The sequence below is a fragment of the Zobellia roscoffensis genome, from assembly GCF_015330165.1.
GTDB classification, from domain to species: domain Bacteria; phylum Bacteroidota; class Bacteroidia; order Flavobacteriales; family Flavobacteriaceae; genus Zobellia; species Zobellia roscoffensis.
In genome coordinates this window covers 1,672,476-1,787,818 of record NZ_JADDXT010000002.1, presented here as the reverse complement: position 1 = coordinate 1,787,818, position 115,343 = coordinate 1,672,476, and the positions used below count along the sequence as shown (strand labels likewise).

The window sequence follows — 115,343 nt, the reverse complement described above, 5'->3', positions numbered from 1 at the left end:
TGCACCAGCACCTGCGTATATTGAATCATTGATATACTTTTCCTTATAAATAACTTTGAACTTATCTCCTTTTTGAAGGCGAAAGAAATCAATTGTCCAAGCATACACTTCAGACAAACTATTAGTAACCGTGTAGTCTATCCCTTGTTCTAAAATTGCCTGAGACAATGAGCTTTCTATTACCCCCGAAGCTTCACGCTCTACGTAAGTAACTTCTTTTTTATCCTTATATGCCTTAACATTATCCCGTAAATCAACTACAGTGTAGTTAATAGGATCATTCTCATATATAAAAACTTGAGCGGCCTCTGTAGTATCTTTGGACTTTAAAATAAGATATGGTTTACCCACACGAATTTTGCGAACATCAAAAGTATCTTTAAATTCTTGGGTGATTTTAGCAATCTTTGGATAATCTACTTTATTCTGAAGCATTAATTCCCCAAAACTATCTCCATTTTTAACCGTATCCAACTGCACGGTAAACTCATCTAGGTTAAACCCAAACTGCTTCATTATGGGTTTCTCAACAGGAACAATTGCAGCCATTTGCTTAACCGGTTCTTTTAGAACTGGCTTATCATCTTTACAGGAAAGTGATACTAAAATAACGAAAAGAAGGCCCCAATATTTATTCATGCTACTCTGTTTGTTTCTTATCTGGGTTAAAGATATGGTCTACCCACTCTTTCCCCCAATTATTTAACTCTTGTTTTGAATAGATTTCCGGAAAAAACACGATTTTCTGAAAACTGGGCGGTAAATACTCCTTCCAATTCGTTCCTCCCGTAGCATCTATCTGTTCCTTGTCCTTTCCTAAATAGCGATGGGCAGACCCCATGTGCATTAACGGCCAATTTACGTTCGCATTCATATCCAAAGTCTTTAACGCTTCTATCAGCTCTTTATTATCTCTCTTGTCTGCCGGTAATTGCTGATACTTCTGATAAATAGTATTTTGCTCAACTTGTTTTGCAATTCGTATTAGACGCGGCGTATACCTGTACTCAAACTGCTTTAACGTCAATGTCTTTTCTCCCGTAGCCGAATCGGTTGCCCCTTTTTTCCAATAAATTCCCTCATAAAGCTCCTCTAAACTATTTTCCGATGAAAAGGAATCTCTTTCTGCATGGTGAACCAAATTCTCCAAAGGAGTTGAATATATTTCAATCATTCGGTATTGTGCAGACTGAAAACCACTTGCCGGAAGCAAAGCCATACGGTATTGAAGGAACTGCTCTCTCTCCATACCTTTTATCATAATACTAAAAGAGGATATCAATGCTTTAAAATAGCTATTGATTCGTCTAGCTTTTTCAATAAAGAAATCTATATTCTGAGATTTATCATCTACCAACTGCTTTTGCTCATGAAGGATAAGCTTAAAATACAGCTCTGTAATCTGGTGGTACATGATAAAAATTTCCTCATCGGGAAAATAGGTACGAGGCACCTGAAGACTCAAAAGGGTATCTAAATGAATATAATCCCAATAAGTGAGGTAACGTTGGTAAAGAAGCCCGTCTAAATAAGAACTTAAATCCTGACCGGAATCTTTATACTTCTCTTCTAGTTTTGAAATTTGTGAATCTATTCGCTCTTTATCTCTCATTGGGGTTTTAATCCATTATTATCTTGAACTGGTGTTTTAGTCCGTTATATCCGTCTAGGTCTGCTTTTATCGCTCCCACAGATAAATCTGCCTGTATACGAATAGGTATTCTGTTATCATCTGCAGAAACCCATAACGAAAGACTTTCTTTTTCCTTAAAAACACGACCGGATTGTACTAAGGGTCTAAATTTATAACATTCTACCTTACCGAACTTAGTTTTAAGTACTTCTGTACCTAAATATTTAAGCTTGAAGTTAAAAATACCATCATCATCATACAACATCTTCAACTTAACAGCCTCACCTATCACTAATTGATTAGGGTCATAATTATTACGCAGGTAATAAAATGCCGAAATTAAATCCTGAATACTATCCTGTAGTTCAAAATTATACTTTTTATTATGCTTTTTATCATTCAGAACTGCTTTCTCTTCCTGATGATCAAAGTTAATTTCTATATCTTTGGTATAGCCACCTTCGCTTATTTTTCTAATAAATTTATAAGGCTTACCATCTTCTTTTCCAAAATAGCTTTCATACGTATCATCTACTTTAAAAAATATACTGGCAAAACCGGTTGTCTCACCATGGCCCACAACATGATATACAGGCACATCCTCAATAACATCGGACTTTACATGCAAAGTGGCGTAACTTGCGTTTAAAAAGCCGTAATGCATTCTAAACTTGAGCCACTCACCGGCATCAAAAGCCGACTTACTATTTTGAGAGTAAGAGGAAAGGAATGTAAAAAGGAAAAGTAATGCAATGGCTTTTTTCATAGCTGTAGTATTACGATAAAAATACAAAATGCACTCATATCATATTAAGGGCTTACAATTACTTAAACAAAATTTATTCCAAAGTATTGTATGCATTATACAGCTGCGCTTTTTTGATACTTTATATTGAATTTATCAACAAACAAACTCCTACACTGGTGTTAAACCATGTAAGTTGAACAACTGATTAAAAAAAAGCCCCAACATTTCATGTCAGGGCTTTTCCTAAATAACCAACCAAACTTTAAATTATGAAAAACCAATACTTAAAGTTGTAAGGGAACCACCCCTTACGACTACAAATTTAAGGCATACTTTGAATCCTCAAACCGTTTTAACTTACTTTAACTATTACATTAACAGTTCTTTTTACTTACGGCTATAAATTTGGCATTTCATTAAGATATGACGACTGTTTTGGGGCCTAAAGCCTCCATTTTACATGTAAAATTGCACGCCGTATGCGGCAAAAAACCGAACAAAGGATAAATAAAGCAAATTTACAACGTACCTCTAGACTCTTGTTCTCTTTCTATTGCCTCAAAAAGTGCTTTAAAATTCCCCTTCCCAAAAGATTTAGCTCCCTTACGTTGAATAATTTCAATAAACATAGTGGGCCTATCTAAAATAGGTTTGGTGAATATTTGCAGCAAATACCCTTCTTCGTCTCTATCAATAAGAATTCCTAATTCGCTAAGAGGCGCTAAATCTTCATCTATTTCCCCTACGCGATCCAGTACATCTTCATAATAACTTGAAGGTACCTTTAAAAATTCAATACCTCTATCTCTTAAGGCTGTAACCGTTTCAACAATATTATCCGTAGCCAAAGCCATATGTTGAACCCCGGCACCATTGTAAAAATCTATATATTCTTCTATCTGCGATTTCTTTCTACCGTCCGCAGGTTCATTAATCGGAAACTTGATGCGTCCGTTACCATTACTCATCACCTTACTCATGAGCGCCGTATATTCCGTAGAGATATCTTTATCATCAAAAGATACCAACTGGGCAAATCCCATGACCTTGGCGTAGAACTCACACCACTTGTTCATTTCGTTCCAACCCACATTACCCACCATATGGTCTACATACTTAAGTCCCACATCTGCAGGCTTAAAATGTGGATTCCAAGGCTTATATCCAGGCATAAAAACACCTTTGTAATCCTTTCGTTCTATAAAAACGTGTACCGTTTCACCATAGGTATGTATTCCGGACAAAACTACTTTCCCATCTTCATCTGAAATGGTTTTAGGTTCCAAATAACTCTCAGCCCCTCTTTTTGTTGTTTCAGTATAACTTTGGGAAGCATCATCTACCCAAAGCGCAATAGCTTTGACACCATCTCCATGAGCATCTATATGTTTATTGATATCGCCTCCCGATTTTAATGGAGAAGTAAGTACCAATCTAATTTTATCTTGTTGCAATACGTAGGACACGCGGTCTTTTAGTCCGGTTTCAAGCCCTGCATAGGCCAATGGCTGAAAACCCCAGGCCGCCATATAATAATGGGCTGCCTGTTTAGCATTTCCCACATAAAGTTCTATATAATCTGTACCCAACAAAGGAAGGAAGTCTTCTGCTTCCGGATTTTCCTTAGGCAAATTCAACGAGGTAGTATCTAAAGTAGACATGATATATGTTTTTAGTGAAGTGAAAATTTAAAAAGTCGAAAAAAAATAGTGTTGTCCATGCAAAAACATGAACTCAAGTAAATCTGGCTATTTACCACATGGCTCTAAGGTGAGCGGTAATATCAACTCTTAATTCTAGCATATATCACAAATATCGGAAAAAAAACATAACCCTTAACTTAAAGACATTAAAACCAATACCCTAGACTAAAAAAGAAATTATTGGTCTTGCCTTCTGGAGACCAAGAATAATGTATTTGCATTGGCCCCATGAAAGATTCCCATCCATAACCAATAGCATAACCAGAATAAGTTGGTAACTCAAACCAATCTCCTGTTCTAAAAATATCATCTGCAACATTGGCATAATTTGCCGTAAACATTAAATGATTTTTTGGTACAAATTCGTAATCTAGCCTTCCGTATGCCTTTACAAAGGCGTTACCCGGAAGCGCTAAAAAATTATACCCAAAAAACGGCGTGAAATTATTCAAAAGATGCGTACCATAACCACCTAGGATAAAATCAAAAGAAGAAACATTTGAAGTTCCTAATTTAAACCCTCCCTGAGTCTCAATATTGAATGAAAAATTCTTCATAAAAGGTATAGCAATACCCGCTTTTGCCTTTGCAATTGAAAACTCTTTGAAGTTGTTATTAAAGTCTGACGAGAAGACATAAAAATGAAAATCACCATCAAAATACAACCCTTTTGACGGAAAGTATTTATCATCATATGTATCAAAAGTTAGTTGTCCAAAAGCACTATAAAAGCTGCTTTTTTCCAAAAATGTTCTCCCGTCTGTATTTCTTCCTGTCTGTCCGATACTCGTATTTGCAATTTGTCCTAAGGTTTTAGTACTATACTTCAAAAACTTATGTTCAATACCCATTCTAAACGCAAACTCCTCCCGCAACACTGTTTGAACATAAGCTTGATTCGTAAAATCTGTTATATCCATATTTATGGAGTTTAAATTAGCCCCTGCCTGAACACCAAAATTAGTTCGTACCAAATCAAAATCTACATCTTTTTCAAATTCATTAAAGCTTGAATTAAGTCCAAAACTCCAATACGACCCTTTGTCTACATAGTACTGTAATTTGTACCTAACGTTATCTCCAATAATAAAATCAAAAGAAGAAACATCATCTCTGGTAATTAAACTTTTACGTGTATAGTTTAGAATAGCTGCCGTTTTATACAAGTTATCATAATGTGCCCCAATGCGAATAAAAGATTTGCTGTTGTTTTCATTCAGATCCAAAACCATCTCTTGCTCGTCACTGTCTTCATTATCCCGTAATTTATAATGGATTGTATGAAAGTTACCTGTGGCGGCCAAATTACTAATCCCTTGTTGTACACGTGAAAAGGTGGTTGGGTTATCCGTATCAAACCTTAATTTTCCTTTTACATAGCCCCTAGAATAATTCTCGCTTTCTAATATGACCAAATGACTAATACTTAAGGTATCCGTAGAAACAATTCTCTCCCTAACTTTTCTTTTTCCGTTCTGCCTAGAGGCGACCGCCTTTAAAGTATCCATTTTTTTACGTGCCGCTTCTTCACCACTTTTAATAATTACATCATCAAGATTGAAATCTATAATGGAGTAATCTACCATATTGGGCTTTATATAGATATCTGTCTTTTTTGACTTTTCAGCCATATCAAGAACTGTCCTATAATTGTTGATTTGTAATAAAATCTCAGTAGCGGTCAATAACGATTCCCTATCTCTGAGCCCGTGCTGCACATCTACCCCAATTATAATATCCGCACCCATTTTTCTGACCTCTTCAATAGGGTAGTTATTCACCACTCCACCATCTATCAATACCTTACCGTTAATCCGGGCCGGCTCAAAAAGAGACGGTAATGTTCCACTTGCCATAACAGCTTCCGGCAAATACCCTTCCCTCAAAACAACTTCCTCTCCTGTTTCCACATCTGTGGCCACGCAGACAAATGGAATAGGCAAATCATTAAAGTCATTTATATTCCGCACAGGATACAAGAATTTCACCAGTTCGTTATATACATTCTGACCACCGGAATACGCAGGAGGAACGGATACTTTAAAATTGTCAAAAGGAAGGGTAACAGCATACTTTTCCGAGTTTTCTTTCTCATAGAAAGTTTTAGCACTCCTAGGCAGGTTATCCTGTATGAGATTGGTAAAATCAGTTGCTCTAAAAATAGAATCCAATTGATTCCCATTATAACCGGCAGCATATAGAGAACCCACAATAGCACCCATGCTTGTACCTCCAATAAAATCTACTTTAATACCAGCCTCTTCCAAAACTTTTATAGCACCAATATGTGCCATACCCTTTGCACCACCACCACTAAGCACCAGTCCCACTTTCAAGTCTTTTTTCTCATGGTCTTGAGACATGGAGACCCATGTGAAGAGAAGCAAAACAATACCTAATATGACTCTTTGCATAATACCGTCTTAATCGTAATTTTAATGGAAAGCTTCATAAATTTTTTTCGCCCTAGACATACCAACAGTTTCAGTCAGGTTTTCTATGGATGCCTCTTTTATACGTTTTACGGATTTGAACCGCTTTAAAAGCTCCTCAGCCGTCTTTTCTCCAATGCCTTCAATACTCTCTAACTTAGAATTTATTGCAGCCTTACTTCTCTTATTTCTATGAAAAGTAATACCAAAGCGATGTGCTTCATTTCTTAATTGCTGAATAATTTTTAAGCTCTCCGACTTCTTATCGAGATAAAGAGGAATATTATCTTCTGGAAAATAAATTTCCTCTAAACGTTTTGCTATGCCTATAATAGCTATTTTTCCTCGCAATCCAAGGATATCCAAACTTTTTAAAGCGGAAGACAACTGCCCCTTTCCTCCGTCTATAACAATTAACTGTGGTAATGGCTCATCTTCAGCTAACAGACGTTTATACCTCCTAAAAACAACCTCTTCCATAGAAGCAAAATCATCCGGACCTTCTACTGTTTTAATATTATAATGACGGTATTCTTTTTTTGAAGGTTTCCCATTTTTAAAAACAACACATGCAGCCACCGGATTACTACCTTGAATGTTACTGTTATCAAAACACTCTATATGCCTAGGCTCTTCGGAAAGATGCAAATCTTTTTTCATTTGCGCCATGATCCTGTTCGTATGCCTATCCGGGTCAATAATCTTAATTTGTTTGAAGCGTTCTTGCCTGTAAAATTTGGCGTTACGTTCAGATAATTCCAATATTTTCTTTTTATCTCCCAATTTAGGGACTGTAATTTTTAAATGTGACTCTACTGGAACCTCAAAAGGGAGGTAAAGTTCCCTAGAAAGCGAGTTGAATCTTTGCCTAATCTCTATAATGGACAGTGCCAGAAGGTCTGCATCGGTTTCATCCAATTTCTTTTTTATTTCCATGGTATGGGATCGTATAATGGAACCATGAGACAATTGCAGGAAATTTATATACGCATGACTCTCATCTGAAATAATTGAGAACACATCTACATTATTAATTTTAGGGTTAACAATTGTAGACTTCACCTGATAATTCTCAAGCACTTCAATCTTCTCCTTTATCTCTTGAGCCTCCTCAAATTTCATTTCAGAAGCCATGATTTTCATTTGTGAACGGAAATAACTCAACGAAGATTTAAAATCGCCCTTAATTATCTTCCTTATATCATCAACTTGACTATGATAGTCTTCTGCACTCTGATAACCTTCACAAGGGCCTTTACAATTACCTAAATGGTATTCTAGACACACTTTATATTTACCTGTCTCTATTTTCTCCTGTGACAGATCATAATTACATGTACGCAAAGAATACACGCCTTTAATTAAATCCAGCAGTGTCCGGACCGTTTTCATGCTTGTATACGGCCCAAAATACTCACTACCATCTTTTATGAGTTTTCGAGTAGGAAAAATTCTAGGGAAACGCTCGTTCTTAATACAGATCCAAGGGTATGATTTATCATCTTTCAGCAAGACATTATATCTAGGCCGGTATTTTTTTATTAGGTTGTTTTCCAGAAGTAGCGCATCAGATTCCGTCGGAACCACAACATGCTTTATACTTTTTATTTTTTTCACAAGAACACGCGTCTTTCCGTATTCATGGTTTTTTGTAAAATATGAAGATACCCGCTTCTTTAGATTTATGGCTTTACCCACATACAGTATTTTATCCTCTATATCATAAAATTGATACACCCCAGGGCTCTGGGGCAATGTACTTAATTGTACTTTTATAGGAACTTGGGGCATTATTAAAAACGGTTTAACAAATTAATGGAAGGTGTATCTACTTCTATCATGTTAAATTACTACGTTTTATCAAAAGGGCTAAGTGTTTTACTCTTTTTTAACGAATCGAGATTTCCATGCAAAACTAACATGAACAAATAGTTAAGCTTCAGCATGTTACTCTTGTGCAATTTTGCGCGTTTTTACGTGCAAAAACGTTAAAAAACTCTAAAAAATGCAGTTCATCGATAAAAAGTTGCATTTAAAAGTGTTTTGATTGATTTTTTTATTTAAATTTAAGAATCAAAATCATTTACCACATGGATAAATATATTATAACCCTCGGCCTGTATCTCATCTTAATGATATCTTTTAAGATATATTACGCAGTGTCAGTAAAAGAATAGGCATACCTAGAGTTTCCCCAATTGTAGTGAGGTCATAATCAATGCTCAAAAAAGATTTAAGATCACGATACAAAAAACGAAGAGATTCAATAGATAATGAATCACTCGCAGATTCTAGCCTGAGTATTGCTAACGAAATACTTAAATTGCCAATATGGTCATACGATTATTACCATATTTTTTTGCCGATTTCTGAAAACAAGGAGATTGACACTACCTTCATCCTATCCATACTACAAGGAAAGGATAAAAATGTAGTTTTACCCAAAGTAGTAAACAAAACCACATTAAAGCATTATTTGCTAACGGATTCTACGCGTCTTAAAAATAACGAATGGAATATACCCGAACCTATTGATGGAATAGAAGTACCTACAACTAAAATAGAGGTTGTCTTCATTCCCTTACTTGCTTTTGACAAAAAGGGAAATCGTGTTGGTTATGGAAAAGGATTTTATGATACTTTTTTAGCCGAATGTCCAAAAGATGTAATTAAAATTGGATTGTCTTTGTTTTCAACGGAAGAAGAATTGATAACAGATGTGAATAGCAATGATATTCCTTTGAACTACTGCGTAACCCCCTCCGAGACCTATTCTTTTTAAATAATTAAGATTAAGCCACCTCCTCCGCAGGTATTTCATCATCAATCTTACCAAAAGCTTTTTTATTAAAAACCAGGAGAATGCCTACCCCTGTACTAATAGCCATATCTGCTATGTTGAAAACAGGCTCAAAAAAGCGAAAAGTTGAGCCTCCAAAATAAGGTATCCAAGCTGGCCATGTAGTATCTACCATAGGAAAATAGAGCATATCTACCACTTTCCCATAAAACAAACTACCATAAGGCTCGTCTGGAAACGCTGTAGCCAATTGCTGGTAACTATCTCCAAAAACAATCCCGTACAGTACGGAATCTATAATATTGCCCAATGCTCCTGCAAAGATCAAGCAAACTGCTAGAATAAGGGTTTTTGACGACTCCTTACGTATAGTATCATACAGCCAATACCCTATTCCCGCCACTGCAAACAACCGGAATATGGTCAACACTAATTTACCTGTAGGTTCCGATATAGGCAAGAAATCACTAAGCTTGGCACCCCAAGCAGCTCCGGAATTTTCAATGAAAAGTATTTTGAACCAACTAAAAACCTCAACAGAATCACCCAATACAAAATGGGTCTTTATATAAATTTTACTCAATTGATCAATCAATAAGATTACAATGATAATGAGCAATGACTTCTTTAAATTCATAGTATATATACAACTTGAATAAGCAAAAATAAGTATATTATTCGGTTTTCTTTATTCGTATGTTTCCTGTTATGGAAGTAAGCTCATATATAGCATCTCCTATAGGAATGTCTTCTTTATCTATGTTTCCATATTTGCTATTAGCCTTTATATCAGCTTTTAGAGCTTGGACCAAGATATGACCACTCTGAGTATGCACATTTATATCTTCCAAGGCATTAACGAGTTCACAATTTCCGTCATTCAATGAAACATTCAGCTCTCTGTAGGTACCAGTAGCAAACACATTACAACTAGTTCCAAAAACGGTGACATACTTAAAACAAGGAAGAATTACTTTTAAAGAGATTGATATAACCTTGTGTGCGCTAAGCTTATCATTAGGGTTCTTAAAATTGGGTTGAAAACCACTGCTGATCATTATAGAACCTCCATCTTCCTTCACGGATAGCAAAAGGTCTTTTGTATACTCCCCGTCAATAATTGCCTCTACAGACATCTCATGGCTCTCCGAGGTTTCCAATTTCAATTCATAACAATTAGCTACATCAATATTTATTGCCGTAACCGCATCATTAATCAGTGATTTTTTCACCACCTTTTGTGCAGCCAAAAGATTAAAGAATAAAAAGAAAACTAAAAAGCTCTTCATTTTTTTAGGGCGTAAAAAAAGCCTACAAGAAATTAGTTCTTGTAGGCTTTTTTAATTTTATAATGCAGCAATTACTTTTGCATATTCTTAGCCTCGATACTTAAAGTAGCATGAGGAACCAACTTAAGACGCTCTTTAGCAATCAGCTTTCCTGTTACGCGACAAATACCGTAGGTTTTGTTCTCAATACGTAAAAGTGCATTTTTCAAATCTCTTATGAATTTCTCCTGACGTATAGCCAACTGCGTATTCGCCTCTTTGCTCATAGTCTCCGAACCTTCTTCAAAAGCTTTGAACGTAGGTGAAGTATCATCAGTTCCGTTATTACCGTCGTTCATATACGAACTCTTCAACAAGTCTAAATGACTTTTTGCTTTCTCGATTTTATCTTCGATCAGCACTCTAAATTCGGCAAGATCCTTATCCGAATATCTAACTTTTAAATCTTCTGCCATTGTATTAATGTTTTTCAATAAATAATTTAGTGTTCACTTCGTCAAAAGAAACCTCGGCTCCTTCCTCCAATTTTTCCTCTAAAATTAGTTCTGCTGTTAAGGTTTCGGTTTTAATATAATCTATATTATTAAATACCGCTTTTTCAACAAAACCATCTTTTAGAATCTTAACGTCAATTCTATCTGTCACCTCAAACCCAAAATCTTTTCTTATGTTCTGAATTCTATTTACAAGTTCTCTAGCAATACCTTCTTCTCTTAAATCTTCATTGATAGTTACGTCTAAGGCTACCGTAATAGACCCTGAACTTGCCACCAACCAACCTTCGATATCTTGAGAGGCTATCTCTACATCTTGCAGCTGTAATGTAATAATTTTATCGTCAATGTCAAGTGAAATTTCGCCCTTCTGCTCAATTTTCTGGATATCCTCTTGCCCTAACTGAGCTACAGCTTGAGCAATTTTTTTCATATCCTTCCCAAATTTAGGGCCTAAAGCCTTAAAATTAGGTTTAATCTGCTTCACCAAAATTCCGGAAGCATCGTCTAACAATTCTATTTCTTTAACATTTACCTCAGACATAATAAGATCGGCAACTGCCTCTATCTCGTGTTTTTGATTTTCATCCAAAACAGGTATCATTACTTTCTGTAATGGCTGGCGCACTTTTATCTTTTCCTTCTGACGAATGGATAACACTAAAGACGAAATAGTCTGTGCTTTCTCCATCTTACTTTCCAAATCCCTATCTACGATTGCTTCATTATACTTTGGGAATTCTGCCAAATGTACCGATTCAAAAGCCTCTGTATGTGTGGTATTCGTTAAATCTTTATAAAGTCTATCCATAAAGAAAGGAGCCACAGGGGCCGATAATTTGGCAACGGTTTCAAGACAGGTATACAGGGTTTGATAAGCCGATATTTTATCTTTCTCATATGTACCTTTCCAGAAACGCCTTCTACATAAACGTACATACCAATTACTCAGATTCTCTTGAACATAATCCGAAATAGCACGTGTAGCCTTTGTAGGTTCGTAATCAGCGTAAGCTTCATCAACCGTTTTAATCAAAGAGTGAAGTTCAGATAAAATCCAACGGTCAATTTCCGGTCTTTCACTCAACGGAATATTTTCTTCTGAATAATCAAATTCATCAATATTGGCATATAAGCCGAAGAAAGAATAGGTGTTATAAAGTGTTCCGAAGAATTTTCGTTTTACCTCAACAATACCATCCGTATCAAACTTTAGGTTGTCCCATGGATTGGCATTAGAAATCATGTACCAACGTGTAGCATCTGCCCCGTGTTCGTTCATCGTATCAAAAGGATCAGCAGCATTGCCCAAGCGTTTGGACATTTTTTTGCCCTCTTTGTCCAGTACAAGTCCGTTGGAAACAACATTTTTATACGCCACGGAATCAAATACCATGGTACCAATAGCATGTAATGTATAGAACCAACCCCTAGTCTGGTCTACTCCTTCTGCAATAAAATCTGCAGGATAGGTCTTGCCCTCATCAATCAAATCTTTGTTTTCGAACGGGTAGTGCCATTGTGCATAAGGCATGGAACCACTATCAAACCATACATCTATCAAATCGCTTTCTCGTTTCATAGGTTTGCCCGATGCGGAAACTAGAACAACATCATCTACGATATTCTTGTGAAGGTCTATCTTATCATAGTTCTCCTCAGAAAAATCTCCGACAACAAAGTCATCAAAAATATCTTTTTTCATTACCCCTGCAGCTACCGCTTTTGCCATTTCAGCTTTCAACTCTGCTACAGACCCAATAATCAGTTCTTCTTTACCGTCCTCCGTTCTCCAAATTGGAAGAGGAATTCCCCAATACCTTGATCTAGAAAGGTTCCAGTCGTTAGCATTTGCCAACCAGTTTCCAAAACGACCTTCTCCGGTAGATTTTGGTTTCCAGTTGATAGTCTGGTTCAATGCGAACATGCGGTCTTTGACATCACTGATTTTAATAAACCATGAATCTAAAGGGTAATATAAAATAGGTTTATCGGTACGCCAGCAGTTCGGGTAACTGTGCACATACTTCTCTACTTTAAAGGCCTTGTTCTCTTCTTTTAATTTTATGGCAAGCTCAACATCTATAGATCTTTCCGGCGCCTCACCCGCTTCATAATATTCATTCTTGACGTATTTACCGCCAAATTCTTTCATTTCAGGACGAAATTTACCCTGTAAGTCCACCAATGGGACTGGGCTATTATTCTCGTCCAGCACCAATAATGGTGGTATTTCCGGTGATGCCTGTTTAGCCACCAAAGCATCATCCGCACCAAAGGTAGGTGCGGTATGTACAATACCTGTACCATCATCTACTGTTACAAAATCTCCCGAAATTACACGAAATGCATTTTCAGGATTTTGGTACGGCAAGGCATAATCTAGTAGCTGCTCATATTTTGCACCTACCAAATCTTTACCCACAAATTCTTTTACAACGTAAAAAGGAATTTTCTTGTCTCCAGATGCATATTCTAACAACTCTGGTTTAGACTCTACTTGTTGAAACCTTCCGGAGAATTGCTTCCCTACCAAGTTTTTGGCAAGCACCACGTTCATGGGTTTAAACGTATATTGATTATACGTTTCTACCAAGACATATTCTATTTTTGGACCAACGGTCAACGCTGTGTTGGAAGGAAGTGTCCACGGCGTGGTGGTCCATGCCAAGAAATATACATCGCCTTCGTTCTGAAGGAAATCCGGTAATGAATCTTCTATTGCTTTAAACTGCGCCACAACCGTGGTATCCGTAACATCTTGATACGTTCCCGGCTGGTTTAATTCATGCGAACTTAGACCTGTACCTGCTTTTGGCGAATACGGCTGAATTGTATACCCTTTATAAATAAGACCTTTATCATAAATCTGCTTCAACAACCACCAAACAGACTCCATATATTTTGGCTTGTAGGTAATATATGGGTCGTTCATATCTACCCAATACCCTACTTGCTCCGTCATACGGTTCCAAACATCCGTATAGCGCATAACCGCCTTTTTACAAGCTGCGTTATATTCTTCTACAGAGATTTTCTTCCCAATATCTTCTTTAGTAATACCTAATTCCTTCTCAACACCCAGTTCTATAGGTAATCCATGAGTATCCCATCCGGCCTTACGTTTAACTTGAAACCCCTTCATAGTCTTGTACCTAGGAAAAATATCCTTGATGGTACGTGCCATTACGTGGTGTATACCAGGCATACCATTTGCTGATGGTGGACCCTCGTAAAACACATAACTAGGTTTACCCTCTCTGGAGGAAACACTTTTCTCAAATATTTGATTTTGCTTCCAGTAATCAAGTATATCCTCAGCTACTTTGGGCAAGTCCAATCCTTTATATTCCGCAAACTTCATAATAAGTGGCTCTACTGCATTAATTTAAGGCTGCAAAATTAAGGATTTTTAGTCGAATTAAGTCGATTTGACAGAATTGAAATACGGAGTAAAAAACAAGCTTGTAAGAAAATGTTAAAAAATAGCGTCTAAATTTTGGTTTCATACGTATATGAGAAAAACAATTAAACAAAACTTTAAACACAAAATCATGAAAAAAGTAATTTTAGGTTCCGTTTTAATGCTAGCCTTGAGTATCTCTTTTGTTTCTTGTAGAGAAGCTGCGGACAAAGCAAAGAGTGCTACTGATGAAGCTGGTGCGGCAATGGAGCAAGCTGGTGAAGATGCTAAAGAAATGGGGTCTGACGCCATGGACAAAGCACAAGAAGCTGGTAACGAAGCAATGGAAAAAGCTGAGGAAGCTGGCGAAGAAATCAAAGCTGGTGCAGAAGATGCTGCTAACGATTTGAAATCTAAAGCTGAAGCTGCTGGTGATGACATCAAAGCTAAAGCTAATGACGCTGCAAGTGATGTTAAAGCAAAAGCTGGTGAAGCTGCTGACAAAGCAAAAGACGCTGCCAATAAAGCTGGTGACGATGCTAAAGCTGCTGCTAACGGTGCTGCTGATAAAGCAAAAGCTGCTATCAACTAATTATAAGTTATACTTAGTATAACGTAAGAACCCCGGCCATTGGCCGGGGTTCTTTATTTTTGTATCGCCCCATATTACTAAAAACGGTATCCCAACCCTAGAATTAAATTAATACCCGGTGCAGAAATTCCAGAGGAATACGAACGATATAGTTGATTTGTAAAGTTTTCAAGATTTAAAGAAACTTTTAGCGCATTTGAAACCTCATATTGCGACCTAAAATTCAAAGTGTACCAAGAAGGAGAATAGGGGTTTCCATCTGCATCTGTTGCATATATATATTCTTTACTACGCTCAGATGCTGCCAAATCATAAAAGGGAATCTCTCCGTTATAATTAACAAACAGATCAGTCCTAAGTCTTTGGTTCTTATAAACCAAGTGTAAATCTCCAAAAGTAGGTGCAACGTGTCTCCCGGGAGATTCGGTACCGTCATCTTCTTCTTCAATCCCCTCGGTAATAGTTACATTAGAAACTACTGAAATATTATCCGTAAGAAAAGCTTCTAATCCAAATTCAAAACCATAGACAAACGCCTTCGCAGCATTCTGAATAGCCTGCACACTGCTTAACTCGCCATTATACATGATTTCATTTTCATCATTAAACAAGTAATTCCTGCGCACCAAAGCATCTACTAAATACGTATAAAACGCGGTACTTTTAAAAACTACCTTGTCATTAAAGTTCTTTTGAAGACCTAACTCTATATTATACGCATATTCTGGTTCTAAGTCCGGGTTAGGAACCACTACCGCACCAGGTTCGGAATCAAAAATCTTGCCTACATCATCCACATTAGGTGCCCTAAAACCGGTTGAACCATTTAAGGTTATCTGTAAGTCTGCCTTTGGGAACCAACTAAAGCCCAAACTACCGGTCAATGCTCCGTTATTAAGATTAGCATCATCAAATGGAAACGGGTAGTAGGTTTTATCAAAATCAGCATCTATCCAAACATGGCTATATCGTAACCCAGAGAGTACCGTGAAATTAGGTTTTGCTTTATACTCTCCATTTACATAACCCGCTAGCGTTTGCCAAGTAGCTCCATCTGGATATCTAGAGGCCGTTTCAGAAACCAAACGGGTTTCTATATTTTCTTGGCTACCAACAGAACCTACTTTATTAAAAATATATTCGCCTCCATAATACAAACGTAAGTTGCCAATTTTTTTATTTTCAAAATCGATATTGGTGGAGATGGCATCTACTTTTTCTTCTGTTGAATATCTAACCACATCTTGAAAACCCCTATCATTTCGGCTTTCTTCAAAATGTTGATAGGCGGTTGTTATTTTTAATCCATCATAAAAAATACCTTTCCCTCTTTTATTCATTTGCAAATTGCCCATGAACCATTTTTGAGGCCCGTAATACCATTCTGCAGAACGAAGTCCCTCTCCAGATTTATCAGGTCTAATTAAACGGTCATATCTCGCAAAATCCGAAGTTTCCGAATAATGTAAACCTAAATCATAATGCCATGTATTATTGGGGTTATATGCTATTTTTTGCATCAAATTAAACTGATTGTAACCTGTAGGATTCTGAATTTTAGTATTCTGGTTATCAACAAGAACATCCATACCATTAATGGTAGATACATATTGATTTCTTAAATATGAATCCGGACCGTGAGACCCCATTTTCATATCTTGAAAACTATTGTAGGTAGCACTAGTTAAAAAAGCCCATTTCTTTTTACCCAAATTAAAATCTACATGAACCGTATTTTCTGTATTTACCGAAGCAAAACGATAGCTTGCGTTACCCGAAAAAGTAAGACTGTCGGAATTTGAAAACTCTGCTTTTTTGGTATAAAAATTCATAACCCCACCAATAGCATCACTACCATAGATTACAGAACCTGGGCCAAATATTATCTCGGTACTTTTTACGGAATAAGGGTCTATTGAAATTACATTTTGCAAATTACCTCCACGGAAAATAGCATTGTTCATACGCACCCCGTCTACAGACAACAGCAAGCGATTAGTTGCAAACCCCCTAATCATTGGGCTACCACCACCGAGTTGACTTTTCTGAACGAATACCTTTCCACTATTCTGCAAGAGGTCTGCGGAAGTTTGCGGACTTGAAAAAGAAATTTCCCGTGCGTCTATAACCGTCATTTTATTGGGAATATCTTTCTTTTGTTGTTCCCATTTAGAAACTGACATAACCACCTCGTCCAGTTCTTCGGCCTTCATAACCATATAAAACTGACTGCCATGCCTAAGAATTTGTGCTTTCGCACTCTTCCTTAATTGATAACTGAGATGACGAAAAGTAATACGCTCTTCCGAATCAAAAACGCTCAAATCTACCTTGCCATCAAAATCGGCAAGTGCCGTTTTTGTATGGTCATTATTGTAAATAGCCACATTTCCTATAGGTTCACGACTATCTACATCCAAAACCGTAATCTGTTGGGCAAATGCGGCCTGAACGCACAAAAAAATAAGTAAAAACAGAAATTTGTTCATACTAGCTAAATACTTCGTTTAAGATGGCTAGGGATTTTGGTTTTCTAAACCCCTGCAAATGCAACTCATAGAACAGCACAAGTGATTGTAAAAGTTCATGACGGTTGTTTTTATTCATTTTGATATCATGTATCTCATCAAAATGCATGCCCAAGAAGCTTTTAAAGTAATCAAGATTATCTCCTGTTAAAATTGGATTTAAAGAAAGAGTGTCCGTAAACTCACCTTCCAGCAAATCAAAATAACTAGACCCTATTTCATTCGTATCCGGATAAAAACCTAAATACCGTGTTAAGCGTACCAAAAAGTAGATATGAAAATTAGAAATCCTACTCTGAGCATCAAGCCATTGCAAAGAGGCTTCTACGAACTCAAAAAGCACTTCATTTGCCTCTTCTTCATGAATGCTGTTGGCCAACATCTCCGCCAGAAACAGAGTCATAGCATTCTTTGATATATCTGAATGTAATGTTTGGTAGGGGTAATTGATTTTCGCCTCCTTTATACTTTCTAAAGCCCCTTTATTTTTATGATTGGCAACAATTTCAAGTTGAGTCAACGGCTGAAAATACGCCGTTTTTAACTTTCCCTTCTTAGAAGCCAAAACTCCTCTTAATAGATACGATTTTATACCGTCAGATACGGTAAAGGCCTTTACAATTAAACTTGTATCGCCATATTTAAGAGATGTAAGAACTATAGCTTTGGTAGTTACCTGCATGTAAAAGATTGGGCTTTATAACAAATATAGCTTTAAATAGGAAAAGGTGGTTAGTGGTTAGTGGTTAGTGGTTAGTGGTTAGTGGTTAGTGGAAATTTAAAAAACACTTATATATAAAAAGACCTGTAGCTTAAAAGCTACAGGTCCTTACTATGTTCTAATAGTCCTTGTCTAAATCACACCCTGCGCTAACATGGCATCGGCAACTTTTACGAAACCTGCTATGTTTGCTCCTTTTACGTAATTACAAAAACCATCTTCTTCTTTTCCGTACTCAATACAGGAATCATGAATATCTTCCATAATATCACGAAGTCTTTCGTCAACCTCTTCTCTGGTCCAACTAATTCGCAATGAATTCTGAGACATTTCAAGTCCTGAAGTAGCAACTCCACCAGCATTAGAAGCTTTACCTGGAGCAAACAAAATTTTAGCGGCATGAAAAGCATGAACCGCATCTGCATCACAAGGCATATTAGCACCTTCGGCAACACACATACAACCATTTTCTATTAACGTTTTGGCATCATCAACCAACAACTCATTCTGAGTGGCACACGGTAAGGCTATATCACACTTAACACCCCAAGGCGTTTTACCTTTGTGATATTCAGAACCTTTATACTTGTCGGTATATTCTGATATTCTTCCACGTCTTTCGTTCTTTAATTCCATCACAAAAGCTAGTTTCTCGGCATCTATTCCATCAGCATCGTAAATATAACCACCAGAATCAGATAAGGTAACAATTTTGCCTCCTAATTGAAGTACTTTTTCTGCAGCATATTGGGCCACATTACCAGAACCGGAAATAACCACGGTTTTACCATCAAAAGTTTCATTTTTTGTTTTAAGCATACTTTGAGCAAAATATACCGTTCCGTATCCTGTTGCCTCTGGGCGAATTTTAGAACCACCCCATGACAGACCTTTACCGGTTAAGACACCCGTAAACTCATTTCTAATTTTTTTATACATACCAAACAAGAATCCTATTTCTCGGGCACCCACACCAATATCTCCGGCAGGAACATCTGTATTTGGACCAATATGACGGCAAAGCTCTGTCATAAACGCATGACAAAACCGCATCACTTCATCATCCGACTTTCCTTTGGGGTCAAAATCCGAACCCCCTTTTCCTCCACCCATGGGTAAAGTTGTTAAGCTATTTTTAAACACTTGTTCAAAAGCCAAGAACTTTAAAATACTAGCATTAACTGATGGATGGAACCGCAAACCTCCCTTGTAAGGGCCAATAGCTGAATTCATTTGAATGCGATATCCTCTATTTACATGTATTTCTCCCTCATCATCTATCCAAGCAACTCTAAACGAAATTAGTCGCTCTGGTTCAACCATTCGTAGCAAGATATTCTTACCGTTGTATATTTTATGTTTTGCGATATATGGAATTACCGTTTCAGCAACTTCTTGCACCGCTTGAATGAACTCAGGCTCATGCCCGTTTCTATTTTTGATTTCATCCATGAAATCTCTAATCTTAATATCCATAACGTATTTTTGTTGAATTTTTATTATAACGGCAAAATTATGTTATTTATATAACTAAATAACTCTTTTTCTAAAAATACACTAAACTAGCTTATTGCTTGCTCCAAATCAGCAATCAGATCCTCAATATCCTCAATACCTACACTTAACCGTATCAAAGCATCTACAACTCCACTTTTTTCCCTTTCCTCCTTTGGAATACTAGCATGGGTCATACTTGCCGGATGCCCAGCCAAACTCTCCACTCCACCCAAGGACTCTGCCAACGTAAATACCTTTAATTTTTCAACAATTTTAATGGCATCTTCATAACTGCTTCCTTTGGTCACAAAGGAAATCATGCCTCCAAAACCATTCATTTGACTTTTTGCTATTTCATGATTAGGGTGACTTTCAAACCCTGGCCAATTTACTTTTTCAATCTTTGCATGCTTAGCCAAAAACTTTGCTATTGCTTCTCCATTCTCACAATGCCTCTGCATGCGTACATGAAGCGTTTTTATACCACGTAACACCAAAAAACTATCCGTTGGCCCTAAAATAGCACCACTGGCATTTTGAATAAAATACAACTCATCTGCAATATCTTTATCCTTTACAACCAGTGCACCGGCAACAACATCGCTATGCCCACCTAGGTATTTTGTAGCGGAATGCATTACAATATCCGCACCCAAATCTAATGGCGTCTGCAAATAAGGTGTAGCAAACGTATTATCTACAGCCAGCAGTACTTTATATTTTTTAGCGAGTTGGGCAACCCCCTTTATATCTATGATGTTCATCATTGGATTTGTAGGTGTCTCAACCCAAATCAACTTTGTATTGTTGTTTATGGCAGATTCGATGGCATCTACATGCTGCATGCCAACAAAATTGAATTTGATACCATACTTTTCAAAAACCTTTTTAAACAAGCGGTAACTTCCTCCATATAGGTCATTAGTTGAAACCACTTCATCACCAGGACTCAATAATTTAATTACTGCATCCATTGCCGCAAGACCACTAGCAAAGGCTAAACCATAATTCCCATTCTCAATACTGGCCAAAGAATTCTCCAGAGCTGTTCTGGTAGGATTAGCACTTCTTGAATACTCATATCCTTTATGTCCTCCAGGCGTGGTCTGGGCATAAGTAGACGTTTGATAAATAGGAGGCATCACTGCACCATAAGCTTCATCAGGTTTTTGCCCTCCGTGAATTGTCTTGCTATTGAATTTTAACGTTTTTTCGTCCATTTTTTATATTTATTCGTATGAATCTATCGTTATCTTTGAGATTGGATATTCCAATAGTATTTGCTCTACCCCAATGAAATACCTCTATGAGAACCCAAGTTACCTATATCATTTTACTTTTAGCCCTAGTCGGATGTCAAAAAGAGAACAAACTAACCTTTGAGACTTTAAGTCTTGATGAGACCCGTTGTTCTGAATGTCCGAGCGTAGAAATCAATATCCCTAAGGCACTTGAAAATTCTAAAATAGCAACATCCATTAATACTGCTATAGACGAAGAAATCATAGAAACTTTAAACTATGATGATGAAATAGAGACTTCTAATATTAAAGATGCCGTAGAATCCTTTAGCAATGGATATTGGGAGCTCAAAAAACTATACCCTGAGGAAACCACCAACTGGGAAGCAAAAATAGAAGGCACTATTTCTTATGAAGACCCAGACTTTCTAACCATTGAACTCAACTCCTATATTTTTACCGGAGGAGCACATGGATATAGCTCACAGCATTTCTTAAACTTTGACAAGAACAAAGGAAAAGAACTAGAAAACTGGGAAATTTTTAAAGACCGCCAAGATTTTGAGAAATTTGCGGAACAAAAATTTAGAGACCAAGAACATATACCTCAAGAAGGCCCCATTAATAGTACTGGATTTATGTTTGAGAGTGATATGTTTTACCTACCTGAAAATATTGGGTTCACCAAAGACGGTATAAAACTGCTTTATAACCCCTATGAAGTTGCTTCTTATGCAGATGGTCCTATAGTATTAACTCTTCCTTATAAAGACGTTAAGCCTTATTTGGCCAAAAAGAAATCTTAACCCTTATTTTCCAACAACCTTGAGCAATGAAATAATTGCTCCGGCATGCAAACCTTCATGGTATGCAGTAAATGCAAGTGCATCTTCTGTTGATGTTAAGGTTACACCGGCACTAGTGGTATATTCAGCATATTCTTGAAAAAGTCCCGCTTCGTAATCTTCAACCATCCATTCTAAAGTAGAAATAAGAAAGTCGGCAACTATCATCATTTCCTCCTCAGTTGCAGTTCCATCTGGCACTGTTCCTTTTTTAAATTTTTCGACCAATTCCTCCGAAACACGCATTTGAAGGTGACTAAACTTATACACTAAAACCTGCGGTGTAATTACGGTATGAGCTATATTCCACCAAATATTATTGTTAAAACCCTCAGGTATCTCAAGTAATTGCTCCTTGGGCGTTTCCTCTAAAATTTTATATAAACGTTTTCTGTTCTGTAAAATGACATCAAAAAGTTTTTTCAAAGCGCTCCTGTTTTAAAGTAGGCCTCAAAAATAGTACAATTGAACTGAATTGGGTTTCTTTGCAAAGTGATTTTATGTTAAGAAAAATGAAAAAAATTTACCACCTCAGCACCTGTGACACCTGCAAACGTATTCTTAAAGAATTACAGCCATTAGATGGTGTTATTCTTCAGGACATTAAAACCGAAGCAATGACCCAAAAGCAGGTAGAAGAAATGCAAAAAATTGCAGGAAGCTACGAAGCTCTTTTTAGCAAACGAGCACGTCTTTACAGACAAATGGGCTTACATGAGAACCAACCTTCAGAAGGTGAATTAAAAAATTTAATTCTAGAACATTACACTTTTCTTAAACGACCGGTGATTATAATAGAAGACCAAATTTTTATAGGTAACAGTAAAAAAGTAGTGGAAGCTGCAAAAGAAGCCCTACACCAGTGAGCAGACGCACACTTGCCATATTAGCCGCCTTAGGCGCAACCATTATTTACGCTCTAAACCACACCATTGCCAAAGGTGTAATGCCTAATTATGTTCAGCCTTTTGGCTTCATAATGTTACGCGTAATTGGAGCGGCCATACTCTTTTGGAGTATTTCATTTTTTGGACCGAAAGAAAAAATCGATAAAAAAGATTATCCAAGAATGTTCATTTGTGCACTCTTGGGTATGGGTCTTAACATGTTAGTTTTCTTTAAAGGCCTATCCCTTTCTACACCTATTAATAGTGCGGTCTTGATTACAACTACACCAATTGTTGTGGTCTTGCTCTCCGCTATTTTGATAAAGGAAAAAATTATTCCTAAAAAAATGTTAGGTATCCTTATTGGTCTTCTAGGAGCACTTGGGCTTATTTTTTTCGGAACTGAAACAAGACAAGATGCCCCTAATATTCCTTTGGGGAACTTTCTTATTTTTATGAATTCTGTGTTTTACGGTTCTTATTTGATTGGAGCAAAAACCTTAATCGCCAAATACCATCCGTTTACTTTTATGAAATGGTTGTTTACCATTGGCATATTCATCTGCCTTCCTCTTGGATATCATGAGCTTCTTGCCATAGACTGGCCCAACTTACCCTTTGAAGCGTTATGGAAAATTGTATTTGTAGTCTTGGGAACTACGTTTTGCACCTATCTATTTAACATTTTTGCACTTACACAGCTCAGAGCCTCTACTTTAAGTGCTTTTGTATACATGCAACCGCTCATAGGTATCCTTTTTGCTGTTGCTACAGGACAGGACAAGCTCACCACCCTTAAAATAGTAGCGGGTTGCCTCGTATTCTTAGGTGTGTACTTGGCCAGTAAAAAGCCTAAACCAGATCCTTTGGAGTCCTAGCGTACTTTCTGGTGTCCTCTTTGCTTAATACCCTATAGCCTTCAGGTTTTTCAATAACATTGAATTTAGCCAGAAGATCATTGGGCAAACCTGTAAGTTTTCTCGCTTTTAAATCTATCCAGGCACCCATCATTTCACAGTGGGCAAAGTTTCGCCCTTTGTAATCGTAAAAATTATGGTGAAACTCAAAAAATTGCCCATCTTCGCTCATGCCCATTACTTCCATAGAAACTTTTACCGGCTGGCCAGGAAAGGCTTCTTTGAAATAATACATATGCTCGTAAAAGACAACCGGACCTATCTCCTTTTCCAGTAACGTTTTGTGTCCGAAACCTATTTCCGTTAAAAAGCTCATTCGGGTGTGGCTCATAAAGTTCAAATAAGCAGAATTGGCCAAATGTCTATTCGCATCAACATCACTCCAACGTATTTCAAATTCTTTTAGGTACATATTCTAAAAATTAATATATTATGCATGCATAAGAATAGCAAAAATACTATAGTTTTGACAATAGGGTAATTTATACCCTTAAAAATTTATGGTAAATACTAATCTCAACTAAACATTTCCTAATATGAGCACAAAACCTTCTTTTATAAACGATTTGGATTTACCTGCCATTGCCGCCCCTATGTTTTTGATTTCAGGGCCAAAACTTGTAATTGAGTGTTGTAAAAATGGTATTGTAGGTACGTTTCCGGCATTGAACCAACGTACTAGTGAAGGTTTTGAAGAATGGCTCATAGAAATAAAGACCGAACTTGAAAAATTCGAAAACGAAACTGGCAAAAAACCTGCTCCGTTTGGTGTAAACCTCATTGTGCACCCAACCAACCCAAGATTAGAAGCGGACGTAAAGCTTTGTATAAAGCACAAAGTCCCGTTGGTAATCACCTCTTTAGGGGCGGTTTCTATGGTCGTGGATGCTATTCATAGTTATGGAGGGCTCGTATTCCATGACATCATAAAAAAACGTCATGCCGAAAAAGCTCAAGAAGCTGGCGTTGACGGGTTAATCCTAGTTGCAGCTGGTGCAGGAGGCCATGCAGGAACTATAAACCCAATGACTTTAGTTGCAGAAATAAAAAAATTCTTTCATAAGACCATAATTCTTTCTGGTTGTATCAGTACGGGACGCGATATTGCCTCCGCCCTGCAAATGGGTGCCGATTTAGCTTATATGGGTACACGATTTATAAATACTGATGAAAGCAAAGCAACTCCTGAATACAAGAAGATGATTATTGATGCCGGAGCCAATGATGTGGTCTATACCGCTTCTATTTCTGGAGTTCATGCAAATTTCTTAGGCGCCAGCCTAAAAGCTGCCGGAATTACGGAGGAAGACCTAAAGAAAGATACTAAAATAGACTTTGGAAAAGAACTTGATACCGAAGCCAAAGCATGGAAAACCATATGGTCTGCAGGCCAAGGTTCTGCTTTAATTGATAATTCCATTCCTGTAGCTGAACTTATTTCTAACTTGAAATCAGAATTTAAGTTTGCTATTGAACAACAGATTATGGTTCTAGAGAAATACCCTAAATAATAATCCTAGTCAGGAACCGAAGCCTTTGTTTCCCTTGCCCGTAATTCCCCTAAAAACTGATGTACTTGGCTTACGGCCATTGAACCCTCACCCACTGCGGAAGCAACTCGTTTTACAGAACCTTTACGCACGTCACCCACTGCAAAAAATCCAGGCAAACTGGTTTCTAAGGATTGTGGCTTGCGTTTGGAATAAATATCACACATATACAAGTCCTCTCTATCAATACCCGGACCTGTACAAACAAAACCTTTTTCATCTGTAGCTACAACCCCTTCCAACCATTCAGTACATGGTTTAGCTCCAATAAAGGTAAATAGGTTTGTAATGTTCATTTTGGTTTTCTCACCATCACTATTTTCTAAAACAAGAGATTCTAAATGGTGATCACCATACAAATCAGTTACTTGAGAATTCAGCTGTACGTGAATGTTGGGTGCCGCTATAATCCGCTGCACTAGGTAGTCGCTCATTTTAGATCCTAAATCGTTTCCTCTTAGCACCACATGCACCTCTTGAGCATAATCTGCAAGAAACAAAGCAGCTTGACCAGCAGAATTTCCTCCACCAACAACACCAACCAATTCACTTTTACAAGCAGACGCATTCATACCCGTAGCCGAATAATACACTCCACTACCCTCATATTTTTCAATAGTATCAATAGGTAGCTGTCTATAATTAGCCCCTGTTGCAGCCATAAGAGACTTAGCTTTCACCACTTTTCCGTTGGTTGCAGATAGTATAAAATGGTTGCCGGTATGTTCTATTTTTTCAGCCCTATGTGGAATAGAGATGTTACAACCAAATTTTTGAGCCTGTATATAGGCCCTGTTCGCTAGGTCACGCCCAGAAATCCCCGTAGGGAAACCCAAATAATTCTCAATTTTAGAACTCTTACCCGCTTGTCCTCCTGGAGCATTGCTATCAATAGTTACAACGCTTAATCCTTCTGAAGCTGCATATACACTAGCTGCCAAACCTGATGGTCCTGCACCAATTACTAGGAGGTCAAAAATCTTATCCTCAAAATCCATTAAAACCCCCGAAAAACGTGCTACCTCATCTAAAGTTGGCTTCATATGCAACTGTCCGCCGTTACATATCATAAGAGGTAGATCCTTATCGGAAAGATTAAAGTTTTTAAGTAAATCCTTAGCCTCATTCGTTTGATCTACATTTAAGAAATTATACCAGATGTAATTCTTATCCATAAAATCGCGAATGGCATAGGCTTCTTTAGAATTCCCTGAACCTACCAATTTAATACCACCCACATACTCATTCAAAATAGTATCTTGGCGTTGTAAAAAAGCGTTGAGCAACAAATCACTTAAATTACTATGCTTAGCAATAGCTTCTTTCAGCTTGGCTGGCGTTATTTTCAGAAGTTCAGAACCTGCCTTGGCCACAGCTCTGAATTGAGCTCCACGATCAGACAACATGCCACTATCTCCGGAAAATTGATTTTTACTATGAGTAACAATTACTGTCTCATTGTTATTTGGGTTAAGTATAGCTATTTCACCTGCTAGAACAACAAAAAAGTCATATCTCAACTCCCCCAAATCAAATACTACAGTATCTTCTGAGTAAGATTCTATCTTGCCATATTCTTTTAATACATTAATATGGCTCTGCGGTAATTCTGGAAATCTAGGATCGTTCATAATTTAGTATGTAGCTATTTCTTCGTCAATATAGCACCAAAGCCATCTCTCATTACGCTCGGCACTACTAATTACAGGATGGTTTGTTGATGCAGCATGCTTACTAGCATGCTGGTTGGGTGAACTGTCACAACAAAGAGTTATACCACATATTTGACACGTACGTAAATGAACCCAGTTATCGCCCGTTTTTATACATTCTTCACACTCATGTGCCTTTGCTATCTTTACCTCTGTGATGGCCTCTAAATGACCACATTTTCGTGCTATTTTTGACATGGCTAAATTTACAATAAAGATTAACATAGCCGATGATGCTCATAATATCATTTTTCAAACTTAATTTTAGCTTATAGTTTAAGTTAGCTAGTTTAAAATAATAGATTTCAAATGCCTTTAGTACCCTCTGATTACAACCCTAATTTCATATTTAAAAACGGACACCTATCTACTGTATATTCAGGACTTTTTAGACGAATAGAAGGATTGGTGCAACAGCGGGAACGGCTAGAACTAGAAGATGGTGATTTCATGGATTTGGATTGGAGCTATTCAGAAACTAAATCCGAAAAAGTAATTATACTACTCCACGGTTTAGAGGGAAATGCGCAACGCCCCTATATAACTGGAAGCGCAAAAGCTTTCAACACTAAAGGAGTTGATGCCTGTTCCGTAAATTTTAGGGGGTGTAGCGGGGAAACGAATCGTCTTTTTCGTTCATACCACTCCGGTGCAACAGAAGATTTGGATGCAGTAGTGCAACATATTCTAAAAAAACAAAAGTATTCTGAAATCTATATAAAAGGTGTGAGTTTAGGCGGGAACTTAGCTTTAAAATATGTCGGTGAAGAACGAATACTTCCTGCGGAACTAAAAGCTGTCATAGGTGTTTCAGTGCCGTGCAACCTTTATAGTTCATTAAAAGAATTATTATCCGCAAAAAATTACCTCTACGCCAAGCGTTTCAAAAAACATTTGGTCAGCAAACTATGGAGTAAAATAGAATTGTTTCCCGATAAAATTTCAAAGGAAGATGTTCTCGCTATTAAAACTTTAAAAGATTTTGATGACATCTACACAAGTAGGGCGCACGGTTTTAAAAATGCCATAGATTATTATGAACAATGTAGTTGCCGGCAGTTCTTACCTAAAATTAAAATACCGTCACTTATTATCAACGCAAAAAATGATTCCTTTTTAGGCGATGAATGTTACCCGTATATCGAGGCAGAAGAAAACCCGAACGTTTATTTCAAAGTCCCCAATTTTGGAGGTCACGTGGGCTTTGTAGCGCCTTCTGATCTCTATTATTCAGAAAAAACAGCAATTAAATTTGTACAAGACATGGTTTAAATTTAGTGAATCGTTATATTAGCGACGCAAATAAAAAGCCGCACTAAAGGCTAGAACATTGAAATAAGGGATAAGATGAAAAAATTACTAAGCGTATTGGCACTGGGTGCTTTGCTTGCCAGCTGTGGCGAAGAGAAAAAGGAAGAAAAAAAGGGTGGTTTTGAAATGAACAGAACCAAAACCGAAACTAAAGCTGTAGAAGCCAAATCCGAAGGTGTACCTGTTGATATGGATAACCAAGGTGTTGGACCATATAAAGATATTTCTTTTGACGCAGATATCAACGCTGATATGGCTGCTACCGGCGAAGCAAAGTTTAAAGCTGTATGTACGGCTTGTCATATGGTTGACAAACGCTTAATTGGCCCTGCTTTAAAAGGTGTTTATGAAAGAAGAAGTCCAGCATGGGTTATGAACATGATTGCAAACCCTGACAAAATGCTCAAAGAAGACCCTATTGCACAGGCATTATTAAAAGAATATAATAACGCTATTATGTTAAATCAGAATCTTTCTGAAGAAGACACAAGAGCAGTTGCAGAGTACCTTCGTACGCTTTAGTAGCCGCTAATTTTATATACATATGCCGTTGTTCTATTAAAAGATAGGGCGACGGCATGTTTTTTTTGAATATATTAGTAGCTCTCAATCCTCTTAAACCCTGTTCCATTGAAATCAATTTTACGTTTTTCTCTCGCCATTATCATTTTTTCGTGTACGAACACGTCTTTTTCACAAAAGATAAAACCAAAAAAAGTAAAGGAAAGTATGCAGCGCGTTGCCGATTGGCAAATCGAAAATTTTGAAGGGCTGTATAGCGACCATAAAAAACCACATCACCCTTTAGATTGGACTAATGCCGCTCTTTATGTAGGTATGGTAAAATGGGCAGAAATGGCAGATGATGACACGTATTATGAATGGTTAAAAAACATAGGTAATGAAAATGAATGGCAATTATATAAACGAAAGTATCATGCAGATGACCACGCTGTTGGCCAAATGTACATTGACCTTTTTCGTAAATACAATGATGAAAAGATGATTGCCACCACCAAAGAGCAATTCAATTTTATTATGTATCACCCTTCGCAAAGCTCTTTGGAATGGAAAACACCATATCACCAAGACCGTTGGAACTGGTGCGATGCCCTTTTCATGTCACCTCCTGTTTGGGCAAAGTTGTACAAAGAAACAGGAGAGAAAAAGTATCTAGACTTTATGGTGTCTGAATTTAAGGCTTCCACGGATTTTCTTTTTGATAAAGAGGAAAGCCTTTACTACCGTGATGAACGGTATTTTGACCAGTTAGACAACGGTACAAAAATATTTTGGTCCAGAGGAAACGGATGGGTGTTTGCCGGGCTTACCAACATCATGAACGAATTGGACCCAAAAAGCGAAGAATATGCCTATTTCTTGGACATCTATACCAAAATGGCGAAAAAGCTTCTTGAGATTCAAACTGAAGAAGGGCATTGGGCCATGAGTCTTTTAGGTCAAGAGTTTTATCCTACTCCTGAAACAAGTGGTTCGTCATTCTATGTTTACGGGTTGGCATGGGGTATAAACAAAGGTATTTTGGACAAGGACACCTACGAGCCAGCTGTTAAAAAAGGATGGAACGCTATGGTAGGCCATGTAACCAAAGACGGAATGTTAGGCTATGTACAACCTATTGGTGCGGCACCGGGCAAAGCTTGGCCGGATAAAACGGAAGTATATGGAACGGGTGCTTTCTTAAGTGCTGGTTCAGAAGTGTATCAGCTTTATGGTGGGGAGTAATTCCGAAAATTAAAGTTACAAATCATGAAAATTGTTACATGGAACTGTAACGGAGCACTCAGAAATAAGTTTGAAGCCCTTTTTGTATTTGATGCGGATATCTATGTGGTGCAAGAATGTGAAAATCCTTTAAAAACCAATCATAAGAAATATGCAAAGTGGGCCAATAACCATTTATGGATAGGTGACACTAAGAACAAAGGCCTAGGGATATTTGCAAAAGATACTATTGATTTATCTCCATTGACTTGGTCACATAGCTATAAAGACCACGATGTAAAACACTTTTTACCCTGTAGGATTAATAATGAGTTCAACCTTTTAGCAGTTTGGACTCACCACAACAATTCTCCTACTTTTGGGTACATCGGTCAATTCTGGAAATATCTACAAATCAATAAAAGCAACTTACAAAACTGCCTTATTCTTGGTGATTTTAATAGTAATATTTGTTGGGATAAATGGGACCGTTGGTGGAACCACTCCGATGTTGTATCCGAGTTAAGCGAAATTGGCATAGAAAGTCTATATCACTTTTTTTATAAAGAATCACAGGGAAAAGAATTATACCCTACGTTTTTCCTTCAACGTAATCTTGAAAAAAAATATCACATAGATTATGTATTTGGACCTAGTAAATTCCAAGATAATTTGAAACTAATTCAAATTGGCGAGGTGAGCATATGGTTGAAAATTAGCGATCACCTTCCTATTTTCAGTCATTTTAAACTATAATCTTAAACCTTATCCGTAACCACTTTGTAAGTTGGATCCTCTAGAACGTTTACATCAATAATATCAATGGCATTTTCTAAAAGGCGAATACAATCTCTACTTAAGTGCCTTAATTGAACTTTCTTACCCTGTTCAGCGTATCGCTCTGTGATTCTATTTAAAGCTTCTATTGCGGACATGTCCGAAACTTTACTTTCTGCAAAGTCAATTATCACTTCGTCTGGATCGTTGAGCACATCAAACTTTTCATTAAAAGCAGTTACCGAACCGAAAAACAAAGGACCATAAATTTCATAATGTTTAACCCCATTTTCGTCTATATGTTTACGAGCCCTAATTCGCTTTGCACTTTCCCAAGCAAATACCAATGCAGATATTATAACCCCTATTAATACGGCTAAAGCCAAATTGTGCAATAGCACGGTAATTAAGGTGACCAATATCATTACAAAAATATCTGGCTTAGGCATTCGTCGTAAAGCCTTAAAACTTGCCCATTCAAATGTACCAACGGCGACCATTACCATAACCCCTACCAATGCGGCAATAGGAACAAGTTCTATGACTGGAGCTCCGAACAGTATAATTATTAATATAGTTAATGAAGCAATTATTCCCGACAATCTTGCCCTAGAACCAGCTGATAGATTAACCAAAGTTTGCGCAATCATAGGACATCCGCCCATTCCTCCAAAAAATCCGTTCAATATATTTGCTCCTCCCTGTGCCAAACACTCTCTGTTACCACTTCCCTTGGTACCGGTAATTTCATCTACTAGGTTTAATGTAAGTAAACCTTCTGTTAGTCCCACTGCTGCCATAATTAAACCATACGGTAAAATGACCATAAAGTCTTCCACTGTTAAGGAGATATCGGGTATGTGAAATGAAGGCAGTGACCCGCTAAGCGACTTAAGTTCTTCTCCTGGCAAGGTATCTTGATTAATAATATGCACAACTTGTTTGGTATCAATATCAAGAACATACACTATTATAAATACAACGATAATTCCAATTAGGGAAGACGGAACCGCTTTGGTCAATTTGGGAACAAAAACGATAATTGCGATTGTAAACAATACCAGACCTAACATAGTATACAATGGAGTTCCTGACAGCCACACTGCAGCATCTCCCGTCCCCATTTTAAATTGGTCCATTTGTGCCATAAAAATAATGACAGCCAAACCATTAACAAACCCGAACATTACAGGTTGAGGAACTAAACGAATAAACTTACCAAGCTTTAAGAGACCTACTATCATTTGAAAAACACCTGCCAAGGCAACTGCTGCAAAAACATATTCCAATCCATGAGAACTCATCAGCGCCATCAATACCACTACCGTAGCACCGGCCCCACCGGAAATTAGCCCAGGTCTTCCTCCAAAAATAGATGTAACCAAGCCCATTATAAAAGCAGCGTACAAACCTACTAATGGCGAAAATCCAGCAAGAATCGCAAACATTAACGATTCTGGTATCATCGTCATTGCAACCGTTAATCCCGCTAATATTTCATTTTTATAATCGACCTTCTGATTAAAATCGAACAAATTCAGATACTTCTTCATGGCATTGGGATTTTAAGCGTGCAAAAATACGTCAAAATACCCTATATGCCATAGGGTTAGCAACTAAAAAGACCTTGCGGAGGTGCTACGGGCCCCATATCTATATCTCTTGTAAATAAGAAAAGGGTGGGATATGTACGGAAGCTCTTCTAAATGTCTGAAAAAAAAACCGCCCAAAGCATTGCTGCAATGGGCGATTTCTAACTAAATAACCAACCAAAAAACGTTTATATATCTCTACTTCTTTTCACATTCATTATGGGATTAGAAGTCTTTTTTCTCTTTTTTTCTACTGCGCCTTTTCCGGCTTTTAAATACTCTTGATAACCTTTTCCGCGGAACTCATATACTGTTCTACTGCGGGGATGATAAAGCTCAATAGTACTCTCATTAATAACGTACAATTCAAAGTAATCATTGCTCGATGAACGGTAGTCCAGTGTTAAAGTTTTGAGCATTTCATCGTCTGCAGTGTCGTACACCGAGTAATCTCCCTCAAAATCCCATTGAAGGTTTACAAGAGGTGTTCCAACTTGATCAATAGACGACCTAAAATTGTTAGGATTAAACTGCAAAAAGTTCTCATTATCGAACTCATTCAAGGCTCCTTCTAGACTTGTATATGATTTTTCCCAAGCATTATACTCTTGTAAAAAGTAATGGATATTCTCATAAAACAACATATCATAATCAAAATTACTAACCTGATACCCCTTTAAATAATATGATGTATCCGAACGTGCATCATATAATTCTATAGTATTACCGCTTACGGCAAATACATCTAAAAACCATTCTCCGTCTATATCATGATTTATATCTACCGATCCACGAACTGTATTGTAATAGCCCACATCAATACCAAAACCATTTCCTGTTTTACCAATGCCCACTATATTGTTATTGGCATAAAATGTACCCCTTTCAAAAGACACGGTAAATGCGCGTTGTAAAAAAGGAACTTCTCCATTGCCCGTAGTCGCATTAATATCTACATACCATAGGTCATATGACTGCAATACTTGGCTTGTATTGTATACAGGCGCATCTATAAAATCATCTTCAACAATAACCTCAGTATAACATGAGGTCATTAAAGTGGCTGCAAAAATTGTTGTTAAAAGTAGTTTTGTCTTCATAATGATGGTATTACAATTCTTACTATCCAAAACAAGCACCGTGCCATTATTCTTAATGCACTATTAATCAACACTTAAGGTTTCGGTTTTAAAATTAACTAGTTTTGTACCAAGTGAAATTCCAATACCTATAACCAACCATTTAACAGTAACTAAGACATCTATTATAGTGCTATGACCCAAAAATTTACAGTATTAGGCGGCGGCAGCTGGGCTACAGCCATTGTGAAAATGCTTTGTGTAAACCAAGAAAAGGTAGGCTGGTATATGCGGAATTCAGATGCCGTTGGTTTTATCAACATTCAAAAACACAACCCCAAGTACCTTACTTCCGTTACTTTTGACACCAACAAATTAGAACTTACCGATGACATCAATAAAGCGGTAGATAATTCGGATATCTTGATATTTGCTATACCCTCTGCGTTTGTTGAAGGTGAGTTAAAGAAAATAACGAGTTCTTTAAAGGATAAAATCGTGTTTTCCGCTATTAAAGGTATTGTGCCCGAATCTGGATTAATAGTTGGGGAACACTTTCATGAAAAATATAACATCCCTTTTGAAAATATTGGCGTCATTACCGGACCCTGTCACGCAGAAGAAGTGGCCCTAGAACGTCTTTCTTATCTGACTATTGCTTGTGCAGATACTGAAAAAGCGGCTTACATTGCCAAAAATTTAAGCAGCGATTATATTAAAACCAAAGTTACCGAAGATATTATAGGTACCGAATATGCCGCAATGCTCAAAAATATTTATGCCATTGCCGCCGGTATTGCCCACGGATTGGGCTATGGAGATAATTTCCAAAGCGTGCTTATGAGCAACGCCATTCGCGAAATGAAACGTTACACAAAACGTATACATAAAATAGACCGTAATATTAATGAATCTGCTTATTTGGGCGATTTGTTGGTTACAGGATATTCCACATTTAGCCGTAACCGTATGTTTGGCAATATGATTGGTAAGGGGTATACCGTAAAAAGTGCGCAGATGGAAATGCGCATGGTTGCGGAAGGGTACTACGCCACTAAAAGCGCCTATGCTATTAAATCTAATTTCAAGAAAAAAGTAAAAGTGCCTATAATAGATGCTGTATACGCGGTTCTTTACGAGAATAAAAGCGCAAAAAAAGTCTTTACAGCGCTGACGGACAAATTAGACTAATACATACCAATCGGTATAACACAAAATCGGCCCGTTTCTTTGGAAAACGGACCGACTTATCACTCAACATTAATTTTTTACAATTTCACCCGGTTGCGAACTATACGCGGTCTAGGGTGAAGTTCGAGTGGTCATCTAGTTCTTTCATTAGGATTTCTCTCCATTCAGCAACCTGAGCGTCATCAACAGCAAAAATTGATTTAAACTCTTCTAGTAAAGGCTCCATTAGAGTACGGATACTATCAATATCAAAATACAATCTACCCGTTCTTCTGATAAAGAAATCCATTGGATTTTGGACCATTTCAAACTCAACACCAAATTGAAGTTCAGCTTTTGCCATACGGACGTATTTATCCGCATCTTTTAACGCTGCATAGTTTTCCAAGATCATTTCCGTCTGCTTACCATAATTGGTAACCAAGAACCAAGCATCGTGCTTAGAAAAGCCATCAGGTTTAATACGGCTGTAAACCTCAGCAATATACTTTTCAACGTGTTTGAATTTTTTGAAATCAACATTCCCACATAAGAATATCTTTTCTGTATAACATTCCTTCAACTGGGTACCGTCTTCTTCCTCCATTTTTTTAGCGATACGGTCAACAACCCGCTCTGCCATTTTACGGTAACCGGTGAGCTTTCCTCCAGCAATACTTATAAGGCCTGTATCTGAAGTAAAAATCTCATCTTTTCTAGACAGTTCTGAAGCAGATTTGCCTTCTTCATGAATTAACGGACGTAAACCTGCCCAAGAAGAAATAATATCTTCCATTTCTAAATTGATGCTCGGAAACATATTGTTTACAGCAGAAATCAGATAAATAGCATCTGCCAAATCTGTACGAACATTATCCTTATCCTTATTGAAATTAGTATCCGTAGTACCTACGTAAGTTATTTTTCCACGCGGAATGGCAAACATCATTCTACCGTCCGGAACATCAAAATATACCGATTGTTTTATTGGTAATTTTTCCTTAGGAAATACTAAATGCACCCCTTTGGTCAAGTGCAGCTGCTTTCCTTTTTTAGAGTTATTGGTACTTCTAAGTTCATCCACCCATGGACCAGCTGCGCTAATCACATATTTAGACTTAATACTAAATGTAGCACCGCTAACACCATCTTTTACCTTAACTCCTGCCACTTTATCATCTACATAGACAAAGTCCTCTACAGAAGCATAATTCAATGCCTGAGCGCCAAATAATAAGCTAGACTTAATATTTTCAATAGTTAGACGCGCATCATCCGTACGGTATTCCGCATAATATCCTGCACCTTTTACTATTTTCTTAGGAAGTAAGGGCTCTAGTTTCATAGCCTCTTTCTTCTCCAACATTTTTCGTTTATCCTCACCAGTAACCTGTGCCAAAATATCATATACTTTCAGGCCAATTGATGTTAACCACTTACCGTAAGAACCATTTTCAATAAGCGGTAGCAACATTTTTTCAGGTAATACCAAGTGTGGCGCCAGTTTGTGAACAATCGCACGCTCCGAACCTACCTCTTTTACCAACCAAAAATCAAACTGCTTTAAATAGCGCAATCCACCATGAATTAGTTTTGTAGATTTACTACTGGTACCTGATGCAAAATCGCCTTTTTCCAAAAGGGCCACTTTTAATCCACGTGAAGCCGCATCTAGTGCTATTCCACCTCCTGTAATACCGCCACCAATTACAACCAAGTCATACGTGTCATTGGTTAGCTCCTGTATTGTTTTTGCTCTATCTAAATTAGAGAACCTTATATTTTTCATAGCTTTATGTCTTTCTATGTACCGTTTTTACTATTACTTATTTATCATCCCAACCTTTGGTACGCTCAACGGCCTGTTTCCATTTTTTGTACAAACGTTTGCGTTTTACACGATCAAAGGTAGGCTTAAAGATTCTGTTCATTGGCCTATTTTGATCAACATCTTCCTGTTTCCAAAGTCCTACTTGAATACCCGCTAAAAATGCTGCTCCCATAGCCGTAGACTCTATTACCTCTGGTCTGTGCACCTCAGAATCTAATATATCTGCCTGAAATTGCATTAAATGGTTATTAGCGCATGCCCCGCCATCTACACGAAGATTTTTTAGTTGAATTTCCGAATCGTCCTCCATTGCTTTTAGAATATCCTTTGTCTGATATGCCAAAGACTCTAAAGTCGCTTTTGCCAGATGAGCCTTACCTGTATCTCTTGTAAGTCCAAATACTGCTCCTCTAGCATACATATCCCAATATGGAGCTCCAAGGCCAGCAAAAGCAGGCACTACATATACAGGGTTTTCACCTTCCACAGAATCTGCTAACGCCTCGGTTTCCGATGCATTGTCAATTAATTCTAACCCATCACGAAGCCACTGAATTGCCGCTCCTGCAATAAAAATACTCCCCTCGAGTGCATAGTTCACTTTACCATCTAAACCATAAGCAATGGTAGTAAGCAAGCCATTTTTACTAAACTGAGGGGTTTCGCCGGTGTTCATAAGCATAAAACAACCCGTACCATATGTATTTTTGGCAGTACCCTTTTTAAAACAACCTTGTCCAAAAAGTGCCGCTTGTTGATCACCAGCAATACCCGCAATAGGTATTTTCTTTCCATCAATTTCATAATCACCAAAATGGTAAGCAGATGGTTTAACCTCGGGCAGCATGAGTTTAGGAATACCAAGCGCTTTCAGCATCTTATCGTCCCATTTTAGGTTTACGATATCGTAAATCATTGTACGGGATGCGTTAGTATAATCCGTTACATGGTTTGCACCATTGGTCATATTCCACACCAACCATGTATCCACAGTACCCATTAGCAAATCGCCATTTTCAGCTTTCGCACGAGCGCCCTCAACATTATCTAAAATCCATTTTACCTTGGTTCCGGAGAAATAAGAATCAATAACCAACCCTGTGGTCTGACGAACATGCTCCGTTAAACCCGTCTTTTTTAAATGTTCACATATGTCTGCTGTACGCTTATCTTGCCATACAATGGCATTATAAACAGGCTCACCTGTAGTTTTATCCCAAACCATTGTGGTTTCCCGTTGGTTGGTGATACCTATTGCTTGAATATCATTAACATCAACTTTTTCCTTTTTCAACAATTCGTCCAAAACACCCATTTGGGTTTCTAGAATTTCTTTTGGGTCATGTTCTACCCAACCTGATTTTGGAAAAATTTGTTTGAACTCTTTTTGAACCATACCTTGTATCTGGCCATCTTGACTCACAAGTAAAGCACGTGAACTAGTAGTTCCTTGATCTAACGATATTATGTATTTCATATGATAATTGTTTATGGCTTGAACCATACAAAGTAGCATAGTGTAGCACAGCAAATATAAATAAATATAAGCAAATAATTACATAGCGAGGAATCTAATTTTATTCAATCTGTATTGATACAAACATCTCATTACCATAGGCATCTAAAACCATTACTTTGTGTTGCCCCTTTTTAGGAAGAATTGCTATTTCATGAAAATTTCTGGTCTGTCCAATAAATGTCTCGTCTAAGTACCAATATACTTCCGTTTCAGGCTTTGTATGCGCTAATTTCAAAATCAGCTCGTTCGTTTTTCCATCAAACCCTTTGGTTAAAGTAATACGGTTTCCATTTTTGGGATATATAAACTCCATTGGCGAAACACTAGTATTGATACAGTCATTCCGGAAAGGGGGTAAAGATTTATACGTTGGATGCGTAGATCGATAATAAAACTGCATTAAAGGTGGAAGCACAAACCAAGATTCAGATACTGCCGAAGCCAATTGCGCACAAGAAGAATTTACCCTAAATTGTTTAGCACGATCTAAATATACCATTTGATGATATTTACATTCTGAGACATAATTCTGCTTGTTAGGAATAGAAATAGTCTTCTTTGGGCAAATATCTGTTGTTAAATATCCGCTTTGAGTACAAACTTCGATATCTACAAACTCATCTAACGGCTTTTGGAACCATTTGCTTTGAGGAAGCACATCAAAAACATCAAATAATAAGGGTGCGGCAGAAGTTACTCCGGTAACATTTGGTCTTCCCTCTCCATCTGCGTTCCCAAACCATATACCGACCACATGGTCTGCAGTCACCCCAATAGCCCAAGCATCTTTGTTTCCAAAACTAGTCCCGGTCTTCCAAGCAATCTCTTTACTACTATCGAAGAACTGCCAAGATTCATCGCCTTCTGGTCTATTCACCTCCCTCATAGCCTCAAAAGTGAGGTAAATGCTGCCCGCATCAAAAACAGTTTTTTCAGTCGATAATTCTCCAAAATCGACTGTCTGGTTTGTTTTTAAAATCAAATCCGTAAACTCATTCTTGAAATATTCGCTTGAAGTTGTGTTAAAATGATTTAGGGTAGACGCCAAATTAGCGTATGTTTTACACAAATCCCACAAGTTGCTTTCCGCTCCTCCTAGAATTAATGTTAACCCATAATGATCTGCAGATTTATTAATCCCCCCAAGTTGAAAAACATCTAATTGATCTCTAAACTTTTCTAATCCATACTCTTTCAACAATCGAACTGCAGGAATATTTAAAGAACGCGCCAAGGCCTTTTTTGCTTCTACCGCTCCACCGTAGTTTTCATTAAAATTCTCAGGCGAATATCCCGCTATTTGTGTTGGAATATCTGCCACTAACATATCTGGCAACAGCTCGCCTGCATCTAACATTGCGGAGTATAGTAACGGTTTTATGATACTTCCGGTACTCCTGTTTGCCTGCACCATATCTACATCTTTTTGATGTTCTTTTGAAGTAGGCGTATTGCCAACATACGACAAAACCTTTCTCGTATGGACATCAAGAACCAAAACCGCGGCATTGTGTACTTGATTCTGTTTTAGATTTTGATGATGTTTTTGAACTATAGCATTTATAGTAGCTTGAAGGTTGACATCCACAGTAGATTTAATACGTTTGCCCTTGTTTTCTTTGGCCAAATACTGCACTAAATGCGGTGCTGCCTTTGGTAGTTGATAGGGTTTCTGCGGAAGACCTTCTAACAATGCCAAATCATAGGTTGTACGATCAATCAACTTTTCTTTAAATAGTTTCTTCAACAATCGGTTACGTTTGGACAGAAGCTTCTCCTGATTCTTACCAGGATAAATTAGACTTGGAGCATTTGGTAATACTGCTAGAGTAGCAGATTCTGCCCATGACAATTGATGCGGGCGAAGCCCAAAATAACGCCAAGCCGCCACTTCTATACCCACAACATTACCTCCAAAAGGCGCATGACTGGCATAAAGCTTTAGAATGTCATCTTTTGAGCGACTCAGTTCCAGCCTCGTTGCCAAAATCAGTTCTATGCCCTTTTCAAAATAAGAACGTGTTTTACCGCTTCTAGCCAATCTGATTACTTGTTGCGTAATCGTACTGCCTCCACGTACCGTTCTACCCGCATTTATATTGGCCCCAACTGCCTTTACAATAGCCGCCGGGTTAAAGCCGGGATGTTTGTAGAAATACGCATCTTCAAATTGAAGAATACAAGTCCTAAACTTATACGGTACGCTATCTACCTCTGCAAACCGCCATTGACCATCATCTGCAATCATAGCGCCTAACAAAGCGCCCTGCTTACTTTCTACCACAGTAGCCGTGGGCGATTTAAATAACTTTTTAGGTAAACAGAAATAATACGCAATAAGAAAAACTACCAAAAAAATCAGCTTCTTTGGGTGCCTTCTGCCAAATGAGCGGATCCTCTTCATTTTTTAAACAAATATTATCCCTGTATTGACAAAAAATCAGGGTTTCTAACAAATCTAATCGCTAGTGTTTCGGTTGCAGCACATTCTATATGTCAATACCATAACGCATTAGATATACTCCTTATCAACAAAATAACCGACAATGGCCTCTTTCATTAAAACAGATTGTTCCCCAGCCTTTAATGCGGGTAACTCTTCTTTAATGGTATAATGGGGCCAACCATCATCATCAAAAAACTCAAACTCATAATAACCATAGGGCTCCAATAAACGACAAATAGCAATATGCATAAGGTCTAATTTATCGTTCTTTTTATATTTTCTGTGATATTGCCCTAGTTCCTGAACCCCTACTAAATATATGATTGCATCAAGTTCTAATGTATCTCCATCAGCAAATTGAGTAGATAATTTACCCACTAATACATTCCATTTTTCTTTTAACTCTTCGTCTCTTGCCATTAATTCTTTTGCATTATTCCGCGGAATAGATATAAGTTGCAAAGGTACAAATCAAAATACTACTTTTGTGTAAAGACATCAATCATGAGCTTCTTAGATATTATTTTAGGATTACTGCTTTTATATGGACTTTGGAAAGGTCTCAAAAACGGACTTTTTGTAGAGATTGCCTCTATTATTGCCTTAATTGCGGGTATTTATGGCGCTATCCATTTCTCATATTATGCAGGTGATTACCTTTCCCAGAATATGGAATGGAACGAACGGTATATTAATATTGCCGCTTTTGTAATCACCTTTATAGTCATTGTTCTTGCTGTACAATTAGCGGGAAGATTCCTAACCAAAATAGCCAACTTTGCTATGTTAGGACTTTTAAACAAGGTTGCTGGTGGAATTTTTGGGGTTGTTAAAGTAGCCGTAATCTTAGGTGCTTTACTCATTTTCTTTGAACGTGTGAATAATTCCACAGGTGTTGTCAAAGGTGAGACCATGCAGGAATCCATACTTTACGAACCCATTAAAGAAATTGGTGCATTTATTTTTGACAATGTCCTTCAAGAAGAAATAAACCCAAAAGGCGAAATAGAAAAAGAAACGTTGCAGGCAAGTACTTAAGAACCATATGCCTTAACATTATATAGAAAAGCTATACTTGCCAATTATTCAACTCTCGAATAAAACAACAGTTAAACAATAAACTTCATCTTTAAAAGTGGTAGTTGCTCTAAAACATGGTCTCCCATGTAATTTCTATAATTCAGAGACGTTTTAGTACTTCACCAAATCAGATTAAAAAATGAAAAAACCTATTTTATTATTTTTTATGGCCGTAGGCTGTATTCTAACTTCGTGTAAATCCGACGACTCCGGTGACGATGGTGACTTATTAGGAACTTGGTCCTATATTGCATATGTAGATTCTGAAGGCGAAGAACTTGCTAATGACTGTGAGAGCATGGATATTCTACGATTTAAAGATGGTAACATTTTAGATTATGAACTCCACAGCACAGATAGTACAAGCGGTGACTGCATAGAAGGAACTCACGATTCCGGTTCATGGACTTATTTGTTTAATGGAAAGGTTCAATTGGATTATGGCACCGATGGAAATTCAGATATAACCGTTGCAAAATATAAGGTTTCTGGAGATATTCTAACGCTTACTATTAATGAAGGTAACGGCGAATACCAAGAAAAATTCAAGAAAAAATAAAACATATATCTATTACCTAAATAAGAAAAAGACCCTTTGTAAGGGTCTTTTTTATTTCTACAATCCATCTAAATTTTACTGAACCACTTCTACCCAACGACCATTAGTCCGCACCATATATTCATTATCGTACATAGCCTCTGCTTGAACACCTGGCAAATAGTATCGCCCTAAATAAGAGGCATTCAACAGCACCCTGAATGTTTTTGTTTCATTTTTATCCATGTCAAAATAAAAGTTGCTGCGGTCATCACGAATATCTGTGTATGTTACCTGGTTGTCTGCGAACTCCCCAAAATCAGTAAAACGCGTATTCACAATTTCCCATCCACTAGGGAAAATTTCAGTGAGCGCCATATCCTTAACTGCTTTACTAGTAGTATTCGTTAAGGTAACCTCGGCAACAAAGTCCGTGCCCTGCGCCATTTGACTGACATCTAACAAAGAACCGTTTCTTCCTTTAAAAACCGTTTCTACCACTAAGTTCCGCTGAATTGATTTCTCCCCACCTACTGGTAAAATTCCTTGGTTTACAATAGAAACAAACAAAGTACTGGCTTCTGTGTTTTTAATCGCAATTGTGTTCCTTCCATTTTTCATGGAAATATTACGAGTTGCCAAGGTCTTTGAGGTACTGACGTTTTCTGAGTTTCCATTTACAACCAACGCGGCTTTTATACCCTTACCACCTACCAAATTAGCAAACTTGGCCATAGCAATCAAGCTATATGCGGTAGACTGAGTACTCAGCCAATTAGATTCCGAGATGCGTTCAGCAATTGTTTTTGCCATATTCTGAGCTTTGACTTTATCTTTTAACAAAACATAGGTTTCTAAAGCCATTGCTCTATTTCTGTCGGATGAACCGTAAGTGTAATAATCATAACCGTTATTTTCAAAATCAAGTTTTGCCGTGCTCAAAATACCCTTGGCGACATTGTTTTGACCAATTAATCCATAACTAGCCGCTAAACGGAATTTTGCCTCGCTGGACAAACCACTTGTTTCTCGTAACCGGTTCATACTAGATACATCTGCATTTCCTGACAACGCTAAAGAATATAGGCGATACGCCTGTGCCAAATCTGAACTATTAATACCCGAACGCCATTGTTTTGAACTATTCTGCTGATATTTTAGCCAACTAGATTTAAAGCCTATAGGCAACACATACCCCTTCTTTTCTGCCTCTAATAAAAAATGACCGGCGTAAGAAGTCCCCCAATCATTGGAATAGTTCTGTCCAGGCCAATACGAAAATCCTCCTGTAGCATTTTGATAACCGCCTAAAATTTTAATAGCTCGAACTATATTTTGCTGAATACTTTTCTTCTTATTGCCATCCAAATCAAAAATATCCGAGAGATATAACTGTGGGAAAGCCGCAGACGTAGTCTGCTCCAAACATCCATGAGGATAGCGAATGAGGTTTTGCATGCGCCCATTAAAATTCATTGGAGGCAAAGTAGAAAGCTCAATTTCTGCCGAATTACTTCCTGAGATACCAAAAGTTTCCAGGTTTATGGTTTGCTCGGAATTAGGTTCCAAAACGATGTTTTGCATTTCTGAGGTAACCGGATTGGGGTTTACCACATCTATAGGGATTTCAAAAGAAGCCTTTTCGCCATTACCGGAAGCCTCAACAATGACTTTGCCTATCCCTTTAAAATCGGCCACTTTCAACTGAAAATAAGCCATTTTCTCATCTGGTTGTGTAAAAGTTAATGATTGAGTAGCATCACCTGAAATAGTGAACGATGGGTCTGCCTTCAATTTTAAAGTCACATTTTTGACCTTCTTTTCCATTGCAAATACCGTTACCGGTAAGGTTACGGTTTCACCAGGTGTGATTTTTCTAGGTAAGGATGCCAATACCATCAAAGGTTTACGAACGGGAGTTGATTTTTCGGCCATTCCGTAAGCTTCGGTTTGCGAATTACCTGCAACAACCATGGTTCTAACAGACCCAACATACTTGGGAATCTTAAATTCATGTGACTTGGCTTCCCCTTCCTTCAAGCTAAAAGGACCCAAATGAACCACCATAGGTTCAAACCTGTTCGCTTTTTTATTCTTTGCACCTGCCAATTCTCCATCACCACCAATAGCAAATACCTGATTTACTTTACCTCCAAAAGCTCCAATAACATCATCAAATACATCCCATGTTTTTACACCTAGTGCTTCATGAGCATAAAAAGTACCCCATGGGTCTGGAGTTTGAAAGCGTGTTAAATCCAATAACCCTTCGTCTACAATAGCAATACTATACGTCATTGCCTTTTTGCTCTTCTCGCTTACCCTAACCGTTATGGTCTCTTCCGGCTGCAAGACTTCGGGCATTGCAATAACAGGTGTAATTTTTGTCGCTGGGTTTTCAACAGCAATCGGTACTACACCATATAACCGAATAGGGTTATCGTTCAAAGTACTTGCATGGGGCTGCAATAAAGAAATATGAACAAAAACGTTGGGCGCATAGAGCTCATTTATAGCAAGTTGAAACTTTGTCTCGTCCTTTGCCGTATCTACCCAAAGACTTTTTAAAACTTCCGTGCCGTTCTCTACTGTAACCAAAGCACGACTTCCTTCTGAACTAGGAAAGGTAACCGTAGCATTTTCTCCAACATTATAGGTTTCCTTATCCGTAGAAAAAACCAACATAGTTGCGGCGGAAGGGTCAGTTTTACGAGATTTTCCAGCCCAGCCAGGCCAATCTATGTATATCGTCTTTGCTGCGGCATGACCTCCGTTAGGGTCTTGCACGCGCACCAAATACCTACCCCATTCCGGGTACTTTAATTCAAACTTAAAATTACCCTTTCCACTGGCATTGGTGCTGATTGTTTTTTCAAATACTTTTTCATGGTATTGACTACTGCTATAATTGGATAAATTGTCCGCAGAGGTATCCCACCACCATCTCCAACTTACTTTATGAATAGTCACATTTAAGCTCTTAGTAGCCTTAGGGCTGCCCTTTTCATCTACCGTAACCACATCAAATGTATGAGGTGTATCTGTCAATAGCATTCCCCTGGTTTTATCGCCTTTAGGAACGGTCAGCCCAACGTAGGTATTGTACGGTGAATAAGTTTTAGAGAACACATCTGTACTAAAATCACCTCCATTTTCATACACCTTGGTTATAAATGCTGCTTTTAACATACCGGGTGCCATAGTCGTTAACTGAGGATTCATACTAAAACGTGTCTTGCCCTCACCATCTACCTTTCCATCAAAAACCACTTGATCTTCTACCGAAAAATTACGGGTAGGGTCCTCAAAAACGTAACCAGGAAACGTATTGAATGTGGTAGTTGTTGCATTGAATTTCGCAGTAATATCAGCTTTTAGATTTTTCGCAATTGCGCCGTGCAACCACTTTACCTCCATACTACCGGTAATGGATTTGGATGCATTCAAAATTTCATCATCAAATTCCGTTTTTATCTTCAACCGATTTGGTTTGATGGTCTCTAATTTAAGAGATTTTGTAAATGTAGCACCACCAACCGAAATTTTCGCCAACCAATTACCGGTAGGCACATTTTCGTCTGTTTTAAGATTAAACTGATAAAAATTATTGAGCCCGTTTGTTCTGACCTCACGATGAACAACTTTATTGTAAGGATCAAACAACTCTAACTTTACAGGATGATTTTCCGGTAATTCATGTGCCTTATCATTCAGCATAAAAGAAAGAAAAATATCATCTCCAGGTCTCCAGACACCTCTTTCGCCAAAAATGAAACCCTTAAGTCCTTTTTGAAGCGCTACTCCGGAAACTTTAAACTTACTAACGGAAAGCGCATTACCATCATTTAGTTTTACATACGTTTTTTGACCGTTACTCTCGGCAATCGCAAAATAAGCCGGACGATCTCCATCAAAAACGGACATGCCTTCAACATCTGTTACCACTTGCCCCAGAGGCTGTTGTTGATAGTTGTAAAAAGTAACTTTAGCCCCTGCAATAGGTTGCGTATTTAATATATCCGTTACGGCAACGAAATAGCTTTTATTGATTCCTTTTTTGACCGTCACACCAATATCCGAGGCCAAAATATTCATGCCTACTTTTTTATTGTAGTAATACGATTTATCACAAGGATTTTCCCTTTCGTTCCAGTTATAGTCGTAATAGTAATCATCATAATAATAGTTCTCTACATTGTCCCAAGAGCTATTTTCCTTTTCCTCATCAAAATTATCCTCATCTTCAACCGAGACCTCAAACCCTGAACCCTCGCAACCATATGCGCTATCCTCCGGTCCAAAATCTAATTCCACCCTGTACATAGCACCTTCTTGCGGTGTAATGAGAGTTTTAAGATCAAGCGCATGAGCAACCCACTTTCCATTAGTACTAGACAGGTTTTCCAAAGTAATTTTCTTGCGAGCAATAGGTCTTGCTACAGCACGTAAATCACCTTGCCCATTAAGATTGCTGTTTTGAAGAAACTGGAGCACATTGTTCTCATAAATCTTAAAAACAGAAACTTTTATGGATGCCAAACTTACCGCCTCAAAATTGACCTTAAGATTATTAGAGGATGGTAAAATAGTTCCGTTAGAAAGCAGTCTTACTTCTGGCTTTAACCTTTCAAAAGCTATCCGCTCCGTAAACTTGTTTTTTAACTTATTACCATCAGCGCTTTGTATGCCCTCATAAACTTCTAGTGTTACCGTCCCTTCTATATCCTTGGAAGGGTACACCTTTAATGTATTACCATCTACGGCATATTTAACCGCATCGTCCTGTTCTAATACAACCAAGCCATTAAAGTTTTGGCTTTTTTTAATTGGATCGGAAAAATTGATGGAAACTATTGCATTCTTGCCTATATCTACCGAAGCATCTAAAACCGTGAAATTATTTTTTCCTGGTATTGTAATTGATTCTTCGCCCTTACTATCAACACTAAACCGCTCTCCGCTCCATGAGACTTTTAATTTAGAATCTTCGTCTAACCTTTGAAGACTATCTATTTTAAAAGAAAACTCAGTTCCTTTTTCTGTTCCCGCATCAAACTTAACAGAAACCGACTTTCCATTATGAGTTCCAGAAACCAACTGTTTTGCCTTATCCAGAGGAAAAACATCTGCCATGTGCAGCCGGCCGGTTATGTATTGATATTCTTTTGAATAGGACTGTAATGCATCAGTATAAATATTGAATTGCTGTTCTAAGGTTTTTACGGTAAAGTTTAAATCCCCTAGATCATCAGGTAAATCGGTAATAATATCATCTAAATTCAGTTGAAACTTATATTCAGTGTCTTGCTCAAAACCATTTAGGGGAACAAAGGCAATTGTACGGCTATCTAGAGCTACTACCTTAGCTTCTATTTTTGGCGATATTTCAAAAAGATCTTGATCCAATTCGTCTCCTGCATTCCAAAATTCAATAGGAGTATTAAGAACCACTCTTACACTACTCTGTGCAGAAATGATTCCGTGAGAAACTTGCCCAACATATTCTTGAAAGCGATTTAGGTTATCTGCCTGGTTAGCGGCATCTTCCTTTTTTGAAGTACATGCCGATATAAAAACAAAAAGGAGCAGAAAACGAAAAAGTAAATGGACCTTCATAAAGCGATTATTTTAAACAAAAATAAGAGTTAATAGACAGAACACGTAACGGTTTTCATTGAATTCCAACACACAAAAAAGCCCTGTTTACAGTATGAACGAAATAGATTGATTATTGTTTGATATAAGAAGTAAAATAGAAACCCAAAACCCACGTACGGTTTGACTTACATTACTTTAACAGAAAGGTGTATTTCATCGAAAATTGAAATTTATGAACCGGAGTAAGCAATATATTTTAGATATTCGCCCCAGAACGATTCCCCTTATCGTTTCATAGAACACGAGAACACCCCACTTTTCTCTCCTACTTTTTTAGAACGCGCCTACTTACAAATAGAACTTTGTATGAAAATGAGAATGACCTATGTCGCCCTCGTTTTATTTGTATGTACTTTGGCCTCTTGTAGCAAAGAGTCTGTGACAACTGCAGATATAACCGAGAAAGAAAACGCAGAAATTGTAGAGAAAGAACTTCTTGAGGCCGTTAACGGACACCGGCTTTCCATAGGTAGAAACTCACTAGAATTTAGTTCAATAGCGTATGTACATGCCAACAAGCACACAGATTATATGATTGCCAAAGGCGCGCTTAACCATGATAATTTTAGTGCTCGTGCCTCTGAAATATCCTCAGTAGAAGCTGCTGAATTTGTTGCTGAAAATGTAGCAAAAGATTACACTACAGCTTCTGAAGCCCTTACAGGGTGGTTAAATAGTAGTAACCATAAGAAAACGATGGAGGGTGAGTTTACCCATACTGCGGTAAGTGTAAAAAAAGATAACGACGGAAAACTCTATTTTACACAAATATTTTTTCGCTAGCCTTAAAAACGTTAAAGTACATTATCTATAGCTGCACGCTAGTAATACAACTTACTTTTTCATAGATTTGAGATGAAATGGTCACCTTTTACACATGCGCAAAGCATGAGTAAGAGGTTTTGATCGTAAATGTCAATAAAATGCCAATACAAGCCCCTTTTAATCTCAACCGCTGGATAGAAGAAAATAAACACACACTTAAACCCCCTGTAGGCAACAAGAACCTCTATAAAGATGCTGGAGATTATATTGTGATGGTAGTTGCTGGGCCTAACGCAAGAAAAGACTATCACTATAACGAAACCGAAGAACTTTTCTATCAACTAGAAGGAACTATTGAAGTTCATATTCAAGAAGATGGGCAAAAAAAAACAATGCAACTTGGCCCGGGAGACATGTACTTGCATCCCGCAAAAATCCCACACTCACCAGTCCGTCACGAAGGCAGCATAGGCCTCGTTATTGAACGAAAACGGGCCGACATGAATGTTGACGATGGTTTGCTTTGGTTTTGTGATAATTGCAACAACAAGCTCTATGAAGCCTATTTTACCCTAAACGACATTGAAGTAGACTTTTTAAAGCATTTCAAGCATTTTTACGGTTCTGAAGAACTACGCACATGCAATAATTGCGGCACGGTAATGCCAGTAGACCAAAGATTTGTTAGTAGTAAATAAATAGTAGTAATTTTTAAAGTAAAAACTACCGTTCTTTGGAAATAGCACCAACCTAGCCGGTTATTATAGAAGTCCCCACATTAGCCTCTTATGACCAAACAGCAAATTCTAAAATACTTGGCCGTACTTCTCGTAGGAAGTAGTATATCTTTATTTATTTTCTTTTCTATAAACAATAGATACCTGCTAAGAAATATGGCTGCAATAGACAATGCAGTTAATAAATCTGTCATTAAATTAGAAGACGAACTCAACAAGATTAGCCTGGTTGTTGAGTCTATGGCCTTCTTTTATGAGAACAAAAGCTTCATACCTCAACACCTTTTTGAACGTTTTACCAATCCGTTTTTAAATGAACTTAATGGCATAAAGGCCCTGGCTTGGGCCCCAAAAATCCTAGGCACAGAAAAAGATTTATTTCAAAAATTTACGTTGATTAAAGAAGTGGACTCAAAAAATAATCTTGTCCCTTCTAAAACTAGAGATTTATATTATCCCGTTCGGGTTTTAAATCCAGCCACTCCTTTTAAAAAAGTATTAGGATACAACATATACTCAGATAGTACGAAACGTGATGTGATTCTCCGATCAATCAAAACCAATAAACCGGCAATTTCTAGCCTCATAACATTAATATCAGACAATACCAATACCAAAGGTATTCTTGCCTTAAAGTCTGTTAACAATCCAAAGACAGGTGAGCATAAAGGAATTGTTCTAGGCGTCTATCGCATGGACAAGCTTATTTCTGAAACCCTCAATTCTGAAGTCAAGGTCTTGGATATTTGTATACACGATGAAGTTGATGATGCCATTTTGTTTTCAAATGTTGATGAAAGTAAAGTGACGGATAAAATATTCAGCAAAACTGTTATAAAAAGAACCATTAAAGCAGTAGATCGGGAGTGGCAGGTTCATTTTTTACCAAAACCGGAATACTTGTCTTTTCCGCATATTTTTGAATCCTATGTAGTGTTAATTTTAGGCTTGGCTACAACTTTTTTATTAGTATTAATTGCACGTAGAAGAGATAATCATAACGATCGTCTTGAAGCTCGTGTATTATTACGAACCGCTGAGCTTGAAGAGTCTAATAAACAGAAAGAGAATTTACTTCGTGAAATTCACCACAGAGTTAAGAACAACCTTCAAATTACCTCTAGCCTAATCAATATGCAAAAGCGCAAATTGGTCAGCAAAGAAGCGATTACAGCGCTTCAAGATAGTCAAGCCAGAATATCTGCAATAGCACTCACGCATCAAAAAATTTATCAAGATAAAGATTCAAAAGCAGTGAATTTGCACGAGTATTTAAAAGATTTAATGGAGTATCAAAATAAAATATCTCCAACTTTTAGCTACACCATAAACTGCCCGGAAATATCTATAGATCTTGACCGCGCTGTTCCCCTAGCCCTTATCATTTCGGAACTGGTAACGAATGCCGTAAAACATGCTTATCCGGATACCACCAAGTACAACGAACTTATTATTGATGTTGATGTTCTTGACGATGGAATGGCTGCATTTTCAATAAAGGACAATGGGAAAGGACTCCCGGAAAATTTTGTAATTGAAAATGCGGAAGGAATAGGTTTTGATATTGTAAAGGCTTTATGCCGACAAATTTCGGCTGAATTAACCTATGATTCGGACGGCAACGGAACCCATTTTACCGTAACTTTCGATAACAAAATATAATAATCCATTTATAGCAAAAATGGCAAACACCAAATTAAAATGATATGATACAAAAAATACTAATTGGTTTTATCGCTTTTTTACACCTTTACTTTCTTTATTTTGAGATGTTTGCATGGACTACAAAAGGGCCAAAAATATTCAGGAAATTCCCTTCTGACCTCTTTAAAGCTACTAAACCAATGGCTGCCAACCAAGGTTTATACAATGGCTTCTTGGCGGCAGGCCTTATTTGGTCTCTCTTTATAACGGACACGATTTGGCAAACCAATGTTTCGCTATTCTTCCTCACCTGTGTGTCAATTGCCGGTTTATACGGTGCCTTGTCTGTGGAAAAAAAAATCTTCTACATTCAAGCCTTACCCGCATTGACTGCAATAGTTCTTATTCTATTGAACTAGACATTCAGTCAAAAATTAGCCACAACATCATTCCTAATAATGGGCAAGTAATATTTACTTTTCTGACCTATAAAAAGTATATTTACAAAAAATATAACAATACATTATAAAAAAGTTATAAAATGTCAAAAATAGCATCGCAATTTGGTATAGACACTGCCCTTAAGGATTTAGGTATTCAAGATATAAACAACGGAACCTCAACGGGTTCTTTAAATTTTGGTTCTGGTGAAGTTATTTCATCACATTCCCCTGTAGATGGCGCATTAATTGCTAAAGTAAAATCTAGTACAGAAGCGGATTATGAAAAAGTGATGCAGTCCGCAACTGAAGCTTTTAAAATTTGGAGGACTAAACCTGCCCCACAACGTGGAGAGGTCGTTCGTCAATTTGGAGAAAAACTACGAGAAAAGAAAGAAGCCTTAGGCAAACTGGTTTCCTACGAAATGGGCAAAAGCTACCAAGAAGGCTTAGGAGAAGTCCAAGAAATGATAGATATCTGCGATTTTGCAGTTGGCCTTTCCAGACAATTGCATGGCCTTACCATGCACTCGGAAAGACCGGGTCACCGTATGTACGAACAATACCACGCTCTAGGAGTTGTTGGTATCATATCTGCTTTTAACTTTCCCGTAGCAGTTTGGGCATGGAATACGGCTTTGGCTTGGATTTGTGGTGATGTTTGCGTGTGGAAACCTTCAGAAAAAACACCTCTTTGCGGCATTGCTTGTCAGAATATTGCCGCCGAAGTATTTAAAGCGAACAATTTGCCCGAGGGTATTTCTTGTTTGATAAATGGCGATTACAAAATTGGTGAAATGATGACCAAGGATAACCGTATTCCTTTGATATCTGCTACAGGGTCTACCCGAATGGGAAAAAATGTAGCACAGACCGTAGCTGCTAGATTAGGAAAATCTTTACTGGAACTTGGCGGTAATAACGCTATAATAGTTACCCCAGATGCAGATATAAAAATGACTGTTATTGGAGGTGTATTTGGTGCTGTAGGTACTGCTGGGCAACGTTGTACTTCCACACGAAGAATAATCATTCACGATAGCATCTATGATAAAGTTAAGGCTGCTATTGTTGATGCCTATGGGCAACTTAGAATTGGTAATCCTTTAGACGAAAACAATCACGTAGGGCCTTTAATAGATATCGATGCCGTGGCGTCCTATAACACCGCTTTAACTAAGGTGGTAGAAGAAGGCGGAAACATTATTGTGGAAGGTGGAGTTCTTGAAGGAGAAGGTTACGAAAGTGGTTGTTACGTAAAACCTGCTATAGCCGAAGCAAAAGCAAACTTCAAGATTGTACAGCACGAAACCTTTGCACCCGTTCTTTACCTCTTAAAATATTCCGGAAGTATTGAAAATGCAATTGATGCCCAAAATGGAGTTGCTCAAGGATTGTCATCTGCTATTATGACAAACAACCTTAGGGAAGCAGAGCATTTCTTATCCGTTGCAGGAAGTGATTGTGGTATTGCTAACGTAAATATAGGAACATCAGGAGCAGAAATAGGTGGTGCTTTTGGTGGAGAAAAAGAAACGGGCGGTGGGCGTGAATCTGGCTCAGATGCTTGGAAAGTGTATATGAGAAGACAAACCAACACTATCAACTACACAACAGAGCTTCCTCTTGCCCAAGGTATAAAATTTGACCTCTAAGATTTAAGTGTTTTTTACATGTGAAAACCCGCCGTTAATCACTTGTCCTTCCCCCGAATAGACAAACGAAAAATTAGCGGGTTTTTAAAACACTAACTCAAATAACTATTTTAAGAACGTATTAAAAAAATTAGAACCCTCATATCTTATGCTGGTTACTTTTTATTGGTTCTGTCTTGTTCACCCTCCAACTTCCATGAAGCAATGCCTGCATGCCTAAGACTATAAACATACAAACAAAGGTTACTACCTTTAGTATTTCAATTTTCATAACTTGTGTCTTTTGGTCTATCTGATTTGCCCTATAAATGTATCTATCTTGGGCTAACACAAAAAACAATTATGTGTAAGCCTATGGCATACCTATTATAACTTGTTGGTTTTTATGTATAATCGGTATCAGCAAAAAAATCCGTTTTAGTATTAAAAACCAATTAAGTGTATCTTTCCAATGTACTTGGAGGTCACTCCTTCAAAACAACACAACCAACTCATTTTAAACACATTAAAACCACTCTTCTATAAGAAGTACAAGTAAAACGTAACTATTCCAACCATTACGTTTCACCATCCTATTCAAAGTAGAAAATATATTTGTAGTACTTTACCTATTAATTTGTTAGATTTATGATTAGTTCTAATTTTTTTAATACATTGTACTATAAACACTTAAGCCATTACCAATGAAAAAGACCACCCTTTATCTACTTGGTATTATCGTTACCATTGTAGTAGGCACTTACTTTTACCTTTCTTGTTGTAGTTATTGTGGAATCATAACGCAGAAAGAAGCACCAAAGGAAAAGATAGTTTCTAAACCTCCTCTTCCAAAAACTACATCCTATCCTTTTGACTTTAGCGATGGCGACTTTGCCTATACTACACAAGACAATTTTAACTTTAAAACTTCAACATTTGACTATCTAGAACCTGTTTCAGAAAACGTTAGAAACGGCATACTTCCTGGCTTAAAAAACCATTTAACATCTAACGAGCAAAAAGTCATGAACATTACCGGGTACTATACGAGTGACGAACATAACAGTTCTGCCTTTCCCAACCTAGGCCTTGCAAGGGCAAACGCCGTTAAAAACTATTTTGTTTCACAAGAGATTCCTTCTTCACAAATTAACATTGGCGCTAAACTTATGGATGACATGGTGCCTGATAAGGCTATCTATAAAGGCCCTATTGGTTATAGTATTGAAGAGGTTTCTGCAAATGCCGAAGATAAAATAAAGGCGCTTTACGATAAAATAACGGGCGACCCATTAATCCTTTATTTTGACACCGCCGAGGCTTCAATTAATCCATCTGCAGAGCAACGACAAAAAATAGCGGACATAGCTCAATATCTAGACAAAGTTGAAAAAGCCAAATGCCAGATAGTTGGATATACGGATAGCCAAGGAAGTCGTAAAACAAACATGAGACTTGGCCAAGAGCGAGCGGATTTTGCAAAAGACTACCTTATGCAAAACGGTATTTCTGATAATAGAATAAAAGCTGATTCAAAAGGGCCAAAAGACCCCATTGCTAGTAACAATACCAAAGAAGGTAGAGCTAAAAATAGAAGGACCGTAATTACAATTAAATAATCAACAAACTAAAATTGAATTAAAATGGAATCAGAAAACATAAACATTTGGTGCTGGATAATCCCTCTTCTTGTAGGTGTGATATGTGGTATTCTGGGTTATCTTATAGGTAAGGGCAGTAACAAGATAATAGACAACTCCGAAGATTTAAAACGTTGCCACGACAAGAATGCCAAACTAAAAGCCGATTTAGAAGCGTGCAACCAAAAACTTTTAACAACTCCTGAACCAGATGTTTCCAGTTCGTTAGGAAGCGTTGCCGCAGCAGCACCTATTGCAATGGCTCCTGAACCTGTACTAATCCCTTTTGATGCAGCAGCGGCAAAAGCAGCAATTGGCAAAACTGTTAAAGAAAATAATTTAAAAGTGGTTGAAGGTATTGGGCCAAAAATAGAAGGCCTTTTTCAAGCGGAAGGTATAAATACATGGAAAGCCTTATCGGAAACATCTGTAGGCAGATGCCAAGAAGTACTTAAAGGCGGGGGCGATCGCTATAAAATTCACGACCCAGCATCATGGCCCATGCAAGCCAAGATGTGTTATGAAGGCAAATGGACTGAACTTGCTAGATGGCAAGATGAACATGACCACGGAAAATTATAATTTCAACTTTTACTATTCTTACAAACCCTCCCTCAACGGAGGGTTTTTTTATTGAAATAGGTCATTCGTCGGGAAAATCGAACGCCTCTTATTTTTCACAACTAAAAAACTCTAGTTCACAACAATAATTTAGGGGAGAGGAAAAACCGCCGTAAGTTTACAGTGTAATTAAGTGATAGTAATGACCCCAAATCTACTCTTGAACTTAACCGAAACAAGTAACGAACCCCAATCCGCTACTTGACGAAAAAAAAAGAATATACCTACTTAAGCAAAAAAAATCCGATTCTCATGCGAGTCGGATTTTTTGATTTATAAATACTTCGAAAAGTGTATTGCGTTATATCATGCCGTTAGCATCTACCCATTTAAATTTATATTGATCTTCAGGAAACTTCATTCTTTCAGAAATACGCTCTAATCTTGCTGGTAACTTAATTAAATAATCACGGGCTTTTTCCGCTTCATCAGAAAGACTTCTTACGTTGTCAAGCTCCCAATAAGCATTCAATTTTCTAAGAATATCAACATAGTCTTGTGCTGTATAAACGCCTAAACGTTGGGCACAATTAGAGAAATTCTCAAACGCTGTACCAATAGTTCCGCCAGATTCGCGTAAAAAATGGGCAGGCATAACAATTTTCTTTTTCATCATATCTGCAAAGGCCAACATCATACCAGACGGGTCTTCACCAAAAATAGTCTTCACAAATTCTCTATATGCTAAATGATGACGCATTTCATCACCTGCGATAATGGTACACATTTTACCCAATAAGGCGTTTCCTTTCTTCTTCGCCATCTGACCAACCCTTTTATGCGAAATATTGGTAGCCAATTCTTGAAATGACGTGTATACAAAGTTCTTATAAGGGTCTCTATCGGTACCGATATCAAAACCATCAGATATTAAATGCTGAGTCGTAATTTCTATTTCACGCATATTTACCCTTCCAGATAAATAGAGATATTTATTCAATACATCACCATGGCGATTTTCTTCTGCCGTCCAAGCTCTAACCCATTTAGACCAGCCGTTTTTCTTATTCGGACCGTGTTGGTCAATTCCCTCAACATCCATAAGCCAAGACTCGTATGTTGGCAGGGCTTCCTCGGTAATGGTATCCGCTACCATAGTTACCCAAAAATCGTATCCTAATTCTTTAGCTTCTCCTCTAAGTTCTCTTACTGATTCTAAAAAACTATCACTTTCCGAATCAGGTAAAAAATCTGTAGGTTGCCAAATATCTTCAGGTTTTATGAGAAAAGAATCCATAAACCCATCCACCTGCGGCTCAATTGCCTGCATCACCTCTAATCTTATGTTCTTTTCGGACATAGTTCTATTTTTTGTAAAGATCGTAATTATCTACTGAAAACATGAAAATAAACTGGCTATTTTCAATTCCTACCTGGTTCATTTGGGTATAACGTATGTACTGGATCACTTTGCCAAACCATCTTTGTATCAACATCTAACATAGAAAGCGGACCTTTAAATGCAGCTCCCGTATCTACATTCCAAACATTGGCAGCTTGTTTAGGTTCTGCAACCCCGGTTTTTGTAATAGGTGTATGACCAATAAAAATCTCTTTGTATTGCGTCAATCGCTTTGGATAGTCAGATTCAGTTTTCTTTAAGTCTGGGTTTAAAGACCTTGCCAATTCCCAAAGGGTACGATCCCAGTAAAAAGTTTCTTTAAAATACTCGTGATCAATACCCTTTAAATTAGTGAAACCTGCATGTAGAAACAATCTGTTGTCAGCATCTAAATAATAGTTTTCAAGACTCTGATAAAAAAGAACATGATTCTTTTTAGTCTCATCATCCGTCTGTTCGTACGAAGCTAAAGTAGCTCCCCCGCCGTGTTGCAACCAAAGCGGATTATCTTTACCGTCGCGCAACCATTCTAAACAAAGTTCATCATGATTACCCCTAACAAATGTGCAGTTGTGGGTTTGCTTTAAAGCAATTAAAAAGTTGACCGTTTCGGCAGCTTGACTCCAACCGTCTACATAATCACCTAAAAAAATAAGTTTATCGTCAGAAGTTACTTTTGCTCTTTCAAGCACTTGTTTTAAACCTCTTAAACCAGAGTGTATATCACCTATTACCAATGTTCTCATTGTGCAAAAATCGTAATTATACCAATGATAGCAAGAATAAAAAGTACCAAAAAGAATATTTTCCAGAAAGAATAGGGTCTACTACCGCTTAATTCCCCCGTCTGACCATTAATGTAGAAGTTATATTCTTTACCGTTATAGCGATACGAACTGATATAAACTGGAAGTAGTATATGTTTGAACGTTTCGTCGGAAAGTTTAATATCAGCATGAGAAATTCGTTGGGTATCACCACCTATATCTTTTCTGATCCACGTATTGGCAATCTCCTTTGCTTTCTGAAATGAGGAATGGTGCCCTTCTTTAAGCGATACCGTATATTTCTCTGTTACAAAACCCGACAAATACTTTGAATTGAAAGGAACTAACTCCTTAACATTCCAAAATGCAATCTTTGCAGGAATGTCTTTTCGTTTTTTTTCAGAAGCGTTAATTAGAATATCATCAACAAAACCATTTACAGCACCAGATGCAGAAGACCAGCGTGTTTTTCTAACTTTTCGTTTTTGAATACCATTTTTGGTGCGTACCCGCTTGGTCTCGTAATAATAGTCGCCCCTTTGCCCTTGATATTGAGCATTTAAATCAGCGTCAAACGTCCAATACGGTAGATATAAACCATGCAAACCTTCTGGATCAAGAGCAGCTCGTTTCAACTTATTTGGCGCAAACCAGAGCCCGCCAACCCATGTTTTAAAAGTTGCTTTCGCTTTTTTAGCATCAATCTGAAATGGAACGAGAGCTCCGGGTACAATCCAACCTTCTTTTTCTACATCTTCAAGAATCAACGGTTCACTACAGTAAATACAATTTAATGATTTATAGTTCTCTTCAACATGTTGATTAGCTCCACAATTTTTGCAGTGCAGTAAATCGATTTTTTCTGTATACGCATTCTCACCAACCACTTTTAAATAATGCTGAAGTTCTAGCTCTTCAAAACTACTTTTGGCTTGTTCGATAAATTCTTCATAACCACAATACTCACATTTTAGTTGATGAGAACCTGGTTTGAATTTTAACTCGGCACCACAATTGGCGCATGCCTTTTTATGTTCCGATTGTTTTGTTTCTTCTTTCATCAATCAGTTTACCTCAATTTCTAAACTCAGTATTTGCATATGACAAAAGCAGCTTGAATCTTAATTTGGTAAAGGCGGTGGTGTATTACCCCCTAAAAAGGATTTTAACTCTTCTACCTCCTTTAAAGCCGTCCAGTTTTGCATTCCCTGTTTCCAAACCAATGAATCTCTGTTAATGGTTCTACTAGCAAAAAGTTCTTTTAATTTATCAAAAGGAACAGGCCCGTTCTGCTGACCGTTGGCCGCATAAAAATACTGAACTTGAACTGGCATTGGTGGTGGCACGGAAGCTGCTTGCGCCTGACCACCAAACGGTTGTTGTGCTGCCTGCGGGCTCATCATATTTCCCATTTGTTGTGCTAATACAAAACCCATGCCCATGCCCATGCCGGCACCTGCAGTACCTCCTTCATTTTTAGCAGCAGCTTCCATGGCCTTAGCAGCCTTAAATTGAGAAAGTTTCACCATGTCTAACTTATCTAACCTGCTATATTCAAAAATTTCTTTTTTGAGTTCTTCGGGCATAGATACATTTTCAATATAGAAACGCTCCAGTTCTATACCTACTCGCCCAAATTCAGGTTGCATTACCTCTTGGCACGTTTCCGAAAGTTCACTAGTATTAGCGGCGTATAATTCAATCGGAAGGTTTGCCTCTCCAACCGTATCCGTAAAACGGGTAACTATTAAGCTCTTAAGGTGTTCATTTATTTCGTAATTCGTAAAATTACCATCGGTACCCACCACATCAACAACAAATTTTCCTGGGTCATTGATTCTAAAACTGTATGTACCAAAAGCCCGTATCTCCACTAAACCAAAGCGCTCATCACTCAACATCACCGGGTTTTTTGTTCCCCATTTTTCATCGGTAAACAAATGGGTATTCACAAAATACACCTCAGCCTTAAAAGGACTATCAAAACCATATTTCCATCCTTTTAAAGTAGTAAGAATAGGTAGGTTCTGCGTATTAAGAGTATATGTCCCAGGTTTAAAAACATCGGCCAACTGCCCCTCATTGATAAAAACCGCCGTCTGTCCTTCACGAACAATCAATTTGGCATTGTTTTTTATTTCATTTTGATACCGCTCAAAACGATGAACAATGGTTTCATTGGTATTATCTAGCCATTCAATTATATCTATAAACTCATGGCTAAGCTTCTTCTTTATTTCGTTGAACAAATCCATTTCTAGTGAAGTTTAAAATTTTTAATAAGGTAGGGGATTTCTTGAAAAGGGACAAAGAAGGGTTAGCGCAATTTCGATTTGATGGGATAAATAACATAAATTTGACCCAACTTAGCATGTACTTGCAAAGCGCAAAGTTATAATTGCTTAAAATCTTAAAAACCACACTATTCATAATGAAAACCATATACTGCATAGGAGAATTATTGATAGATTTTGTGGCTATAAAACAAGGAAACGACCTTTCAAAAGCTAAAGAATTTACTAAAAAAGCAGGAGGTGCACCCGCAAACGTTGCTTGTGCCATTTCTAAATTGGGAGGTAAAGGTCAATTTATAGGTGCTGTTGGAAATGACCCTTTTGGAGCGTTTTTATTGAATGTACTTAAAGAAAATAGAGTAGACATTTCACTTTCGCAACGCTCCAAAACCTTTACTACCATGGCTTTTGTGTCTTTAGCGGAAGACGGCGAACGAGATTTTGTCTTTAGTAGAGGTGCTGACAAAAAACTTAAATACGATTCATCTTTAAAAAAACAACTGAAAGGAAACATAGTTCATTTTGGAGCAGCAACCGGTTTTTTGGGAGGCGGATTAGAAGAATCATATGACCGCTATTTATTTGATGCGCTAACCCAAAATGCCTTCATCAGCTTTGACCCTAATTTTAGAGAGGATCTATGGAAAGGCGAGGAAGAAACCTTTGTGCGAAAAAGCTTGAGGTTCATTGAAAAATCGCATTTATGTAAGTTTAGTGAAGAGGAAGCTCAATTAATTTCCGGTGAAAGCGATCTAGAGCGTGCCTGTAATATTATACATGAAATAGGATGTCCTACCATATGCGTCACCCTGGGCGGGAAGGGCACATTAGTAAGTACAGCCCAGAAGAAAACAATAGTAGAAAGTATCAAAGTAAGCCCAGTAGATACTACAGGTGCTGGCGATGCCTTTATTGGATGTCTCTTATATCAAATCGCTAATTTGGGTGACCCTTATCAAATTTTAACGGATTACGACCAACTGTTAGAAATGGTTGCAATTGCCAACAAGGCCGGAGCAGTTACCACCACAGGATATGGAGCTATTCCTTCGTTACCTGATTATGATGCGGTGTTTAAAAATTGATTCGCTCAATTAGTTATACCTTACTTTTCTCAAAATCCGTAAGGCCTCTTTTACACCTAAGTACACTTTAGGATAGCCTTTTTTCAACAACGAACGAGCCATCTCCATTTGTTCCTTTGCCTCATCAAAACCGTTTAGGTAACAAATTAGATAACTATCAGGTAAATATTTTAAATCGATTTTCTCCGTAGGTTTTAAATCAATCTTTTTCTGAATTTTCTCCAACAGTGCATTATTGGCATTCCAAATATGAAAAAGATTCTTTTTGTTGTATTTGGGAGGCTCAAAGATTAAGTGGCTTTCTATTTTATAGGTTCCGTTATCAAAAAAATTAATGACCACTTTTTCTAACTGAAAATACCGCTGCTTAGAACCCAGCCCTAATTGCACATATTCAATCATTGTAAATGAGTCCTCATCATAATCAATGCTGATTTCATCCAAGGCAGAATAGAAAAGCCTTACCTGCTCATTAATTAATTCAATATCTACACGTGAATAATAGACATCATCTTTCACTGTTTTTTTATTCCCTGCCCAACAAACTACAAATTGCTCTTTAAAGACCTTGTAATCATTAGTCAGGTTTTTATGCCTATGATTAATAAAATCAATTACACCATCTAGAGTTAGTTCAATATTATTTCGCGCGTGCTGTTCTATAGTGGCTACCGTATCAGAATTTATATCCCGTAACACTACGCCATAAGCTTTTGGCATACTAATACTCCCATCTCTAAAAAAAACCATTCCGCCATAATATTTCCAAATATTCTTTCGCAAGGCACACACTTTTCCATTAGACCTAATGGTTACAAGGCCTACGACCTTACCTTCGCGTAAATTTGGAAATGGAATATTCTCGTATGAAATTAAAGGAGGGTTATCTAAGTAAGCGTTGACTAAATTTTGAATCTTACTATCATCAAAAAAATCAACCCCAACTATTTTGTTGTCTTCATCTTCTACGCCAATAACAATAAATGAATTGTTTTCTGGATTACTATTGGCCAAGGCACAGACATGTTTTAAAAATTTAGCCTTACCCTCTTTTTCACCAATAGATATAAAACGCTTCTTATCATAAAAACTATTCTCGTCATTATGAGCAAGTAAGTTTTTTACAAGAAGGCGTTTATTAATCATAACGACCTATTCAATAGAGTTGCAGAAGCTTGTGCTGTTGGCATGACAATTAAGTCGGCAATATTTACGTGATATGGCCTGGTAACCACAAAGTGTATAATTTCGGCAAGGTCTTCTGGCTTTAAGGGGTCAAATCCATCATAAACCGAATCAGCTTTAGCATCATCGCCTTTAAATCGTACATTACTAAACTCGGTTTCTACAGCGCCAGGATTAATACCTCCTACCTTAACACCATAAGGATTGAGATCCATTCGCATTCCTTTGGTCAGTGCATCAACTGCATGTTTACTAGCACAATACACATTTCCATTGGGATAGACCTCTTTACCGGCTGTTGACCCAATATTAATGATGTGACCGGACTTTTTCTCTACCATATTAGGTATTATCGCTTTGGAAACATATAGTAAACCCTTCACGTTAATGTCTAGCATGGCATCCCAGTCATCTACACTGCCCTTGTCAATAGGATCTAAACCATGTGCATTCCCTGCATTATTGATCAAAACATCTATTTGGGAAAAATTTTCTGGTAAAGAACCTATCGCTTTAAATACGGCATCTTTATCCCGTACATCAAAATTTAAGGTATGTACTTCACATTGTGTACTCAACTCGGATTCAAGGGCATCAAGACGTTCTTGTCTTCTTCCGCAGAGCACTAATCTAAACCCTTGAACAGCAAACAGTATGGCCGTTGCACGACCAATACCACTGGTTGCCCCTGTAATTAATACGGTCTTACTCATAGCATATATTTTTAAGCAACTTCATGACCTTTTGCAGATTCCAACAAAATAAACCAATCAGTTTTTTCTATTTCAATTTTTGTAGCTTCCATTGCTGCGGATAAGCGAGACTTAGTGGCCGTACCTACAACCGGAAACACTTTGGAAGGATGCTTCATCACCCACGCTAACAACAATTGGTCTTCGGTAACCTCATATTTCTCAAGCATGGGTTTCATGGCATTTCTTATTCGTTGTGAAACCTTATCATCTTTCCTGAAATAAGAGCCAAGCGGGCTATAAGACATAGCCATTCTCTTACTCCCTAAGCAATCGTCCAAAGTACCATCGTACATTACATCGCTTTGCGTTAAAGAAAATTCTACCTGATTCCCTTCTATAGGCATTACCGTTTCTATAAGTGCAATTTGGAAAGGCAAGAAGTTAGAAACTCCAAAGGCCTTTATTTTTCCCTGAGTTTTTAATTTAGTAATTGCCTCAGCTATGGCATCCGGATTCATTAACGGACTGGGTCTATGCAGCAAAAGCAGATCTAAATACTCTGTTTTTAGCTTTTGAAGAGATTGTTCTGCAGACCAAATAATATAATCTGCGTTATAGTTATAGTGTTTTACCTCATTCTTTCGGGCATCGGCATTCATTTGAATACCACATTTAGAAATAAACTGAATAGATTCGCGAGCCATACCACTTTCTTTAAAGGCATTTCCAAAGTCCTCTTCGGTTGTATATCCCCCATAAATATCAGCGTGATCAAAGGTGGTAATCCCTATTTCCAAGCAGTGGTTCATTAACTCAATCATACTAGATTTGGAAAAACCTTTCCCCCAGCTGCCCCAAGTCATAGTTCCTGCTATAACTTTGGAATAAAAAGTGTTCTTTTGCATAGAGCGGTTAAATTAAAAAGAAATCCCTTAAAAACTTCATAAAAAGAGGATTTCAACTTTTTTTTTAACCAATCATTAACAGCGAAGCAGCTAATAAATTTTCAATTTGCATGCCTGTTTAATAACAACCGGCCCGGACCAAAATTTGTAACGTTATATGGAAGAAAATACTACGGTAGATATTAATGCGGTAAACGAGAAAATTGCACAAGAAAGTGCATTTATCGACTTATTGATATTAGAAATGAACAAAGTAATCGTTGGCCAAAAACACATGGTCGAAAGATTACTTATTGGTTTACTTGGCCAAGGCCACATCTTATTAGAAGGTGTTCCTGGTCTAGCAAAAACATTGGCTATCAATACTTTGTCCAAAGCAGTGAAAGGTAGTTTTAGCAGAATTCAGTTTACGCCAGACCTTTTACCTGCAGATGTTACGGGTACATTGATTTACAATATGAAAGAGAACGACTTTTCCATAAAGAAAGGTCCAATTTTCGCAAATTTTGTGCTTGCGGATGAGATTAACCGTGCTCCGGCCAAAGTGCAATCGGCACTTTTGGAGGCGATGCAGGAAAAGCAAGTTACCATTGGTGATGAAACTTTTACGCTAGACAAGCCATTTTTGGTTATGGCAACACAAAACCCGGTTGAACAAGAAGGAACATATCCGCTACCAGAAGCTCAGGTTGACCGTTTTATGCTAAAAACTGTTATTGACTATCCTAAATTGAACGAGGAGCAAATGATTATGCGCCAAAATCTATTAGGGTCTTACGAAACGGTAAACCCAGTGGTTAGTATAGACCAAATTCTTAGTGCGCAAAAAGCTGTTCGTGAAGTTTACATGGACGAAAAAATAGAAAAATACATTCTAGATATTGTTTTTGCCACTAGATACCCAGAGAAATACAACCTCGAAGATTTAAAACCTCTTATTAGTTTTGGCGCTTCGCCAAGGGGTAGTATTAACTTGGGCACTGCAGCAAAATGTTATGCTTTCATTAAAAGGAGAGGTTACGTTGTTCCTGAAGATGTTAGAGCCATAGTTCATGACGTTTTACGCCACAGAATAGGAATTACCTATGAAGCGGAGGCCGAGAATATTACTTCCGAAGAAATTATCAATAAAATTGTTAACGAGATTGAAGTACCTTAAAAGGTAGACGTTTGCAGATGTTGCCGGTAGTAATAGACGTTTTGTCCACTACCATTAAAAACTGCTTGTTGAAAACTGTTTGCTGAGAAATGGATACTAAAGAGTTACTAAAAAAAGTTCGAAAGATCGAGATAAAGACACGCCGTCTGTCCGATCATATTTTTGGCGGGGAATACCACTCTACGTTTAAGGGGCGAGGTATGACCTTTAGTGAAGTCCGCCAGTACCAATTTGGTGATGATGTCCGTACGATTGACTGGAACGTTACCGCTCGGTACAACGAACCCTACATTAAAGTTTTTGAAGAAGAACGCGAGCTCACCATGATGCTTATGGTAGATGTAAGCGGCTCTGAACTTTTTGGTACTACAAATCAGTTTAAAAAGGATGTAATTACAGAGATATCGGCCACATTGGCCTTTTCTGCTTTACAGAACAATGATAAAGCGGGCCTAATTCTTTTTTCTGATGAGATAGAGCTTTTTATTCCTCCTAAAAAAGGAAAAAGTCACGTGCTTCGCATCATTAGGGAATTGCTAGAATTCAAACCAAAAAGTAACAAAACGGATGTTGCTGCCGCCCTTAAGTTCTTGAGTAGCGTAATGAAGAAAAAGGCAATAGTTTTTGTACTGTCGGATTTTATTGCGGAGGACTACGAAAAGACTTTAAAAATTTCTGGCAACAAACACGATCTTACGGGTATACGGGTATATGATCAGCATGAAGAGAGTATACCTAACCTAGGTATGGTCCAAATGCAAGATGCAGAAACCGGAAAAATAAGCTTAGTAAACACACAATCAAAAAGTGTGCGCAGGTCATACGAGGCATATTATAGACAACGTGTAGATTATTATAAGAACACGTTTTCAAAATCTGGTTGTGGAGTAATAGATTGTAGGGTAGACGAGAGTTACGTAAAAAAATTATTAGGCTATTTTAAGCGCAGAGGTTAATGCTAAACAAATACTTTATAAACTATTCTAACAACAACTATACATTGCTTTTAAAGCGATGTGTTTTACTTTGCGTTTTGTTTGTAGGGTTTTCCACTTTTTCACAAACCGCTCCCAAAGTAAGTACCAAGATCGACACTACCTCCATAAAAATTGGAGACCAAATAACATTTACCGTTACGGTAGAAACGGATACAACAGCACAGGTTATTTTCCCAGAGGGGCAAACATTCTCGCCCTTAGAAACGGTAGAAGCATTTGCTACGGACACCACACGTCAAAACGACCGAATGACCCTGCAGAAAATCTATGCCCTTACTCAATTTGATTCCGGTTCATATAAAATACCCGCACAGCGGATAGAAATTAATGGGGAAGGATTTTTAACAGACTCCACACGCATAATTAACGTTGCCAATGTTGCCGTAGACACCTTGGCGCAGAAAATGTACGACATTAAACCCCTAATGGAAGTAGATAAGAGCTACTCTGCCATTTGGAAAATTCTTTTATTGGTAATTCTTGGGCTTCTCATTATTGGTGGCCTATTGTATTGGTTTGTTTTTAGAAAGAAACCGCTAACGGAAGAGGAAAAAGTAGCACTTTTACCTCCATATGATCGCGCTTTGCTAGAACTTAAAAATCTTGAAAAATCAAAATACCTTATTCAAGACGAGTATAAAGAGTACTATTCAGAACTGACTGGCATTGTTCGTTCTTACCTGGAAGAAGATGCTAATGTTTCCGCTTTGGAAAGTACAACCGATGAACTCATTGGCAAGCTTGAATTGCTAAAAGATGCGGGAGAACTAAAAATAGATGATGACACGCTACAACAGTTCAAACGTATTCTACAGACTGCAGATTTAGTTAAGTTCGCAAAATCCAAACCGGACACTTCAGTTGCCGAGCAAGACCGCCAATCTATTGAGCAAATCGTTCACAAAACCCATGATGCCCTCCCTGAGCCTACAGTGGAGGAATTGATGGAGCAAGAAGAATACAAAGAGGAGCTCGAGAAAAAGAAACAAAAGAAAAAGATTATATACGCCAGTGTAGCCGTTATTGGTGTTTTGGTGATTTCATTTGCAGCTGCTTCCGCCTATTACGGTTTCACATATGTAAAGGATACTATTCTTGGCCACCCTACAAAAGAACTTTTGGAGGGCGAATGGGTGTCCAGTTCTTACGGTTACCCGCCTATAAGTCTTGAGACTCCGCAAGTGCTCACTAGACAGGAGACCAAACTTACGCCAGAAATGAAGGGCTCCATAAAAGAGTTGCAAATGTTCAGTTACAATAGCAACCAAGGCTTCTTTATGGTAGGTACCACATCAACCACCTTGGCACAGGAAGTAGAACCCGAATTTAATAAATCTATAGAAGCATTTATTAAGAATTTAGAAAAAGGAGGGGCAAAAAATATCATCACCAAACAAGAAGAGTTTGTTACGGTTACCGGCGTAAAAGGAATTAAGGTCTTTGGTAGTGGTAAATTCCCAGTACCCGGATCAGATGAATTGATAGATGGCGAATACAGCATACTGCTTTTTGGCGGAAAAGGATTTCAACAGCAGATTATTATAAATTGGCTAGAAGAAGATGAGTACGCCCAAGAAATAGTAGATCGGATTTTAGGCTCAGTAGAAGTAAAAACAGAATTATAGATGTTGGATAATATATCATTTGCAAACCCGGAATTTTTTTGGTTGCTATTATTGCTTCCTCTGGCCGTGCTTTGGTATTTCTACAAACGTAAGGAACAGGTTGCCTCTTTAAAAATACCTACTATAAAAGGTTTTGAAAACACAGGCTTCCTTCCAAAATTAAAGCCTTTATTGTTTTTGCTCCGTCTATCCGCCCTTACCGCAATTATTGTGGCTATGGCAAGACCACAGACAGAGGATATCTCTACTAGAACCAAAACCACCAAGGGTATAGACATTGTTATGGCTATAGATGTTTCTTCCAGTATGTTGGCAAGAGATCTTAAACCTAATCGTCTGGCCGCTTTAAAAGACGTTGCTTCGGAATTCATTAAGGAACGCCCTAATGATCGTATTGGCTTGGTTGCTTATGCAGGCGAAGGCTACACCAAAACACCCATAACAAGTGATAAGGAGATAGTTTTACGAGCGCTACGGGAAATTACTTATGGGCAGCTAAATGACGGTACGGCAATAGGTATGGGCTTGGCCACTTCGGTAAATCGTCTAAAAGAAAGTAAAGCGTCTAGTAAGATTATTATTCTATTAACAGATGGGGTAAACAACTCCGGTTTTATAGAACCGCAGACCGCTGCAGATTTGGCCATAGAATTTGGTATTAAGACCTATACCATTGGTTTGGGAACTAATGGCAATGCACTTTCTCCGGTAGCTTATAACAGTGATGGTTCTTTTAGATATGGCATGCGCCAGGTTGAAATTGACGAGGACCTTCTAAAAGATATTGCAAAAGTTACAGGAGGGAAGTATTTTAGGGCCACTGATAATGAAAAGTTAGAGGCTATTTACGACGAAATAAACAAACTAGAAAAAACAGAGATAGAAGAGTTTAAATACTACAAGTACGAAGAGAAGTTTAGGCCTTGGGTTCTTTTGGCAGGTGCCTTGCTTTTATTGGAATGGCTTTTGAGAAATACCCTTTTCAGAAGTTTTATTTAAGATTTTTTTAGCGCAGTATTTGACAAACTTGTATTAGATTCAAACTACGAACAAAGCAGAATGATTCAATTAGACGAAAAAATATATTTCTATTTACTGGCCATAATACCGGTCATCATCGTCTTGTTCGCACTTTTGCAACTATGGAAAAAGCGAACACAGAAGAAATTTGCCGAAACTCCTCTTTTAAAACGACTATCTCCGGACAAGTCCAATTTTAAATCGGGCTTAAAACTTTTGTTCTTTTTGTTGGGCATCACCTTTCTGACATTGGGGCTGGTGAACCCTAAAATTGGCACGAAATTGGAAACCGTAAAACGCGAAGGTGTTGACGTGGTTTTTGCCGTAGATGTCTCTAAAAGTATGTTGGCGGAAGACATTGCCCCTAACCGTTTGGAGAAGGCCAAACGCCTCGTTTCCGAGATTATCAACCAATTGGCAAGTGACCGTATCGGTATTATTGCCTATGCAGGACAAGCCTTTCCGCAACTGCCCATTACAACAGATTATGGCGCTGCAAAAATGTTCTTGCAAAGCATGAATACAGATATGCTTACCTCGCAAGGTACCGCCATAAACGAAGCAATTAATCTGGCTACCACGTATTACAATGATGAAGAACAGACCAATCGTGTGCTTTTTATCATTTCAGATGGGGAAGACCACTCAGAAGGCAATACAAATGATGCTGTAGAGAAAGCCATAGAAGAAGGCATTCAGATTTTCACCATTGGGGTTGGAAAAACCAAGGGCGCTCCTATTCCAATTAAGAGAAATGGGGTTGTAGAAAGCCTTAAGAAAGATTCTCAAGGCGAAGTGGTCATTACTAAATTGAACGAAGATGTACTTATAGACATTGCAGATGATGGTAATGGAGAGTACATTGATGGTTCTAACACAGAAGCTGCCGTAGAACTCATAAAAGAGAAACTGCTTCAAATGGACAAGAAAGAGTTTGAAGCGAAACAATTTGCAGAATTCAAAGACCAATTTCAATGGTTTCTAGGTATTGGATTATTATTTTTGCTATTGGATATCTTTGTTCTTGACAAGCGAACAAAATGGCTCAAAAAGCTGAATTTATTCAACGAAAAAGAAATAGAATAATGAGGAATATTTTTTTCATATTGTTTTTTATCGGTTTCGTTTCTTTTGCACAAGAAGAGGAAAAAGAAAGAGAACAAGCACTTGACGCTTCTAAAAATCTAACTTACGAAGGCAACAAAGCACTCTCAGAAGATAATTTTATAGATGCCGAAGTAGATTACAGAAAGGCAATTGCCAAAAGCGATGAAAACTCTGCGGCACCTTACAACTTAGCGAATGCCTATTATAACAAAGAAACATATAGCGAAGCTTTTGGGCGTTACAAGCAAGCTGGTGAACTAGCAACTAATAAAGTTGATAAGCACAGTGCGTACCACAATATGGGTAACGTGTTCATGAAAAGAAAAGAATATCAAAAAGCCGTTGAAGCTTATAAAGAAGCCCTTCGTAATGACCCTAAAGATGAAGAAACGCGTTACAATCTAGCTTTGGCCAAAAAGATGCTCGAAAAAGAACAAGAGCAGAACGACCAAAACCAAGACAACAAAGACGATCAGGACAAGAACGAAGACCAGAAAGACGAAAACGAGGATAAAAAAGACGGCGACAATAAAGAAGAGAACCAAGACCAAGATAAGAAGGACGAAGGAGACAAGGGAGACGAAGGCGATAAGAACGAGGAACAGAAAGACGAGAATAAAGAAGGTGAAGGTGATGAAAAGGAGGAGCAGAAAAAACAACCTGACCAAGGTGAAGGTGACAAACCAGAAGAACAGCAGCAACAGCCCCGTCCCAATCAATTAAGTAAACAACAGGTACAAAATCTTCTTGAAGCCATGCAGAACGAAGAGAAAAAGGTACAAGAAAAAATAGACGCCCAAAAAGTAAAAGGCGTTAAGGTTAAAAACGAGAAAGATTGGTAAAGACCATTATACATAAAACCCTCTTAGCATTATTACCTATACTGCTTCTTGTTTTTTCTGTGAACGCGCAAGATGAGGCGGGCATTACCTTTGAAATGAAACTCAGCAAGGACAAACTGGGTATCAATGAGCGGTTGCGAGTAGATTTTACGATGAACAAGGATGGGGATAACTTTAATCCACCAGCTTTTGAAGGCTTTCGTGTTCTAATGGGACCATCGCAGTCCATTAGTTCTTCGTGGGTCAATGGTGTTCGTAGTTATTCCAAAACCTATTCTTACACCTTAGCTCCCACTACTAGAGGTAACATGACCATTAAGCAAGCTACTATTGTTATTGATGGAAAAACATATAAGTCTTTAGCAAGAAAAGTGGAAGTAACTGCTGCTGTAGACAAGCCCAGTGATCAAATGACGGCAGATGATGTAGCAGACGAAAGCTTACATCTAGTTGCTGAAGTTTCTAAGACAAACCCCTACTTAAACGAAGGGCTGAGTGTGGTCTATAAACTATACGTAAGTCCGTCTATAAGTGTTTCAAACTATCAACCATTGGACAATCCCAAATACAACAACTTCTGGAGCCAAGACATTCCTGTTTCTAGGCCTGTTGCAGAAAATGGAACGTACAAAGGAAAACCTTATCGTTATGTAGTATTAAAACGGGTAGTACTTTATCCGCAGAAATCCGGAAAATTAGAAATAGAACCGCTTTCTCTAGATGTTACTGTAGATGTACCTTCTAACAAGCGTGATTTCTTTGGAGGGCGTATATATTCACAAACAAACAAAACAGTTTCCGCCGGAAAACGCACTATTAACGTTAAGCCATTACCGGAAAAAGGAAAGCCCGTTAACTTTAGTGGAGCCGTTGGTAACTTTGATTTTTCCGTTACCACTAGCAAAACCGCCTTAAACGCCTCAGAATCATTACAGGCAAAGGTAGAAGTAAGCGGTAAAGGAAATTTAAAACTCTTTCAACTACCTGAGCCCAATTTACCAGGTTCTCTTGAGGTTTATGAACCTGAATTTAATGAGAATGTACGTACCACCCTATCAGGTTCACAAGGTAAGGTGAGTAACAGTTACACAATCGTACCTTCGTTTAAAGGTAAATACCCAATTCCCGGCATATCGTTCACATACTTTGACCCGAATGCAAAAACGTATAAGACCATTACTTCGGACGAAATTCTAATCAACGTAAAAGAAGGCCCTACCAACTCTAGCATTGGAAACACTGTTGATGGCAACTCTAATACAAAACAAACGGTAGCAGTAGGAAATCAATTTAACTTCCTAAAACTGGACTCGAATTTAAAACCTATAGGTTCTAACTATTTCTTTAGAACTAAACCGTACTACCTATGGTTATTACTACCATTAGTATTGATTCCCTTAGCCGTTTTATTAAGCAAAAAACGTGAGGCAATTGCTAGTGACGTAGTGGGCAATAAAGTTAGAAAAGCAAATAAGCTAGCCAGAAGATACCTCTCTAAAGCTAAAAAGGAATTAGGTAATAAAGAGGCATTTTACATTGCTTTAGAAAAGGCATTGCACAATTACCTAAAAGCCAAGCTTAAAATTGAAACATCTGAATTCAGTAAAGATAAAATAACCTCTCTTTTGAATGAAAAGCAGGTAGACAGTACTACCACAGAAGGGTTTATTTCATTACTCAAAAACTGTGAAATGGCGCGTTACAGCCCTTTTTCGGATGTGCAGATGCAACAGGATTACGATAAAGCAAGCGAGGTAATTTCGCATTTAGACAAACAGCTTTAATGAAAAAGTTATAAATTATTCAATTTGAAAATAACGAAGTGAAAAATATACTTCTCATACTTGTTTCCTTTTTAACCTTTACGGTTTCCGCTCAGAACAATGCGTTGTTTAACAAGGCTACGGAAGCCTACAATGTGGGCGAGTACCAAAAGGCAGTAGACAGTTATTTAGAGATTTTGAGCAATGGAAAACACTCTGCAGAGCTGTATTATAACTTAGGCAATGCTTACTACAAGCTTAACCAAGTTGCCCCAAGTATTTACTATTATGAAAAGGCACTTTTACTAAAGCCTAATGATAATGAGATTAAAAACAATCTAGGTTATGCCCAAAATATGACCCTAGATGCCATTGACCAAATACCGGTTACAGGACTTTCTAAAATCTATAATAACATAATAGGCAGTTTATCTTTTGACCAATGGGCCTATGCATCCATTATTTTTATGGTGCTTTTTGTCCTACTATATATAGCATTCTATTACTTTCATTATTCTTCCAGAAAACGACTTGCCTTTATCTTTAGCGTAATTTCACTTTTACTAATGATAACCTCCGTAGTGTTTGCTTTTCTTCAGCATAACAAATTTAAAGCAGATCAACCGGCTATTGTTTTTGCTAAAGAAGCTAGTGTAAAGGCTGAGCCAAACAAAAGAGGCCTAGAGACTTTCGCACTTCATGAAGGCACTAAAGTTAATGTAATTGAAGAGTTAAACGACTGGAAAAAGATTCGTATTTCTGATGGAACTACGGGCTGGATTCCATCCGAAGACATAAAAACATTGAAAGATTTTTAATATTTCCTTAACGATCAATAAAATAGTTGGTGTTATATTTGCGTTTCCTATAAACAACTATGAAAGTTTTTGCTCGTTTTCTTTTGCTTTCACTTTGGCTATTTGCCATTGCAGCGCCGAGCGTAATAACTTTGCTAGATGTTGACAACCCAGTTATTGTAACAAACCTAAATGAAGAGGAACAGCAAGAGAACCTCAAAAAATCTCCTGTAGAGGAAAAGTTCGTAAGTACTAATTATTATGATTTTTCTTTAATAGCCCTATCAGAACGATCTATTCTGGGTCATTACCACATTATGGGCTATATTGATTTCACAGTTGAAATTCTTCTCCCTCCACCCGAACACCTTAGTTAATCTTTTCCAACAAATTTATTTCGATTAGCTAAAAACTTGTTCTCTAATTTTAGTGAGGACGAAACTATTTTTTATATGTTCAAAAATTTTAAGAGCGACCTTCCCGCAAGTGTCGTAGTATTTTTTGTGGCCTTGCCTCTATGTTTAGGTATAGCCCTTGCCAGTGGCGCCCCGTTATTCTCAGGTGTAATAGCTGGTATTATTGGCGGTGTAGTTGTAGGAGCACTTAGTGGCTCCAAAATTGGTGTAAGTGGACCAGCAGCCGGATTGGCCGCGATTGTTTTAACTGCAATTGGCACCTTGGGAGGTTTTGAAAACTTCTTAGTTGCTGTTGTTCTAGGAGGCGTTATTCAAGTTGTATTTGGTATTTTAAAAGCAGGTGTTATTGGATACTATTTTCCTTCTTCTGTGATAAAAGGAATGCTTACCGGTATCGGTATTATTATCATTCTAAAGCAGATTCCTCACTTTTTTGGATACGACCCTGACCCTGAAGGTGATTGGGCCTTTTTCCAAGTAGACGGAGAAAATACATTTTCGGAGATTCTAAATACCGTTAATAATATTAGCCCTGGTGCTACACTAGTTGCGGTCATCGGACTATCTATTTTGTTGTTATGGGATAAAGTTCTTTCTAAAAAAGGGAAAATATTTCAATTGGTTCAAGGCCCCTTAGTTGCTGTTGCCGTAGGTATTATCTTTTTCATTCTGACACAAAACAGTGAAGCTTTGGCAATTTCTTCGGAACATTTGGTGAAAGTTCCTGTTCCTGAAGATGCAGCCTCGTTCCTAGGTCAGTTTAGCTTTCCTAATTTTAGTGCTATTGCTAATCCCGCAGTTTGGGTCACGGCTTTCACTATTGCACTGGTAGCAAGTTTAGAGACCTTACTGTGTGTTGAAGCAACAGACAAATTAGATCCAGAAAAGAACGTAACACCAACAAATAAAGAGTTATTAGCACAAGGTGCTGGTAATATACTTTCTGGTTTAGTTGGAGGTTTACCTATCACACAGGTAATTGTGCGTAGTTCCGCTAACATACAATCTGGAGGAAAATCTAAACTATCTACCATTTTACACGGTTTTCTCTTGTTGATTTCGGTTATTCTTATTCCAACATTATTGAATATGATTCCTTTGTCCGTATTGGCAGCTATACTATTTATTGTAGGTTACAAACTGGCAAAACCGGCACTTTTTGCAACGATGTACAAATTAGGATGGAAGCAATTTGTTCCTTTTATTGTTACCGTACTAGGAATTGTGTTTACTGATTTACTTGTTGGTATTAGTTTAGGATTAGCTGTTGGAATCGTTGTTATTCTATTGAAGAGCTATCAGAACTCGCACTTCTTGCATATAGAAGATGTAAGTAATGGCAAGCATAAAATAAAAATGACACTGGCCGAAGAAGTTACCTTTTTTAACAAAGGTGCTATCCTTAAAGAATTGGACAGTTTGCCAAGAGATACATATTTGGAGCTAAACTTGCTAAAAACCAGATATTTAGACATTGATATTATTGAAATTTTAGATGATTTTTCGGTGAAAGCCAAAGAACGAAACATTGATATTCAATTGGTATCAAAACGCGGTGTAATAGAAAACCCGGATAGCTTTACTGAGTTTTTCAGGACAAGGCCCAAATCTAAAATAAGTCTAAGTTAAGCGCCATGAGAAGGAACAGGTATAAAATAGCGGTATTCTCAGATTTGACGGACAGCATGCTAAGCCTTCTTAAAAGTTCGGTTAGCTTGGCACAAATGATTGATGGTGAAATAGAGGTTTTTAACGTTACAAAACCTACCAAAATTATTGGCAAAGACAATCAATTATCGGCAATTCGCACCATAAACCGTGAGTATATTTTAACCGATAAGCGAATGAGAGGTATCGTTTCACCTATATCAGAGGATTATAATGTTCCTATTAACTACACTAGCACTTTTGGTAATGTAAAAACTGAAATTGCCAGATATTTATCGGAAAACGAACCAGATGTTATCGTTCTTGGAAGAAAAAAAATAAAACCTTTCAATACTATAAACGATAGAATCACCAACTTTGTCTTAGGCACTTTTAAAGGGTCTGTTATGATTGTCCCCGAAACAAATAGTCTCGAGCCAGGGAAAAAGATTGGAATTGGCATGCTTAATTGCTCAGGTGAATCCTATAATTCACCTTTCAGTGAAACTCTTTTTACCCATGCAAACAGTCCATTAAAGTCCTTCAATCTTATTGATGGCTCTAAGCCACAGCCACAGCCCTATCAGTTTTTAGGGAGGAAAACGGTGAATTATGTTTTTGATTACAATCAAAACACAATAAAGACACTTCCTACTTATCTTTCTATGAGCAACATAGATTTGTTGTTCGTAGAACGAAAAAGAAAGGAAAATGACAACACCACTGATGTAGCAAACATGTACGATACAGCAAAAAAACTAGGGGTTACTCTTATGGTTGCCGGTGAAAAACGCACTAATAACGAGTACCAAACTAATTTACAAATAGCATAATTAAAATAAAAAATATATGAAAGCACATACTAAGGAGACGCAAGCAACTATGACTCCTGAAAAAGCATTAGTCTTTTTAAAAGAGGGCAACCAACGTTTTCAACAAAACCTAAAAGCCAACAGAAACCTTTTAGAACAAGTTAATGACACTAGTGAAGGACAGTGGCCCTTTGCCACTATATTAAGCTGTATTGACTCCAGAGTTTCGGCAGAACTAGTTTTTGACCAAGGTCTAGGCGATATTTTCAGTATTCGTATTGCGGGGAACTTTTCTAATGAAGATATTCTAGGCAGTATGGAATTTGCTTGTAAACTTGCCGGCACTAAACTTGTTGTTGTATTAGGCCATACGAGCTGTGGTGCTATAAAAGGAGCTTGTGACCATGCCAGATTGGGGAATCTAACAACTCTAATAAATAAAATAGAACCTGCAGTAGAAGCCGTGAGCGAACCTGCGGATGAAAGCCAGAGAAATTCAAAAAACCTTGAATTTGTAGATAAGGTTTCTGAAAAGAATGTCCTTTTGACCATAGAAAACATTCGCCAGCAGAGTCCGGTTTTAGCTGAGATGGAAGACAATGAAGAGATTAAAATTGTTGGTGCTATGTATGACATATCTAACGGAGAAGTCGTATTTTACTAATAATCTGAATTAGATAGGTAAAAAAGGTCAATGTTGACGTTGACCTTTTTAAGTATCGCCTTAAGATTTAGCTTTATTTTGTAAAAAATTACAAGATGAACCTAGATACTGTTTTTGAAAACAATGAAAAGTGGATTGCTGAAAAACTAGAAACAAGTCCGGACTATTTTGAGCAGTTGGCAGAAGGCCAAAGTCCGGAATTGCTATACATTGGTTGTTCAGACAGTAGGGTTACCGCAGAAGAAGTTATGGGAGCAAAGCCAGGCGAAGTTTTCGTGCATCGCAACATTGCGAATATGGTAATCAGTATTGATCTTAATGTACTTTCCGTTGTAAAGTACGCCGTAGATTACTTAAAAGTAAAACATATTATAGTTTGCGGCCATTATGCTTGTGGTGGTGTCAAAGCGGCTATGCAATCAAAAGACCTAGGTGTATTGAACCCTTGGCTACGTAACATACGTGACGTATACCGTCTTCACAAAGAAGAACTCAACACTATTGAAGACGAGACAAAAAAATATGATAGGTTAGTAGAACTAAACGTAAAAGAACAATGCGTTAACCTGATTAAAACAGCTGTGGTGCAAAAAGCATTTCGCGACCACGGATTAAAAGTACACGGTTGGATATTTGATGTTCACACCGGGAAATTAATAGACTTAAAAATAGATTTTGAAGGTTATCTCAAAAATATAATGGAAATCTATCATTTAGATTAAGTAAGTCTATTCTATCGAAACTTAAACTAATCCTTAGTATTAATCTTAACTCTATGAAAAATCTTTTCTTAAACTTTAAAGGAGACTTATTTGGAGGAATAACGGCAGGTATTGTTGCCCTACCCTTAGCGCTAGCTTTTGGTGTTAGCTCAGGCCTTGGCCCTAGCGCCGGACTTTACGGAGCTATTTTCATTAGTTTTTTTGCTGCACTCTTTGGAGGTACTAACACCCAAATTTCCGGGCCTACTGCACCAATGACCGCAGTAAGTATGGTAGTTATAGCTGGTATAATTGCCATAAACGACGGTAGCATAGAGAAAGCATTGCCCGCTATTTTAGTTGTATTTCTATTGGCTGGCCTAATGCAGGTTGGACTTGGTCTTTTAGGTATTGGTAAATACATACGCTACATTCCTTATCCTGTTGTCTCTGGTTTCATGACAGCAATTGGGGTTATTATATTGGTAACGCAAATTTTACCGGCAATAGGATACTATCCAAAAGAGGATGAGGCCTTTGTTGAGCAATACAAACCAATGGCCGAAGAGATTATTCTAGATAATATTTTAAAAGAAGAAGCCGGGGAAGGTATTCTTGTTCTAGAAAATTTTGAAGAAACTATTAAACGTGCAGGGAATATTACTGAAGATGATATGCTTAAAGAAGCACGTACTTTGGCAAAAACTGAAGCTTCAGGTGTGCTGGGTGCTCTTAAAATAATGCCAAGAGCTTTACAGAACATTAATTGGCTAGAGCTTATTCTAGCCTTATCTACCATTGTAATTATATATGGTTTCAAAAAAATAACAACTGCAATCCCTAGTGCCTTGGTAGCACTTATTGTAGTATCTGGTGTAGCTTATGGTTTTGGGTTTAACTATAGACCAATTGAAGAAATCCCAAGTGGTTTTCCCGTACCCAACCTAGGCATATTCACTGGTTTTGAACTAAGCTCGGTAACCCCATATATTTTCACTGCCCTGACTTTGGCATTACTAGGAGCTATTGATTCCCTTTTAACTTCTGTAGTTGCAGATAATATGACCAAAACCAAACACCAACCCAATAAGGAATTGGTAGGACAGGGAATAGGAAACAGTATCGCCGCTATTTTTGGAGGAATCCCGGGAGCAGGTGCCACTATCCGTACTGTTGTAAATATAAATGCAGGCGGCAAAACTAAACTATCCGGTATGGTAGCTGGTGTATTACTATTGGTTGTTCTTTTAGCATTAGGACCAGTAGCTTCTCAAATACCGGCAGCTGTACTCGCAGGAATTCTAGTAACAGTAGGTATTGGTGTTATGGACTACAAAGGTCTAAAAGCTATTCCTAGTTTACCTAAGGATATGAGTTTAGGGCCAATAAAGTTCAGCTCAGAAGTAGTGATAATGCTTGTTGTGCTTGTTCTTTCTTCCGTTTGGAATTTGGTATATGCAGTAGGTGTTGGTCTAGTAATTGCATCTCTAATGTTCATGAAGAAAATGGGGGACCTTACCGCCGAAAGATCAGACGTTAAATCATTAGAAAAAGAAGAAGGTTGGGCAGATGAAGCTGGTATTCCTAAAAACCTTAGAGACAAAATTTTCATCAAACATCTTAAAGGGCCTTTATTCTTTGGTTCTACTAGTGAATTTCAAATACTGGCGGATCAAATTCCGAGGTCGGCATCAACAGTAATTATCCGAATGGACCGTATGCAGTACATGGATCAATCCGGTCTTTACACTTTAGAAGATGTACTCATAGATTTACATAATTCTGATATAGAAGTCTTGTTTGTTGATGTTCTTAACCAGCCACGTTACATGATGGAGCGTGTGGATCTAATACCGGATTTAATCCCGGTAGACCATATTTTTGACACCTTTAATGAGTGCTTAAAATACTTACAACAAAACAAAAATGACAGGTCAATCGAAGCTTCAGCGTAACAGCTATACAATTTATGAGCAATAATGTATTCGGTAATGCCGCAAAAGTCCTAAATTTGCGGCTTTAGCCGAACATCATGATCGATACCATAAAAAAGCACATTACAGAGGTAGAAAAATTTACCGCTACTACTAAAGAGGAACTGGAAACCTTCCGTATTAAATACCTAGGTAAAAAAGGACTCTTAAACGATTTCTTTGCGGAGTTCAAAAATGTACCCAATGAGCAAAAAAAGGAATTCGGTCAAACTATAAATCAGTTAAAGCAAGCCGCCAACGAAAAACTAAATACCCTTAGGGATTCTCTTGAGAGCAAAACCGAAGAAAAAAGTATTTATGGTGATTTAACACGGCCAAGCGAACCTATAGAACTTGGGGCACGACACCCTATTTCTATAGTGAAGAACCAAATTATAGAAATTTTCTCCAGAATTGGATTCAATGTATCAGAAGGGCCAGAGATTGAAGATGATTGGCACAATTTTACAGCCTTGAACTTACCTGAATATCATCCTGCTAGAGACATGCAGGATACATTTTTTGTTCAAACTGACCCAGATATTTTATTGCGCACGCACACTTCATCTGTTCAAGTGCGTTACATGGAAAACAATCAACCTCCTATACGTACCATTTCTCCGGGAAGAGTATACCGTAACGAGGCTATTTCAGCACGTTCGCACTGTTTCTTTCACCAAGTGGAAGGATTATATATTGATAAAGATGTTTCGTTTGCAGATTTAAAGCAGACACTTCAATTTTTCACTACCGAGCTTTTTGGGAAATCCAAAATTCGTTTACGCCCCTCTTATTTCCCATTTACGGAGCCTAGTGCAGAAGTAGATGTGTATTGGGGCCTTGAAACTGAAACTGATTATAAGATGACAAAAGGTACCGGTTGGCTAGAAATCATGGGTTGTGGTATGGTAGATCCAAATGTATTGGACAACTGTGGTATTGACTCTAAAGAATACTCTGGTTTTGCTTTTGGAATGGGAATTGATAGAATTGCTTTATTGCTGCATCAAATTTCTGACATTCGTTTATTGAGTGAAAATGATGTACGGTTCTTAGAGCAGTTCAAAAGCGCCCTATAATCGTTATTAAGGTGAAGAAAGATATAGAAATACCTATTGCCATAGATGTTCACATTGCCATTATTAGGGAATGGAACGAAGATTTCCTATCCAAAGTTTGGAATGCCTACATCATAAATAGTAGAGCAGATGAAATTGAAATGGCAATTGTGGTATCCAAAGGTTTTGATGACGAGCGTCAAACCTCTACCATGAGACACGGTATTGGCACTATCGCTCCAAAGACGTTTAAGAAAGTAGAAATGCTTCAAGAAGAAATTCTTTCATTGAACAATGAATTCTTTGTTACATTCTTTGCTGAAGGCAAGCTTTTTGAAAAGCGTTTCGTATTCCTAAAGAATACCATCTCCGAGAAAAACCTTACCAACATTCCCTTAATCGAAAAAGATGGAATTTTTGCAACCTAAGTCTCACTTAGTGCAGTTTTATCTTTAATAATTTACTCCTTGTTAAGTATCTACCTTTTAATACGATACTAAATTTAGTTTATAATCAAGAATTATTTTTATAGAGCTAATTTACAAGTAGTTACTTCCTAATTTTATCCTTTGTAACAAAACTTTAACTCTCTTTAAGAAAATTTAAGTTCGGTTGGTTTGTTTATTACCGAACTAACACTACCTTTGTTGCTTCAAATCTAGAATTATGGATAAAGAAGAATATAAACAAAGATTAATAGAAGAGTTGGGAGTTCATTTTGAAAATGAATATAGCCTACCTCCATTGGCAGCAAGAATCTTTGGAAATCTTGTAGTTACTGATGAAGTAGGCCTTACGTTCGATGATTGCCAAATGAAAAGAGGAGCTAGTAAGAGTTCCATCTCAACATCACTCAATTTATTACTTCAGCTTGGGATGATTACATATTTTACGAAATCTGGTGATAGAAGAAGATATTTTAAGATTTCGGATAAAAGTACATTTTTTGTCAAAAAGCTAGAACAAGCATTGAAGAAAGCGGCCAACGAGTCTAAAATGATACAAAAAGTTGCTAAATATGATCAAGAGTATAATGTAGAGAAATACAACTCCAACAAAGAAAAGATAGAAGCTTATATGAAGTGTTTAGACCAAAATGAAGTAATATATAAAGAGACTATTGAGGCTTTAAAAAAACTTATATAAAAAAATTTAATAAAAAGGTTCGTTTTAAACCGAACAAACTGAATTAACAAAACCTTAACAAGGTCGAATAAATAATTTAATACAAGTAAACATCCATCTAAAATGAAAAAGTTATCAATCATAGGAGTATTAAGCGCAGGACTTCTTTTAAGTTCCTGTTTTGGAACAACCCCAACGGCACCTGCGGCAGGGGCAACACCTCCTCCACCAAGTTTAAAAGTAAGTGTGTTAAAAAAACAAGACCTTACTGTATACAACCAATTTTCTACTACACTAGAAGGTAAACAGAATGTAGAAATCTGGCCTAAAGTTGCTGGCTTTGTGCAAGAAGTATATGTTGAAGAAGGTCAAAAAATTAAAAAAGGGCAACCTCTTTTTAAATTAGAAACCCAAACCTTGAACCAAGATGCCAATGCCGCCAAAGCTTCTGTAAACGTGGCGAAGGTAGAAGTAGACAAACTTAAACCCTTAGTAGAAAAAGGTATAATTAGCGAAGTTCAGTTAGAGACTGCCAAAGCACAACTTGCTCAGGCTCAAGCTAATTACCAAAGTGTTGCTTCAAATATTGGTTACTCACGTATCACCAGCCCTGTAGATGGTTATATAGGTGAAATTCCCTTTAAAATAGGTGCCTTGGTAAGTTCTGCTATGGGGCAACCATTAACTACCGTATCTGACGTTAGCGAGGTTCGCGCCTATTTTTCAATGAATGAAAAAGAATTGTTGAAACTAAAAGAATCCATGCCAAAAAACGACAAAAATGCTTTGGATATGGAAAAAGCTCCAAGGGTTTCACTAATCATGATCAATGGTGAGGAATATGCTGAAAAAGGTAAAATTGCAATGATCAATACTATCATTAATAGTACAACAGGAAGTGTAACTGCACGAGCTGATTTTGATAACAAGAACAACTTGTTAAGCAGCGGTAGTACAGGAAAAATAAAAATTCCAACAGTATATAACGGCGCATACGAAATACCGCAAACAGCAACTATTGACCTTCAAGGTAAGAAATTAGTTTACGTGGTTAAAGATGACAATACAGTTACTACTATGCCATTAGATATCATCACTACTACCAAAAATGGCTTTATCGTTGAGAAAGGGTTTGAAGAAGGGACTACTATAGTTCTGGAAGGGGTCTCTAAATTAAAAGACGGAATGACCATCAGTCCGGTCAAATAAGCATCCGCCAATTATCATAACATATAAATAAAGAACAATGTTTCAAAAATTTATAGATCGTCCCGTACTATCTACGGTGATATCGATCATCATAGTTATTCTAGGTGTTTTGGGTTTGACGACCTTACCTATTGAGGAATACCCTGAAATAGCACCACCAACCGTTCAAGTAACAAGTACCTATACAGGTGCGAATGCTGAAACGGTACTAAAAAGTGTTGTTGTACCATTAGAGGAGCAGATAAATGGTGTTGAAGACATGTTATACATGACTTCCAACGCAAGTAATGACGGTGCTGCAACCATTAACGTATTTTTTAAACTGGGTACTGATCCTGATATTGCCGCGGTAAACGTTCAGAACAGGGTTGCCCGAGCAAATAGTGTCCTGCCACAAGCAGTTGTACAGACTGGTGTTATTACCCAAAAGTCTCAAACTAGTGCATTGTTATTCTTCTCTCTATTCTCGGATAACGATGAATATGATGCCACTTTCGTAGAAAACTACGCTAGAATTAACATCGTACCTAAGTTACAACGTATAGAAGGTGTGGGTAACGTTACCGTTTTTGGTTCTAAGGATTACTCCATGCGTATATGGTTAAATCCTGAAAAGATGGCCGCATATAAACTTATGCCATCAGACATACAAAATGCACTTAGAGAACAAAACCTTGAAGCAGCAACAGGTAAAATTGGTGAAAATGCCGATGGTGTTTATGAATATGTATTAAAGTATAAAGGTCGTCTTTCTGATGAAGCTGAATATGAAAATATCATTATTAGAGCGCAGGAAAATGGTCAGTTTTTAAGACTTAAAGATGTTGCTGAAATTGAATTAGGTGCTTTTAATTATGGTACCAAGAACGAAGGTATGGGTAAGCCCGGTACCGCTGTTGGTATTTTTCAAACTTCAGGATCTAATGCAAATGCTATTATTGATGAGATTCAAACTATACTAGATGAAAGCAGTCAAGATTTCCCTAAAGGACTGGATTATGTAATTCCTTATAACACTAAAGATTTCTTAAGTGCATCTATAGAACATGTTGTACAAACCTTAATAGAAGCCTTTTTATTGGTTTTCTTAGTGGTTTTCATATTCCTACAGGATTTTAGATCTACGTTAATACCCGCTATTGCCGTTCCGGTGGCGATTATTGGTACGTTCTTCTTTTTATCGCTCTTTGGATTTTCCATTAACATGTTGACTTTGTTCGCAATGATTCTGGCCATTGGTATTGTGGTGGATGATGCCATTGTGGTGGTGGAAGCGGTACACGCCAAAATGGAGGAAGGTGCTACCAATGCTAAACTAGCCACCAAATCTGCAATGACAGAGATTTCAGGTGCCATTATCTCTATTACTTTGGTAATGTCCGCTGTATTTATCCCGGTATCGTTCATTAGTGGGTCATCAGGTGTGTTCTACCAACAGTTCGGTATAACATTGGCTATTGCCATTCTTATTTCCGCGGTAAACGCTTTAACGTTAAGTCCGGCCTTGGCCGCACTCTTATTGAAGCCCCATAATACATCCGAAGAAAAGAAAAAAGGATTTTCAAAGCGTTTCTTTTCAGCCTTTAATACCGGTTTTAATGCAATAACCGATAAATACGTTAGCTCAGTAAAATTCATTATCAAAAGAAAATGGGTAACAGGATTGTCTCTTGTAGTGTTTGGAGTTATAGCGTACATGTTATTTCAATCAACACCAACTGGTTTTATACCAAATGAAGATAAGGCGATTGTGTTTGCCGATGTTACCATGCCTCCTGGTACCACTTTAGAGCAAACGCAGAAAACCGTTAAAAAACTAGATTCTATTTATGCTTCAATGGATATCATTAAAGCTAGAATGAACATTACAGGATTTAGTATTTTGAATAGTGTAAACGGTGGTTCTTATGGCTTCTCCGTACTTCGTCTTAAAGATTGGGGCGAACGAGAAGGCGATGCAGAATCCGTTAAAGCCGTGGTAGGAAGCCTGTTCGCAAAAACAGCCGGCCTAAAAGACGCCAAAGTATTCTTCTTTACTCCACCAAGTGTGCGTGGTTTTGGTAACTCTACCGGTTTTGAAATGAACCTACAGAGTAAAGATGCAGATGACTGGCAGACCGTAAACAAAGTAACCAATGAATTCTTGGCTGCAATTAACGCAAGACCAGAAGTTCAATATGCCATTACGAACTTCAATGCCAATTTCCCTCAATATGAATTGGAGGTTGATGTTGAGAAAACTAAAATGGCCGGTCTAGCGGTAACAGATGTATTTAGCGCCATGCAAGGATATTATGGTGGATTGTATACGACTGACTTTAACAAGTTTGGTAAGCAATATCGTGTAATGATCCAAGCAAAACCAGAAGATAGAGCAGATGAAAACTCATTGAACCACATTTTCGTAACGAATGCAAGTGGCGAGTCGGTTGCCGTATCTCAATTTGTATCGTTAAAGAAAATTTACGGTCCTGAAGTGGTAAGTAGATTTAACCTGTTAAGTTCTGTAAAAATTAATGGAGCCATGAACCCTGGTTATTCTACAGGTGATGCCATTAAGGCAATTGAAGAGGTTACCGCACAGGTATTACCTAACAATTATACTTACGAATATTCAGGGCTTACAAAAGAGGAAAATAGCGCAGGTAGCCAAACCATCATCATTTTTATATTGAGTTTGGTATTTGTGTACTTCTTATTAAGTGCTCAGTATGAATCGTATATTTTACCATTTTCAATTCTACTGTCGCTACCCGTTGGTATTGCAGGAGCAATTGGCTTCGTAAGCATGGCAGGACTTGAAAACAACATCTATTTTCAGATTGCATTGATCATGCTTATTGGTCTACTTTCTAAAAATGCCATTCTTATTGTAGAATTTGCATTGCAGCGAAGAAAACACGGTATGTCTATCATTGAATCCGCTATTGACGGTGCCAAAGCGAGACTTAGACCCATTTTAATGACATCGTTTGCCTTTATCCTTGGTTTAATGCCATTGGCCTTGTCCACAGGTATTGGAGCAGTCGGTAACCGATCTATTGGTATGAGTGCTGTTGGGGGTATGTTGATAGGTACCATATTTGGTGTATTCGTCATACCGGCATTATATGTCATTTTCCAGACCATTCAAGAGCGTATAACCGGTGCTCCACAACAAGAAGTAATTGAAGAACCAAAGAACTAGAGAAATCATGAAAACTATTATAACAAATAAATTCATATTGGTGGCCATGCTCCCGCTTTTGCTACAATCATGTTTTGTAGCTAAAAATTACGAGCGGCCAGAGGTCGAAACCGAAAACCTATATAGAACCGATAACCTGCCTCAGGACAGTGTCTCGTTCGCATCAGTTTCTTACAAAGACTTGTTTACCGACTCTCATTTGAAGACCTATATTCAAAAAGGACTTGAAAACAACCTTGATATTCGTATTGCCTTACAGAGCATTGCGGCAGCAGAGGCATATGTAAAACAAGGGAAAGCAGGTTACTTGCCAACTTTAAATGGTGCAGCAAGTGCTACAAGAACAGCAAGAACCAGTGAGAACGGTCAATTCGGAAGTTTTTTTACGCAACCTTTTAATCAATATGAAGCTTCCGGAACAATATCTTGGGAAGCTGATATTTGGGGGAAAATTAGAAGTAGTAAACGCGCTAGTGACGCAAGTTACCTACAAACCGTAGCGGCCCATAAAGCTGTAAAAACTAGTTTGGTGGCACAAATAGCCACAACCTATTATCAAATTTTAGCCTTGGACAAACAGATTTCGGTAACGGAAGAAACCATAGAAAACCGTTCTAAAAGTCTAGAAACCATTTCTGCTTTAAAAGAAGCGGGACAAGCAAACCAAGTGGGAGTTGACCAGACAGCGGCTCAACTATATAGTGCTCAAAGTCAGTTATTGGACCTTAAGAATACACTATACCAGACAGAGAATACTTTAAGTCTTCTTTTGAGTGAACAGCCACAATCCTACGCACGTGGTTCTTTGGATGAGCAATCCTTAACCAATGAACTGCAACTTGGTGTTCCGGCCCTATTGTTGCGCAACAGACCGGATATTATGCAAGCTGAATACGACTTGGTCAATAGTTTTGAATTGACCAACGTTGCAAGAAGTAACTTTTACCCATCTATTACCCTTTCGGCACAAGGTGGCTTACAAAGTTTGGAGATAGATAACTGGATAGACTCTAGTTCTATTTTTGCCAATTTAGTTGGTGGACTTACACAGCCTATTTTCAACGGTAGAAAAATAAGAACAGCCTATGAAGTGGCGCAAGCAGAACAAGAACAATCCTTATTAAGCTTTAAAAAAGCACTTTTAACCGCAGGTACGGAAGTGTCGGAAGCTTTATATGATTACGATATCTCTGTAGAAAAAGAAGCGTATGTAACCAAACAAGTGGTTGCACTAAAAAGAGCGGAAACAAACTCTGAAGAATTATTAAACAGCGGATACTTAACCTATTTGGACCTTTTGACCGCAAGGGAAAACTCACTGAATGCAGAACTTAATTTGGTCAATAACAAGTTTGATCAATTATCTGCCAAAGTAGAACTATATCGTTCCCTTGGTGGCGGATGGCACTAAACATTTGCTGACACATGATAAACAAAGACCAATTTTTAGAATTTGCCCTTTCTAAATTCTTGAAATTTGGGAGCAAGCGCTTTACTATTGATGATTTGGCCCACGAACTTGGCATATCTAAGAAAACGATATACAAGAACTTTACGGGCAAAGAACAAATCATAAAAGAAAGTCTGGCCGCTTTTCTTACCAAATTAAGGTCTAACATTTATGAGTGTGTAGAGAAGGAGAAATCCGATCCTATTCTAGCGGTTATTTCAATATATAGAATAGGATTGGATACCCTTAAAAGTTTTAATCCTACCTTTTTACGCAGTTTAAAAAAGTACTATCCCGAAGTTTATAAAATGTTTAGCGATTTCAGGGAAAATGAAGTTTCGGCTCTTGTTAAAGACTTGTTGCACAGTGCTCAAAAAAAAGGTCATCTCCGAAAAGATGTGAATATAAAACTTACCTATGAGCTCTATTATAACCGAATGGAAGATATTCTTCATGCCGCACCCAACAATTTTTATAAGGATTTCACTCTAGAAGAACTTCTGAACCATCTTATCATAAACAATATTAGGGGTATTGCCACCAAAAGCTATTTGGACAAAAATGATGCTTTTTTTCTTTCCTAGATTACCATAGTTTATATGGGTGCTTGCTCAATTGCGAATTGTAATATTTTACATTGCCCGTTACTTCTTCTCCCAACCACAATGGTTTTTTAAGGGTTTGGTTTTCAGATTGTAGCTCTACTTCCGCAACAACAAGACCTTCATTATCACCATGGAATTCATCTATTTCGTAAATGTGATTGCCTATCGGCACATTGTAGCGTACTTTATCTATAATTCCGGGCTCGCAAATCAGCAAAAGTTGCTCGGCATCGGAAACGGAAATTTCCTTTTCCCATTCAAATCGGACGGTTCCCGCATCATTTGATTTTCCTTTTACAGTCAAAAAACCTGATTCCCCTTTTATTCGCACACGCACGGTACGCTCTTTATCAGTATTTAAAAAACCTTGAACAATCCGTTCTTTTAAAGTTGCCTGCTCTTGATACGCTACTGATGTAACCAAGAATTTACGTTCAATCTCAATCACTTGATGCTGCTATTTTCTTTATGGTGTCGGATTCAATAATATGCGACTCAAAGCCGTCGTTGGCAACCTTAACCATAGCGGTTGCTATCGTTTCCGGTTGTATTGAGCGGAATTTTTGAAGCGGCCCCGCTAAGACCAGATTCACTACTTTCATTAACTGTTTAAAAATCCATTCGCCTGCCCGCTTTTCTTCGCGTTTGCCACCAATCAACGATGGTCTAAACATATAGGTCTTCCCTAAATATTCCTTTTGCACCGCTGCTTCCATTTCGCCTTTTACACGATTATAAAAGACGCTACTTTTAGCATTCGCCCCCATAGAGGAAATAACTAAAAAAGATGAAATGGCATGTTTAGCGGATAGCTTGGCAGCGGCTACGGGAATACCATAGTCTATATTCCGGTACACTTCTTTATTGGGTGTTTTTGACTTTGTAGTACCAATACAACAAAAGACCTCATCACCCGTAAAATTAGATTCAAATTGCTCTAACTTCATTAAATCCCCTAAATGTTCTTCTATCTTTTCATTGGGTGGTCCAACGCTGGAGCGTGAGAACAATTTAATTTTCTCGTAGCGGTCATCCTCAAGTAAAAGTTGTAGCAAAATGCCTCCGGTAAGACCGGTTGCCCCAAGAATAATTGCCGTCTTTTTTTGTGTTTTCATCCAACTAAATATAAACTAATTTTGCAGTATGCCAAACGATTTTCAATTGCGAAAAATTATTCATGTGGATATGGATGCCTTCTATGCATCTGTAGAGCAATTGGACAATCCAGATTTACGCGGAAAGCCCATTGCCGTTGGCGGAAGCTCAAAAAGAGGTGTAGTGGCGGCAGCCAGTTACGAAGCCAGAAAATTTGGTGTTCGCAGTGCCATGAGTAGTGTAGTGGCACAACGCAACTGCCCTGAACTAATTTTTGTAAAAGCACGCTTTGAACGTTATAAGGAAATATCCAAAATTATACGCGGTATTTTTCATGAATATACGGATCTGGTAGAACCACTTTCCCTAGATGAAGCCTATCTGGATGTTACCGTAAATAAAAAGGGAAATCCCTCTGCTTCATTAATGGCAAAAGAGATACGCCAAAAAATATTTGATACTACTGGACTTAATGCATCTGCTGGAATTTCAATTAATAAGTTCATCGCCAAAGTTGCCAGCGACATTAATAAACCCAATGGGCAGAAAACAGTAAACCCAGAAGAAGTATTAGAGTTTTTGGAAGAGCTTGAAATCAGAAAATTTTATGGTGTAGGGAAGGTTACAGCAGAAAAAATGTACAAATTGGGCATTTTTACCGGCAAAGACTTAAAATTAAAAACAGAAGAATTTCTAGAAGAAAATTTCGGCAAAAGCGGTAACTACTATTACAACGTGGTTCGTGGTATTCACACAAGCGAAGTCAAACCGCACCGCATTCCAAAATCCGTTGGTGCGGAACGTACCTTTAACGAAAACCTTAGCAGTGAGGTCTTCATGCTAGAACGACTTGAGCATATTGCCGAAGAACTTGAAAAACGCCTCAAAAAAGCAAATATTGCCGGCAAAACCGTGACTTTAAAAATTAAATACAGTGATTTTACACTAAACACACGTAGTAAGACCCTGAATTATTTCATCTCGTCTAAAGGACTAATTTTAGAAACGGCCAAAGAACTTTTGTATCAAGAAAAATTACAGAACTCGGTTCGTTTGTTGGGTATTTCCTTGGCAAATCTCAATACGGAGAAAAAACAGAAAAATGTAAACAAGGAAACAGTCTCGGTACAGTTAAAATTTGAATTTTAAGAAACGCATCTTTTTTTTGTAAAAAATTAACAAGATTTTAAATGTTTGCACAAGAGTGCTACAATTTAGATAGTTTGTGTTAGAATTTTTGGCCTTTCAACACCTTTCTAAGCCAACTCCCTCCGCTTTAATCCACTATCTTTATATCTAGCTTAGGCGTCATTTGCACTATGAAAAAAATGCATTTCAAATTGACGTTTTTTTATACGAGTATTCAGTTAAAAGCCTGTCCAGTTGATACGAACTAAAATTAGAACCTACACTAAAATTTCTGCCTTGGCAGATATTAAGATCGAACCATTTGATGTTAATAAGCGGTACACCAAACCGCATAGGCACAACAAGTACATGGAGCTGGTCTTTTTTAGTGCAGGTAGCGGTATGCACTATATGGATGAAACAGGTTATCCCATAGCGCCACCCGTTATTTTTATTATTAAGAAAGATGAAGTCCACCATTGGGAAATAGACACCATACCAGAAGGGTTTGTTATTATAATTAAAGAAGGATTTCTAGAAAAAACATTAGATAAACACATCAACCTTCAATTAAAGCAGTTAACGAACATGCGGGTTATCCATCCGGAGCAAGACCCGAGTATTCAATCCCTTTTTGAAATCGCATCAAAAGAAATAAAAGAAAATTGCACCGGTAGGGATATTTTGGTAGAAGGTGTACTCAAAGCCTTATTCTCTAAAATATTGACCTACGTAAAGGTTGATGAAACCGTATCTACCAGTAATTTAGAGGAGCGTTTTGATGAGCTATTAGCACGCAAGCTTAAAAACGATGTAGCTTATTATGCCGAAAAACTGAATACTACCGCCCAGAACCTAAATGCACTTTGCAAACGAAAACATGAGAAAACGGCTTCTACTGTGATTGCCGACCATATATTGAAGGAAACAAAACGCCTTTTACTTTACACCGACCTTTCCGTTACCGAAATTGCATACAAATTTGACTTTACCGATGTTTCTCATTTTGTCAAATATTTTAAGCGTCATGAAGGTCAAACGCCATTACAATTTAAAAAAGTAGCGATCGTACCTTAACTTTTTCAAACAGACCATAATTCAATAGGGGTTAAGGGTAATTTCGACACCTAATTAATACCAAACCTATTGAACATGAAGTTTTATCGCGCATTATTAGTATTACTTGCACTAATTCCGATAGTTACATCTGCCCAGATTTCAGGAAAAATAACTGATGCAGACAATGATTATCCACTGGAATATGCAACTGCCGCCATCTTTAATCAAGAAAACGGCGAATTGGTCACTGGAGTCATTACAGACCTAAACGGATTCTTCACCATTGAGGACGTTAAAAACGGAACTTACTACTTAGAAGCCTCATTTATTGGTTTTGAAACCAAAACCGTTAGGGACATTACGGTACAAAACAGAAAAGCGATAGACTTAGGTACCATAGCCCTTTCCATTGGCGGCACCCAACTTGAAGAAGTTGTCATAAAGGGAGAGCGTGCTACGGTTATCAATAAAATAGACCGCCAGGTTTTTGATACTAAAAAATTTCAGAACAGCCTTGGCGGGAGTGCCACGGATATTGTTAAAAATATACCGTCGGTAAGCGTTGATGGTCAAGGAGAAATTAGTGTTCGTGGAAGCACAGGTTTTGTGGTATTACTTAACGGAAACCCTGTTCAGGGGAATGCCTCAAATTTACTGAACCAACTTCCTGCCAATGCCATAGAGCGCGTGGAGATTATTACCGCTCCCTCTGCAAAATATGACCCTGAAGGTAAGGCTGGTATAATGAACATCATTACCAAAAAAGGTGCTGCAGATGGTACATTTGCACAGGTAAATATTAAAGGAGGTTTACCTTCTTTTGAAACTTACGGAAACGATAAAGCACACCAGCGATACGGAGCAGACGCTACATATAACGTCCGTAAAGGAGATTGGAATATTTCTATGGGTGCAAGTTACCAGCGTAACGACCTTGGCGGAAGGCGAGAAGGTGATGTCTATACAATTATTGACGATACCCGTACACAATTTCCATCAACTGGAGAGCGTAGTTTTGATGAAACCAATTATAGCGGTCGCTTTACGGTAGATTATGCTCCGGACGAGAAAAATGCCTATTCATTAGGTTTTTACGGGGGAAAAAGGAAAAAAGACCGCCTAGCGGATATTGTTTACTACGACAACCATAGTATTACCCCTGTCGATGGCGGAGAACGAGATTATACCTTTCAGTATTATAATCATAACCTTAGAACTAGAAAGAGTGATTTCATCTTAGGAAGTTTTGACTATTCTCACATTTTTGAGAACACATCAAAACTATCTACCTCATTCTTATATGAATACACGCTATTAGGTGGCCCTACCGAGAGTGATAATTTAGGTGAACCCGACAGAAGTATCATTTATCAACAAGAGTATAATACCAATGACAATCCTTTAAATGGTGTTCGCTTATCATTAGATTATGCTTGGAAGCCTTTTGCTATAGGTCAGCTTGAAACGGGTTATCAATACCGAAACTTAGATCATACAGGAGATTTCGTTTATGAACGAAAAGATGATACTACTAACGGTGCATTTGAGCTTGTTCCCGAATTTTCTAGTGAAGTAGATTTACAAAGAAGTATTCATTCCGGCTATGCGCAGTTAACTGGTGCCAAAGATAAATGGGAGTACGCCGCTGGGGTTCGTATTGAAGCAATGGACCGTGAACTTGACCTGAGAGACAAGCAAGGTCTCATTGATACTACATACTCTTACGATTACGTAAAACCGTTTCCATCCGCATCCGTACAATACACCTTTGAAAACAATACAAAATTAAAAGCGGCTTATAGTAAAAGGGTAGAAAGAACGGCTACTTTTAAAATGAATCCTTTTCCGGAACGTGAGCACTCCGAAACTTTGGAGCAAGGTGACCCAACCCTTAAACCTGAGTTTATAGACTTGTTAGAAGTAGGTATTAGCAAGAATTTTGGTAATGGTAATTCCCTTTTTGCTACGGCATATTATCGCGATACCAAAAACTTAGTGAATAGGGTAAATACCGTTTATAACGATACCATTCTAAACCGTATCTACTCCAATGTGGGCAAGGCAAAATCCATAGGAATGGAAATAGGAGCGCAACTAAAACCTACCGAAAACTGGTCCAATTTCATTGGTGCCAATCTTTACAATTATGCTATTGATGGGGAATATGATGGTCGCGATGTAGATAGCAGCTCTTTTGTCTACTCTATTAATGCGAACAGTACCTATGATTTTTCGCAGACCGCTTCGTTGCAATTGACTTTCAACTATCTATCGGAAAGAATTACGGCACAAGGAGAAGATTCTCGTTTCTATTCGCCTAATCTAACCTTTAAAAAGTCATTTCTAGACAATCGTTTAACGGCAACCTTGCAATGGCAGAATATAGATTTAGGATTATTGGATACCAACGAACAACGTATTACAACGTATCGCGAGGGCGAGTTCTTTACGACCACAAATTACATTTACGAAGTGGATATGGTATTACTTAACCTATCTTATAATTTCAACAAGAACAAAAACAAATCTAAATTCATTGATAGTGAATTTGGTAAACAAGAGTTTTAATTTTTCATAGTTGATGTTTAGTTGAGTAGTGAGGCGCGAGCCTTAAACGAGAAAGCCCCGATGACAATCAGTCAATTCGGGGCTTTCCTCTATTTGCCTTTTTCTGGGCATTATTCTTTTTGTGCTTCAGCCGTTTCTCTATAGAAGATCTAGAAGGTTTTGTTTTTCTACGCTTTTTACGAACTTTAAGAGCTTCTTCAATAAGATTAAAAAACCTGGATATGGCCAGTTCCTTATTTTTGTGCTGACTCCTACTTTCATCGCATTGCATCTGTAAGATACCCTCTTTGGTAAGTCTCTTCCCTATTTTTCTATGAATTCGTGATTTCTCTGCATCGGTAAGTCCTGAAGAACCTTCTACAAAAAAACTAAGTTCTATTTTAGTGGATACTTTGTTTACGTGCTGGCCACCCGCACCACTGCTTCTAACAGCCTTAAAGTTTAATTCTTGAAGCAGTTGGGCTTTATTCATGACCTAGGAATCTGACATACGTTGGTTGATCGTCTCCAACGAAAGGTTTAGAAAAATAACCTTTCCCACTTCCAAAGGTCTATCATGATGAAAATAGATGTCCTCACCTTCATAAATCCCGACAATCATATAGTGGCTTCCCATATAGTAAGCACCTTTTACCACGCACTCCAGACCAGATTTTCCTGAGACTTTAAACTCATGTGCATATACAATAATACGTCTTTTGGTATCTGCATAAGATTTTACAATATTGATAGGAATTTTATTGGCTTCGCCGAAAAGGGATGCCACATAAAGGTCTTTAGGATGCTCGTACAAGTTTTTAGGACTATCCTTAGCTATAATAAACCGATCTTTAAGTACCACTACCCTATCTGCAAACGGAAGCATATCCATATGGTCATGCGTAGCCGTAAGTACGGTAATTTTTTGGCGTTTTAAATATCCAAAAAGGTTACGCCGTAAACTATTCTTTCTAAAATTATCAATATTACTAAAAGGTTCATCCAATAAAAGCACCTTAGGCTCTTGTGCCAAAACCCTTGCCAGTGCTACCCGTTGTTGCTGACCTCTACTTAACAACTTAACCTTAGTTTTGGCAAACTTGGTCATCTCAATCATCTCCAGAAGTTCAAACGTACGTTCTTGCATCTCCTCAGGTTCAAAAACCGATAAAAATTGACTAATGTTCTCTTCTACCGTAGTAAAAGGCATCAAATCAAAATCTTGAGAAAGGTATTTCATATAGGGCTCTCCAGGCACCAAATTGTGCTGTGGCCCCAAAACTTGAGTGTCGTTCCAATAGACCTCACCCACTTCAATATGTAAGAGTCCGTATATGATTTTCAGAAGGGTGCTTTTACCACACCCACTTTCGCCTATAATAGAAACATGTTCACCTTTAGCCACCTTTAGATTGATGTTTTCCAAAACGGAAGTACCATCTTCATAGCCAAAAGAAACATGATCTACTTGTAACATATATTCCTATTCTAAAACCTTAAGAACCATAAAAAAGGCCAATCGGTATTATACTTGTGTTTTTAGTTTTCTAAACTCGGAAGCTCTTCAAATCCCATGTTATACAGTGTAAACGCGAAAATATCTGCGTACTGCTCAATGGTTTTACTTACCGGTGTACCAGCACCGTGACCTGCGTTCGTCTCGATTCTAATTAAAGTAGGATTCGTGCCAGATTGTTTGTCCTGCAACTCAGCAGCAAACTTAAAACTATGGGCAGGTACCACACGGTCATCGTGATCACCAGTGGTTACCAACGTTGCTGGATAGGCCACCCCTTCCTTAATAGTATGAACGGGTGAATATCCCTTTAAGTATTCAAACATCTCCTTACTGTCTTCAGACGTACCATAATCATATGCCCATCCCGCACCCGCAGTAAAGGTATGATAACGCAACATATCCAAAACGCCAACGGCAGGTAAAGCCACTTTCATAAGGTCTGGTCGTTGGGTCATAGTGGCACCCACTAGAAGTCCGCCATTACTACCCCCTCGGATAGCTAAATAATCAGAAGAGGTATAGTTGTTTGCAATTAGATACTCCCCGGCCGCAATAAAATCATCAAATACATTCTGCTTTTTCATTTTGGTGCCTGCGTCATGCCATTTCTTACCATACTCACCACCACCTCTTAAATTAGGCACGGCATAAATACCACCTTGTTCTAGCCAAACTGAATTAGCAATACTAAAAGCAGGCGTTAAGCTGATATTAAACCCTCCGTAACCGTATAAAATAGTCGGGTTTTTACCGTTTAGCTTCAATCCCTTTTTATGTGTGATGATCATAGGAACCTTAGTACCATCCTTTGAGGTATAAAACACCTGGTTAGATTCGTATTCCTCCGAATTAAAATCGATGTTTGGCGTCCAATACGGTGTATATTCGCCTGTCTCAACATTATATTTATAAGATGAACCTGGAATGGTATAATTCGTAAAAGAAAAATAAAAGTCCTTGTTCTCTTTTTTACCACCAAAACCAGAAGCAGTACCCACACCCGGAAGCTTTACTTCACGAACTAAATTACCCTCATAATCATACTGCAAAACCTTACTAATAGCATCTACCATATATTCCGCAAAGAAATAGCCTCCACCTGTACCAACGGTCAATACATTTTCGGTTTCCGGAATAAAATCAACCCAATTTTTTTCCCTTGGATTATCAGCATTAACCGTAACAATCCTTTTATTAGGGGCATTTCTATTGGTAACGATATAGAGTTTTGAGCCTTCGTTTTCAATGATGTAATTGTCCGAATCCGTATCCTCCACTATGGGCACCAATGGGCTATTTTCCATTGAAAGGTCCTTTATAAAAAGTTTATTACCGGAAGTTGATACAGCGGCAGAAATCTGAAGATAACGTTGATCTTCGGAGACGGAAGCCCCTATATATCTATGCTTCTCAGATTCAACCCCTCCATATACCAATTGGTCTTCTTTTTGAGAAGTACCTAATTTGTGGTAATACACTTTGTGTTGATCTGTCTTTGCAGAAAGTTCGCTCCCTTCTGGCTTATCATAACTAGAGTAATAGAAACCTTCATTACCCTTCCATGAAATTCCACTGAATTTTATATCAGTAAGCGTGTCTTCAACAATTTGCTTGCTGTCAGCATTAATTACAATTGCCTTACGCCAATCACTTCCGCCTTCAGAAATTAAATATGCCGCAAGTGACCCATCTTTTGTAAAACTCAACCCTGCTAGAGAAGTAGTACCATCTTCTGAAAACGTATTAGGGTCTAAAAATGTTTCTTCCTTACCATCACCCTTTTTTCTATATATCACGTACTGGTTCTGCAAACCATCGTTTTTATAGAAGTACGTGTAGTTTCCCTCTTTAAAAGGAGAACCAATTTTTTCATAATTCCAAAGTTTCTCTAACCTTTGCTTTAGTGCTTCACGAAACGGAATTTTTTTTAAATAATTAAAAGTAACCTTATTCTGAGCTTTAACCCAAGCACCAGTTTCATCACTCATATCGTCTTCTAACCAACGATATGGGTCCGCAACTGAAGTTCCAAAATAAGTATCAACGGTTTCTGATTTATGTGTCTTAGGATACTTCACAATAGTAGTCTCTGTTTTAGGTAATGCCTGACCGGCCAAAGTAGCCGATGCCAATGAAAATAATACAAGGTATTTCTTCATAATTTAACGATTGAAATTCGCCAAAAGTACCATAAAAAAACCTATGCCGGCATTGCTCAGCATAGGTTTTAACTAAAAATTTAGAAAGTACCTAGTTTTTATACCAAATGGTTTTCTACCAGATATTCAGCAATTTGCACTGCATTTGTAGCAGCACCTTTACGCAAATTATCTGCAACAATCCACATATTTAAAGTATTACGTTGCGACTCATCTCTACGAATACGCCCTACGAAAACCTCATCTTTATCATGTGCATAAATTGGCATAGGATAGGTATTCGTATCTGGATTATCCTGAACGGTAACACCTGAAGTTTCATTCAACAAACCACGAACATCATTCAGGTCAAAATCGTTATTAAACTCAATATTTACAGATTCTGAATGCCCACCTGCCGTTGGAATACGAACAGCTGTTGCGCTTATAGAAAAGCTACGGTCATCCAAAATCTTTTGCGGTTCACGAGCCAATTTCATTTCTTCCTTTGTGTATCCGTTTTCTAAGAACACATCACAATGAGGTAACGCATTTCTGTTGATTGGGTAAGGATAGGCCATTTCTCCCTGTACTCCAGCCATTTCATTCTCTAACTGACGTACGGCCTTAACTCCTGTTCCTGATACCGATTGGTATGTTGATATCACAACCCGTTTCATTTTGTACTTTTCATGTAATGGAGCTAAAGCCATTACCAACTGAATTGTAGAACAGTTAGGATTAGCAATAATCTTGTCTTCTTTGGTCAATTCACTCGCATTGATTTCAGGAACCACCAATTTCTTGGTTGGATCCATTCGCCATGCAGAAGAGTTATCTATAACTGTAGTACCAGCTTCAGCAAATTTAGGCGCCCATTCCAATGAAGTATCCCCTCCAGCAGAAAATATGGCAATCTCTGGCTTTGCAGCAACGGCATCGGCCAAACCTATAATCGTATATTCTTTGTCTTTGTATGAGAGTTTTTTACCTACCGAACGCTCAGAAGCTACCAATAGCAACTCTGTAACGGGGAAGTTACGTTCACTCAACACCTTAAGCATCACCTCGCCAACCATACCGGTGGCACCTACAACGGCTACTTTCATCTTTAATTAATTTTAGAAGCACAAATGTAGTGCAACCCTATTGACCTGACAAGCATTTTAAATCAGTATAATCATTATTTAACAAATTGTTTTAAATATAACATTCTATTAAAAAAGAACCGTCAAAGAAGTAGCGAACTTCAATGACGGTTTTAAGATTAAACTGCAGTGCAGCGGTGGTACTCCCTAAGGAATACCTATATTCTTATTGTTTTTTAAGCAAATCTCTAATTTCACCTAACAAATCTTCTTGAGAAGGACCTGTTGGAGCTGGTTCTGGCTCTGGACCTTTTGCTTTAGCGTAAGCCTTAACAATAAGGAACATAACAAACCCTACGATCAACAAGTTAACAATTGTGTTGATCCATGCACCGTAACGAATAGCGTTTTCTGCAACGTAACCTGCTTCTCCTTCAACACCTGAAGTTGGTGTAAGTACGTGTTTTAAAGTAGCAAAATCTACACCTCCGGTAAACTCACCTACGATAGGCATAATGATGTCATTTACAAATCCGTTTACTACTAGGCCTACGGCTCCGGCCATTATAACAGCAACAGCAAATTCAATAACGTTGCCCGTCATAATAAAATTCTTAAAATCCTTTAACATGATTTAGTGTTTTTAATGGTTAATTAATTAATGGCGCAATTCAATGCACTGCAAATTAACAAAAAAAGGATTACTTCTAAGATTAAGAGCTACGTTTTAATTATCAACCACTAGACGTGTTACCCTCTGCGATATACCTGTTAGTATTTCATATGATATAGTTTTTGCTCCGCTGGCAAATTCTTCTGCAGTAGGACGCTTACCAAAAACAATAACCTCATCACCTTCTTTGCAATCTATTCCTGTTATGTTTACCATAATCATATCCATACAGACATTCCCAATAATTGGTGCCTTTTGCCCCTGAATAGTTACATAAGCTTTGCCATTACCGTATTGTCTTCCGATACCATCTGCATGCCCAACAGGTAAAGTTGCGGTTACAATATCAGCTTCCGCCTTATAAGCCATATTATAGCCAATACTTTGCCCCATTTTAATGGTATGAATTTGAGAAATAACGGTCTTTAAAGTAGCTACTGGTTTAAGTTGGGCATCTATAGCGGCTTCATTACCAAACCCATAAAGCCCTATACCACTCCGAACCATATCATATTGAGCCTTCTCATAATTAATAATACCAGAAGTATTTAACAAATGTAGCATAGGTCTGCTTTTCAGCTTTGGAAGGAAAATACTCGTTATATGCTGAAAAGTAGAAATTTGCTTTTCAGTAAATGCAATCTCATTTAAATCCTCGGATGCTGCCAAATGTGAAAACATAGAAACTACCTCCAAACGGTCTTGACCATTTAGCATATCCGTTAGAACCTCAACTTCAATCTCTGTAAAACCTAATCTATTAAGTCCAGTATTAAACTTTAAATGAATAGGGTATTGGTTTAGCTCCTTCTCCTTGGCTACCCGTAGAAAATCTTTTAATATTTTAATCGAATAGATATTAGGCTCCAGATTATAGGTAATCAAATTATCAAAACTTACGGGCAGCGGGTGCAATACTAAGATTGGCAGCTTAATTCCTGCCTTTCTCAACTCAACACCTTCACTTACATACGCAACAGCAAGATAATCTGCACCTAAAACCTCCAACTTTCTTGCAATAGCCACTGAGTCGCTTCCATAGGCAAAAGCTTTCACGACTCCTAAGAATTTAGTGGTTTGCTTTATTCTTGATTTAAAAAACCTGTAATTGTGTTCTAACGCCAAAAGGTCTATTTCTAGAACGGTCTCACTTGCTTTCGCCATCGGTTTTCTTATCGTTAGTAGTTATCTCTTCGCTCTTAACATCTAGATGCTTTACTTTTTCTTTTAATCTTGCTTTGTAATAAGCGGCGCGGCTTAAGGGCTCATATTCTTCGGTTTCGCCCAATAATACCAACTTATCATTACTAGATTTCCTATAACTATAATTAGCTAAGTTACCTGTACGTGTGCATATAGCGTGTACTTTGGTAACATATTCCGCCGTGGCCATTAAAGCGGGCATTGGACCAAACGGGTTTCCTTTAAAATCCATATCCAATCCCGCTACAACGACACGTACCCCTTTGTTGGCCAAATCATTACAAACCGTTACAATCTCATCATCAAAAAATTGTGCTTCATCAATTCCTATAACATCACAGGTGTCGCCTAGAATTCTAATATTGGCAGCAGCAGGCACAGGCGTAGAACGTATTTCATTGGCGTCGTGGGATACAACCATATTCTCGTCATACCGAACATCTACCATCGGTTTAAAGATTTCTACCTTTTGTTTGGCAAATTGAGCACGCTTTAATCTACGGATTAACTCTTCGGTCTTACCCGAGAACATAGAACCACAGATGACTTCTATCCACCCGAATTGTTCTTTATGATTAACAGTATTTTCGAGAAACATTTTGTAATTTTAGACGAAAATATGGGGTTTTTCGTTCTTAATATTGTAGAACCAGAGTGGAACCATTGTTTTTCCTAAAAACATTCCGCTAAAGTTCAGATTTTAAAGTTAGCAAAGATAGAGATACCATTTTTACCCCAACCCAGTAGAATTAGAAAAAATTGCCAGATGAAGAAAAAACTAAAAGAAGAGTTACGAAAATTATCTACTGATATTATTACTGCTCGCGATGCGGATATTAGCGAAATGTACGATGCTGCCAAAAATCTTTATGAAAAATTAGCCGTTCTTAAATTTATAGAAGAAAAACTACACGATATAGAAATAGACGTTTCCAAAAACGTTATTGCCAGCAAATTTGAAGCGATGGCTAATGCTGTTTTAAATGAAAATTCTTCTGTCCCTGAAAGTAATCCGCATGAAGAGGACATTATTATACCTGGCATGGACACCATAAAAGGTTTTATTTCCGAAATGCCAAGTCACGACGAACGTGTAGATGAAGTTTTAGAAGAGTTCTTGTCAAAACCAGATTACATGAAAAATGACCAAGAGCTTTTTGAGCCTCAACAACCAGTTGCTCCAAAATCTAATGGTGCAACTCCTCCAAAAGAAGTTCATCCTAAATCATTGAACGATAAAATATCCAACAAAGAGCTTAAAATCGACCTTAACAACAGACTGGCATTTGTAAAGCATCTTTTTAATGGTAGCATGGAAGATTACAATCGCGTCCTTTCACAATTAAATACAATCAATAGTGAGGAGCGTTCTATTTCATTTATAGAAAATATGGTAAAGCCAGATTACAATAATTGGGCAGGAAAAGAAGAATACGCAGAGCGGTTTATACAATTTATTGAGCGTAAATTTTCGTAATTAGCTTTTATTCATAAAAATCAAGCCCATTGTGTATCGTAAAGGGCTTTTTTGGTGAAAAACTAGCCAGGTTTTAATGCTAATGCTTTATTTTAGGGTAAAAATTGCCCTGCCATGAAAACTCAAAAACGAATTTACTGGTCAGCCCTAGGGGTTTTGACCGCAATAATGTTATTCTCCATTTACAATTATTTCGCCAACTACGAAATGATTGCCGGTTTTTTTGAACACCTTAATTACCCTACCTATCTCATCTATCCACTGGCTATTGCCAAAATACTGGGTCTAATTGCTGTATGGACAAATTTCTCATCTTGGCTAAAAGAATGGGCCTATGCCGGCTTCTTTTTTGATACACTTTTAGCGTTCTTTGCACATTATATAACTGACGGCCAAGATTATTTGTTCGCCTTTGTTGCACTTATAGCAACCTTGATCGCTTATTTTGTGGATAAGGAGCTACGACCTTAAATTTTATGGGAAAATTATATTTGGTACCAACGCCTATTGGCAACCTAGAGGACATGACCTTACGAGCCATTCGTGTTCTAAAAGAAGTAGATTGTATTCTAGCGGAAGACACACGTACCAGCGGAAAACTACTTCAACATTTTGAAATCACTACTCAAATGCAGAGTCACCATATGCACAATGAGCATAAAACCGTAGATGCATTGGTAAGACGTTTGCAAGCGGGTGAAACCATTGCCTTAATCTCCGATGCAGGAACTCCAGCTATATCAGACCCTGGTTTTTTGTTGACTAGGGCTTGTGTGGAGAAAAACATAGAGGTTGATTGTCTTCCCGGTGCAACGGCATTTGTACCTGCTTTGGTCAACAGTGGCCTACCCAACGACAAGTTTGTTTTTGAGGGTTTTTTACCTCCTAAAAAAGGAAGACAAACGCGACTAAAATTACTGGCGGAAGAAACCAGAACCATTATTTTCTACGAATCACCGTACAAACTAATTAAGACCTTAGGGCAATTTGCAGAGTACTTTGGTGCGGACAGACAAGTTTCCGTTTCACGGGAGCTTACCAAACTCTACGAAGAAACAATTAGGGGAACAGCGGAAGAATTAGTACTGCACTTTACCGAGAAACCTCCAAAGGGCGAAATAGTAATTATTGTTGCAGGAAAAAAATAATATAGATGAGATTAAACGATTTTAAACAAAAGCTACAAGCCAACCCAAAAGGAATAGAATTCACCGAGACTATGGCTGTCATAGAAGAAAACTACAGCTTTGAACCAACAGCTTTCACCAACGGAAACCTAAAGAACGCTGAAGGCCAAAACTCAGGTTCATGCAAGCTGTTTGCCTTTGCAAAAGACCAAGGTTTTAGCAAAGAAGAGACTTTAGCTTGTTTTGGGAGTTATTATTACGATGTACTGAAAGACCCAGATGGAACGGGACACCAAAACATCCGAAATTTTATGAAAACGGGTTTTGACGGACTATCCTTTGCCCAAGCTCCTTTAAAAAAGAAATAAGCCGACATGCAAAAGCTACTTTCCGAAATACGTTCGTGTCAAGTTTGTAGTGAGCATCTCCCTTTAGGCCCTAGACCGATAGTAAAGGCGCACCAAAATTCCAAAATTGTAATTATAGGTCAGGCTCCTGGCACAAAAGTACATGAAACAGGAGTTCCTTGGGACGACCCTAGTGGTAGACAATTACGAAAGTGGCTAGATGTTACGGACGAGGAATTTTATGACGAAACAAAATTTGCTTTAGTTCCCATGGGATTTTGTTATCCAGGGAAAGGAAAGTCCGGTGATTTACCTCCTAGGTCTGAATGCGCACCACTTTGGCATAAATCTCTTTTTGACCAAATGCCTAATCTGCAGTTGATTATTGTCATTGGTATTTATGCCCAATCAAATTACCTGAAAGACAAAAAGGAAAAAAATTTAACGGAAACCGTCAGAACATATCACAATTACTTGCCCACGCATTTTCCACTGCCCCACCCGTCGCCACGAAACCGATTTTGGCTTAAAAAGAATCCTTGGTTTGAAACTGAAGTGGTCCTGGAATTACGTGATTTAGTTTCCAAAATTCTTTAAAAACAGATTCTTTTGATTAAATTTCCTACATGTATTTAAAGCTTGATTTTAGTAATAATCCACAAAAGGAATTCTTTAACGATACAGGAATACCCATATATTACATTGACAAAAAACCCTTCTTCAACGACAAGAACGGAACTCAGTTTATTGGTGCTTTTTCCAAATTAAATCTATTCGTGGGAACCAACAACTCAGGAAAAAGCAGATTTCTAAGAGGTTTATTAAAGCTTAATATTCATGAAATTCAAATATCGCAAACTCTTGAGAGCATAGAAATATTACTCGAACAAGCTGAAAAATGGTATAATAAAAATATCAGCAGATTAGGAAATTTGAATAATGCTCTTACCGATAAAACTTCTGAAATTCACTATAAATTAAGCTCTCTAAATGATTCATACCAATCACTTATAAACAACCACGATAATTACCGTGACATATTTGAATTAGCTAGCCGCCATTATCAAACTGATATTAGTACAAATCAAACAAGTAAGAGTTATGAAAGTGCTGTTAATATTCAAAAAAACTATTTAAAAATTATACTTAGAATTAATGAAGAAATAGAATTTGTAAAAAAAAATCGTAGTTCTGAAAAAATATATCTCCCCATACTTAGAAGCATCAAAAAAAGTTCAAGATTAAGTCCATCAGTTTTTACTGGTGTCATTGAAGATTTATATAATCTGAAAGACGAAAAAATTTTTACTGGACTAGATTTGTATGATAAGGTTTTGGAAGTGCGAAATAGTGTAGAAACAGAAAGAAGAGGTTTTGAAAAATTCGAATTTTTTTTAGCAGAACATTTTTTCAATGGATTAAAAGTCGAAATCATTGCGAATTATAAAGATAAGTGCATAATCTTTTATGTAGACGGAGAGGAACGAAAAATACATGATATTGGAGACGGAATTCAATCTTTAATTTTGCTTTTGTTTCCTGTATTTACAGCACGAAAAAATAGTTGGATTTTTATCGAGGAACCTGAAACTTATTTGCACCCTGGCTTACAGAGAATTTTCTTAGAAACTCTTATCAGTAATGAATATTTGTCTAGTCAAAATTTAAAATTATTTTTTTCAACTCACTCAAATCACTTTTTAGATCAATCATTAAACCATGAAGAAATCTCAATTTTTCAATTTGAGAAAGAAAAAATAGATAAGTTTAACATTAAAACAAATGTCAAACCTGAGAAAGAAATTCTAGACTTACTTGGAGTTAACACTTCCTCAGTTTTTCTAGCAAACAGTACTATATGGGTAGAAGGTCCAACTGACAGAAAATATATATCAAAATTCTTAAAGCTTTATTGCAAACATTATGATAAAGCACCATTAAAAGAAGACATTGATTTTGCATTTTTCGAATACGGCGGAAACTTAATTGCCCATTATTTATTTGTCGAGGATAATTTTGAGGCAGATGAATCTGAAATTAGAGAAAAAATAGCTGCCTTTGCTCTATCAAATAAAATTTTTCTGATTGCGGACCACGATAACGCTAAAGGAACAACCAAAAAGGGAAAACGACGAATAGCATTACAAACTTTATCTGATTCTAATTCAAATTTTTGTTTTCAAAGCACCGAATTGCGCGAAATAGAAAATCTATTACCTACATATATTACATCATCGTTTATTGGTGAGATAATAAAGGATACTAACAAAAATTCTCTGCCAAAAGTTAGTTTCAATAAAACAGAATATAACCAACTAGGATTGGGAGATTTTTATGAAAAACTCTTGATTGAAACCGGAATAAACAAAAGCGAACATAAAACTTTCAAAGCTGAGTCTGGAACACTGAAAAACGATTACAAAATTAAACTTTGTGAATTTACTATTAGCGCGGATTTAGACTATATAAATATGATTGACGATAATCCTGTTTTGGATAAAATTATCACCAAGTTATACAAGTTCATCACTGAATAGTAATGTATACGTTAATAATACCCCTGAGCTAAACCGTTTTTAGATGTCAAAAAACCCTTGGTTTGAAACTGAAGTGGTTCCCACATTACAAACCGAAGTTGCAAAGATTCTTGCGACTTAATTTTAAGTTTTTAACGACGCTTTTTTACTGAACAAAGCCCAAAACAAATCTTCAGATGGATATGGAAATTTAACCTTCTCAGGAATCATATTCAGCATAAAATTCTTTCCTAATTTGTATTCGAGTAGCGACTTAATGTGTCTCCCTGAGATTTTTTTTGATGGCCTTCCGTGAGAAACGCGTTCAAACCCAAAGTTTTTTAAGAAAACCGTTAGCCCTTCCAAAGAATACCAGTGCAAAACACTTGGAGGTGCATATTCATGCCAGTTCTTCCCAAAGATTTTAGCAGAAATACTTTGCCTATTCCAAGATTCTATAAGTAAAAAACCATCGTCTTTTAAAACCTTGGAAGCATTCAAAAATGCCTTGTGTTGTTCATAAAAGTGAGGAACTACTTGTATCATCGAAATAAGGTCAAACTTATCTTGGGGCCTGAAATTTTCAAACGCACCTTGCTCAATTTTCAAGTTATATTGTTTTCGGCCGTATTGTGCCATTTGCTGGTTAGGTTCTATTCCAACGCCGTTCCAACCTTCATCAACATAACCTTTTAAAATGCATCCTGCCGCTGCCCCAACATCTAACACCCTTCCCTTCTTACCAATAATATGTTCCATTTGTTTTGCATACCGCTTACCACGTTCGTAAAGCAAATCAGATTCTAATAAATAATCCGAGTAACCAGCACCTCCATCATTGAAGTAAGAATCATCATAGGTCTTATCAACATGCTTTTCGTCTGTTTTAATATTGGCGAACCGATGATCGCAAGACACACAGTCGTGTATATCAAAACCATTTATTTTAAAAACAAATTTTGATTCCGAAGCACAAAGGGGGCAATTCATAACCAAATTTTTAGACTTGAAACATTTATTATCTCTATACGTAATGCGTGCTTTTTCAATTGCACTACACAACTACCGCGCGTTATTTTTTGGGGGGAATTACGACTTATTGGTTTTCCCTCTTTTTAAAAGACAAGATGGAATACAAGCTTAAAATCTATCAATTAATCGTATTTTTGATTCCTACAAGAAACATAAAAATTATGGCTACTACAAATCATATTACAACTAAATGGCTGGGTAACATGCAATTCGAAAGCACCAACCCTTCTGGCCTAACGTTAAACATAGATGCCGGCCCAGATGATGGCGGCGAAGGAAAAGGATTGCGCCCAAAAGCTTTAATGTTATCCGGACTGGCAGGCTGTTCTGGTCTTGATGTGGCTGCACTTATTAAAAAAATGAAATTAGAGGTTGATGATTTTCACATTGAAACCATTGCTAACCTTACTGATGAGCACCCGAAATTTTATGATGCCGTAACTATCGAATATCATTTTCACGGAAACAATCTAGCGGAGAAAAAATTACAAAGAGCGGTAGACCTATCCGTAGAGAAATACTGTGGAGTTATGGAAATGTTCAGGCAGTTTGCTAAATTGGAAATCAAGACTATTTTTCATAAAGAGTAAGTTTTAAAGTTAAAGTTCAAAACTAAGTATCAATCTCAAGATTTAAAGTTAAAGTTCAAAACTAAGTATCAAGCTCAAGATTTAAAGTTAAAGTTCAAAACTAAGTATCAATCTCAAGATTTAAAATTAAAGTTCAAAAACTAAGTTAGACCCAATATTGTGGATGATAAAAAATATGATTTAGAAGATAGATTAGTAAATTTTGCTGCTGATATTGCTATTTTTTGTCGCGAAATACCGAAGGATTTTACTGGAGAATATTATGGAAATCAACTCTTGAGGTCAGCTGGAAGTTCTGCGCTTAATTTTGGTGAAGCCCAAGGTACCCACACCTCAAAAGACTATGTTCACAAAGCAAGTATTTCTCTTAAAGAACTCAAGGAGTCTAGAGTAAACTTAAAAATTTTGACAAAAATAGAGTATGGTAACGACGACAAAAGAGAATTCCTTCTAGGCGAAGTCCAACAATTGATTAAAATCATTGCCACAATCATCAGGAATAAAAAACAAAGCTAATTTCTTAGTATATTATTGAACATTCTATAATACTTAGACTTGCAATTAATTCTTCAGTCTGAACTTAACACTTAAGCTTGAACTTTAATTTTAATTTTTAACTTGACACTTGAGCTTGACACTTAAACACACCCTATGCGCTGGACCATTAAACCCAAACCTGAACAAGAGGCTATTGACCAATTGGCCAAAGCACTTAAGGTAGATGATTTGGTGGCTCAATTGCTATTGCAACGCGGTATATCTACCTATGATGAGGCCAAGCGTTTTTTTAGACCTGAATTAAGTCATCTGCACGATCCCTTTTTAATGAAGGATATGCAATTAGCCGTAGAACGCATTGAAAAGGCCATATCCAACAACGAAAATATTCTTGTTTATGGTGATTATGATGTAGACGGAACAACATCCGTAGCCTTGGTTTCTTCTTATTTACTGAGTTATTACCCGAATGTAGCCACCTATATTCCTGATAGATATACCGAAGGGTATGGTGTTTCTTTTAAGGGAATAGATTTTGCGGAAGACAATGGTTTTTCATTGATAATAGCGTTAGACTGTGGTGTAAAGGCTATTGATAAGGTTGCCTACGCCAAAGAAAAAGGAATTGATTTTGTTATTTGCGACCACCACAGACCGGGTAACCAACTCCCGGATGCCGTTGCGGTTCTTGACCCTAAACGAGAGGATTGTAGTTACCCCTATGATGAACTTTGTGGTTGCGGAGTTGGTTTTAAACTTATTCAAGCTTTAGGTTCTAGACAAGGACAGACTATTGACGATCTCCTACTTTATTTAGATTTAGTCGCAACAGCTATTGGTGCCGATATTGTACCCATTACTGGGGAAAACAGAGTGCTCGCCTATTTTGGGCTTCAAGTTATCAATACCAACCCTAGAATGGGGTTTAAAGCAATTATCAACCAGATTAAGAAGTCCGTGCTCACCATAACCGATGTGGTTTTTATAATTGCTCCTCGTATAAATGCCGCCGGTCGTATGGAACATGGACAGCACGCTGTAAACCTCCTCACCGAAACCGACTTATCACAAGCGGAAATATTTGCAAGTCAGATTGAGCAATTCAACCTAGACCGTCGCGGATTGGATAAGGAAATTACCCAAGAAGCGCTGGACCAAATTCTACAAAACAAAGAAGAAGAACGTTTTACTTCCGTGGTCTACAAAGATTCCTGGCACAAAGGTGTTATTGGCATTGTGGCTTCCCGGCTTACCGAAACCTATTACCGTCCAACATTGGTCTTTACTAAAAGTGGCGATAAGTTGGCAGCTTCCGCACGTTCCGTAAAAGGTTTTGATGTGTATAACGCCTTACAGGGCTGTGCAGATTGCATTGAACAGTTTGGAGGACATAAATATGCTGCCGGACTCACGTTACTAGAAGAGCAGTTTGAAAACTTCAAAACACAATTCGAGAAAGTAGTCTCCGAAACCATTGACCCAAAATTATTGATTCCTGAAATTTCCATAGATGCTCAATTAAATTTTAAGGATATTTCACCAAAACTGATGCGTATCCTAAAACAGTTCGCTCCTTTTGGGCCTGGTAACATGACTCCAACATTCATGTCCGAAAATCTAATAGATACAGGCTATGCAAAAGGTGTAGGTGAAGATGGGGCACATCTTAAGTTAGCTGCTACTCAAAACGGCATTGGTCCTATTGGAGGCATTGGTTTTAATATGGGCGATAAACTTTCCCTTGTAGCTAACAGACAGCCTTTCAATGCTGTTTTTTCTTTGGATGAAAATGAATGGCAAGGCAACATCAGCTTACAAATGAAATTGAAAGACATACAATGAAAATAGAACATCTCGCCATTTGGGCATCCGACCTTGAAACCATGCGTCAATTTTACGAGAATTATTTTGATGCTATTGCAGGAGAACGCTATCACAACCCAACTAAAAATTTCACCTCTTATTTTCTTAGTTTTAGCGAAGGAACACGATTGGAATTGATGCACAAACCGGAAATTACTAAAGCATCAAATTCTACAGAAGAACATTTGGGTTTTATTCATTTTGCCCTCTCCGTAGGTTCAAAAGAAAAAGTAGATACCATTACCGAGCAACTGAGAACAGATGGATTTCAAGTTGCGGGCGAACCTAGAACAACAGGAGACGGGTATTATGAAAGCGTCATACTTGATCCGGAAGGCAACCGAATAGAGATTACCGTTTAACGATTTTCTTCATCCTATTTGCAATAGAAATGGATTTTAGCAAAATCGTTTTCCATTCTTTTCTACGTTTATCCAAAAAAACGCTACAAACTATACGGTCGGTTATGTTTTTTATTTAATCCAAGCGCTATTTAATCATCACTTTTCCCACATAAAAAACAACCGTTTATCGATGAAGTCCCAATATACCTTAAATCCAAAGCTTAAAATAACAGACTACCCGGTTTGTTTAAGTAAATAGGGCCCAATATAAAATTAAAGCTTTTCGGTATACCGTTCATCGGTTTATAATAATACCTTTGCCCCTTATTTCTCTTTAAGAAGCATGTTTATGGATCCCTATGCTGCCTTACGTTTCAAAGAATTCAATATCTTTTTATTGGTTCGTTTTGCTATGGTATTTGCATGGTCCATGCAGTTCATAGTCATAGAATGGCAAGTATATTCAATGACAAAAGACCCGCTTTCTTTGGGGATAATAGGGCTAATGGAAGTGATACCCGCTGTCTCCATGGCACTATTTGCAGGGCATATTGTAGACCAGAAAGAAAAGCGTAATCTTCTTATAAAATGCATTTTTGGTTTCTCGGTAATCAGCTTTGGATTGTTTGTGCTGAGTTGGCCTTCCATAGAAGAAAAAATAGACTCCAAGACCATATTATACGCCATCTATTTTTTAGTTTTCTTGGGCGGAATTGTACGTTCTTTTCTTGGGCCAACAATCTTTTCTTTAATCGCTTTAATCGTTCCTAAAAAAATATATCCTAATGCAGCTACCTGGAGTAGTACCACTTGGCAATTGGCAGCAGTCCTAGGTCCGGCATTAGCAGGGTTTTCAATAAGTTGGATAGGTGTGCATTGGTCCATGTGCCTTATTTTTGGTTTCTCGGTAATGGCACTGATGGCCCTGTCTCAAATCAAAAGAAAACCGATTCTTAACCCTAAAATTGGGGAACCTGTTTTTGAAAGCCTACGCGAAGGCCTCCGGTTTGTTTTTAACACCAAAGCTGTTTTTGGCGCATTAACGTTGGATATGATCGCCGTACTTTTTGGTGGAGCGGTTGCGCTTTTACCAATCTTTGCACAAGATATTTTACATGTGGGTTCCGAAGGGTTTGGCGTTCTTCGTGCAGCTCCAGCAGTGGGCGCGGCACTGACCATGTTAGGTTCTACGCGTTTTCCGTTACATAAGAATGCTGGAAAGAAATTACTGTTCGCAGTTTTTGGTTTCGGTATTTGTATGATAGTTTTTGGTCTTTCAACCTATTTCTGGCTTTCGGTTATTGCCTTATTCGTGAGCGGTGCCGTAGATGGTGTTTCCATGATTATCCGTCAGACCATTTTACAACTTAAAACTCCTGATAACATGCGTGGGCGAGTAGCATCGGTTAATTCAATGTTTGTGGGCTCATCCAATGAGTTAGGTGCTTTTGAAAGTGGTTTGACGGCAAAACTTATGGGTACGGTTACCGCTGTAGTATTTGGAGGAGCAATGACTTTAATCACAGTAGGCGCCACAGCTATTGTTTCCCCAACGTTCAGAAAACTGGATTTGCAGAAAGATATTGATGAACACGAGGCTAATGATGAGTAGGCTCGTATTTTTCTAAGCTTAACTTCTCCCCATCAAAAACGGCATAGGTGTAATAATGAATCCAATCGCCGAGATTGGTGTATCTTGAATTCTCTCCCACTTCTACCTCCATAGGCAAGTGACGGTGACCGAAAATAAAATGGTCATAATGCTGCGTTTCTAATTTTCGCTTGGCGTATTGAACCAACCACTCTTTGTCTTCGCCCAAGAATTTGGCATCATCATCTCCTGAAATCAACTTGTTCTTAACGGATAAATGCTGTGCCATACGCACTCCAATATCTGGATGCAACCATCTGAAGAGCCATTTGGCCAATGGGTTGGTAAAGACTTTCTTCATTCGCTTATACCCCAAATCATCAGGACCAAGACCATCGCCATGGCCTACAAAAAAAGTAACTCCGCTTATGTTGTACTGCTGGGGTTTATGAAAAACGGGGATATTCAGTTCCTCCTCAAAATAACCGTTCATCCATAAATCGTGGTTTCCCACAAAAAAGTAAATGGGTATTCCTGAGTCGGACATTTCCGCAAGTTTCCCCAAAGTACGGGTAAATCCTTTAGGAACTACCGTTTTGTATTCCATCCAAAAATCAAACAGATCACCCATTAAAAAAATAGCCGCAGCATCTTCTTTTATGGTGTCCAGCCAAGCAACGAATTTCTTTTCACGTGGTCGGCTATCGGCCATAGTAGGCGCGCCAAGGTGATTATCACTGGAGAAATAGACTTTTTTGCCCTGAGGAACGGTAATGGTTTTCATCTGATCGTAAATATAACGAATACCCTTTTTAGAAAGGAGTTACTAATTATCGGATGCATACCACTCCGCAAACGAAGTATCTGTTTCTTGAAGTCTTAATGAATGTAGACTTATATTTTCAGGTAGTCTAGCACGAATCTTTTTTGAAAAATCGATGACCATATTTTCACTGGTCGGCTGATAATCGGCTAAAATAACACTATGCCCTCTATTAATCAGCTCTTGGGCCAATTCTATGTGTGGCGTGTTTTTATTAAAAACAGTAGCATGATCAAACTGATCTACAATTTCTTCTTTCACTATTTTTTTAAGGTCACCAAAATCTATGACCATCCCCCATTTTACATTAGAGGTATCCGTAATGGGAGTACCAATAACCGTTACCGATAATTTATAGCTGTGTCCATGCACATTTCTACACTTTCCATCATAGCCGTAAAGTGCGTGACCGGTCTCAAAATTGAACTGTTTGGTGATTCTAATTTTACTCATGAAATACGATTATTCTGCAAAGGTATTCAATTTGTAAAACCAATCCGTTTTTAGATTACATTTGCCGGCTTTTTTAATTTTTTAAGGTGACAGAATTATATGAACAACTAGACTTTATCGTAAACCCAACTTACGAAAAAGTAATTGAAGACATTTTAGAGAACGGCTATAGTATTGTAGACGATTTACTTTCCGAAAGCACGGTTAATACCCTGCGTACAGACCTTCTGAATAAATACGAAGATGACCTTTTCAAGAAAGCTGCTATTGGAAACCGTACCAATGAGGTTATACAAACGGGAAAACGTGGTGATTTTATTCTGTGGATGGAGGAAACAAATAGTAACGCAATCCAAAAATTATTTTTTGACCGAATCAATGATTTAGCGGCCTATTTGAACCGCACTTGCTTTTTAGGAATACTTAGGAAAGAATTTCATTACGCCGTTTATCCGGAAGGGAAATTCTACGAAAAACATTTGGACACTTTTCAAAATGACGATAGGCGGAAGCTTTCCATAGTTTGTTATTTGAATGCAGACGATTGGCAACCCGAACACGGAGGTGAACTAGTACTTTATCTAAATGGTAAAAATGGCGAAGAGCCAAAAACTATTTATCCATTCCCAGGGAGAGCGGTTATTTTTGAAAGTCGCGATTTAGAGCATGAGGTAAAGCCTGCAAAACGCGAACGGTTGAGCATTACCGGTTGGTTGAAAACCCGTTAATCTATATATATATAAGGAAACTATCTTTTGAACTTCCTTTTAGTGCGAACGCGGTTTACGAAGTAAATAACCACAACAAAAAGGGCTAGAATGGGAAAAACAAGGTCGCCATTCAGGAAATTTAAAATATTCATAATTAAGATTTAAAAAAGTAGAACGTCCTCTACGGGCGGTTATTGTTATTTTTTGAATTTTGAGAGTGCATTTCTGGTAAACTCTGAAAGTACCAACCTACCGGTGATGGCAGCACGCTCAACCAATAGGTCGTTCCAATGGTCCGTTCCTTGCCATAGCACCTGTTTCCATTCTTGAAGCGCTTCAGGGTTATAACCGGCTAGTTTCTGCACATGAAAATCTAGCTCTTTATCCAATTCCTTAATATCGTCAAACACCCTGGAATAAAGCCCTTTTTCTTGCGCCCAGTAGGCATTTTTCCATTCGGTTGGAGACAAAGACATATCAGAAATAGCACTAGTACCAATTTTTCGTTCCACAGCGGGGGCTATAACCAAAGGTGCAATGCCTATAGTAAGTTCGGACAAACGTATGGATGCCGCTTCGGACGCATACGCATAATCACACGCAGCAGCAAGACCGACACCTCCACCTACTGTTTTACCTTGAATACGGCCAACAATTACTTTTTTACATTTGCGCATAGCGTTGATGACATTGGCAAAACCACTAAAAAAAACTTTGCCTTCATCTAGATTAGAAACTGCCATAAGTTCATCAAAAGATGCGCCAGCACAAAAAGCACGATCACCTTCAGACCTAAGGACAATTACAGAAATAGCATCATTTCCAGAAAGCTTATCGAACTCGGCAGTTAAACGATCTAACAGTTCGGCAACAAAAGAATTACTTGCCGGATGGCCAAATTCAATTGTGGCTACTTTATTATCTATTTTAGTATAAAGACTTCCGTTTTCACGAGTGGTTCCCATAAATTCCAGTTTAAAAGTTGAGCAAATGTACTTTTAAAATTAGGGGTTTTTCAAGAGCGGCCGAAACTTTCTTATAAACTTAACGACCAGGGCACCGCCACGAATGGCCATCCAAACGGTGAAAGCTATCCAAATTCCGTAAAGACCCCAATTCATATATTTTCCAAAGAAAAGAACAGGAACAAAACCCAAGAAGGTAGCTGCCAACAGGGTATTTCTTAGGTATTTCATTTCTCCCATCCCCTTAAAAATTCCATCAAAAATAAAAGCAACGGTATTCATGGGCAACCCTAAAATCACAATAAAAAACACGGCATAAAAAGCATGAAGCACCACCGTTTCCTTTGAAAAAATAAGTCCGATCGGTTTATAGAACAGAAATCCTGCGGCAACCAATGCCACACTTACTAGAAGTCCGTACTGCAATATTTTCTTGGCAAGTAACCATAAGCCATCATAATCTTTAGCACCCAGAAGCCTACCGCCCATAATATTTCCCGCAGCGGCATATCCATCAATAAAAAAGGCGGAAAACAACCAGATATTGACCGCTATGGTGTGTGCTCCAATATATTTTGGTCCCAGTTCAGTAGCTTCGCGAACCGCCAAGATCAAAGCAGTATTTAGAGCCAATGCCCGTACAAAAAGATTCAGGCTCATAATGACCAATCTACCCAATTCATTATGAACGGGTAATTGTAAGCGTAGGTTTATATTGGTCTTTGTAATCAACAATACAAAAGCAATAATAGCCATAACACCCTGTGCCAAAAGGCTTGCCCATGCGGCACCTTCTAAATACATAGGTTCAAGAACACCTTCTATTCCGTACACAAAAATAAAGTCCAACACCACATTAAGAACGGCCCCAACAATAGCAATCAACATAGGGTAATACGTATTCTGCAAACCACGAAAAATACCCAT

The 115,343-nt window shown here is 37.7% G+C and carries 103 protein-coding genes (2 of these 103 cut by a window edge); 57 read left to right on the top strand and 46 right to left on the bottom strand.

What is annotated here, in order from left to right; genetic code table 11:
* The 6 genes from IWC72_RS07585 to uvrC form a co-directional block, all read right to left on the bottom strand.
* Positions 1-639 carry the 5' end (the start) of a M23 family metallopeptidase gene (locus IWC72_RS07585; RefSeq protein WP_194525615.1) on the bottom strand. Its footprint begins 657 nt before the window's first position, so 639 of the gene's 1,296 nt are visible here — the first part of the coding sequence; the start codon lies at positions 637-639; its stop codon lies off the left edge, out of view.
* Between the two features lies 1 nt (position 640).
* Complete coding sequence (locus IWC72_RS07580) at positions 641-1,612, bottom strand: tryptophan 2,3-dioxygenase family protein (RefSeq protein WP_194525614.1); 972 nt, start codon at positions 1,610-1,612, stop codon at positions 641-643.
* A 7-nt stretch (positions 1,613-1,619) separates the two neighbouring features.
* Complete coding sequence (locus IWC72_RS07575; RefSeq protein WP_194525613.1) at positions 1,620-2,399, bottom strand: DUF3108 domain-containing protein; 780 nt, start codon at positions 2,397-2,399, stop codon at positions 1,620-1,622.
* Between the two features lie 500 nt (positions 2,400-2,899).
* Complete coding sequence (hppD, locus tag IWC72_RS07570; RefSeq protein ID WP_194525612.1) at positions 2,900-4,042, bottom strand: 4-hydroxyphenylpyruvate dioxygenase; 1,143 nt, start codon at positions 4,040-4,042, stop codon at positions 2,900-2,902.
* 188 nt (positions 4,043-4,230) lie between these two features.
* Complete coding sequence (locus IWC72_RS07565; protein WP_194529368.1) at positions 4,231-6,498, bottom strand: patatin-like phospholipase family protein; 2,268 nt, start codon at positions 6,496-6,498, stop codon at positions 4,231-4,233.
* 21 nt (positions 6,499-6,519) lie between these two features.
* Positions 6,520-8,307 (bottom strand): excinuclease ABC subunit UvrC, encoded by a 1,788-nt coding sequence (gene uvrC / locus IWC72_RS07560; protein WP_194529367.1) that lies wholly within the window; start codon positions 8,305-8,307, stop codon positions 6,520-6,522.
* A gap of 427 nt (positions 8,308-8,734) precedes the next feature.
* Between uvrC and IWC72_RS07555 the strand changes: the two genes are divergently transcribed.
* The gene (locus tag IWC72_RS07555) at positions 8,735-9,298 is read left to right on the top strand and encodes a 5-formyltetrahydrofolate cyclo-ligase (protein ID WP_194525609.1); all 564 of its coding nucleotides are present in this window, start codon (positions 8,735-8,737) and stop codon (positions 9,296-9,298) included.
* 10 nt (positions 9,299-9,308) lie between these two features.
* On the opposite strand, the gene IWC72_RS07550 is transcribed toward IWC72_RS07555, so the two are convergent.
* The 4 genes from IWC72_RS07550 to ileS form a co-directional block, all read right to left on the bottom strand.
* Positions 9,309-9,953: a lipoprotein signal peptidase gene (locus IWC72_RS07550; protein WP_194529366.1), complete on the bottom strand. Its 645-nt coding sequence runs from the start codon at positions 9,951-9,953 to the stop codon at positions 9,309-9,311.
* A gap of 37 nt (positions 9,954-9,990) precedes the next feature.
* Positions 9,991-10,605, bottom strand: a complete 615-nt coding sequence (locus tag IWC72_RS07545) for a DUF4097 family beta strand repeat-containing protein (RefSeq protein WP_194529365.1) — start codon at positions 10,603-10,605, stop codon at positions 9,991-9,993.
* Positions 10,606-10,676: 71 nt separating this feature from the next.
* A complete protein-coding gene (locus IWC72_RS07540; RefSeq protein ID WP_194525606.1) occupies positions 10,677-11,060 on the bottom strand; it encodes a TraR/DksA family transcriptional regulator in 384 nt (127 codons plus the stop codon).
* A 4-nt stretch (positions 11,061-11,064) separates the two neighbouring features.
* Positions 11,065-14,463 carry an isoleucine--tRNA ligase gene (ileS, locus tag IWC72_RS07535; protein WP_194529364.1) on the bottom strand — a complete coding sequence of 1,133 codons (3,399 nt, stop codon included), beginning with the start codon at positions 14,461-14,463 and terminating at the stop codon, positions 11,065-11,067.
* Between the two features lie 190 nt (positions 14,464-14,653).
* On the opposite strand from ileS, the gene IWC72_RS07530 reads away from it, so the two are divergent.
* A complete protein-coding gene (locus tag IWC72_RS07530) occupies positions 14,654-15,094 on the top strand; it encodes a hypothetical protein (protein WP_194525604.1) in 441 nt (146 codons plus the stop codon).
* A gap of 77 nt (positions 15,095-15,171) precedes the next feature.
* Here the strand turns inward: IWC72_RS07530 and IWC72_RS07525 are convergent, their stop codons facing one another.
* From IWC72_RS07525 to IWC72_RS07510, 4 genes are all read right to left on the bottom strand, one after another.
* On the bottom strand, positions 15,172-17,583 hold the full coding sequence (locus IWC72_RS07525) for a TonB-dependent receptor plug domain-containing protein (RefSeq protein ID WP_194529363.1): 2,412 nt from the start codon (positions 17,581-17,583) through the stop codon (positions 15,172-15,174).
* A 1-nt stretch (position 17,584) separates the two neighbouring features.
* Positions 17,585-18,304, bottom strand: coding sequence for a DNA repair protein RecO (gene recO / locus IWC72_RS07520; protein ID WP_194529362.1), 720 nt, complete (start codon positions 18,302-18,304; stop codon positions 17,585-17,587).
* Positions 18,305-18,475: 171 nt separating this feature from the next.
* On the bottom strand, positions 18,476-19,819 hold the full coding sequence (gene gdhA / locus IWC72_RS07515) for an NADP-specific glutamate dehydrogenase (RefSeq protein ID WP_194529361.1): 1,344 nt from the start codon (positions 19,817-19,819) through the stop codon (positions 18,476-18,478).
* An 86-nt stretch (positions 19,820-19,905) separates the two neighbouring features.
* Positions 19,906-21,060: a cystathionine gamma-synthase gene (locus IWC72_RS07510; protein WP_194529360.1), complete on the bottom strand. Its 1,155-nt coding sequence runs from the start codon at positions 21,058-21,060 to the stop codon at positions 19,906-19,908.
* Between the two features lie 86 nt (positions 21,061-21,146).
* Between IWC72_RS07510 and IWC72_RS07505 the strand changes: the two genes are divergently transcribed.
* A complete protein-coding gene (locus IWC72_RS07505) occupies positions 21,147-21,887 on the top strand; it encodes a DUF3298 and DUF4163 domain-containing protein (RefSeq protein ID WP_194529359.1) in 741 nt (246 codons plus the stop codon).
* 3 nt (positions 21,888-21,890) lie between these two features.
* Here the strand turns inward: IWC72_RS07505 and IWC72_RS07500 are convergent, their stop codons facing one another.
* A complete protein-coding gene (locus IWC72_RS07500; RefSeq protein WP_194525596.1) occupies positions 21,891-22,352 on the bottom strand; it encodes a DinB family protein in 462 nt (153 codons plus the stop codon).
* Between the two features lie 86 nt (positions 22,353-22,438).
* On the opposite strand from IWC72_RS07500, the gene IWC72_RS07495 reads away from it, so the two are divergent.
* Together IWC72_RS07495 and IWC72_RS07490 are read left to right on the top strand one after the other, a co-directional pair.
* Positions 22,439-22,792, top strand: coding sequence for an arsenate reductase family protein (locus IWC72_RS07495; protein ID WP_194529358.1), 354 nt, complete (start codon positions 22,439-22,441; stop codon positions 22,790-22,792).
* Entirely contained in the window at positions 22,789-23,691 is a 903-nt protein-coding gene (locus IWC72_RS07490; protein WP_194529357.1) for a DMT family transporter, read from the top strand. Before IWC72_RS07495 ends, IWC72_RS07490 begins: the two co-directional genes overlap by 4 nt.
* Here the strand turns inward: IWC72_RS07490 and IWC72_RS07485 are convergent.
* Positions 23,666-24,142 carry an acyl-CoA thioesterase gene (locus IWC72_RS07485; protein WP_194529356.1) on the bottom strand — a complete coding sequence of 159 codons (477 nt, stop codon included), beginning with the start codon at positions 24,140-24,142 and terminating at the stop codon, positions 23,666-23,668. The genes IWC72_RS07490 and IWC72_RS07485 overlap by 26 nt on opposite strands.
* Positions 24,143-24,266: 124 nt before the next feature.
* Here IWC72_RS07485 and IWC72_RS07480 point away from each other — a divergent pair, with 124 nt between their 5' ends.
* Positions 24,267-25,241, top strand: coding sequence for an NAD(P)H-dependent flavin oxidoreductase (locus tag IWC72_RS07480; RefSeq protein WP_194529355.1), 975 nt, complete (start codon positions 24,267-24,269; stop codon positions 25,239-25,241).
* 5 nt (positions 25,242-25,246) lie between these two features.
* On the opposite strand, the gene IWC72_RS07475 is transcribed toward IWC72_RS07480, so the two are convergent.
* Together IWC72_RS07475 and IWC72_RS07470 are read right to left on the bottom strand one after the other, a co-directional pair.
* Complete coding sequence (locus tag IWC72_RS07475; protein ID WP_194529354.1) at positions 25,247-26,911, bottom strand: FAD-dependent oxidoreductase; 1,665 nt, start codon at positions 26,909-26,911, stop codon at positions 25,247-25,249.
* Between the two features lie 3 nt (positions 26,912-26,914).
* Positions 26,915-27,190: a UBP-type zinc finger domain-containing protein gene (locus tag IWC72_RS07470; protein ID WP_194529353.1), complete on the bottom strand. Its 276-nt coding sequence runs from the start codon at positions 27,188-27,190 to the stop codon at positions 26,915-26,917.
* 111 nt (positions 27,191-27,301) lie between these two features.
* On the opposite strand from IWC72_RS07470, the gene IWC72_RS07465 reads away from it, so the two are divergent.
* The 4 genes from IWC72_RS07465 (at position 27,302) to IWC72_RS07450 (ending at position 30,784) form a co-directional block, all read left to right on the top strand.
* Complete coding sequence (locus IWC72_RS07465) at positions 27,302-28,264, top strand: YheT family hydrolase (protein WP_194529352.1); 963 nt, start codon at positions 27,302-27,304, stop codon at positions 28,262-28,264.
* Positions 28,265-28,339: 75 nt separating this feature from the next.
* Positions 28,340-28,825, top strand: coding sequence for a c-type cytochrome (locus tag IWC72_RS07460; RefSeq protein ID WP_194525582.1), 486 nt, complete (start codon positions 28,340-28,342; stop codon positions 28,823-28,825).
* A 108-nt stretch (positions 28,826-28,933) separates the two neighbouring features.
* Entirely contained in the window at positions 28,934-30,049 is a 1,116-nt protein-coding gene (locus IWC72_RS07455) for a glycoside hydrolase family 88/105 protein (protein ID WP_226979519.1), read from the top strand.
* 24 nt (positions 30,050-30,073) lie between these two features.
* Complete coding sequence (locus IWC72_RS07450) at positions 30,074-30,784, top strand: endonuclease/exonuclease/phosphatase family protein (RefSeq protein ID WP_194529351.1); 711 nt, start codon at positions 30,074-30,076, stop codon at positions 30,782-30,784.
* Between the two features lie 2 nt (positions 30,785-30,786).
* Here the strand turns inward: IWC72_RS07450 and IWC72_RS07445 are convergent, their stop codons facing one another.
* A complete protein-coding gene (locus IWC72_RS07445) occupies positions 30,787-32,358 on the bottom strand; it encodes a SulP family inorganic anion transporter (protein ID WP_194529350.1) in 1,572 nt (523 codons plus the stop codon).
* Between the two features lie 227 nt (positions 32,359-32,585).
* Positions 32,586-33,497, bottom strand: a complete 912-nt coding sequence (locus IWC72_RS07440) for a nicotinic acid mononucleotide adenyltransferase (protein ID WP_194529349.1) — start codon at positions 33,495-33,497, stop codon at positions 32,586-32,588.
* Positions 33,498-33,671: 174 nt separating this feature from the next.
* On the opposite strand from IWC72_RS07440, the gene IWC72_RS07435 reads away from it, so the two are divergent.
* Entirely contained in the window at positions 33,672-34,667 is a 996-nt protein-coding gene (locus IWC72_RS07435) for an NAD(P)H-dependent glycerol-3-phosphate dehydrogenase (protein ID WP_194529348.1), read from the top strand.
* Between the two features lie 100 nt (positions 34,668-34,767).
* Here the strand turns inward: IWC72_RS07435 and IWC72_RS07430 are convergent, their stop codons facing one another.
* The 4 genes from IWC72_RS07430 to IWC72_RS07415 all read right to left on the bottom strand — a co-directional run bounded on the left by IWC72_RS07430 (position 34,768) and on the right by IWC72_RS07415 (position 40,862).
* A complete protein-coding gene (locus tag IWC72_RS07430) occupies positions 34,768-36,435 on the bottom strand; it encodes a glycerol-3-phosphate dehydrogenase/oxidase (RefSeq protein WP_194529347.1) in 1,668 nt (555 codons plus the stop codon).
* A 37-nt stretch (positions 36,436-36,472) separates the two neighbouring features.
* Positions 36,473-37,954, bottom strand: a complete 1,482-nt coding sequence (gene glpK / locus IWC72_RS07425) for a glycerol kinase GlpK (RefSeq protein WP_194525570.1) — start codon at positions 37,952-37,954, stop codon at positions 36,473-36,475.
* A gap of 100 nt (positions 37,955-38,054) precedes the next feature.
* Complete coding sequence (gene pbpC / locus IWC72_RS07420; protein WP_194529346.1) at positions 38,055-40,400, bottom strand: penicillin-binding protein 1C; 2,346 nt, start codon at positions 40,398-40,400, stop codon at positions 38,055-38,057.
* Positions 40,401-40,508: 108 nt separating this feature from the next.
* A complete protein-coding gene (locus IWC72_RS07415) occupies positions 40,509-40,862 on the bottom strand; it encodes a hypothetical protein (protein WP_194528090.1) in 354 nt (117 codons plus the stop codon).
* 84 nt (positions 40,863-40,946) lie between these two features.
* On the opposite strand from IWC72_RS07415, the gene IWC72_RS07410 reads away from it, so the two are divergent.
* The gene (locus tag IWC72_RS07410; RefSeq protein ID WP_194529345.1) at positions 40,947-41,480 is read left to right on the top strand and encodes a CvpA family protein; all 534 of its coding nucleotides are present in this window, start codon (positions 40,947-40,949) and stop codon (positions 41,478-41,480) included.
* 181 nt (positions 41,481-41,661) lie between these two features.
* Positions 41,662-42,081, top strand: a complete 420-nt coding sequence (locus IWC72_RS07405; RefSeq protein ID WP_194525564.1) for a lipocalin-like domain-containing protein — start codon at positions 41,662-41,664, stop codon at positions 42,079-42,081.
* A 75-nt stretch (positions 42,082-42,156) separates the two neighbouring features.
* Here IWC72_RS07405 and IWC72_RS07400 read toward each other — a convergent pair whose 3' ends face one another.
* Positions 42,157-47,676, bottom strand: a complete 5,520-nt coding sequence (locus IWC72_RS07400; protein WP_194529344.1) for an alpha-2-macroglobulin family protein — start codon at positions 47,674-47,676, stop codon at positions 42,157-42,159.
* Positions 47,677-48,024: 348 nt separating this feature from the next.
* Between IWC72_RS07400 and IWC72_RS07395 the strand changes: the two genes are divergently transcribed.
* From IWC72_RS07395 to IWC72_RS07365, 7 genes are all read left to right on the top strand, one after another.
* Positions 48,025-48,501: a CAP domain-containing protein gene (locus tag IWC72_RS07395; protein WP_194529343.1), complete on the top strand. Its 477-nt coding sequence runs from the start codon at positions 48,025-48,027 to the stop codon at positions 48,499-48,501.
* A 140-nt stretch (positions 48,502-48,641) separates the two neighbouring features.
* Positions 48,642-49,181, top strand: coding sequence for a 3-hydroxyanthranilate 3,4-dioxygenase (locus IWC72_RS07390; RefSeq protein WP_194529342.1), 540 nt, complete (start codon positions 48,642-48,644; stop codon positions 49,179-49,181).
* A 90-nt stretch (positions 49,182-49,271) separates the two neighbouring features.
* On the top strand, positions 49,272-50,882 hold the full coding sequence (locus IWC72_RS07385; protein WP_194529341.1) for a histidine kinase dimerization/phosphoacceptor domain -containing protein: 1,611 nt from the start codon (positions 49,272-49,274) through the stop codon (positions 50,880-50,882).
* A gap of 44 nt (positions 50,883-50,926) precedes the next feature.
* A complete protein-coding gene (locus IWC72_RS07380; protein ID WP_194529340.1) occupies positions 50,927-51,283 on the top strand; it encodes a DUF1304 domain-containing protein in 357 nt (118 codons plus the stop codon).
* A 122-nt stretch (positions 51,284-51,405) separates the two neighbouring features.
* The gene (gene amaB, locus IWC72_RS07375; RefSeq protein WP_194529339.1) at positions 51,406-52,959 is read left to right on the top strand and encodes an L-piperidine-6-carboxylate dehydrogenase; all 1,554 of its coding nucleotides are present in this window, start codon (positions 51,406-51,408) and stop codon (positions 52,957-52,959) included.
* A 683-nt stretch (positions 52,960-53,642) separates the two neighbouring features.
* Positions 53,643-54,557, top strand: coding sequence for an OmpA family protein (locus tag IWC72_RS07370; protein ID WP_194529338.1), 915 nt, complete (start codon positions 53,643-53,645; stop codon positions 54,555-54,557).
* A gap of 24 nt (positions 54,558-54,581) precedes the next feature.
* A complete protein-coding gene (locus tag IWC72_RS07365; protein WP_194529337.1) occupies positions 54,582-55,160 on the top strand; it encodes a hypothetical protein in 579 nt (192 codons plus the stop codon).
* Positions 55,161-55,500: 340 nt separating this feature from the next.
* Here the strand turns inward: IWC72_RS07365 and IWC72_RS07360 are convergent, their stop codons facing one another.
* From IWC72_RS07360 to IWC72_RS07345, 4 genes are all read right to left on the bottom strand, one after another.
* Entirely contained in the window at positions 55,501-56,499 is a 999-nt protein-coding gene (locus tag IWC72_RS07360; RefSeq protein ID WP_194525540.1) for an acyl-ACP desaturase, read from the bottom strand.
* A gap of 62 nt (positions 56,500-56,561) precedes the next feature.
* Positions 56,562-57,287, bottom strand: coding sequence for a metallophosphoesterase family protein (locus IWC72_RS07355; protein ID WP_194525538.1), 726 nt, complete (start codon positions 57,285-57,287; stop codon positions 56,562-56,564).
* On the bottom strand, positions 57,284-58,369 hold the full coding sequence (locus tag IWC72_RS07350) for a DNA helicase PriA (RefSeq protein ID WP_194529336.1): 1,086 nt from the start codon (positions 58,367-58,369) through the stop codon (positions 57,284-57,286). Before IWC72_RS07350 ends, IWC72_RS07355 begins: the two co-directional genes overlap by 4 nt.
* Positions 58,370-58,429: 60 nt before the next feature.
* Positions 58,430-59,563 carry an SPFH domain-containing protein gene (locus IWC72_RS07345; protein ID WP_194529335.1) on the bottom strand — a complete coding sequence of 378 codons (1,134 nt, stop codon included), beginning with the start codon at positions 59,561-59,563 and terminating at the stop codon, positions 58,430-58,432.
* 176 nt (positions 59,564-59,739) lie between these two features.
* Here IWC72_RS07345 and IWC72_RS07340 point away from each other — a divergent pair, with 176 nt between their 5' ends.
* A complete protein-coding gene (locus tag IWC72_RS07340) occupies positions 59,740-60,687 on the top strand; it encodes a carbohydrate kinase family protein (protein ID WP_194529334.1) in 948 nt (315 codons plus the stop codon).
* A 9-nt stretch (positions 60,688-60,696) separates the two neighbouring features.
* Here IWC72_RS07340 and IWC72_RS07335 read toward each other — a convergent pair whose 3' ends face one another.
* Genes IWC72_RS07335 through IWC72_RS07325 form a run of 3 tightly spaced genes read right to left on the bottom strand, consistent with a single transcriptional unit; the run spans position 60,697 to position 63,472 of the window.
* Positions 60,697-61,833 carry an ATP-binding protein gene (locus IWC72_RS07335; protein WP_194525532.1) on the bottom strand — a complete coding sequence of 379 codons (1,137 nt, stop codon included), beginning with the start codon at positions 61,831-61,833 and terminating at the stop codon, positions 60,697-60,699.
* The gene (locus IWC72_RS07330; RefSeq protein ID WP_194529333.1) at positions 61,830-62,585 is read right to left on the bottom strand and encodes an SDR family NAD(P)-dependent oxidoreductase; all 756 of its coding nucleotides are present in this window, start codon (positions 62,583-62,585) and stop codon (positions 61,830-61,832) included. Before IWC72_RS07330 ends, IWC72_RS07335 begins: the two co-directional genes overlap by 4 nt.
* Before the next feature lie 11 nt (positions 62,586-62,596).
* Entirely contained in the window at positions 62,597-63,472 is an 876-nt protein-coding gene (locus tag IWC72_RS07325) for an aldo/keto reductase (RefSeq protein WP_194529332.1), read from the bottom strand.
* A gap of 157 nt (positions 63,473-63,629) precedes the next feature.
* Here IWC72_RS07325 and IWC72_RS07320 point away from each other — a divergent pair, with 157 nt between their 5' ends.
* From IWC72_RS07320 to IWC72_RS07220, 21 genes are all read left to right on the top strand, one after another.
* The gene (locus tag IWC72_RS07320; RefSeq protein WP_194529331.1) at positions 63,630-64,631 is read left to right on the top strand and encodes an AAA family ATPase; all 1,002 of its coding nucleotides are present in this window, start codon (positions 63,630-63,632) and stop codon (positions 64,629-64,631) included.
* A gap of 89 nt (positions 64,632-64,720) precedes the next feature.
* Positions 64,721-65,587 carry a DUF58 domain-containing protein gene (locus IWC72_RS07315; RefSeq protein WP_194529330.1) on the top strand — a complete coding sequence of 289 codons (867 nt, stop codon included), beginning with the start codon at positions 64,721-64,723 and terminating at the stop codon, positions 65,585-65,587.
* Complete coding sequence (locus IWC72_RS07310) at positions 65,587-67,254, top strand: BatD family protein (RefSeq protein WP_226979518.1); 1,668 nt, start codon at positions 65,587-65,589, stop codon at positions 67,252-67,254. Before IWC72_RS07315 ends, IWC72_RS07310 begins: the two co-directional genes overlap by 1 nt.
* On the top strand, positions 67,255-68,253 hold the full coding sequence (locus tag IWC72_RS07305) for a vWA domain-containing protein (RefSeq protein WP_194525523.1): 999 nt from the start codon (positions 67,255-67,257) through the stop codon (positions 68,251-68,253). It begins immediately after the preceding gene.
* Between the two features lie 60 nt (positions 68,254-68,313).
* Entirely contained in the window at positions 68,314-69,360 is a 1,047-nt protein-coding gene (locus IWC72_RS07300) for a VWA domain-containing protein (RefSeq protein ID WP_194529329.1), read from the top strand.
* Entirely contained in the window at positions 69,360-70,223 is an 864-nt protein-coding gene (locus IWC72_RS07295) for a tetratricopeptide repeat protein (RefSeq protein ID WP_194529328.1), read from the top strand. The genes IWC72_RS07300 and IWC72_RS07295 overlap by 1 nt, the downstream gene beginning before the upstream one ends.
* Positions 70,217-72,007, top strand: a complete 1,791-nt coding sequence (locus IWC72_RS07290; protein WP_226979517.1) for a BatD family protein — start codon at positions 70,217-70,219, stop codon at positions 72,005-72,007. Before IWC72_RS07295 ends, IWC72_RS07290 begins: the two co-directional genes overlap by 7 nt.
* 38 nt (positions 72,008-72,045) lie before the next feature.
* A complete protein-coding gene (locus tag IWC72_RS07285; RefSeq protein ID WP_194525518.1) occupies positions 72,046-72,804 on the top strand; it encodes a tetratricopeptide repeat protein in 759 nt (252 codons plus the stop codon).
* Positions 72,805-72,863: 59 nt separating this feature from the next.
* Positions 72,864-73,160, top strand: coding sequence for a hypothetical protein (locus IWC72_RS07280; protein ID WP_194525517.1), 297 nt, complete (start codon positions 72,864-72,866; stop codon positions 73,158-73,160).
* A gap of 75 nt (positions 73,161-73,235) precedes the next feature.
* Positions 73,236-74,828 carry a SulP family inorganic anion transporter gene (locus IWC72_RS07275; RefSeq protein WP_194525515.1) on the top strand — a complete coding sequence of 531 codons (1,593 nt, stop codon included), beginning with the start codon at positions 73,236-73,238 and terminating at the stop codon, positions 74,826-74,828.
* A gap of 5 nt (positions 74,829-74,833) precedes the next feature.
* A complete protein-coding gene (locus tag IWC72_RS07270; RefSeq protein ID WP_194525514.1) occupies positions 74,834-75,679 on the top strand; it encodes a hypothetical protein in 846 nt (281 codons plus the stop codon).
* A 16-nt stretch (positions 75,680-75,695) separates the two neighbouring features.
* Positions 75,696-76,322, top strand: a complete 627-nt coding sequence (locus IWC72_RS07265; RefSeq protein WP_194525513.1) for a carbonic anhydrase family protein — start codon at positions 75,696-75,698, stop codon at positions 76,320-76,322.
* Positions 76,323-76,417: 95 nt separating this feature from the next.
* A complete protein-coding gene (locus IWC72_RS07260; protein ID WP_194525511.1) occupies positions 76,418-77,044 on the top strand; it encodes a carbonic anhydrase in 627 nt (208 codons plus the stop codon).
* 53 nt (positions 77,045-77,097) lie between these two features.
* Entirely contained in the window at positions 77,098-78,978 is a 1,881-nt protein-coding gene (locus tag IWC72_RS07255; protein WP_194529327.1) for a SulP family inorganic anion transporter, read from the top strand.
* 77 nt (positions 78,979-79,055) lie between these two features.
* Complete coding sequence (gene pheS / locus IWC72_RS07250; RefSeq protein ID WP_194529326.1) at positions 79,056-80,075, top strand: phenylalanine--tRNA ligase subunit alpha; 1,020 nt, start codon at positions 79,056-79,058, stop codon at positions 80,073-80,075.
* 11 nt (positions 80,076-80,086) lie between these two features.
* Positions 80,087-80,482 carry a hypothetical protein gene (locus IWC72_RS07245; protein WP_194529325.1) on the top strand — a complete coding sequence of 132 codons (396 nt, stop codon included), beginning with the start codon at positions 80,087-80,089 and terminating at the stop codon, positions 80,480-80,482.
* 238 nt (positions 80,483-80,720) lie between these two features.
* Positions 80,721-81,200 (top strand): GbsR/MarR family transcriptional regulator, encoded by a 480-nt coding sequence (locus tag IWC72_RS07240; protein WP_194525504.1) that lies wholly within the window; start codon positions 80,721-80,723, stop codon positions 81,198-81,200.
* Between the two features lie 102 nt (positions 81,201-81,302).
* On the top strand, positions 81,303-82,388 hold the full coding sequence (locus IWC72_RS07235) for an efflux RND transporter periplasmic adaptor subunit (RefSeq protein ID WP_194529324.1): 1,086 nt from the start codon (positions 81,303-81,305) through the stop codon (positions 82,386-82,388).
* A gap of 37 nt (positions 82,389-82,425) precedes the next feature.
* Complete coding sequence (locus IWC72_RS07230; protein WP_194529323.1) at positions 82,426-85,575, top strand: efflux RND transporter permease subunit; 3,150 nt, start codon at positions 82,426-82,428, stop codon at positions 85,573-85,575.
* 7 nt (positions 85,576-85,582) lie between these two features.
* The gene (locus IWC72_RS07225; protein ID WP_194529322.1) at positions 85,583-86,986 is read left to right on the top strand and encodes a TolC family protein; all 1,404 of its coding nucleotides are present in this window, start codon (positions 85,583-85,585) and stop codon (positions 86,984-86,986) included.
* Positions 86,987-87,000: 14 nt separating this feature from the next.
* Positions 87,001-87,609: a TetR/AcrR family transcriptional regulator gene (locus tag IWC72_RS07220; protein WP_194529321.1), complete on the top strand. Its 609-nt coding sequence runs from the start codon at positions 87,001-87,003 to the stop codon at positions 87,607-87,609.
* A 1-nt stretch (position 87,610) separates the two neighbouring features.
* Here the strand turns inward: IWC72_RS07220 and IWC72_RS07215 are convergent, their stop codons facing one another.
* Together IWC72_RS07215 and IWC72_RS07210 are read right to left on the bottom strand one after the other, a co-directional pair.
* The gene (locus IWC72_RS07215) at positions 87,611-88,078 is read right to left on the bottom strand and encodes a CYTH domain-containing protein (RefSeq protein ID WP_194529320.1); all 468 of its coding nucleotides are present in this window, start codon (positions 88,076-88,078) and stop codon (positions 87,611-87,613) included.
* Positions 88,071-88,745 carry an NAD-dependent epimerase/dehydratase family protein gene (locus tag IWC72_RS07210; protein ID WP_194529319.1) on the bottom strand — a complete coding sequence of 225 codons (675 nt, stop codon included), beginning with the start codon at positions 88,743-88,745 and terminating at the stop codon, positions 88,071-88,073. The genes IWC72_RS07215 and IWC72_RS07210 overlap by 8 nt, the downstream gene beginning before the upstream one ends.
* A gap of 28 nt (positions 88,746-88,773) precedes the next feature.
* Between IWC72_RS07210 and dinB the strand changes: the two genes are divergently transcribed.
* The 3 genes from dinB (at position 88,774) to IWC72_RS07195 (ending at position 93,480) form a co-directional block, all read left to right on the top strand.
* Positions 88,774-89,874, top strand: coding sequence for a DNA polymerase IV (dinB, locus tag IWC72_RS07205; protein WP_194529318.1), 1,101 nt, complete (start codon positions 88,774-88,776; stop codon positions 89,872-89,874).
* A 234-nt stretch (positions 89,875-90,108) separates the two neighbouring features.
* The gene (locus IWC72_RS07200; RefSeq protein WP_226979515.1) at positions 90,109-90,930 is read left to right on the top strand and encodes an AraC family transcriptional regulator; all 822 of its coding nucleotides are present in this window, start codon (positions 90,109-90,111) and stop codon (positions 90,928-90,930) included.
* Between the two features lie 75 nt (positions 90,931-91,005).
* A complete protein-coding gene (locus IWC72_RS07195; protein WP_194529317.1) occupies positions 91,006-93,480 on the top strand; it encodes a TonB-dependent receptor domain-containing protein in 2,475 nt (824 codons plus the stop codon).
* 67 nt (positions 93,481-93,547) lie between these two features.
* Here the strand turns inward: IWC72_RS07195 and arfB are convergent, their stop codons facing one another.
* From arfB to IWC72_RS07160, 7 genes are all read right to left on the bottom strand, one after another.
* Positions 93,548-93,952: an alternative ribosome rescue aminoacyl-tRNA hydrolase ArfB gene (arfB, locus tag IWC72_RS07190; protein ID WP_194525491.1), complete on the bottom strand. Its 405-nt coding sequence runs from the start codon at positions 93,950-93,952 to the stop codon at positions 93,548-93,550.
* Positions 93,953-93,955: 3 nt separating this feature from the next.
* Entirely contained in the window at positions 93,956-94,936 is a 981-nt protein-coding gene (locus tag IWC72_RS07185; protein WP_194525490.1) for an ABC transporter ATP-binding protein, read from the bottom strand.
* A gap of 62 nt (positions 94,937-94,998) precedes the next feature.
* Positions 94,999-97,137: a prolyl oligopeptidase family serine peptidase gene (locus IWC72_RS07180; RefSeq protein ID WP_194529316.1), complete on the bottom strand. Its 2,139-nt coding sequence runs from the start codon at positions 97,135-97,137 to the stop codon at positions 94,999-95,001.
* A gap of 98 nt (positions 97,138-97,235) precedes the next feature.
* Positions 97,236-98,225 carry an aspartate-semialdehyde dehydrogenase gene (locus tag IWC72_RS07175; RefSeq protein ID WP_194529315.1) on the bottom strand — a complete coding sequence of 330 codons (990 nt, stop codon included), beginning with the start codon at positions 98,223-98,225 and terminating at the stop codon, positions 97,236-97,238.
* 205 nt (positions 98,226-98,430) lie between these two features.
* Positions 98,431-98,835: a large conductance mechanosensitive channel protein MscL gene (mscL, locus tag IWC72_RS07170; RefSeq protein ID WP_194525487.1), complete on the bottom strand. Its 405-nt coding sequence runs from the start codon at positions 98,833-98,835 to the stop codon at positions 98,431-98,433.
* A 96-nt stretch (positions 98,836-98,931) separates the two neighbouring features.
* Positions 98,932-100,041: an alanine racemase gene (gene alr, locus IWC72_RS07165; protein WP_194525486.1), complete on the bottom strand. Its 1,110-nt coding sequence runs from the start codon at positions 100,039-100,041 to the stop codon at positions 98,932-98,934.
* Positions 100,025-100,678 (bottom strand): thymidine kinase, encoded by a 654-nt coding sequence (locus IWC72_RS07160; protein WP_194529314.1) that lies wholly within the window; start codon positions 100,676-100,678, stop codon positions 100,025-100,027. The genes alr and IWC72_RS07160 overlap by 17 nt, the downstream gene beginning before the upstream one ends.
* 168 nt (positions 100,679-100,846) lie before the next feature.
* On the opposite strand from IWC72_RS07160, the gene IWC72_RS07155 reads away from it, so the two are divergent.
* The 6 genes from IWC72_RS07155 (at position 100,847) to IWC72_RS07130 (ending at position 105,568) form a co-directional block, all read left to right on the top strand.
* On the top strand, positions 100,847-101,557 hold the full coding sequence (locus IWC72_RS07155; RefSeq protein WP_194529313.1) for a hypothetical protein: 711 nt from the start codon (positions 100,847-100,849) through the stop codon (positions 101,555-101,557).
* Between the two features lie 114 nt (positions 101,558-101,671).
* On the top strand, positions 101,672-102,028 hold the full coding sequence (locus IWC72_RS07150) for a DoxX family protein (RefSeq protein ID WP_194525483.1): 357 nt from the start codon (positions 101,672-101,674) through the stop codon (positions 102,026-102,028).
* Between the two features lie 5 nt (positions 102,029-102,033).
* On the top strand, positions 102,034-102,705 hold the full coding sequence (gene rsmI / locus IWC72_RS07145; RefSeq protein ID WP_194525482.1) for a 16S rRNA (cytidine(1402)-2'-O)-methyltransferase: 672 nt from the start codon (positions 102,034-102,036) through the stop codon (positions 102,703-102,705).
* A 5-nt stretch (positions 102,706-102,710) separates the two neighbouring features.
* Complete coding sequence (locus IWC72_RS07140; protein WP_194525481.1) at positions 102,711-103,052, top strand: HopJ type III effector protein; 342 nt, start codon at positions 102,711-102,713, stop codon at positions 103,050-103,052.
* 6 nt (positions 103,053-103,058) lie between these two features.
* The gene (locus IWC72_RS07135) at positions 103,059-103,628 is read left to right on the top strand and encodes a uracil-DNA glycosylase family protein (protein ID WP_194529312.1); all 570 of its coding nucleotides are present in this window, start codon (positions 103,059-103,061) and stop codon (positions 103,626-103,628) included.
* A gap of 29 nt (positions 103,629-103,657) precedes the next feature.
* Positions 103,658-105,568, top strand: a complete 1,911-nt coding sequence (locus tag IWC72_RS07130; protein WP_194529311.1) for an AAA family ATPase — start codon at positions 103,658-103,660, stop codon at positions 105,566-105,568.
* A 123-nt stretch (positions 105,569-105,691) separates the two neighbouring features.
* On the opposite strand, the gene IWC72_RS07125 is transcribed toward IWC72_RS07130, so the two are convergent.
* Entirely contained in the window at positions 105,692-106,537 is an 846-nt protein-coding gene (locus tag IWC72_RS07125; RefSeq protein ID WP_194529310.1) for a class I SAM-dependent methyltransferase, read from the bottom strand.
* A 203-nt stretch (positions 106,538-106,740) separates the two neighbouring features.
* Between IWC72_RS07125 and IWC72_RS07120 the strand changes: the two genes are divergently transcribed.
* From IWC72_RS07120 to IWC72_RS07100, 5 genes are all read left to right on the top strand, one after another.
* Positions 106,741-107,169: an OsmC family protein gene (locus tag IWC72_RS07120; protein ID WP_194531104.1), complete on the top strand. Its 429-nt coding sequence runs from the start codon at positions 106,741-106,743 to the stop codon at positions 107,167-107,169.
* 159 nt (positions 107,170-107,328) lie between these two features.
* Positions 107,329-107,685 carry a four helix bundle protein gene (locus IWC72_RS07115; protein WP_194525478.1) on the top strand — a complete coding sequence of 119 codons (357 nt, stop codon included), beginning with the start codon at positions 107,329-107,331 and terminating at the stop codon, positions 107,683-107,685.
* A gap of 135 nt (positions 107,686-107,820) precedes the next feature.
* Positions 107,821-109,509, top strand: a complete 1,689-nt coding sequence (recJ, locus tag IWC72_RS07110) for a single-stranded-DNA-specific exonuclease RecJ (protein ID WP_194529309.1) — start codon at positions 107,821-107,823, stop codon at positions 109,507-109,509.
* Positions 109,506-109,892, top strand: coding sequence for a VOC family protein (locus IWC72_RS07105; RefSeq protein ID WP_194529308.1), 387 nt, complete (start codon positions 109,506-109,508; stop codon positions 109,890-109,892). The genes recJ and IWC72_RS07105 overlap by 4 nt, the downstream gene beginning before the upstream one ends.
* A gap of 331 nt (positions 109,893-110,223) precedes the next feature.
* A complete protein-coding gene (locus IWC72_RS07100) occupies positions 110,224-111,486 on the top strand; it encodes an MFS transporter (RefSeq protein ID WP_194529307.1) in 1,263 nt (420 codons plus the stop codon).
* Here IWC72_RS07100 and IWC72_RS07095 read toward each other — a convergent pair.
* Together IWC72_RS07095 and IWC72_RS07090 are read right to left on the bottom strand one after the other, a co-directional pair.
* On the bottom strand, positions 111,473-112,249 hold the full coding sequence (locus tag IWC72_RS07095; RefSeq protein WP_194529306.1) for a UDP-2,3-diacylglucosamine diphosphatase: 777 nt from the start codon (positions 112,247-112,249) through the stop codon (positions 111,473-111,475). The genes IWC72_RS07100 and IWC72_RS07095 overlap by 14 nt on opposite strands.
* Positions 112,250-112,291: 42 nt before the next feature.
* Positions 112,292-112,741 (bottom strand): 6-pyruvoyl trahydropterin synthase family protein, encoded by a 450-nt coding sequence (locus IWC72_RS07090; protein WP_194525473.1) that lies wholly within the window; start codon positions 112,739-112,741, stop codon positions 112,292-112,294.
* Positions 112,742-112,827: 86 nt separating this feature from the next.
* Here IWC72_RS07090 and IWC72_RS07085 point away from each other — a divergent pair, with 86 nt between their 5' ends.
* Entirely contained in the window at positions 112,828-113,469 is a 642-nt protein-coding gene (locus tag IWC72_RS07085) for a 2OG-Fe(II) oxygenase (RefSeq protein ID WP_194529305.1), read from the top strand.
* A gap of 179 nt (positions 113,470-113,648) precedes the next feature.
* On the opposite strand, the gene IWC72_RS07080 is transcribed toward IWC72_RS07085, so the two are convergent.
* Both IWC72_RS07080 and IWC72_RS07075 read right to left on the bottom strand, forming a co-directional pair.
* Positions 113,649-114,416: an enoyl-CoA hydratase/isomerase family protein gene (locus tag IWC72_RS07080; protein WP_194529304.1), complete on the bottom strand. Its 768-nt coding sequence runs from the start codon at positions 114,414-114,416 to the stop codon at positions 113,649-113,651.
* A 39-nt stretch (positions 114,417-114,455) separates the two neighbouring features.
* Positions 114,456-115,343, bottom strand: the 3' portion of a protein-coding gene (locus IWC72_RS07075) for an MATE family efflux transporter (RefSeq protein WP_194529303.1). 447 nt of this gene lie beyond the right edge of the window; the window shows 888 of its 1,335 coding nt (coding positions 448-1,335); its start codon lies off the right edge, out of view; it ends in the stop codon at positions 114,456-114,458.

Excerpts from the sequence above, each read along its gene's own strand:
- IWC72_RS07180 (WP_194529316.1), bottom strand. The coding sequence starts at position 97,137 with ATGAAGAAATACCTTGTATTATTTTCATTGGCATCGGCTACTTTGGCC.
- IWC72_RS07580 (WP_194525614.1), bottom strand. The coding sequence starts at position 1,612 with ATGAGAGATAAAGAGCGAATAGATTCACAAATTTCAAAACTAGAAGAG.
- IWC72_RS07540 (WP_194525606.1), bottom strand. The coding sequence starts at position 11,060 with ATGGCAGAAGATTTAAAAGTTAGATATTCGGATAAGGATCTTGCCGAA.
- recO (WP_194529362.1), bottom strand. The coding sequence starts at position 18,304 with ATGCAGGTAACTACCAAAGCTATAGTTCTTACATCTCTTAAATATGGC.
- pbpC (WP_194529346.1), bottom strand. The coding sequence starts at position 40,400 with ATGAAGAGGATCCGCTCATTTGGCAGAAGGCACCCAAAGAAGCTGATT.
- glpK (WP_194525570.1), bottom strand. The coding sequence starts at position 37,954 with ATGAAATACATAATATCGTTAGATCAAGGAACTACTAGTTCACGTGCT.
- IWC72_RS07310 (WP_226979518.1), top strand. The coding sequence starts at position 65,587 with ATGCTAAACAAATACTTTATAAACTATTCTAACAACAACTATACATTG.
- rsmI (WP_194525482.1), top strand. The coding sequence starts at position 102,034 with ATGGGAAAATTATATTTGGTACCAACGCCTATTGGCAACCTAGAGGAC.
- pheS (WP_194529326.1), top strand. The coding sequence starts at position 79,056 with ATGATCGATACCATAAAAAAGCACATTACAGAGGTAGAAAAATTTACC.
- IWC72_RS07305 (WP_194525523.1), top strand. The coding sequence starts at position 67,255 with ATGTTGGATAATATATCATTTGCAAACCCGGAATTTTTTTGGTTGCTA.
- IWC72_RS07235 (WP_194529324.1), top strand. The coding sequence starts at position 81,303 with ATGAAAAAGTTATCAATCATAGGAGTATTAAGCGCAGGACTTCTTTTA.
- IWC72_RS07480 (WP_194529355.1), top strand. The coding sequence starts at position 24,267 with ATGAGCACAAAACCTTCTTTTATAAACGATTTGGATTTACCTGCCATT.
- IWC72_RS07270 (WP_194525514.1), top strand. The coding sequence starts at position 74,834 with ATGAGAAGGAACAGGTATAAAATAGCGGTATTCTCAGATTTGACGGAC.
- IWC72_RS07530 (WP_194525604.1), top strand. The coding sequence starts at position 14,654 with ATGAAAAAAGTAATTTTAGGTTCCGTTTTAATGCTAGCCTTGAGTATC.
- IWC72_RS07095 (WP_194529306.1), bottom strand. The coding sequence starts at position 112,249 with ATGAAAACCATTACCGTTCCTCAGGGCAAAAAAGTCTATTTCTCCAGT.
- IWC72_RS07485 (WP_194529356.1), bottom strand. The coding sequence starts at position 24,142 with ATGTACCTAAAAGAATTTGAAATACGTTGGAGTGATGTTGATGCGAAT.
- IWC72_RS07390 (WP_194529342.1), top strand. The coding sequence starts at position 48,642 with ATGCCAATACAAGCCCCTTTTAATCTCAACCGCTGGATAGAAGAAAAT.
- IWC72_RS07435 (WP_194529348.1), top strand. The coding sequence starts at position 33,672 with ATGACCCAAAAATTTACAGTATTAGGCGGCGGCAGCTGGGCTACAGCC.
- IWC72_RS07350 (WP_194529336.1), bottom strand. The coding sequence starts at position 58,369 with ATGAAAGAAGAAACAAAACAATCGGAACATAAAAAGGCATGCGCCAAT.
- IWC72_RS07345 (WP_194529335.1), bottom strand. The coding sequence starts at position 59,563 with ATGGATTTGTTCAACGAAATAAAGAAGAAGCTTAGCCATGAGTTTATA.
- IWC72_RS07415 (WP_194528090.1), bottom strand. The coding sequence starts at position 40,862 with ATGGCAAGAGACGAAGAGTTAAAAGAAAAATGGAATGTATTAGTGGGT.
- IWC72_RS07260 (WP_194525511.1), top strand. The coding sequence starts at position 76,418 with ATGAACCTAGATACTGTTTTTGAAAACAATGAAAAGTGGATTGCTGAA.
- IWC72_RS07370 (WP_194529338.1), top strand. The coding sequence starts at position 53,643 with ATGAAAAAGACCACCCTTTATCTACTTGGTATTATCGTTACCATTGTA.
- IWC72_RS07100 (WP_194529307.1), top strand. The coding sequence starts at position 110,224 with ATGGATCCCTATGCTGCCTTACGTTTCAAAGAATTCAATATCTTTTTA.
- IWC72_RS07185 (WP_194525490.1), bottom strand. The coding sequence starts at position 94,936 with ATGTTACAAGTAGATCATGTTTCTTTTGGCTATGAAGATGGTACTTCC.
- dinB (WP_194529318.1), top strand. The coding sequence starts at position 88,774 with ATGCCAAACGATTTTCAATTGCGAAAAATTATTCATGTGGATATGGAT.
- hppD (WP_194525612.1), bottom strand. The coding sequence starts at position 4,042 with ATGTCTACTTTAGATACTACCTCGTTGAATTTGCCTAAGGAAAATCCG.
- IWC72_RS07410 (WP_194529345.1), top strand. The coding sequence starts at position 40,947 with ATGAGCTTCTTAGATATTATTTTAGGATTACTGCTTTTATATGGACTT.
- IWC72_RS07340 (WP_194529334.1), top strand. The coding sequence starts at position 59,740 with ATGAAAACCATATACTGCATAGGAGAATTATTGATAGATTTTGTGGCT.
- IWC72_RS07080 (WP_194529304.1), bottom strand. The coding sequence starts at position 114,416 with ATGGGAACCACTCGTGAAAACGGAAGTCTTTATACTAAAATAGATAAT.
- IWC72_RS07475 (WP_194529354.1), bottom strand. The coding sequence starts at position 26,911 with ATGAACGATCCTAGATTTCCAGAATTACCGCAGAGCCATATTAATGTA.
- IWC72_RS07385 (WP_194529341.1), top strand. The coding sequence starts at position 49,272 with ATGACCAAACAGCAAATTCTAAAATACTTGGCCGTACTTCTCGTAGGA.
- IWC72_RS07575 (WP_194525613.1), bottom strand. The coding sequence starts at position 2,399 with ATGAAAAAAGCCATTGCATTACTTTTCCTTTTTACATTCCTTTCCTCT.
- IWC72_RS07280 (WP_194525517.1), top strand. The coding sequence starts at position 72,864 with ATGAAAGTTTTTGCTCGTTTTCTTTTGCTTTCACTTTGGCTATTTGCC.
- IWC72_RS07550 (WP_194529366.1), bottom strand. The coding sequence starts at position 9,953 with ATGAATTTAAAGAAGTCATTGCTCATTATCATTGTAATCTTATTGATT.
- alr (WP_194525486.1), bottom strand. The coding sequence starts at position 100,041 with ATGGCGAAAGCAAGTGAGACCGTTCTAGAAATAGACCTTTTGGCGTTA.
- amaB (WP_194529339.1), top strand. The coding sequence starts at position 51,406 with ATGTCAAAAATAGCATCGCAATTTGGTATAGACACTGCCCTTAAGGAT.
- IWC72_RS07135 (WP_194529312.1), top strand. The coding sequence starts at position 103,059 with ATGCAAAAGCTACTTTCCGAAATACGTTCGTGTCAAGTTTGTAGTGAG.
- IWC72_RS07460 (WP_194525582.1), top strand. The coding sequence starts at position 28,340 with ATGAAAAAATTACTAAGCGTATTGGCACTGGGTGCTTTGCTTGCCAGC.
- IWC72_RS07225 (WP_194529322.1), top strand. The coding sequence starts at position 85,583 with ATGAAAACTATTATAACAAATAAATTCATATTGGTGGCCATGCTCCCG.
- ileS (WP_194529364.1), bottom strand. The coding sequence starts at position 14,463 with ATGAAGTTTGCGGAATATAAAGGATTGGACTTGCCCAAAGTAGCTGAG.
- uvrC (WP_194529367.1), bottom strand. The coding sequence starts at position 8,307 with ATGCCCCAAGTTCCTATAAAAGTACAATTAAGTACATTGCCCCAGAGC.
- IWC72_RS07315 (WP_194529330.1), top strand. The coding sequence starts at position 64,721 with ATGGATACTAAAGAGTTACTAAAAAAAGTTCGAAAGATCGAGATAAAG.
- IWC72_RS07365 (WP_194529337.1), top strand. The coding sequence starts at position 54,582 with ATGGAATCAGAAAACATAAACATTTGGTGCTGGATAATCCCTCTTCTT.
- IWC72_RS07430 (WP_194529347.1), bottom strand. The coding sequence starts at position 36,435 with ATGAAAAATATAAGGTTCTCTAATTTAGATAGAGCAAAAACAATACAG.
- IWC72_RS07320 (WP_194529331.1), top strand. The coding sequence starts at position 63,630 with ATGGAAGAAAATACTACGGTAGATATTAATGCGGTAAACGAGAAAATT.
- IWC72_RS07400 (WP_194529344.1), bottom strand. The coding sequence starts at position 47,676 with ATGAAGGTCCATTTACTTTTTCGTTTTCTGCTCCTTTTTGTTTTTATA.
- IWC72_RS07495 (WP_194529358.1), top strand. The coding sequence starts at position 22,439 with ATGAAAAAAATTTACCACCTCAGCACCTGTGACACCTGCAAACGTATT.
- IWC72_RS07160 (WP_194529314.1), bottom strand. The coding sequence starts at position 100,678 with ATGTTTCTCGAAAATACTGTTAATCATAAAGAACAATTCGGGTGGATA.
- IWC72_RS07275 (WP_194525515.1), top strand. The coding sequence starts at position 73,236 with ATGTTCAAAAATTTTAAGAGCGACCTTCCCGCAAGTGTCGTAGTATTT.
- IWC72_RS07265 (WP_194525513.1), top strand. The coding sequence starts at position 75,696 with ATGAAAGCACATACTAAGGAGACGCAAGCAACTATGACTCCTGAAAAA.
- IWC72_RS07090 (WP_194525473.1), bottom strand. The coding sequence starts at position 112,741 with ATGAGTAAAATTAGAATCACCAAACAGTTCAATTTTGAGACCGGTCAC.
- IWC72_RS07155 (WP_194529313.1), top strand. The coding sequence starts at position 100,847 with ATGAAGAAAAAACTAAAAGAAGAGTTACGAAAATTATCTACTGATATT.
- IWC72_RS07450 (WP_194529351.1), top strand. The coding sequence starts at position 30,074 with ATGAAAATTGTTACATGGAACTGTAACGGAGCACTCAGAAATAAGTTT.
- IWC72_RS07395 (WP_194529343.1), top strand. The coding sequence starts at position 48,025 with ATGAAAATGAGAATGACCTATGTCGCCCTCGTTTTATTTGTATGTACT.
- IWC72_RS07195 (WP_194529317.1), top strand. The coding sequence starts at position 91,006 with ATGAAGTTTTATCGCGCATTATTAGTATTACTTGCACTAATTCCGATA.
- IWC72_RS07325 (WP_194529332.1), bottom strand. The coding sequence starts at position 63,472 with ATGCAAAAGAACACTTTTTATTCCAAAGTTATAGCAGGAACTATGACT.
- IWC72_RS07545 (WP_194529365.1), bottom strand. The coding sequence starts at position 10,605 with ATGAAGAGCTTTTTAGTTTTCTTTTTATTCTTTAATCTTTTGGCTGCA.
- IWC72_RS07470 (WP_194529353.1), bottom strand. The coding sequence starts at position 27,190 with ATGTCAAAAATAGCACGAAAATGTGGTCATTTAGAGGCCATCACAGAG.
- gdhA (WP_194529361.1), bottom strand. The coding sequence starts at position 19,819 with ATGGATATTAAGATTAGAGATTTCATGGATGAAATCAAAAATAGAAAC.
- IWC72_RS07405 (WP_194525564.1), top strand. The coding sequence starts at position 41,662 with ATGAAAAAACCTATTTTATTATTTTTTATGGCCGTAGGCTGTATTCTA.
- IWC72_RS07440 (WP_194529349.1), bottom strand. The coding sequence starts at position 33,497 with ATGAAGACAAAACTACTTTTAACAACAATTTTTGCAGCCACTTTAATG.
- IWC72_RS07505 (WP_194529359.1), top strand. The coding sequence starts at position 21,147 with ATGAGAACCCAAGTTACCTATATCATTTTACTTTTAGCCCTAGTCGGA.
- IWC72_RS07510 (WP_194529360.1), bottom strand. The coding sequence starts at position 21,060 with ATGGACGAAAAAACGTTAAAATTCAATAGCAAGACAATTCACGGAGGG.
- IWC72_RS07240 (WP_194525504.1), top strand. The coding sequence starts at position 80,721 with ATGGATAAAGAAGAATATAAACAAAGATTAATAGAAGAGTTGGGAGTT.
- IWC72_RS07330 (WP_194529333.1), bottom strand. The coding sequence starts at position 62,585 with ATGAGTAAGACCGTATTAATTACAGGGGCAACCAGTGGTATTGGTCGT.
- mscL (WP_194525487.1), bottom strand. The coding sequence starts at position 98,835 with ATGTTAAAGGATTTTAAGAATTTTATTATGACGGGCAACGTTATTGAA.
- IWC72_RS07105 (WP_194529308.1), top strand. The coding sequence starts at position 109,506 with ATGAAAATAGAACATCTCGCCATTTGGGCATCCGACCTTGAAACCATG.
- arfB (WP_194525491.1), bottom strand. The coding sequence starts at position 93,952 with ATGAATAAAGCCCAACTGCTTCAAGAATTAAACTTTAAGGCTGTTAGA.
- IWC72_RS07360 (WP_194525540.1), bottom strand. The coding sequence starts at position 56,499 with ATGTCCGAAAAGAACATAAGATTAGAGGTGATGCAGGCAATTGAGCCG.
- IWC72_RS07300 (WP_194529329.1), top strand. The coding sequence starts at position 68,314 with ATGATTCAATTAGACGAAAAAATATATTTCTATTTACTGGCCATAATA.
- IWC72_RS07335 (WP_194525532.1), bottom strand. The coding sequence starts at position 61,833 with ATGATTAATAAACGCCTTCTTGTAAAAAACTTACTTGCTCATAATGAC.
- IWC72_RS07255 (WP_194529327.1), top strand. The coding sequence starts at position 77,098 with ATGAAAAATCTTTTCTTAAACTTTAAAGGAGACTTATTTGGAGGAATA.
- IWC72_RS07295 (WP_194529328.1), top strand. The coding sequence starts at position 69,360 with ATGAGGAATATTTTTTTCATATTGTTTTTTATCGGTTTCGTTTCTTTT.
- recJ (WP_194529309.1), top strand. The coding sequence starts at position 107,821 with ATGCGCTGGACCATTAAACCCAAACCTGAACAAGAGGCTATTGACCAA.
- IWC72_RS07565 (WP_194529368.1), bottom strand. The coding sequence starts at position 6,498 with ATGCAAAGAGTCATATTAGGTATTGTTTTGCTTCTCTTCACATGGGTC.
- IWC72_RS07230 (WP_194529323.1), top strand. The coding sequence starts at position 82,426 with ATGTTTCAAAAATTTATAGATCGTCCCGTACTATCTACGGTGATATCG.
- IWC72_RS07130 (WP_194529311.1), top strand. The coding sequence starts at position 103,658 with ATGTATTTAAAGCTTGATTTTAGTAATAATCCACAAAAGGAATTCTTT.
- IWC72_RS07150 (WP_194525483.1), top strand. The coding sequence starts at position 101,672 with ATGAAAACTCAAAAACGAATTTACTGGTCAGCCCTAGGGGTTTTGACC.
- IWC72_RS07140 (WP_194525481.1), top strand. The coding sequence starts at position 102,711 with ATGAGATTAAACGATTTTAAACAAAAGCTACAAGCCAACCCAAAAGGA.
- IWC72_RS07445 (WP_194529350.1), bottom strand. The coding sequence starts at position 32,358 with ATGAAGAAGTATCTGAATTTGTTCGATTTTAATCAGAAGGTCGATTAT.
- IWC72_RS07120 (WP_194531104.1), top strand. The coding sequence starts at position 106,741 with ATGGCTACTACAAATCATATTACAACTAAATGGCTGGGTAACATGCAA.
- IWC72_RS07220 (WP_194529321.1), top strand. The coding sequence starts at position 87,001 with ATGATAAACAAAGACCAATTTTTAGAATTTGCCCTTTCTAAATTCTTG.
- IWC72_RS07380 (WP_194529340.1), top strand. The coding sequence starts at position 50,927 with ATGATACAAAAAATACTAATTGGTTTTATCGCTTTTTTACACCTTTAC.
- IWC72_RS07555 (WP_194525609.1), top strand. The coding sequence starts at position 8,735 with ATGCTCAAAAAAGATTTAAGATCACGATACAAAAAACGAAGAGATTCA.
- IWC72_RS07210 (WP_194529319.1), bottom strand. The coding sequence starts at position 88,745 with ATGAAAACACAAAAAAAGACGGCAATTATTCTTGGGGCAACCGGTCTT.
- IWC72_RS07175 (WP_194529315.1), bottom strand. The coding sequence starts at position 98,225 with ATGAAAGTAGCCGTTGTAGGTGCCACCGGTATGGTTGGCGAGGTGATG.
- IWC72_RS07525 (WP_194529363.1), bottom strand. The coding sequence starts at position 17,583 with ATGAACAAATTTCTGTTTTTACTTATTTTTTTGTGCGTTCAGGCCGCA.
- IWC72_RS07125 (WP_194529310.1), bottom strand. The coding sequence starts at position 106,537 with ATGAATTGCCCCCTTTGTGCTTCGGAATCAAAATTTGTTTTTAAAATA.
- IWC72_RS07355 (WP_194525538.1), bottom strand. The coding sequence starts at position 57,287 with ATGAGAACATTGGTAATAGGTGATATACACTCTGGTTTAAGAGGTTTA.
- IWC72_RS07465 (WP_194529352.1), top strand. The coding sequence starts at position 27,302 with ATGCCTTTAGTACCCTCTGATTACAACCCTAATTTCATATTTAAAAAC.